Source organism: Agrobacterium sp. LMR679, from assembly GCF_027157905.1.
Taxonomy (GTDB): domain Bacteria; phylum Pseudomonadota; class Alphaproteobacteria; order Rhizobiales; family Rhizobiaceae; genus Agrobacterium; species Agrobacterium leguminum.
On record NZ_JAPVOJ010000002.1, the window covers coordinates 1495102 to 1610444 of the forward strand.

Here is a 115343-nt window from a genome sequence, read left to right on the forward strand (position 1 = left end):
CCCTGGGTCGAGCTGTCATGGCCGGCCGCACTTTCCTTGCCTTCAACCACGGGAAGCAGCCCGGTCGCCAGTTCCTTGCCAAGCTCCACGCCCCACTGGTCGAAGGAGTTGATGCGGAACAACACGCCTTCGACGAAAACGCGGTGCTCGTAGAGCGCGATCAGGCGGCCAAGCGCAAAGGGTGTCAGCTTGTCGTAGACGAAGGTGATGGAGGGGCGGTTGCCGGTGAAGACGCGATGCGGCGCGATGAAATCGGCTTGGCTGTCTTCCATGCCCTTGGAGGTGAGCTGTGCTTTCGCTTCGGCGAGCGTGCGGCCCTTCATCAGCGCTTCCGATTGCGCCAGGCAATTGGCGATGAGAAGCTGGTGCTGGTGGCGCAGTTCGGGCTCGAAACCGTTGGCGGCGATCATGAATTCCGCCGGAATGACGCTCGTGCCCTGGTGGATCAGCTGGTAGAAGGCGTGCTGGCCATTGGTGCCGGGCTCGCCCCAGACGACCGGGCCGGACTGGCCTTCGACGGGCGTGCCGTCGATGGTCACACCCTTGCCGTTCGATTCCATGTCGAGCTGCTGCAGATAGGCGGGGAAACGCGAGAGCCGCTGGTCATAGGGCAGGATTGCACGGGTCGGATAATTCAGCACGTTGCGGTTATAAAAACCGATGAGGCCGAGCAGCATCGGCAGGTTTTCACGGATCGGCGCCTCGCGGAAGTGCCTGTCCATGGCATGTGCGCCATCCAGGAACTTGCCGAAATTATCCGGCCCGATGGCGATCATCAGCGGCAGGCCGATGGCCGACCAGATCGAATAACGTCCGCCCACCCAGTCCCAGAAACCGAAGATGCGGTCGCTTTCGATACCGAAGGCAGCCACCTTTTCCAGTGCGGTCGAAACGGCGGCGAAGTGATGCTTGACGGCAGCCTCACCCAGCTTCTCGGCGATGAAACGGCGCGCGGTCGCGGCGTTCGTCATCGTCTCGATGGTGGTGAAAGTCTTGGAGGCGACGATGAAAAGCGAGGTCTCGGGGTCAACCAGCTTCAGCGTATCGGCAATATGCGCGCCATCGATGTTGGAAACGAAATGCGCGCGCGGGCCGTCATGGAAAGGCGCGAGCGCCAGCGTCGCCATGACCGGGCCGAGATCGGAACCGCCGATGCCGATATTGATGACATCGGTGATCTTCTTGCCAGTCGCGCCCTTCAGCGAGCCGGAACGGATCGCATCGGCGAACTTGCCCATGGCCGCCAGAACGGCGTTCACATCGGGCATCACGTCCTTGCCGTCAACCAGAACCGGCGTGCTGGAGCGATTGCGCAGCGCGGTATGCAGCACGGCGCGGTCTTCGGTGAAGTTGATCGCCTTGCCGGAGAACATCTCCTCGCGCTTGGCCTCGACGCCGCCTTCGCGTGCGAGCTGTTCGAGAAGCGTGACGATCTCTTCGTTCACGGCGCATTTGGAATAGTCCATCAGCAGGTCATCGAATTTGGCGCTGAAACGGCTGAATCTCTTGTCGTCTGCCGCAAAGGCGGCGCGAAGATCGGTTGCGGCTGTGCTGCTCGCCGTTGCTTTCAGTTTTTCGATGGTGGCCTGCATCTTGTGCTCCTCGGCTTCCGTGGAAGGATGAGGAAACTATTCTTTTTCAGGCGGCCAAATCAAGGCGACTTTGATAAAAGAAAAGGGCCGGGATGAAAGAAAGAGCCGGTCGCCCGGCTCTCCCCATTGCGCGAGACAATCAGTTCAGATTGCGCAATTCGCGCCGCAAGATTTTGCCGACATTCGATTTCGGCAACTCGGTGCGGAACTCGATGATTTTCGGCCTTTTGTAGTTCGTCAGGTTCTTGGCGCAGAAGGCCTTGAGCTCCGCTTCCGTGAGCGATTGGTCTTTCTTGACGACGAAAAGTTTGACGGTTTCGCCGGAATGTTCATCCGGAACACCGATGGCGGCGCATTCCAGCACGCCCGGATGGCTGGCGGCCACTTCTTCCACCTCGTTCGGATAGACGTTGAAACCGGAAACGAGGATCATGTCCTTCTTGCGGTCGACGATCTTGGTGTAACCGCGTTCGTCCATGAAACCCATGTCGCCGGAACGGAAGAAGCCGTCGGCGGTCATGGCTTTTGCGGTTTCATCCGGCCGCTGCCAATAGCCGGCCATGACCTGCGGCCCGCGAATGCATATCTCGCCGACTTCGCCTGTCGGCAGGCTATTGCCGTCCTCGTCGCGAATATCGATTTCCGTCGAGGAGATGGGCAGGCCGATGGTGCCGCTGAATTCCGTGGAATCGAGGCGGTTGACGGTGGCGACCGGGGATGTCTCGGAGAGACCGTAGCCTTCGGCAATCGGGCAACCGACGATGGAAAGCCAGCGCTCCGCAACGGGCCTTTGCACCGCCATGCCGCCGCCGAGAACCAGAATGAGCGACGACAGATCGAGCTTGCGGAAATCCTCGTTGTTCATCATCGCGTTGAACAGCGTGTTGATACCGGGGAAGACATGCGGCTGATAATGCGCCAGCTCCTTCACGAAGCCGGGAATGTCGCGCGGATTGGCAATCAGCAGATTATGACCGCCGAGCGCAATGCCCATCAGCGAATTCACCGTCAAGGCGAAGATGTGGCAAAGCGGCAGCGCGCAGATGAAGTTGAGAACCTCCGGGCGGTCTTTTTTGCCATTGAAGGCCGCGTCCAGCCACAGGCTGATCTGAAGCTTGTTGGCCAGAAGATTGGCGTGGGTGAGAACCGCACCCTTGGATACGCCCGTCGTGCCGCCGGTATATTGCAGGAAGGCGATGTCCTGCGCCGTGAGGCTGACCGGCTTCAGCGAAAATCCCTGACCTTCCTTCAGCATCGCCTTGAAGCTGATGGAGCCGGGGATGGTGTAGGCGGGCACCAGTTTCTTGACCTTGCGAACCACCAGATTGACTATATGTCCCTTCAGGCCGAGGAGATCGCCCATCGCCGCGACGACCACATGCCGCACCGCGGTTTTCGGCACCGCCTGCTGGGCCACATGAGCGAAGTTTTCCAGAACGAAGATCGCCTTTGCGCCGGAATCCTTGAGCTGATGTTCCAGTTCGCGCGGGGTATAGAGCGGATTGACGTTGACCACGATCATGCCTGCCCGCAGGATCCCGTATACGGCGACGGGATTTTGCAGGATATTCGGCATCATCACGGCAACCCGGTCGCCTTTTTCCAGCCCTCTGGATTGCAGCCAGGCAGCGACTGCGCGGGTTTCAGCGTCCAGTTCCCGATAGGTCAGGGACTTTCCCATGCTGGAAAAGGCCTTGCGGTCGGCAAATTGCGCACAGCTCTTTTCGAGAAGTTCGACAAGGGAGGCATGGGCGGATGCGGGGATTTCGGAAGGTACGCCCGGCGGATAGGATGCCAGCCAGCGCTTCTCTGCGCTGACGTTTTCCGGGTGTCCCAGGGACAGTTCACTCATGCTTCTCCTCCCAGAGTCTTTGTCGCGCCGCGCATTTTTTGAAACGCGTGAAGGGCGCTTTCGGCTGCCTGATGTTCACGAAGCTCCCGCATTCAGCCGGCCCAATCGGCCGGTTTGAGGGAACCCCATGTGGCGTCACCGGATCGACCGCTCCTCTCGCTCCCCGGTGACGAATGATAGACGCGTAATCCCTTGACGTCCATCTCGTCGGCGAAACCTATTTAACTCTAACGTAAACGTCAATATTGCTGCCGCACATCTCGCCAACTCGTGAAGGCAAAAGCATTTTTCCCGGCTTTTTTGACTTTAATCCTGATTTGAGCGATCAACATAATTCGCAAAGCAGGGCAGGATTGGAAATGGCAGGCAGGGCAGCGCTTGAACTGAAATCGGTCGGGAAGAGATTCGGCGATACGGAAGTGCTGTCCGATATCGATCTTTCCGTCGAACGCGGCGAAATCATTTGTCTGGTGGGACGCTCCGGCTGTGGAAAATCGACCTTGCTGCGCATCGTGGCGGGCGTGGAGACACCGGACCATGGCAGCGTTTCCCTGAACGGCGCTGTCGTTGCCGGTCCCGCTGTTTTCGTCGAGCCGGAAAAGCGCAATATCGGTTTTGTCTTTCAGGATTATGCACTGTTTCCGCATCTGACCGTCGAGCAGAATGTCATGTTCGGTCTTCGGTCTTTGCCGAAGGTGGAAGCCCGCCGCCGCGCCGCCGAGATGATCGAACATGTTCACCTGCAGGAACTGGCGAAACGTTATCCGCATACGCTTTCGGGCGGCGAGCAGCAGCGTGTGGCGCTTGCCCGCGCGCTTGCCCCGCAGCCCGGCCTGCTCCTGATGGACGAACCCTTTTCCAATCTGGACAGGGGATTGCGCGACAGCGTGCGTGAGGAAACGCTCGGGCTGTTGCGGCAACTGGGCACGACGGCGATCATGGTCACCCATGATCCGGAAGAGGCGCTTTCGGCAGGCGACCGTGTGGTTCTGATGCAGCGCGGGCGCATCGTGCAGAGCGGCACGGGTTACGAAATCCACGATCATCCCAAAACCCGTTATGCCGCCGATTTTTTCTGCGCCTTCAACAAGATCGAAGGCCGGGTGAGACAGGGCCGCGTCGAAACGCCGCTCGGGCTTCTGGGCGATGCGTCCGATCTGCCTGACGGCCTCGCCGCCGTTGCCTATGTTCGCCCAAATGCGATTTCGATCATCGAGGACGGCGCCGCGAAAGAAGGAATTGCCGGCGAAATATCGAGCCGTGTCTTCCTCGGGGAGATCGAGCAGCTGGGCATAGCCGTGCCCGGATTGTCGGCCGATCTGCGTGTCAGGACTATGCAGCGCACACCTGCCCTGACGACGGCGGTGCGCTTCGGTATCGATCCCAAGGGAGTGCTGATATTTACTGCAAGTTGAGTGAGCGGATTTGCATGTTTATTTCCGCTCCATTTTCAACTCTTGGTGATCGAATCCGCCTGAAAAACAGAGAAATAAAACTTGATTTGGGTCATCATGTATGATGTCTGCTCCCTCTATATTGCCGCTATCGGAGAGGGAGACAAAACATGACGAAATTTACCAGATTTGCCCTGCTTGCCAGCACGGTTGCCTTTGCGGCCGGAACGGCCGGCGCCGCGGAGCTCAACATCTACACCACCCGCGAACCGGGCCTGATCCAGCCGCTGCTGGACTCCTTCACCGCCTCGAGCGGCGTCAAGGTCAATACCGTGTTCCTGAAGGACGGTCTTGCCGAGCGCGTTCTGAGCGAGGGCGCAAGCTCGCCTGCCGACGTTCTGATGACGGTGGATGCCGGCAACCTCGTCGATCTCGCTGAAAAGGGCGTCACCCAGGCGGTCGAATCCGAGACTCTCACGAAGGCTATCCCGGCTGAACTTCGCGACGCCAAGGGCCATTGGTTCGCGCTCTCCATGCGCGCCCGCGTTCTTTATGTGGCGAAGGATGTCGATCTCGCCTCCTTCAACTATGAAGATCTGGCGGATGCGAAGTGGAAGGGCAAGGTCTGCATCCGTGCCGGCCAGCACCCCTATAACACGGCGCTTTTTGCCGACTACATCGCCCATTACGGCGCTGCGGACACCGAAAAGTGGCTTGCCGGCGTCAAGGAAAACCTGGCCCGCAAGGCAGGCGGCGGCGACCGTGACGTTGCCAAGGATATCCTCGGCGGCATTTGCGATATCGGCATTGCCAACTCCTATTATGTCGGCCTGATGCGCTCGGGCAAGGGCGGCGAGGAGCAGGTAAAGTGGGGCGACGCCATCAAGGTGGTTCTGCCGACCTTCAAGAATGGCGGCACGCAGGTCAATATCAGCGGCGCAGCCGTGGCCAAGAACGCACCCAACAAGGCGGAAGCCGTCAAGCTGCTGGAATATCTCGTCTCCGACGAAGCCCAGAAAATCTACGCTGAAGCCAACTACGAATATCCGGTCAAGCAGGGTGCGGCTCTCAACGAGATCATCGCTTCCTTCGGCACGCTGAAGATCGATAACAAGCCGCTGACGGAAATCGTCTCGCACCGCAAACAGGCGAGCGAGCTGGTCGACAAGGTCGGTTTCGACAAGTAAGGGCCAATCAGCGATAACATGGTGGAAGGCGTTCGCATTCGCGGGCGCCTTTCCGCGTATTTTCTAAAAGCACATGAATCCAGACGCCATCCAGCCATTGACACCTCGTGCCCGAGGCAGGTTTTCATCCTCCTTCTGGTGGCTGTGCCTTTCCGTGCTGGCGGTCTGCGGCGCCATGGTGCCGGTTCTGGCGCTTGTATCGCAGGCGTTGCAGGGTTCTGAAGGCCTGTGGGCGCATCTCGGCTCGACCGTGCTCTGGACGGCGCTTCCGGACACGGCGATCCTTCTCGCCGGGGTCGGGCTGCTGGCCGGCGTCGTCGGAACCTATGCCGCCTGGCTGGTCACTGCCTATGATTTTCCCGGCCGCAAAATATTGGAATGGGCGCTGCTGCTGCCGCTGGCCATGCCCACCTATATCGTGGCTTACGCCTATCTGGATATTCTGCATCCCATCGGACCGGTGCAGGGCGCGATCCGCTGGCTGCTCGGTTATTCCAGCCCGCGCGAATTTCGCCTGCCGGACATAAGGTCCATGATGGGCTGCATCGTCCTTCTCGGCTTCGTGCTGTTTCCTTATGTCTATATTCCCGTGCGCGCCATGTTCCTGACGCAGGCGGGCAACCTGCTGGAAGCGGCACGAACGCTCGGCGTTTCCAGACGCGCAGCTTTCTTCAAGGTGGCAGTGCCGCTGGCGCGCCCGGCGATTGCGGTCGGCATCAGTCTTGCCCTGATGGAAGCGCTGAACGATATAGGCGCATCGGAATTCCTCGGCGTCCGCACGCTCACCGTTTCCGTCTACACCACCTGGGTCACGAAATCCGACCTGCCGGGTGCGGCGCAGATCGCGCTCTCCATGCTGTTCATCGTTGTCGCCCTCGTGGCGCTCGAGCGCTGGGCGCGGCGCAAGCAACGTTATGCGGTTTCGGCACAGAAAAGCAGGGAACTGGAGCCGCTGCGGCTCAACGGCCTGAAGGGCTGGGCCGCTTTCGTACTCGGCGGCCTGCCGGTCCTGATCGGCTTTGTGGCGCCGGCCAGCTATCTCGTCATCGAGGCATGGAAACGGTTCCGTTTCAGCGGCCTCTCCGCCCGCTTTGCCGATGAGGCTCTGAACACCATCGTCTTTGCCGGCCTGGCGACGGTTATCACCCTTATCCTCGGTCTTGCGGTTGCTTACGCCATGCGCCTTGCACCGGGGCGTCTCTCGCTCTGGTCCTACCGGCTTTCGACGGTTGGATATGCGGCCCCCGGCACGGTCATCGCCATCGGCGTGCTGATCGCGCTTGGCGGCTTCGACCGGTTTGTCGACCAGACCATGCGTGACTGGTTCGGCATCTCTACCGGCCTCATCTTCATCGGCAGCGGTGCCGCGCTGATCTACGCCTATTCGGCGCGTTTCCTCACCATTGCGGCGGGCGGTGTGGATGCCGGCCTCAGCCGCATACCGCAATCCTTCGATCACGCCTCGCGAACGCTCGGGCGATCCGCGACGCAGACATTCCGCCAGATTCATCTGCCGCTATCCAAGGCGTCGCTCGCGGCAGCGGCGCTGCTGATCTTTGTCGATTGCGTCAAGGAGCTTCCCGCCACGCTTCTGTTGAGGCCGCTGAATTTCGAAACCTTCGCTACCCATCTTTATGGCGAAGCGGCGCGCGGCACCTATGAGGAGGCGGCAATCGCAGCGCTGGCAATCGTCGTTATCGGCATGCTTCCGGTCATGCAGCTTGCAAGGATCGGCCGGCGCAAGGGCTGATATCGGAGTCCTGTCCCATAAATGACGGGCGCAAAACTGTACGAGAGGCCAATAAGCTTCAAATCCGCCCCGAAAACGACAAGCATCCTGCCTTAATCCTGATGTAAATACTCAGCTTAATTGAGGTGCCGCGGCCTGTCGGATTTGGACATCGGCCGCGATCTGTTTCGGGGCATATCTTGAAAAATTTGCATGGGATGTTTTTGAGCCGTCTGGCTTTGGGCACGGCCGCCGCTGTTTTGCTGGCGCCAGCGATGGGCCACGCGCAGGACACGACCGTTCTGCAGCAGATTACCGTCGAAGGGCAGGGCGCGGAAAACGCAACGGGTCCGGTCCGGGGTTATGTCGCGAAGAAAAGCGCGACGGGTTCGAAAACCGAGACGGAAACGAAGGATATTCCGCAATCCGTGTCGGTCGTCGGCCGCCAGGAAATGGATGACCGCGGCGCGGTGACGAAAATCGACGAGGTACTGCGTTACACCCCCGGTGTGACGGCAGAGCCCTTCGGCACGGACCCGGATACGGACTGGATTTATATTCGCGGTTTTCAGGCCACCCAGACCGGCGTGTTTCTGGATGGTCTGAACCTGTTCAGTTACGGTTTCGGCGGTTTCCAGATGGATGCCGACGGTCTGGAGCGCGTGGAAATTCTGAAAGGTCCGGCCTCGGTGCTTTATGGCGGCGCCAATCCCGGCGGTATCGTGCAGATGGTCCGCAAGCGCACGCAGGATGAGCCGGTGCGCGAAACGGAAATCGGCATCAATAATTTCGGCAATGCCTTCTTCGGCTTCGATCTCGGCGACAAGGTCGATGGTGAGGGCGTATGGAAATATCGCGTCACCGGCAAGGTCTCCGGCGGCGACAATTACACCGATTATTCCGAGGATTTGCGCGGCTTCATCATGCCGCAGATCACCTTCGAGCCGGACGCGCAGACAAGCGCCACGCTCTACGGCTATTTCTCGGCGCTCGATCAGGTTCATATCGGCAACGGCTTCCTGCCCTATGTCGGCACGGTGGTCGACGCGCCCTTCGGCAAGCTTGACCGCAAGGCCTTTTATGGCGAGCCGGATATCGACAATGGCCGCGTCTACCAGTCCATGGTGGGTTACGAGGTCAGTCATGAATTCGACAATGGCTGGAAGATTAGCCAGAACGCCCGTTATGGTCACCTCTACAAGCACGAGACCGGACCCTATGCCGGCGGTTGGGCCAATACCGATGCAAACGGCCAGCCGATCCTCGATGCCACCACCAACGACTATATGCTGACCCGCTTCGGTTACGATGGCGTGTCGAAAGTCGACAGTTTCGGCGTCGATAACCGGGTTGAAGGCCAGTTCGATACAGGCGCGGTCAATCATTCGCTGCTCTTCGGTCTCGACTATAAATATTACCGGCTGGACCAGGTGCAGGCCTGCTGCGGATCGAATGCAATCGGTGCGCTCAACCCGGTCTATGGCTCGACGCAGGGAACGAATTTCGTTTATGCCGACAATATCGTGACCCAGCAGCAGATCGGCATCTACGCGCAGGACCAGCTGCGTTTCGGCGATGGCTGGCTGGTCACGCTGAATGGCCGTTACGACTATGTGGATACGGAACTGAACAATAGGCTCCCTGCCGGCCTCTCCCGCCGCTCGAATGACGATGCGCTGAGCGGCCGCGCCGGTCTCGCTTATGAATTCGACAATGGCCTGACACCCTATGTCTCGGCCGCCACTTTCTTCAATCCGCTCATCGATACGCTTGCGGATGGCACTCCCGCTTCGCCGGAAGAGGGACACCAGTTCGAGGCCGGCATCAAATATGAGCCGACCTTCTTCGACGGCAGCATCACGGCCTCCGTCTTCAAGCTGGTCAAGGACAATGCCGTTGTTTCCTATACGGCCGGTGGTGTGACCACGAGCGGTCAGTTCGGGCAGGTGGAATCCACCGGCTTCGAGCTGGAGGCCAAGGCCAATCTCAGCGAGAACTGGAAGGCGCTCGCCTCCTATTCCTATACGGATCTGGAGATTACCCGCGATGCCAATCCTAACCTTATCGGCAAATCGCCATGGATCGTGCCCGCCCACACCGCCTCGCTGTGGCTGGACTATGCCTTCACCACAGACGCGCTGGAAGGCCTCAGCCTCGGCGGCGGCGTGCGGTATCAGGGCAAGTCCTGGGCGGATGAGGCAAATACGTTGCGCGTTCCGGATGCCGCCGTCTTCGACGCCGCAATCCGCTATGAGAAGAACGACTGGACCGCATCGATCAACGTCGCCAATGTCTTCGACAAGGAATATGTGAAGAGCTGCGCCGGCGTCTCCGTGTGCGGCTGGGGCGATAGCCGCACGATCACCTTCAAGCTTTCCAAGAAGTGGTAAGGCTTGGCTGAAGGCCGGCAGTTGCGGGGAAAGCAGTTTGCCACTATAAACATGAATAGATTTATCATGTTTATAGTGGCGCCATGGCGCCCTGCGGGATCGAGAGGCCATGGCTTTCCGCGTGCGGATGGAAAATGAGATCGAGGGTTTTGCCGTCATTGGCGGCCCACGCTCGCGGGTCTGGAACGGCATCGTCGCCGATCTCTGGGATGTGCGTTGCGCCCCGAAGGCCGGCGGCCGTTATGTCGGCAAGGATCCGCGTTTCGTTTTCCTGCTGGATATGGACGGGACGGATGACGGCCGGTTCATGATGAACCGCTGCCGTCGCGACAATTACGGGTCGTCCAAGGCGAACCGTATTTCCTTCGTGCCCGCCGATCTGGACGTGCATGCCGAACTGAGCAACGTCTCCTTCGTGCGCCACCTCGATCTGCATTTCGATGCGGGATTGCTGGGTGCTCGACTGGTACAGGGCTTCGACCCGCACAGCCTGCTCGATCCGCATCTGATGTTCGAGGATGAGCGCCTGCTGGCGCTGGCGCGACTGATTGCCGCCGAATGCGATAACCCCGATCCGCTGCATGACCTTTATGGCGAAAGCCTCGTGCTGGCGCTATTGACGGATTTCCTGAAAGTGAAACGGGAGCCGGTCAAAAAACGCAGCAAGCTCGCCGCCTGGCAGTTGAGGGCGGCCACGGATTACATTCGCGAACATTGCCTGCGATCGATCCGGCTGGAGGAACTGGCGGAACTCACCAACCTGTCGCAATCGCATTTCAGCCACGCCTTCAAGGCCTCCACCGGCGTGCCGCCACACCAATGGCAGATGCAGGCGCGCATCGATCGCGTCAAGGAACTGATGATGCGGACCGACATGGCGCTGACCGACATCGCCATTGCCGCCGGTTTTTCGGATCAGGCGCATTTCTCCCGCGTCTTTCGCAAGATGGTCGGTGTTTCTCCCTCTGTCTGGCAGAAAATCCGCCAATAAAGGCGCCTTTTCGTTCCATTCTCCTTCAAAAAAATTCCCGCCGCGGCGCCTGAAACGCCGCGGAACGAATTGTCCGTCGAGGGGTTTACCAGACGTGACACAAACGAGGAAAATCAAGGAGGAAAGGCACATGATGCATCAGGAACCCCGCGCCGGACAGGACCCCTATGTCAAGGATACGCCGAGCCTGATCGCCAGCGACAAGGTGGAAGGCACCCGTGTTTACGGTGCCGACAGCAAGCATATCGGCTCGATCCAGCGCATCATTCTGGAAAAGCGCGGCGGGCGCGTGGCCTATGCGGTGTTGAGCTTTGGCGGCTTCCTCGGCATCGGTGACGACTATTATCCGCTGCCTTGGGAAAAGCTGCATTACGACGAAGAACTCGACGGCTACCGCATTGATCTCACCAAGGAAGAGATCGAAAACGCGCCGCACTTCGCCAATCTGGATGATAACGACCTGCTGAACGCCAAGGACCGCAAGGTCTATGATTATTACGGCGTCGCACCCTATTGGATGTAAGGCCCAGGGAAAAAGCGCTTCCGGCTGTTTGATCACCGAAAGCGTGGCAAATAAAAGAACGGCTCCTTTTCAGGAGCCGTTTTCTTTTGGGGGCGTCAATGCGGGTTTTTCTGCATCTCGGAAACCGCGTCTGTGAAGCACTTTCGTGCTTCCTCGGGCGATTTACGTCCGTCAAGGGCGGCGCGGCAGGCGCTTCTCGCTCTCACGAAGCTCAATCCGCCAATTTGGGGCCAGCCTTCGGTCAATAATGTCAAGGCTTCGAAGGGGCCGGCGATGACACTCTTGCCATTCGCCTCGAGATTGACCTCGACAGGTTCTGTCCATCTCTCGTTCTTCATCGTGCACCTCCCAGAGCAACGCGATCCCGAAATACACCCGACAGCGAAGCAACCCATGAACGCAGTCGTGTGTCACTGCTGCTTAGGATATGCGCAAGCGATCGAATTGACAACGGGGATCAGCGGAAGCCGAAAAACGACAGGATCGCCAGAACGATGACGACGAGGCCGACGATGTAGATGATCTGATTCATGATTTTCTCCTTGGCTGATGTCATCACCATAACGTGAGGGAGAAGATGAGGTTCCAGCAGCCCATGAGAATTTAATCACGTACTAAAATGTTGCGGACGTTTCATCGTCGATAAAAGGCGAATGTCACCTGCGCAGGATCACCCAGATGGCGTGGACGATGCCGGGAACATAACCGCACAGCGTCAGGAGAATATTCAGCCAGAAATGCAGGCCGAGCCCGACCTGAAGAAACACACCGACGGGCGGAAGGATGATGGCGATCAGGATACGAATGACGTCCACGATGACAGGCTTTCCAGTTGTTTATGACCTGCCGGAGAACGTGTGGTGGACGGTTTGGTTTCAAGTGACCGCCTTTTACGGCGATTAACAGGCGTCGGGTTTAATTTTCGGAAGCCACAAAAGCCTGGGCGGTGAGTTTGCCATAGCCGCAAAAACACCGCCGCCTTGATAATACAAGGGAAGACACAGACTATTGAAATCTGTGATAGGGCTGAGAAAGCTGATCGCTTTGGTCAGTCCGGATAAATTGCCCGACCATTCGGCAATATGACCGGCGCGTTGCGTACATCGCGGCGACCTCCGCTGCTAGGCTCCGTCCGGGGCTGTGGCCGATTGCGCCATTCGCTTGCGCTCCGGTCCTGACCCCGGTCCCTGTCGCGGCGATCCCGCCACTCTCTTCGTTCTCCCCAGTAACGGCGGTCGTAGTCCCGGTAGTAGCGGTCGCGATCATAGGATCGATAGTACACACCGGTCGTATAGTAGCCCCCGCTGCGATAACCGGGATCATCGACGCATCCGGTCAGAACGCCCAGCGATACCAGACAAATTGCTGCGCTCAATATTTTCATGATTTCTGCTCCCAATAACGGATTCAAACGCGTGATGAAGTCCGCGGTTCCATTGGCGAATACCCTGAGGCAAGCGCTCTTAACCGGACCTGAACAGGCAACCGGCGGTTCAATTCAGCGGCAAGATAGAGATGTCATATCGAGGGCCATCACGTTGCGACGGCGCTCCATGCAGCGCAGAGCAAGGCCGCCCAAGGCAATGATTGGCAATTTTGAAGTTGATTGGGATTTGGAAAATGGTGCCGCTTACGTGACTCGAACACGTGACCCCGTCATTACGAATGACGTGCTCTACCAACTGAGCTAAAGCGGCCCGATTATGACCCGTTTGTTGCGGATCAGCTTCATGGCGGGCTGATACAGGCAATGCTGACGGATTTCAAGCCTTGAATGTGCTGGTTTTGAAATTTCCGTAAAAAGCTTTGCCTGTCCATTGTTTGCCGCAGACTTCAGCCTTTCCCGCAGATGCGCTTTTTGGCCGTTTCATATTCATTTGTCAGACGATCGACGAGCGCTGCCACCGGTTCCACCGACTTGACGGCGCCGATGCCTTGCCCCGCGCCCCATATGTCTTTCCAGGCCTTGGCGCCGCCGGAGACCGTTTCGAAGTCCATTTTCGAAGGATCGGCTTCGGGCAGATTGTCGGGGTCCATGCCGGAGGCGACGATCGAGCTTTTCAGGTAGTTTCCGTGTACGCCCGTGAAATAGTTCGAATAGACGATGTCCTTGGCCTGCGCCTCGACAATAGCCTGCTTGTAGCCTTCGGAAGCGCGCGCTTCCTCGGTGGCGATGAAAGGGGAGCCGATATAGGCCATATCCGCGCCCATGGCCTGCGCCGCGAGAATGGAGCCGCCATTGGCGATGGCGCCGGCCAGCAGCAGCGGGCCGTCGAACCATTCGCGGATTTCCTGAACGAGGGCGAAGGGCGAAAGCGTGCCCGCATGTCCGCCGGCACCCGTCGCCACCGCGATGAGCCCATCCGCGCCCTTGCGGATGGCGGAGCGGGCATGGCGGTCGTTGATGACGTCATGCAGCACGATGCCGCCATAGGAATGCACGGCCGCATTGACCTCCGGCACCGCGCCAAGCGAGGAGATCACCACCGGCACCTTGTATTTCACGCAAAGGCCGAGATCGTGCTCCAGCCGCCGGTTGGACATGTGCACGATCTGGTTGACTGCGAAGGGCGCCGCCGGGCGCTCGGGATTGGCCCGGTTGTGAGCGTCAAGCTCCTCGGTGATCATTGCCAGCCACTCGTCGAGCTGGCTTTCGGGCCGCGCATTGAGTGCCGGGAAAGCGCCGATGATGCCGGCCTTGCATTGCGCCAGCGTCAGCTGCGGATGTGAAATGATGAATAGCGGTGATGCTATGACCGGAAGACGCAGATTGTCTTTCAGCACGGACGGTAGCATGTCTCCTCCCACGAATTACGTTTACGCGCACGTAAGTTAATATCGCGTTCAGCAGCAGATTGAAAGCGAAAACAGCGTGGCATTCGCCTCTCGAATCTGCGTTCGTAGTGCCACAATGAATTGATTTTCCCCAAGGCAATCCGGTCTTTATCGTAAACGATGCTTGCGGAGGGGCGGTATAGCCGTTACCGAATCGTGAACCCATGGCGCAGCGCCGCATATTTTTTGCAAAGCGCAATAGAACAAGGATCGGTCGTGAGCGGACTGGAAACGGCAATCAGAAATGCTCTGGAAAAATCGGACAGATCGAACGCCGAAGTTCGTGCACGGATTTATCAATCCTCCCGTCAGGCACTGGAAGCGGGCCTGCGCAAGCAGGGCATAGACGATCCGCAGGTTGTCTCCCAGCAGCGCCAGCGGCTTGAAGGCCTGATCCACCAGATCGAGAATGAGGAGCGCAACAGTCTTCTGGACAGGGTGGAGCAGCAATTGCGCCCAGTAGCGCCGGAAAGTCCGACGCAGGATGATCACTCGGTCGATCCCGTTTCACAGACGCCCCACCGCGGTGATATGGGTGTTGAGCCGGAGCTGCGTGGTGAAACGCGCGATGTGCGGCCGGGGGCCGCCGCTGCTCCGGAGCCGCTGAGTGCGGGGCAGCGCAATGGCAAGCCGCCGAAGAGAAGCTCCCGCGCGGGCGACTCCTCGCTTGCCTTCCGTCCGGAGGGCGCGGTTGGCCGCCGCAAGCGCCGGGGTCTTTTCGCCCGGCTTTTCATCTACGTGACGCTTCTGGCCTTTATCGGTTTCGGCGCCTGGTGGGTCTATTCCTCAGGTCTCCTGCTCTCGCCGGAGCAGCGCGATACCAGCGTGCCCAATCCGCCGGCGCAGGTGCAGGCGGAGGATTTCAACGGGACGGAGCCCGCGCCGAGCCTTTCCGCCGGCCGTGGTTTTTCCGATGACTGGGTGGAAGTCTTCAATGCGGAGCGTGGCAGTTCCGGTGTTTCGGCCGGCCCGCGCGCCAGTGTCGAAAACATCGCCACACCCGCTGGCAAGGCTATAAAGGTGACCTCGAGAAGTGTCTCGCAGGATGGCGCGGTCAGCGTCGAGGTTCCGGTGGAGGTGATGCGGGATATGGCGGGCAAGTCCTCGACCATTTCCATCACGCTGCAATCCTCCAGCGACCGGCAGACCCAGGTGTCCGTCGCCTGCGATTTCGCGACGTTGGGCGATTGCTCCCGCCACCGCTTCACCGCCACGGCCGAGCGCGCGGACATGCTGCTGAACACGACATTCGAACGATCTCTCGCCCCCAATGCGCCGGGCAGGATCTTCATCAACAGCGATATCGATGGCAGCGGCCGCCCGGTCAATCTTTATTCCGTGCGCATTCTGCCGGGCCAGTAAGGGAAAGACAGGCGTCTCGAATGGAGGCGCCTGTCAGCATCTTACGGTCCTATTTGAGAAAATCCGGCCCCGATCCCAAAATCTTGTCGTCGATCTCGCCGATTGCCTTTTTGTCCTTGCCCTCATAGTCGAGCGCAAGAAGAATGTGGCGGATGAGATTTACCCGCGCGCGGCGCTTGTCGTTGGCGCGAACCACCGTCCAGGGGGCGGCATCGGTGTGGGTCTTTTCCAGCATTTCGTCGCGCTTTTGCGTGTAGTCGTCCCATTTCGTCAGCGCGGCTATGTCCATATCCGAAAGCTTCCAGCATTTCAGCGGGCTGTGGCGGCGGTCGTGAAAGCGCCCGATCTGCGTTTCGCGGCCGATGTCGAGCCAGAATTTGAAAAGATGGATGTCTTCATGGGCAAGCATCTTTTCCAGACGCGGCGTCTCCTTAAGGAAGAGCTTGTGTTCTTCCGGCGTGCAGAAACCCATGACCGGCTCGACCCCGGCGCGGTTATACCACGAGCGGTCGAAGAGAACGAATTCGCCGGCGGTCGGAAAATGCGAGATGTAGCGCTGGAAATACCATTGGCCACGCTCGGTTTCCGTCGGTTTGGTCAGCGCCACCACGCGGGCATAACGGGGGTTGAGATAGGCCCGGGCCGCGAAGATTGCGCCGCCCTTGCCCGCCGCATCGCGGCCCTCGAAAACCGCCATGACCCTTTTGCCGGTGGCCTGCAGCCAGAACTGCACCTTGACCAGTTCCACCTGAAGCGCCTCGAGAGTGGCGTCATAATCCTCCCGCTTCATCTTCTTGTCGTAGGGAAAATTGCCGGCGGAAAGTTCCTTTTCCTCGACCCAGTCAGGAAGAACCGGATCGTCGATGTCGAAGCTGCGCAGCTTGCCGCCAATGGTGATATCGACCGTCCGCTTCTTCGTTTCTTCGTCCATGTTTTCCTCCGGCTGTTGTTGTGTAAAGGCAACTCGCCGCCAATGAGTTCACATCCATTGCCAGATTTCAAGTGAAACAGGACCGGTTGACCGGGGTGCGGCGGCGGGAGCGATTGCGGCGTCGATTTTGCGCATATACGTTGTGGAAAATGCGCGATGATGAATCTCTGTCATGAAGCTGGCCTATGAGATTTCGATGCGCTGTAAGATGAGAATGGAAAGAGCAGGCTGAAATGGCAGTCAAGGAAGGCGATGGTGGATTAAGACGTTTGGGAAGGAAGCTCGGCCGGAACTGGTTGCCCATTCTCATCGTCAGCATGCTCGCCATCGTGGCCGTTGTCGAACTCAACACGCCCTACATGCCCGTCGCCCTGTGGCTTTGCGCCGTCATTGCCATTCTTGCCGTTCGGGATGGGCCGGCGGTGGCTTCGGCAAAAGATGGGGGAACCCTGCTCCGGAAACGGAAGAGCCGGAAGTGCCCGGTGAAAACGTCATTTCAGGCGTAAGGGCGGGACTCGCGGTTCTGGATACCCCCGTTTTCATTCTGGACAGGAACGCCAGCGTGCTGTTTCAGAACGGCGCAGCCGAGCGCGCCTTCGGCCAGTTGCCCGCCGGAGCGCATATATCCGCCCGGCTGCGCTCTCCCGGCCTCCTGGACGTCATTCGCGAAACAATCACCACCGGCCAGCCCAACCAGGTCGAACATTCGGAGCGCTTCCCTTCCGAACGGGTCTTCATCGTCCGCATCGCCCGTGCGGATGTGGGAGAGGGGGCAGGTCCCCCATTCTACATCCTGTCGTTCCGCGACGTTTCGGAGCTTCGCCGCATCGACCGCATGCGCAGCGACTTCGTCGCCAATGCCAGCCACGAATTGCGCACGCCGCTCGCCTCGCTGCGCGGTTTCATCGAAACCATGCAGGGGCCGGCACGCAACGACCCGAAGGCGCAGGAACGGTTCCTTGCCATCATGCTGGATCAGGCAACCCGCATGAGCAGGCTGGTGGACGATCTCATGTCCCTTTCGCGGCTGGAATTGCGCGCAAACATTGCACCCGACCAGAAGGTCGATCTCGTTCCCGTCATCGGCCACGTGCGCGATACCCTGCTGCCGCTTGCCGATGAGCTGGATGTGACCATCACGCTGCACCTGCCCGACCGGCCGGCAGAGGTGCAGGGAGACCGCGACGAACTGGTGCAGGTATTTCAGAACCTCGTTGAAAATGCTTGCAAATACGGCCAGGAAGGCAAGGTCGTGGATGTCTGGCTGCGGGCCGAACCCGGCAAGCCGGTGGAGGTGAGCGTCATCGACAAGGGGCCGGGCATTCCCGCCGAACACGTGCCGCGTCTGACGGAGCGTTTTTATCGTGTCAGCGTCGCCGACAGCCGCTCGAAAAAGGGCACGGGTCTCGGGCTTGCCATCGTCAAGCACATCCTCACCCGCCACCGCGCCCGCCTCATCATTAAATCGGAATTGGGCAGCGGCACGGACTTCACCGTGAGATTCTGACATAAAATATGCATCTGCTTTTAATGTCGTGGATATTTATAAAGAAAATCAATAATTTAGAGTGTCACAAATCTTTCGTCAAAGTGACATAAAAGGATGGGGCTACGGTGGTTAAGAAAAGGTCGCCGAGCGCAAGCTAAGAGCGAGTGTCGCTATCGGCTGCGTCCACAACAAAGCCCACGACGGGAGAGACAAATGAACATCGTTAAATTTTCCGCAGCAGCTCTGGTGGCTTCTGTCGCCTTCGCTGGCGCCGCCGCTGCTCGCGACCAGATCCAGGTTGCCGGTTCCTCCACGGTTCTGCCCTACGCCAAGATCGTTGCCGAGACCTTTGCCGAAACCTTCCCGAACTTCAAGGCTCCGGTTGTTGAGTCCGGCGGCACGGGCGGCGGTCTGAAGGCGTTCTGCTCGGGCGTTGGCGAAGGCACCATCGACATTGCCAACGCTTCGCGCAAGATCAAGAGCGACGAACTGGCCGCCTGTAAGGCTGCTGGCGTTGCCGACGTTCAGGAAGTGAAGATCGGTTACGACGGTATCGTCTTCGCGATGGACTCGTCCAACAAGGACATCAAGCTCGAGCCGAAGGACCTTTACCTCGCTCTCGCCGCTGAAATCGTCAAGGACGGCAAGCTCGTTGCCAACCCCTACAAGAAGTGGTCGGAAATCAACAAGGAACTGCCGGACGTCGCTATCGCCGCTTACATCCCGGGCTCCAAGCACGGCACGCGTGAAGTCTTCGAAGAGAAGATCATGGCTGACGGCTGCAAGGAAGCTAAGGCGACCGATGCCATCAAGACGCTCATCACCGACGCCAAGCAGGCTGCTGCCAAGTGCGTTGCAGTCCGTAAGGACGGCGCTGCAGTCGACATCGACGGCGACTACACCGAAACGCTTGCTCGCATCGACGCCAACAAGACCGGCCTCGGCGTTTTCGGCCTTGCTTTCTATGAAAACAACGCTGACCGTCTGAAGGTCGCCACCGTTTCGGGCGTCGTTCCGTCCACCGAAACCGTTGCCAGCGGCAAGTACCCGGTTTCCCGCCCGCTTTTCTTCTACGTGAAGAAGGCTCACCTGGGCGTTATCCCGGGCCTTAAGGAATATGTCGAGTTCTTCGTTTCCGACGAGATGATCGGCCCGGATTCCCCGCTCGCCAACTACGGCCTGGTTGCCGCTCCGGACGCAGAGCGCGAAGAGATCCGCTCGAAGTTCTCGGCCGGCTCCACGATGTAATGAAGAAGGAGGGGTGCGGCTTTGCCGTACCCCTCATTCGGCTTCGCTTGGGCCGTCGTCCGCGGTTGACAGTTCCTAACCATCGCCATCCACATGATTGTCGATGGATTACAGATGGATAGGATGTATCAACCTTGACGCTTGCCAGACTATGATACAGTCAGGCGGCAGGCATCATGGGATGGTCCAGCGGTCTCGTTTTGATGACTTTTTGATTTGCCCGATATCGCACCGTGCTCTTGAGGCACGCCGAGGGAACTCTAATGAACACATCGATCCTTTTGCTGATACTGGTCCTAATCGGCATCGGCAGCTATCTGCTCGGCAGCCGCCGTGCCGTTGCCCTGTCTGGTGGTCGCCCCTCCAGCATGCATTCCCGTGCCGGTTATCACGGTTCCTACGCGGTCGTCTGGGCGGTGCTGCCCGCGGCGTTCATTCTCTGTGCCTGGCTCATTGTCAGCCCATTGCTCGTCACCTCGGCGGTGCGCGGTAGTTTCCCCGAGGACGTCCGGGCGCAATCCGAAGCGCAGCAGAGCTTGACCTACGGCATGGTGACCTCCATCGCCCGTGGCCTCCAGCGGCTGACGCCGGAGGAAACCGCGCAGGTTGAGGCCGACACGGCTGCGGTCCGGCCGCTTCTGGCATCGAAGGGTGTCGCAATCGCCGGCGATCCCGAACGCTTCATGGTCGATGCCGCCCACACGCTCAACAGCATGACCTCCACCAGCCGCATCGCGATGATCGCCGTCGTGCTGCTGGCCGCGCTCGGCGGCGGCGCCTATGCGCTGCGCGCGATCGCGCCGCGTTTCCGGGCGCGCAACCAAGTCGAGAAAGTCATTCTCGCGGCCCTGCTCGTCGCCTCGTCCATCGCCATCCTCACGACCATCGGCATCGTCCTGTCGATGCTGACGGAGGCGATCCAGTTCTTCACCATGGTTCCGGCGCACCAGTTCTTCTTCGGAACGGTCTGGGATCCGCGTTTTGCTGCGGCCGGTGCTACCGACTCCTCCGGCCAGTTCGGCCTGATCCCGCTGCTCGCCGGCACGCTTTATATCGGCTTCGTCGCCATGCTGGTTGCGGTTCCGGTCGGTCTCTTCTCGGCGATCTACATGGCGGAATATGCCTCGCCGCGCTTCCGCTCCATGGCAAAGCCGCTGCTTGAAGTGCTCGCCGGCATTCCCACCATCGTCTACGGCTTCTTCGCGCTCACGACGGTCGGTCCTTTCCTCAGAGACATTTCCACGCAGATCAACGGTCTGGCGACGGGCAACTACGCCAACTTCATCCAGGCGCAGAGCGTCATCACCGCCGGCTTCGTCATGGGCATCATGCTGATCCCCTATGTGTCGTCGCTGTCGGACGACATCATCACCGCCGTGCCGCGCTCGCTGCGTGACGGTTCGCTCGGCCTTGGCGCCACGCGTTCCGAGACGATCAAGAGAGTCATTATTCCGGCCGCTCTTCCCGGCATCGTCGGCGCCGTACTGATGACGGCTTCGCGCGCCATCGGCGAAACCATGATCGTGGTTCTTGCGGCCGGTGTTGCTGCCCGCCTGCAGCTCAATCCCTTCGAACCCATGACCACGGTGACGGTCAAGATCGTCAGCCAGCTCACCGGCGACCTTGAATTCACCTCGCCGCAGACGCTGGTTGCCTTTGCGCTCGGCATCACGCTTTTCGCCATCACGCTTTGCCTGAATATCTACGCGCTTTACATCGTGCGCAAATACCGGGAGCAATATGAATGACCGACATCGTTTCTCCCGCAGCCAGCGCGAGCGCCGTCAACAAGGCCACGCGCCGTGATATCGGCATCAAGCGCCGCTATGCCGCCGAACGCCGCTTCCGTGCCTACGGCATGGCAGCGATTTCCTTCGGCCTCATCTTTCTCTTCCTGCTGCTTTTCTCGGTGGTTTCCAAGGGTTACACCGCTTTCCAGCAGACGATGATCACCGTTCCGGTCGAGTTTTCCGAACAGATCATCGATCCGAAAAATGAGCGGGCCACCAATCCCACAAAGCTGATGACGGCCAATTATCCCGTCATCGCCCGCGATGCTGTCGCCAAGGTCCTTGGCGTTGCGCCGACGGACCGCGCCGGTCTACGCGCCGTCAACCTCTTGATCTCGGACAGCGTGCGCACGCAGCTTCGCGATATCGTCGTCGCCGATCCCGCCGTCATCGGCACCACGCGCACTGTCACGCTGCTGGCGTCTGGCGACGTCGACAGCGCCTTCAAGGGCCAGGTCGACCTGACGGCGGATGAAGCCAATCGCCGTATCTCGAACCAGCAACTCGGCTGGATGAACCAGCTCGCCGAAAGCGGCCAGCTCGGCAAACATTTCAATACCGGCATCTTCGTCAACGGCGCGTCGAGCCGTCCGGAAGCGGCGGGTGTGGGTGTGGCGCTGATCGGCTCGTTCTATATGATGCTGATCGTGCTGGTGCTGTCATTGCCGATTGGCGTTGCGGCCTCCATCTATCTCGAGGAATTCGCCCCGAAGAACCGTCTGACGGATCTTATCGAGGTGAATATCAACAATCTCGCGGCCGTTCCTTCGATTGTTTACGGCCTGCTCGGCCTCTCGGTCTTCATCAACTTCATGGGCTTTCCGCGCTCGGCCTCGCTGGTCGGCGGCCTCGTCCTGACGCTGATGACCCTGCCGACGATCATCATCGCGACGCGCGCTGCCCTGAAAGCCGTGCCGCCGTCTATCCGCGCCGCAGCCCTCGGCCTCGGCGCTTCCAAGATGCAGACGATCTTCCACCATGTGCTGCCGCTCGCCATGCCCGGCATTCTGACCGGCACCATCATCGGTCTCGCCCACGCGCTGGGCGAAACGGCGCCGCTGCTCCTGATCGGCATGGTGGCATTCGTTGCGAATTACCCGACAACGCCGATGGATCCGTCCACGGCCCTGCCGGTGCAGATTTACATGTGGGCGAACGAAGCCGAGCGCGCCTTTGTCGAAAGGACATCCGGCGCTATCATCATCCTGCTTCTGTTCCTCATCGTCATGAATGTTGGCGCAATCCTGTTGCGTCGCCGCTTCGAACGGCGCTGGTAGAGGGAGCTTGAGCAATGAACATGTTGTCGGAAGCAGCAGTTGAAAAGGCGCTGGACAAGAAAATGAATGAAGTCTCATACAAGATGATCGGCAAGGACGTTTCGGTTTATTACGGCGAAAAGCGGGCGCTTTACGACGTGAACCTCAACGTTCGCGAAAATACGGTGACCGCGCTTATCGGCCCGTCCGGCTGCGGCAAATCCACCTTCCTGCGTACCCTGAATCGTATGAACGACACGATCGACGGTTGCCGGGTCACCGGCAAGATCACGCTCGACACCGACGATATCTACGATCAGGCGATTGACGTCGTGGAATTGCGCGCTCGCGTCGGCATGGTGTTCCAGAAGCCGAACCCCTTCCCGAAGTCGATCTACGAAAACATTTCCTACGGTCCGCGCATCCATGGTCTCGCCCGCAACAAGGCGGATATGGACCAGATCGTCGAGCAGAGCCTGCAGAAGGCGGGTCTCTGGAACGAGGTGAAGGATCGTCTGCACGAATCTGGCACCGGTCTTTCCGGCGGTCAGCAGCAGCGCCTTTGCATCGCACGCGCAGTTGCCGTCAGCCCGGAAGTGATCCTGATGGACGAGCCTTGCTCGGCGCTTGACCCGATCGCGACCGCAAAGGTCGAGGAACTGATCCACGAGCTGCGCACCAATTACACCATCGTCATCGTCACGCACTCCATGCAGCAGGCGGCGCGTGTTTCCCAGCGCACGGCCATGTTCCATCTTGGTCATCTTGTCGAGGAAAACGAAACCGACAAGATGTTCACCAATCCGGACGACCAGCGCACGCAGGATTACATCATGGGCCGCTTCGGCTGATCCCGGCCGGCGCTTTATCGAAACCGAACAAGACTGGTGCTTCTGCCGTGCCCGCTTCCGGGCACGCGCATGCAGGCCAAGCCGGAGGACTAGACCATGACACAGACAACGACCCATTCGCACATCGTTTCCGTTTACGACGATGAATTGAAGTTTCTGACGCGCCGCATCGCCGAAATGGGCGGTCTTGCGGAGCAGATGTGCGCCGACGCCGTGCGTGCGCTCGTCAATTCCGATGCCGCGCTCGCTCAGAAGGTCATTTCCGACGATGCGATCCTCGACCACGCCGAGCGCGAGATCGGCGACAAGGCCATCGTCACCATTGCCAAACGCCAGCCGATGGCGGCAGACCTTCGCGAGATCATCGGCACCCTGCGAATTGCAGCTGACCTTGAGCGCGTCGGCGACCTTGGCAAGAACACCGCCAAGCGTGTGATTGCGGTTGCCGGCACCGGCGTGCCGCGCAAGCTTGCCCGTGGCATCGAGCACCTGTCCGAACTGGCGCTGGTACAGCTCAAGGAAGTGCTGGACGTCTATTCCACGCGTTCCGCCGAGAAGGCCAATGCCATTCGCGAGCGCGACGAGGAAATCGACGCCATGTACACGTCGCTCTTCCGTGAGCTTCTGACCTACATGATGGAAGATCCGCGCAACATCACCACCTGCACGCATCTTCTGTTCTGCGCCAAGAACATCGAGCGTATCGGCGACCACGCCACCAATATCGCCGAGACGATCTATTACATGACCACCGGCAGCCAGCCGGAAGGCGAGCGTCCGAAGGACGACAGTTCCAACACCCTCGGTTCGGTGACCGAGTAACAGACAGGCAGCGGCTTGCGGAGTTAGTATATGGTGCCCAAGATTGCAGTTGTGGAAGACGAGGAAGCGCTGAGCGTCCTGCTTCGTTACAATCTCGAGGCTGAGGGATATGACGTCGACACGATACCCCGTGGAGACGAGGCAGAAATCAGGCTGCAGGAACGTATTCCGGACCTTCTTATCCTGGATTGGATGCTTCCCGGCGTTTCCGGTATCGAACTGTGCCGTCGGCTGAGAATGCGGCCGGAAACCGAACGCCTGCCCATCATCATGCTGACGGCGCGCGGCGAGGAAAGCGAAAGGGTTCGCGGTCTTGCCACCGGCGCCGACGATTATGTCGTCAAGCCGTTCTCGACACCGGAACTCATGGCCCGCGTCAAGGCCATGCTGCGCCGCGCCCGCCCCGAGGTTCTGTCTTCGGTGCTGAAATGCGGCGATATCGAACTGGATCGCGAGACCCATCGCGTTCACCGCAAGAGCCGCGAAGTGCGCCTCGGCCCGACGGAGTTCCGCCTGCTGGAATTCCTGATGACCTCTCCCGGCCGGGTGTTTTCCCGCTCGCAATTGCTGGATGGCGTCTGGGGTCACGATATCTATGTGGATGAGCGCACCGTCGACGTGCATGTCGGACGCCTGCGCAAGGCGCTCAATTTTTCGCATATGCAGGATGTCATCCGCACCGTGCGCGGCGCAGGATATTCAATGGAAGCCTGAGAAAACCGAAACCGATGGTTTCGCTTGGGATAAGTTCCCCAAAATCAGAAGGCCCGAGACCGGAACGGTGTAGGGCCTTTCGATTTTGAACCTTCCGCAAACGCGTATCCTCGTTCTTTTGAAGGTGACAGACGGTCTGCTGAAAGCCGGATTGCGCGGTGAAACCTGACAGTAGGAAGGGCGCGGCACGTCGCCGACGAATTCAGAGCATTTGCCACGAGGGGCGCATCGCGGTTTTACATCCGGAGAATGCCCAAGAACAGGGATTGGGAGCGCCTCTTGGACAGCGTGCGCTCTATTCCAGAACCACTTTGGATTTTGCCATAAAAAAACGGGCCCGAAGGCCCGTAGTTTTTGAGTGTCGAATGCGTGCCGCAACACTCAAGCCTTGCGACGCTCGCTTACCGGCTGGTAGGCAAGCTTTGCATGGAACTTGCAATAGGGCGAAGATTCCAGTGCTTCACAACCGCAGAAATGGAAATCATCCTTGAGCGGATCGCCGACCGGCCACTTGCAGGTGCGCTCCGTCAGTTCCGTCAGCGTCAGGCGGCGGGAAATCGGTGTCACGACATTTTTGGAGGGAACGTAATCGAGAACTTCGGCGGTATCGATATCGATCTCCTCGTGCAGCGCCGTTGCCGCGCTCGAGCGGTTCAGGGCGCGTGCAGGTGCTGCGCTGACGCGGGCTGCGAAATTCGTCGCGCGCGGGGCAGGGGCGGCAGTGCGCTTGGGCGCGGAACGCGCCGAAGTAACCGGGCCGCCGGCCTTCACGCGTCCCGGCAGGTTGAGGCGATGGACCTTGCCGATGACGGCATTGCGGCTGACGCCGCCCAGCTGTGCTGCTATCTGGCTGGCGCTAAGCCCTTCGGACCACAATTTCTTGAGTTTTTCGACCCGTTCGTCTGTCCAGTTCATGCCGCTTCTCCGCTCGTCGCGTATAATGTCGGCAGAATCCCTCTCCGCCTCGCGGGCGTGCCGCGAGCGTGGTTTCTGCCTGATTTTTGGTGACTAGTTCCGCCGCAATGCAGTCTAGTAATTAGCGATTAACCTAGTGCCACGCAGACTCCGTGGCAAGAGTCGCGGGAATCATCTCGAATCGATTTTCCGGTTTTCCCCAACTTGCTGGCGAGTTGAGTCTGAAAGGCAACACCTTGGGCCTCGTCCGTCGCTACCTACTAGGGCTTGAGAAGCCCGGGAAACGCGGACTTTTGTTGACATCGGCAGGCGAAGTGACAATAGTGCCCCTGCCGCCGCGAGGCGGCATTTTTGATTTTCAGGCAAGGGATAACCCCGAAAGCCTATTGACAACCGTCTGACAGCGCATCCGCGCAAGGAGTGATACAGCCATGGCCGAAGCCGCCGCGCCATTGTTCGATACGTTTGCAAGAGCCCCCCTGCGCTTCGAGCGAGGCGAGGGCGTCTGGCTGTTCACGGAAAGCGGCGAACGATATCTGGATTTTGCAGCCGGCGTCGCGGTCAACTCGCTGGGCCACGCCCATCCGCACCTCGTGGAGGCGATCAAGACCCAGGCCGAGAAGGTCTGGCACGTCTCGAACCTTTATGAAGTGCCGGGCCAGGAAAAGCTTGCAAAGCGCCTGACGGAAGCGACATTCGCAGACAAGGTCTTCTTCACCAATTCCGGCGCGGAAGCGCTGGAATGCGCGATCAAGACCGCGCGCCGTTATCATTATTCCAAGGGGCATCCGGAAAAGTTCCGGATTATCACTTTCGAAGGCGCCTTCCATGGCCGCACGCTGGCGACGATTGCCGCCGGCGGCCAGCAGAAATATCTCGAAGGTTTCGGCCCCAAGGTCGAAGGTTTCGATCAGGTGCCCTTCGGTGACGTCGATGCGCTGAAAGCCGCCATCACGGCCGAGACGGCCGCGCTTCTGATCGAGCCCATTCAGGGCGAGGGTGGCATTCGCGCACCAGCCAAGGAATTCCTGCAGCTGCTGCGGTCGCTTTGCGATGAGCATGGCATGCTGCTGATTTTTGATGAGGTCCAGACCGGCGTTGGCCGTACGGGCAAGCTCTTTGCATATGAGCAGACGGGCGTTGCACCGGATATCATGGCGGTTGCCAAGGGTATCGGCGGCGGTTTCCCGCTCGGCGCCTGCCTTGCGACGGCGGATGCCGCTTCCGGCATGACGGCGGGCGTGCATGGCACCACCTATGGCGGCAACCCGCTGGCCATGGCTGTTGGCAATGCGGTGCTCGATGTCGTCCTCTCCGAGGGCTTCTTGGAAAAGGTCCGTGATGTCGCGCTGGTCTTCCGCCAGGGCCTTGCTTCGCTGAAGGATCGTTATCCTGACGTTATCGAGGAAATCCGTGGCGAAGGCCTGCTTCTCGGCATCAAGGCCAAGGTTCCATCGGGCGAGCTGCTGCAGGCCATGCGCGCCGAGCATCTGCTTGGCGTGCCGGCGGGCGACAACGTCATCCGTCTCCTGCCGCCGCTCGTCACCACGGCGGAAGAGGCCCGCGAGGGCCTGGCACGCGTGGAAGCGGCTGCCGCTTCGCTGACAGCGAAACAGGCAAAAATCGCCTGAGGAAACAATAAAGGGCGGGCCTCTTCCCCGAGGCTCGCGAGCATGGGACAGTTTGAAATGGCTTCACCTAAACATTTTCTCGACCTGTCGGCCGTCAGCTCGCAGGACCTGCGGGCAATTCTCGACGATGCCCGCGCACGCAAGGCCGCCACCAAGGCCGGAACGGCGGAAAAGCCGCTTGCCGGCAAGATGCTGGCTATGATCTTCGAAAAGCCTTCCACCCGCACCCGCGTCTCCTTCGATGTCGGCATGCGCCAGCTCGGTGGCGAGACGCTTTTTCTCTCCGGTACGGAAATGCAGCTCGGTCGCGCCGAAACGATCGGCGATACGGCCAAGGTGCTGTCGCGTTACGTCGACGCCATCATGATCCGCACGACGGATCATTCGCGCCTGCTGGAGCTTGCCGAACACGCGACGGTGCCGGTCATCAACGCCCTGACGGATGACACGCATCCCTGCCAGATCATGGCGGATATCATGACCTTTGAGGAACATCGCGGTCCGGTCAAAGGCAAGACCATTGCCTGGACGGGTGACGGCAATAACGTCCTGCATTCCTTCGTCGAAGGCTCGGCGCGCTTCGGTTACCGCATGACGATGGCAGTGCCCATGGGCTCCGAACCGCATGACAAGTTCCTGAACTGGGCGCGCAACAATGGCGGCGAAATCATGCTGTGCCACGACGCCGACAAGGCCGTTGCGGGTGCGGACTGTGTCGTCACCGATACCTGGGTGTCCATGAACCAGGAACACAAGGCGCGCGGCCACAACATCTTCCAGCCCTATCAGGTGAATGAAGCCCTGATGGCCAAGGCGGAAAAAGACGCGCTGTTCATGCATTGCCTGCCGGCCCACCGCGGTGAGGAAGTGACGGATGCCGTGATCGACGGCCCGCAATCCGTCGTCTTCGACGAGGCGGAAAACCGCCTCCACGCGCAGAAGTCGATCATCGCATGGTGCATGGGCGTCATCTGAGCAATCGCCCGGCCTGACACGCGTCACGCCGGGTGCTTGAACTTGACCGCATAGATTACCATCTGTGGGACTTCGAAGAGGCTCGTCGGTTTTGCTGGCGGGCCATTGTCACGATTTGCACGTTTTTCCCCGGAAGCGGTTTCTCTTCCCGGGTCTCTGTGCGACAAGCGAAAAAAGCACATTTTAAAAGCCGGACTTTTGGACGGTAGCGGCGCCACGGCTGCGCCAGGGAGTATGACATGGCAGATGTAACGGTTGAACTGGACGATCTCGATTTTGCTGGCGACGACAAGGTTGTGCCCTTTCAGGTCGAAGGTCTGGATGTGCGCGGCCGCGCCGTGCAGGTGGGTCCGCTGCTGAATGCCATTCTCGAGCGGCATGACTATCCCCCGGCGGTCGCCCGCCTGCTGGCGGAAGCGACCGTTCTGACGGCGCTGATCGGCACGTCGCTCAAGTTTTCCGGCAAGCTGACCGTCCAGACCAAGGGTGACGGCCCGGTCGACCTTCTGGTTGCGGATTTCACCGCGCCGGAAAGCATGCGCGCCTATGCCCGTTTCGATGAGGAGCGGCTGGCGGAGGCGATTGCGGCCGGGGCGACCTCGCCGGAGCAATTGCTCGGCAACGGCATTCTGGCCTTCACGATCGATCAGGGTGCGGGCATGCAGCCTTATCAGGGTATCGTGCCGCTCGATGGCTCCTCGCTGGAAGACATTGCCGGGGTTTATTTCCGCCAGTCGGAACAGCTTCCCACCCGCGTGCGGCTGGGCGTTGCCGAATTCTTCGACCGTGATGGCGAAGGCAAGCCGCGCCATGGCTGGCGTGCGGGCGGCGTTATTGCGCAGTTCCTGCCGCAGGCGCCCGAGCGGCTGCGCATGCGCGACCTGCATGGCGGCGATGGCGATGAGGGCGGTCACGAGGTGCAGGAAGACGATGCCTGGACCGAAGCCGTCACGCTGCTGAACACGGTTGATACCGACGAGCTGACCGATCCGCAGGTGCCGGTGGAACGTCTTCTCTTCCGGCTTTTCCATGAGAGCGGTGTGCGCATCTATGAGCCGCAGGCGGTTTTCGACCGTTGCAGCTGCTCGCGGGACAAGATCAAGGGCGTGCTGTCCGGTTTCACCGCCGAGGAGATCGAGGCGAGCGAGGAAGACGGCGCCATTGCCGTGACCTGCGAGTTCTGCTCCACGACCTATCGCTACGATGTCAGCGAATTTGAAAATGCCTGAATGAAAGCCGCGTCCTGAAGGGCGCGGCTTTTTCCTTGCAGGATGAGTGTCAGTTCAGGACCCGCATCAGGCCGGGTGAATCCAGCGAAAAAGCGGGGATGGTGACGTTGAACACCTCGCCATTTTCCGTTTCCATTTCATAATGGCCAAACATCAGGCCGGAAGGTGTATCCAGCGGGCAGCCGGAGGAATATTCGTAGCTGTCGCCGGGTTTCAGATGCGGCTTCTCACCCACGACGCCTGGCCCATAGACCTCATCCACCTGTCCGTTCTGATCGGTGATGTGCCAATAGCGATTGACGAGGGTAACCGGAATATCTGAATTGTTCGCGATCACGACTTTGTAGCCCCAGACGTAACGATCGTCATCCGGGTCGGATTGTTCCTCGAGATAATACGGATCGACCGTTACCTCGATATCCCTTGTCAGAGCACGATACATACGCGCCACACCTCGATATTATGCCTGCCGTCGCATCCTACACTATAGGCTCTGGCTATCGTCAAGAAAATGAATGACTTGACGGGCAGGAGGCGTCTCCTGTTGCGCTGTTTTCCACCGTTAGGGATAACGGGAAAGGTAAATATTGGTTGCCTGAAGCGGTCTTTTCGAACCGTGCAGGCGAACCATGGCCCGACACGCGGTCAGGCCATGGCAATTTGCCGATTGAATTTTCAGGCCGAAACGGCCGCCAGACCCTTTGCCAGATCTTCCAGCAGATCGTCGGTATCCTCGATGCCGCAGGAAAGGCGCAGGGTGCCGCCGGAAATACCGAGTTCGGCACGCGCCTCGTCGGTGAGGTTCTTGTGCGTCGTCGTGCCGGGGTGGGTGATGAGGCTCTTGGCGTCGCCGAGATTGTTGGAAATCTTCACGATTTCCAGCGCGTTCTGCAGCTTGAAGGCTGCTTCCTTGCCACCCTTCAGTTCGAAAGCCACAAGCGTCGAGCCGCCGGACATCTGCCGCGCGATAATGTCCGCCTGCGGGTGGTCGGCGCGGCCGGGATAGATGACCTTGGCGACCTTGCCGTTATCGGCGAGAAAATCGGCGATTTTGCCGGCATTGGCCGTCTGCTGTTTGACACGCAGCGGCAGGGTCTCGATGCCTTTCAGAAGCGTCCAGGCATTGAAAGGCGACATGGCAGGGCCGGTATGGCGGAAATAGTCCTGCAGCTCTTCCTCGATCCACTTCTTGTCGGAAAGGATCACGCCGCCAAGGCAGCGGCCCTGGCCGTCAATATGTTTGGTGGCCGAATAAACGACGATATGCGCGCCGAGTTCGAGCGGCTTCTGGAAAAGCGGTGTGGCAAAGACGTTGTCGACCACCACCTTCGCACCGATCTGGTTGGCGAGCTTCGCCACGCCGGCAATATCCACCACTTCGAGCGTCGGATTGGTCGGGCTTTCGAGGAAGAACAGCCTGGTGTTCGGCTGGATCGCCTTTTCCCAGTTGCCGAGATCGCGTCCGTCGATCAGCGTGCATTCGATGCCGTATTTTGGCGCAAGCGTTTCGACCACCCAGCGGCAGGAGCCGAAGAGGGCGCGGGCAGCAACGATGTGGTCGCCGGCGCGCAGCTGGCACATGATGGCGGCGGTGACGGCGGCCATGCCCGACGCAAGTGCGCGGGCGTCTTCGGCGCCTTCCAGCAGGCACATGCGCTTTTCGAACATGTCATTGGTGGGGCTCGCATAGCGGGCGTAGATGAACCCATCCGTTTCGCCCTTGAAGCGCGCTTCGGCGGCTTCGGAGTTTTCGTAGACGAAACCCTGGGTCAGATAGATCGCTTCCGACGTTTCACCGTAAGGGGAGCGTAGCGTACCGCCGTGAACGAGCTGGGTTGCCGGGCGCCATTTATTGCTCATGTGATCACCTTCAAAACAAAAAAACCGGCCGCAAAAGCAGACCGGTTCCTAGCACCCGGTCTTTTTAGCCACTTGTTTAACGTGGCTGCAAGCCGACCGGCCAAATCACCACGGGATAAGCTTGCCATACTGCCGTTACCGGCTTGCGTCAATGCTTTCCTTTTGGTTTTGTCGCCGTAAAAAGGAATGATGACCATGACCAGAACCACGGGCATTTTGGCGGATGGCGCGATCAAGGCGCTGTTTGCGGGCGGCAAGCTGAAGAGCGAGGCCGACCTCGATGCTGACCAGGTGCAGCCCGCCAGCCTTGATCTCAGGCTCGGCTCGAAGGCCTATCGCGTGCGCGCCAGCTTCATGCCCGGCCCGGGAAACCGCGTCATCGACAAGCTCAATCGTCTCAGCCTGCACGAGATCGACCTTACCCAGGGCGCGGTGCTGGAAACCGGTTGTGTCTATATCGTTCCCTTGATGGAAAGCCTTGCGCTGCCGGTGGACATGTCGGCCTCGGCCAATCCGAAAAGCTCGACCGGCCGTCTCGATATCTTCACCCGCGTCATGACTGACAGCGCGCAGGAATTCGACAAGATACCGGCGGGTTATGCCGGCCCGCTCTATCTGGAAATCAGCCCGCGCACCTTTCCCATCGTGGTGCGACGCGGCTCGCGCCTGTCGCAGATTCGCTTCCGCATCGGCCATTCGCTGCTCAACGAAAGTGAACTGCTGAAGCTGCACGAGACGGAAACGCTGGTTGCCAGCGACACGCCCAACGTGACCGGCGGCGGCATCGCGCTCTCGATCGACCTCAAGGGTTTCGGCGAAAACGGACTGATCGGTTATCGCGGCAAACATCATACGGCGGTGGTGGATGTCGACAAGAAGGCCCAGCACGACGTTCTCGATTTCTGGGAGCCGCTCTACGCGCGCGGCCGTGCCGAACTGATCCTCGACCCGGATGAATTCTATATTCTCGTCTCGCGCGAAGCCGTCCACGTTCCACCGCTCTATGCGGCTGAAATGACCCCCTTCGACCCGCTGGTGGGCGAATTCCGCGTGCACTACGCCGGCTTCTTCGATCCCGGCTTCGGCCATGCGCAGGCCGGCGGCACAGGCAGCCGCGCCGTGCTCGAAGTCCGCAGCCATGAGGTTCCATTCATCCTGGAACACGGCCAGATCGTCGGCCGGCTGGTTTACGAGCATATGCTGCAGAAACCGGAAGGCCTTTATGGCACCGGCCTCGGCTCCAATTATCAGGCGCAGGGGCTGAAGCTCTCCAAGCATTTTCGCGCCGAATAACGACCCCGGCGGGTGCTTGACACCCGCTGCGAACTATCCGATGTCTTATGCGCGGCGCGGGTGTAGCTCAATGGTAGAGCAGCAGCTTCCCAAGCTGAATACGAGGGTTCGATTCCCTTCACCCGCTCCAGCGACATTTCCAACAAGATCAATGACGTCCAACAAGCGTTGGTTTTTCAGCGTTTTTGCCTCGCGCGCGCGTAAGGTCGTGCAACGGTATGCAGTGACATCCAGCACTTTTGTCGGTAAAAATCACGGTATTCGTCATCGTGGTGGAAAGCCGATACCGTAAAATGGCACTGACAGACATTCAGGTTAAGAACGCCAAAGCCGACAGCAAACCGCGCAAGCTATCTGATGAAAAGGGGCTTTACCTCTACATATCGGTTGCGGGCGGAAAGTCTTGGCGGTTCGATTACGATTTTTTTGGAAAGCGAAAAACACTGACGATTGGGCCGTACCCGACAGTGGGGTTGGCTGACGCCCGTCGATTGCGCGACGAGGCCAAGAAGAAGCTGGCCGAAGGTTTGGACCCATCGCTGGCCAAAAAACTCGATCAGCTTGCCGCAAAAGCCGCTGCCGGAAACACCTTCGGTGTCATAGCGGATGAATTCATTGAGAAGCTGAAACGCGACAAGCGCGCAGAGCCCACCATCACGAAGAACATATGGATGTTGAAAGACCTCGCCGAAAAGCTAGGGTCTTACCCGGTTACGCAGATTACGGCGCGTGACATTCTTCTTGTGCTGACCAGCATTGAAAAGAGCGGCCGTGTGGAGAGCGCGCTGGCGACACGTGCTGCCATCGGTCGTGTCTTTCGATATGCCATTGCCACGGCAAGGGCGGAGAATGACCCGACGTCGGCACTACGGGGGCTCTGCAGCGCCATGTACCGGTTAACCATGCCGCCTTAACGACGAAGGCTGAGATGGGCGGCCTGATGCGGGCCATCTACGGCTACGAGGGTTGGCCCTCGTTGGTGGCTGCCTTGAAAATCCAAGCGTTGTGCTTTGCTCGCCCCGGGGAGACGCGGTCGATGGAGTGGACGGAGTTAGATTTTGATAAGTTGGTTTGGACCATACCCGCACAGAAAACCAAAATGCGCAGAGAGCATCATGTGCCGCTTTCAACACAAGCAGTGGAAGTTCTCACTGAGATGAAGGAGCTGTTTGGCGATAAGCCCTATGTCTTTCCTTCAATGATGTCTGGCAAGAAAATTCTGTCCGAGAACTCGATGAATTCAGCTCTGCGGCGCATGGGGGTAACTGAGGCCCAGCATACCGCGCACGGCTTTCGTTCTTCCGCCAGCAGCATATTGAACGAGTCTGGAGAGTTCAGCATCGATTCTATCGAAGCTCAGCTTGCGCATCTCGATACGCGGGCCGTCAGACGTATCTACAATCGGGCCACATATTGGGACGAGCGAGTGAGGATGATGCAGTGGTGGGCTGACATTCTGGAGCGTGAGAGAAAAAACACTCGTCCGGAAGACCTCTATCGCGATTCCGAATGACAAATAATATTGATGAAATACACAGATGAGAATGAGAGTTATCGAGAGATCAAGTCCGTGCTGGAATGGATATTGCTTGAGATTAGTCTTGCTGGAGTTCATCTCTGAAATGCGCAATTCTGTGCATCTGGTTCGGGTATTTTTCCCACAGTCTGCGGAGCGTCTCCGGCTCAACCTGACCGATAAACGAAAGATATCCCCTCAAGCTAAGCATGCCTTTGCTATCAAGTTGATGTGAATTGTATATTCTAGATCTTATCGACCGTTTTTCGTTGTGGCCTATAGATGGGTTTCCGTCGTTGCTGACGGTTATTCCCGTCACGTGTCTATTAAATTTCTTTGACGAAAATACTGTCTTCTCGGAGTGTATTTTTAAATTCGGATAGGGAAGGTCGGCGATAAATCTATTTACTGTTTCTGGAAATTTAAATAAAACTCCCTTCCTTTCTGTTGAAAAAGTTAGATCATCTGAGTATCGTGTATATGATATAGACATACTTTTGCAGTACTCGTCTATGATTCTATCAAATTGATACATAATCGCATTCGATATAAGTGGTGATCCTGGCGACCCAACGCTTAGAACAAGATTGCCTGACTCGTTCTTAAAGAATATTTTTGTGAGATATTCTCTCTCTATGTCATCTACGAGAATTTGGTTGTCATTCAGGTAGGCCACGAAATCTTCACCTGTGATTGATGGGAAGAAATCGCGAAAATCCATTTTTAGCAAATAGGGATTTTTAAGATGGGGCCTAACGTTATCCATGATGCTCCGCCCAGACCTATAAGCAGTGGCCACATCGTGAATTTTCAGTTTGTCTTCGAGGTAGCTTTCAAGGATATATCTTTGAACAACTTTGAGATCCTTGGACGGCTGGGATATTAATCTGGGCGAGCCTCCGCCACGTTTCTCGATAGGAAAGGTCTTGTACCTAAAAGGGCAAGTATTGATGTAGGTCAACAACTCGCCCTTGGAGAGCGGAAAACGCTTCAGAAGAAGAGAGGTGATGCTCATGACTGATTTCCTGCGAGGCGTTCTTCGATCACCTTTACGCGGTTATGTTCGGATCGTTCCCGTTTTGCTGCGTCATGATAGTACTGATTAACTTCTAATTTCACAGAGTAATAGTCATACCGTTTTTCGCCATCTTTAATATGGAAATCGATCCTTTTCGATCTGTCGCCAGGAATATAATAGAAATATTGTGAAGATTTCTTTTTATATCAATAAGGTTAAATTTTTTGAGTATATATAACGCTGAATCAATATCTTTTTTTAAGCTAGAGAATTGTAAAATATCTAAAAACTTTACAATCTCCCCTTTCGTCAGGGATGCGAATAAATCAACAATTTGGAATATAAGAAATATATAATGACCACGATTCTTTCTATCGAATTTTTCACTTTTTATTTTTCTTGAGGCGTGATCTGTCACGTCTATGAGTATATCTTTAACTTCTTTCTTTGTTACGGAATTTATATCTCTATGATCTATCGAGTAGACTCTTACCGATTCTTCGTCATCTTTTTCCATAGGGTCGAGGAGGCCAAATTTTATAAATGAATCAGCCCTGTGAAATTCATCGTGAACTACAGCTACGAGTTTTGGGCGCAGTCTCTCATTAGCGAAAAAAAGCCCGAATTCTGCGAGAGCGCCTTCACTCTCAAGAAAAATGACAACGAGAGAGGATATATATGCTATATCGTTCTCGAACTCAGACAAATTATGATAGCCGGTAGACCAGTCTTTGTAGTTTTCCGCTAGGACAAAGCCTTCGATATCTTCCAGTTCTTCACCGGCAGAATTCATAAACATGTTTCGGACTGAGTGGTTAGAAATGGATTTCACATCCACCGGTCCGCCGCAAATGAATAACAATCTAGGCTCCAGTAAGACACGAGCCTCGTCAATATCAATATATTTAATAAATTTTAGTCTAGGGTCGCTCGCTTCTGTGTGCATTCGAAATCGCTCAATACCTTTGAAGAAGCGATAGGAAGAATCCTTCCTTATCAAGGTGAGTGCTCGCAGGCTTGATAAGGAAGGATTCTTCCTATCGCGCCAAAAAGCGATCAATAAGTTTGGGTCTGGCTATACACCGGACCGTGCCAGTAAGCACAACGCGTAAAGAGCATTGTCTTCTAACAACTTCAGGTCGCGCTGTAAAGCCGCTGGCAGTATGGGATTCGATGGTTCGGTAACTATTAAAATACAAATTTTATTAAAATGTCCTATGAATATGTCCAATAAATATTATATTTCACTTAATTCGTGTGAGTATATGCCGGTTGTATTTCGATTGTATTTATAATAAAATTTTTCTGAATGCAGCGGAATTTGCTGTTATTTGTTGGGCCTTCCCGTGGTGTCATTCAACATAAGAATGCGATATACCTGTGTCCGCGAACAGCCCATCTGTTTCGCGATTGACAAAATGGATAGCCCGTCGTCGCGCATTTTTTTGATCAAAAGGCGATCTAAGCGTTGTTTTCCTCCTCTGTATGCGCCCATAGTTTTCGCGCGCTCAATTCCTTCTCGCTGTCGCGTTTTGATGAAGCTCCGCTCCATCTGTGCCACCATTCCCAACACGGTCAGAATGAGCTGGCCCATCTCGCCCTGTGTCGAAACGAAGGGGTCAAGAATTGTTAAATAAGCGCCGCGCTGTTCGCAATCGTGTACGATGTTGAGCACGTCGCGAGTGTCGCGCCCTAGTCGATCAAGCCGCGTAACAACGAGCTCGTCACCTTGGCGCAAGAACTCGATGATAGTTGCCAATTCGGTGCGCCCTTCACGACTGCCGCCCGATACCTTTTCCGAGCGGATTATTTCGCAACCTTCATGTTGCAGGCGGTCAAGCTGAACCTGCAGATCTTGATCGATGGTGCTGACGCGTGCGTAACCGATGCGGGCCATAGTGTAACCTCAAGCTTTAGGCCCGATGCTACCCTGTCACAAATAGGCGCCGTCAACCCAGATGTTACGTCATGGCTTGTAACGTTGGGTTCGTAACTCTGAGGTATACCGTGATGCGACTGATTGCCTATCGCAAGAAAGCTTTAGGTCTCCTTTTCCTGTCCTCACCATCGATCACGTGAGGGGTTGCTGTCGGTACAATCAGCCTTGCAAAAATCAACTAGCGCCCCGGGCCCAACGGCCCCAAGCTCGCCACTGGGAGATTTCCGTCGAAGGCTCCGAGGACTGCAAGCAATGAATAGGTTGAAGGGTGGGCGGTCACTCGCGATAGAAATGAAGCTAGACTTTGTGTTCTCAATTCACTCTCACTTCCACAGTTAATCCAGGAAGGCGGTACATGTTTAATGCTATATTGGGGCGCCTGGGAATAATGGTAGCCGTCCTTAACGCCAATGCTTTAAGGAAACCTTCGCCGCTACTCTCCGACACTGTTTTGGCTAGCCGTGGCCAACTGGTCCAGATCGCGCGCCGATCGAAGTCCTTTGCGTCAACGAAGTCAGCCACGTGGCGGCTGAGCACCAGCAGGGATACGGGCCGGTCGCCGCACTGCGGGAGATGGAGCGCCTTGCAGACTTCATCCGACGTCCTGCCCGCGATCCAGTCGTGAACTCGCCCCACCCAGTCATTGGCCTTGGCCAAATTAGAACGTCGGCTTTCGCGTTCGGCCAATGATCGACCATAGATGTCAGGCCACTTCAGCTGAACGAGGCAGAGCTCACCCGTTTCCCTGTCGATGACTGCCGTGTCCACGTCCGTTAGAATGGAGCCATCGCTCTTTCTTAAGTTGCATCCGCGATCGAGGACGACGTAGCGGTCGGCTTCCAGCAGTTTTGCGAGGTCCGACCTGAACACAGCCTCTCTCGCGTTTAACGCTCGGTCCCAGTCTCGCCGATGCAAATGACGGAGTTGATTGGTGAGTCCAGCGACCGGGTTCATCAACGCGCCGAAAATGGGCAATAGAACGAAGTCGCGTCCGAAGTCGATGTAATATGGGATGGGGATCTCATGATGAGCATCCAGCCTTTGTGCCCCCTCTGCATCAAGTGTGAGCAAATTTAGTATCTGGCGCCCTTGGTCCCCGCCGCCCCAACTCTCCTCAATATCGTCTCTCCGTGCGAAGGCGGTAAGTAGATTTCTAAGGTCGAGGTGAGGGAATTGTGACATTAGTTTAGTCCCGCAAGCGATGTGATGAAGAACTTTGCCATACGCATCCATAGACACCCTGTTCCATTCGTCGAAAGCTCGCCCGCTGATCTGGGACATGGGAGGCAGGCTATCCAGTTCCGCAGTGCCAGCGCTATACATTTCCGCTAAATCGCGATGGTAGCCTACAGTGTCAGGATCAGCATCGTATGCAATGGACCAACCCTCCACAGCAGTCACGTATCGTCCTATACGCTCCCCAATGTCGTTCTTCCTCGCCACCATGCTTTGTTCGATCGCCTGGAGCCGCAATCGTTGCTGGTTGCTCAACCATCGGCCTTCAGCCCGTTCTGTAGATTCAGCTCCATCGTCTTCGACCTCGATGACGAGTTTGTCGGGGGAAGGAAAGCTGGTTTTGGCCAAGCCATATCGCTCAAGCGTCGCCAGTCGATGTATAACCGAGAGTTTTCCGCATTCGAGAAGGTGCCTGTCCGCCAGAGCGGCTAGACTGGGATCGGACCGTACCCAGGGAACATTGCCTGGGGCATTTCTAATAAGAGATAATGAAGCTGCTAATGCGGTGCTGGCCCCGAGCATCATCAAGTTGCGGACGCTATCTTTCTCAAGCAACTCAGACCCGTTGGGAGCGATCTTGAAAGCGAAGGCGGCCTCATCGAGCGAGCGGACCAGCTCCATTATGAGAAGCCTTTCCAGGCCGGCCCAACTTTTTGCATTCTGATCCAAATGTTCGCGGCGAATGCCCTCTATACGGTCAATAGCTTCCGTCATCTGCAAAAATCCATTTCTCGAAGAGGAATTGGTAGGAGCATCCTGATCATCGTCCCCTTCTTGTATGCGTTGCGGAGATCAGCTTCATCAAGGCTAATCGTTAAGCCCCACCTGTTGTGCATGCGTCGCAGGACTAATGGAGGCTCCAAGAGCACAGCGATCGCAACGGAAATCGTGGCCAATTCGCATCAAAAGCATAAACAATTAACGGTTGTCGACCATAAACAGAACGAATATCTTCACAACGGCCCGTCCGTGTTTAATAATCGGGCCTAAGCAGATTGCATTTAATGAAGCGACAGCTGGCAGACCTTAAGTCTTCTGGCGCGGGGTGGGCGGTTGGAGCACGATACGAAGCTCAAGGTGGCGGATCTCTTTGCGGGAGCCGGCGGATTTTCGCTTGGGGCCATCGATGCTGGCTGTGACGTGGTCTTCGCGGTAGAGTTTAATCCTTATGCCGCGTCGACTTACAAACGCAATATTGGAAAACCGTCGCGCTCCAAGAATGTCGTTGTGTATAACGACGACATCACGAAGCTCGACCCAGCGGTCATTGCTCGCAAGCATTTTCCTAACGCTGAATGCGACTTGTTGCTCGGAGGCCCGCCCTGTCAGGGCTTCTCACGGCATCGAATCAAGAATGCTGGCGTCGCTGATCCTCGCAATGCCCTTATCCATGAGTACTTCGGATTCGTCAGGACGCTTCGTCCGCGCGCATTCCTGATGGAGAACGTTCCTGGTATGCTGTGGCCGCGGCACAAGGACTATGTCGACGAGTTCTATGCCCAAGCCCATGCTGGCGGTTACATGATCTACGATCCCGTCAAGATAGACGCCCGGGACTACGGTACTCCTCAGGCTCGCCAGCGAGTTTTCATCCTCGGTCTTCGTCAGGACGTTGTCGTGAAAGGTTTTGATTGGCCACCCCCGCCAACCCATTGCGAACGACGCGACCCGATGCCCGAAGGTCTAGAGCCGTGGAAGGAGTGCAGCTCGGCGTTCCTACCAGCTACCGAAGGCGATATGAACGACGTTCATATGCAACACGGTCAGACACTGATAGAAGCGTTTGCGAGCACGCCACATAATGGTGGTAGCCGGCATCAATCTAACCGAACCCTCGACTGCCACAAGGACCACGACGGCCATAAGGACGTCTATGGTCGGATAAACCCTAACAAGCCGGCACCGACTATGACCACGGCGTGCATAAATCCGTCAAAGGGACGTTTCGTGCACCCGACACTTAACCATGGGATCACCGCGCGCCATGCGGCGCGAATCCAGACCTTCCCGGACGATTTCGAGTTTGAAGGCGGCCTGACGGCGGCGGGTCAGCAGATCGGTAACGCCGTTCCGGTGGTGTTGGCCAAAATGTTGGTCCGCCATATCAAGTCGCTCCTTACTTCCGACGCGAATACTGAAAACACTATACCCCGTGTTAGGGTCATCTGAATGCATACGGTGAGCTTCAAGACGAGAGCCCGAACTGTTGACCATCTTGGTCGAGAGCAGATTGCAGACGTCCCCACGGCGATCTCAGAACTCTGGAAGAATTCGTACGACGCCTATGCTCGCAGCGTTTCGCTGACAATCTTCGATGAGACTCAATTGGTAGTGTCCATTACCGACGACGGGCACGGCATGAACTACGAAGAGCTCATCGATCGCTGGCTCGTCGTTGGCACCGAATCCAAGCTTTTTGAAGATACGCGCTCTGAAATCGACATGGATGGCCTAAAGATGCGATCCCGCCAGGGCCAGAAGGGTATTGGTCGGTTGTCCTCGGCGCATCTGGGACCCATAATGCTACTAATCAGCAAAAGGCGTGACCAGCAAGCCGCTGCGGCTCTGATCGACTGGCGACTATTCGAGAATCCCTTTCTCATCTTATCTGACATAGAGATACCCGTCGTTAGTCTCGCTTCGCCGGAAGATATTACGCAACGGCTGCCGGAGATGATCTCGGCGCTACTGCAAAACGTGCACGGCGACGGGACAGGCAGCGAGCGAGAAAAACGCGTGGTTTCGGCATGGGCGAACTACGACCACGTTGTCGTAGCCAATACCACCGACCCTTCGGCCGTACGGCCATCTCAGCTTGTTCTTGAGGGATGCAGTGAATTTCAAGTTCTGGACCAGCATTTGGCTCTTTGGCCAGTGTGGACCGGCCTGCGCGATCACGGCACGGCTATGGTTGTGTCGAGGGCAACGGATGAGTTCTCCGTCTTCCTGCCCGCCAACAAAGATTTGCAGGCCGCGGACGATGATCGCAGGAGATTTCTTTCTACCCTTGGTGGGTTCGTTGATCCGCTTTTCGATCCGATGCGGCCCGATATCGAAGCCGTGAGGCCAGATTTCGACTATTGCGTCGATGTGTATTCTAACGGGCACCGGACTCCAGTCATCTCGTCGAGCGATGACTTCAATCGCACTTTGACCGATCAGATGGAGCATATCGTTGATGGCCGAATAGGGGAGGATGGCGTGTTCCGCGGCCAGATCAAGTCATTTGGGAAATGGCGCAAGACCGGCAGCGACTACGTCGTGGCGCCGCCGAAGGACTTTACACTGCCGGTCGGCACTGGCTCTCGATTGGGGCCCATGGATATCTACATTGCCACCTACGAGCAGGAGCCTAAGAATTCGACCCACACGCCCGCTGAGATGAAACGTATGAGGGATCTCACCGAGAACCACGCGGGTCTGATGATCTATCGTGATTCGTTGCGAGTGTTGCCTTACGGTAGAGAAGACAACGATTTTTTCGAAATCGAAAAACGCAGAAGCATAAATGCGGGTCGCGAGTACTGGAATGCGAGGCGGATATTCGGTCGAATAGCGATAACACGAAACGAAAACCCAAATCTTAAAGATAAGGCTGGCAGAGAAGGCTTCATCGTAAACAGGGCGGCAAAGACCCTGAAGATTCTGGTCACCAACATCCTGCGTGCCGCTGCGTATGACTACTTTGGATCTAACTCCGAGGACCGCAAAGCGGAGACGGAGGTGACGCAACGCAACTTTGCGGAGCAAAGAGCGAGGGATCATCAGGCAAAGCTGCGAAAGTCTCATAGGACGAAATTTCGCACGAGATTGAGGGCGCATCTTGCCTCCATCCCCTCGGTAAGCGAACAGATTAAGCACGATCTGGAATCCGTTCGCATCGAGACGGCGGAGGATATAACCTCAGCTCAAGAAGTACTTGAGAAGGCGCAGGATAGTGTTTCCGAGCTGCGTCTTCCAGGCGCCCCGAGCCCACTGGGCTCGCTTGAGGACGATTATCGCGCTTATCGCAAATCCGTGTTCGATATTAGCCAGTTAGTGAACGGCTTTTCCGAGCGTTTGGCCGAGGCCGTGGAGAGGATCTCGCCCAAGTCTCCTCAAGAGATTCTCGCGAAGCAGATCCAGCGCAATGAGGCGCAATTATCATCTCGCGTTACGAGATGGGCGAAAGAAATAAGGGGTCTACAGGACGGAGAGCGCGAACGTATCGCCAGCTTGATCAGCGAAAGAAACAAGCTACTTAGATTGGAAACTTCGCCGCTTGTCGGGCAAGTCGAAGACGAGCGATTGAGCCTGTCGGCCGCCGCCAAAGCGGTTTCTGCGGCCAAGGCTCGGATCGAGACTGAGAACGAACTGCTTTTCCAAAACTACATTTTCGCACTTGAGAATATGCGAGACAGCATCGACGTTCAAGCCGTAGCGGTGCTGGGCGGAGATGAGAACTCGGAGCTTAGGAGCCAGGTTGACCGTCTGAATGGCCTCGCCCAATTAGGCATCACCGTCGAATTTCTCGATCACGAGTTCCATGCTCACGATGCCGCGATCGTGAATGGTCTCGCAAAGCTCAAGTCCGATCCAACGGATGGCCAAGCGCTGCAGCGGGTCGACTTGGGCTATTCCGGCCTCAAACAAATCATCGATTTTCTGGGTCCACTTAGGATGGCCGGTCGGGTCCGTACCGAAGTCATCCCAGGAGCTAGGATCTACGACTACGTTGCAGATTTTTTCGACAGAGTAATTCGAGACAACGGAATAGATTTTACAGCGACTGAGTCATTCCTAGCATTTTCTATATACGAGCAGCAGTCGCGTCTGCTTCCGGTATTCATCAACCTAATCAACAACAGCATCTATTGGCTCATCAATTCAAGGACGTCCTCTCCCCGGATTGTCCTCGATTTCCGAGACGGCGAAGTCATCGTCGCCGATAATGGGCCCGGCATTGACGACATTGATATTAAGAGGCTTTTCACTTTGTTCTTCACCCGCAAGCTGGAGGGTGGCCGGGGAGTCGGCCTTTATCTTTGTCAGGCCAATTTGGCCGCGGGAGGTCACCAAATCACCTACGTGCAGGACAACGACAAAATGGTCCTGCCTGGAGCAAACTTCGCAATCGCGTTTCGGGGTGGCAACAACAATGGCTGACGGAGTATCTACGGCTGACCAAACCATCAATCTATCTAGTTTGGTTAAGGAAGCTTTCATCGATCCCATCCGATCGGTTCTGATCATCGATGACGAGTATCCTACTTGGGAACATGTCTTCGGTGCTGGCTTCGACCACTCGGAGAAGGGGCGATGGAAGGACAAAGAGGACATTACTGCGTTGATTGGTCAGTTCCGGCAGAAGTCCAAGGCGATGACCATCGATATCCACGATGGCGAGGATAACTCCGACATCGGCACCTATCTCCATCAGTCGGATCTCCTTGTGCTTGACTACCAACTCGAAAAGGGTGGAAAGGATGGTGCGCGTGCCATCGGGATAATGAAGTCCCTCTTTAAGAACCGCCATTTCAATCTCATCGTTATGCACACCGCAGCTGAACCTTTGCTCGAGCCCTTCCAAACGGTCCTTGATGCCCTCCTGCGTCCATCGGCGGAGGTCAAAGACCTGGGGCCCGCGGGACAGGCGGTGATCGATGGTTTGGAGGAAGATGCCGACAGTGATCCAGAACTGAAAGACATTTGGAACAGGTTGAAGGCGACCGTCGGGCGCGACATACACTTTTTATACCGGCAACAGGTTCAGAAAGGGAAGAAAGCGACAGGGTTCGTAAGTTCGGAGGGAAGACTGATTGCCTTCCGCGAACTGTGTACAAAAGCGAAGCTGGACCGCGACAAGCAGGTAAAGGTCTTCTGCCGGATACTCCAGACGTACGAACAAACCTACGACGAATCGGATGATCGCCCTTTGGACATCCGTTGGAGCGCCCCTGATCAGGGTCGTCGCCCATGGATTTGAACACCCGGCGGTTTCGTTGCATTCGCGGGCAAAAAAGACCCACAACTCCTCACCGCTTTGGCGGAGGCCATCGAGGATTGGAAGCCTTCGCCATCTCGGATGATCTCATCGAAGATCCGTGCCGCTATCAGTGCGGAAGGCTCTTACGCCGAGGAATCTGCCCTTAGCGACAAGCATGTTTACTGGCAATATTACGATGAGCTTTCGAAGTCGCCCAAAGGGCGACGCAGGGCACAGCCACCGCAAATCGCTACTTGAGGCGCACGCCGCCCGACACGTTGAGCGATTGCTCGACGTTGTGGGCGGAGAGGCAATTAAGTTCGGCATTAAACTCGTTGATTGTGACCCCGTTTCAATGGATGCGAAGGTCGAAGGGTTCAGCAGTCACTACAACCTTCGCGTCAGAAGCGATGAGGAGAAGAGGGAAGCGCTCTATCGCTATAACTCGCACATTTCGACCAAACCCGTATCCGGTTGGCATCTTCATCCTGGGCACATTATTAAAGTGGATGGTAGTTTTTGGGTATGCGTATCGCCAGCATGCGACCTTGTCCCGAATCAAAAGGGTAAGGCTGCTATAAATGAGTCAATCGTGGCCAAGATAAAGCCATTTATGGCGGTGCAACTTCAGCGCCGATCGAAACCACTCGGTAAAGAGGAGGTCAACTCCAATACGTTCGTTTTTCTCAAGGGCCAAGACGGAAAAGTGAATGCCTATAGTATCTACGATGGTGGAGAGAACCCTTCACCCGTTTGGCGACTTTTCAATGCCGAACAATTCGGAGTCTTCGAGATCGATCCAGTCACTAAGACGGCCCCTTTGAAGGTTCGCTACTTGTGCGGGTCTACAGGTAAGCTCACCTTGAGGACACGTCGCGCTCATGTCATTGCGCAACTGAGGTATGAGTATGCGCTCAATCTCATACAAAAACTTGGCGTGGAGATGACTAGGGTAGGACTGGACTACGTTTCGCCGTCTTGATGCGGTTAGTGCTGGCAACGCCCTTTTTAGATGGTTAAGCGGAAGAATGGACGAGGAGGAGCAAAACGTCTCGCAGCAACGACGCCGTAACATGCAGGCTGTCAGGAGCCGCGACACGAAGCCTGAAATAGCCGTCCGAAAATTACTTCATCGCCTTGGTTATAGGTTTCGGCTTCAACGGTCGGATCTTCCTGGGAAGCCGGATATTGTCTTGCCGCGCCACCGGTTGGCTGTCTTCGTCCACGGATGCTTTTGGCATCGCCATAATTGCAAGCGAGCTACGATGCCAAAGACGCGCACCACGTTCTGGGAGGCCAAGCTATCAGCTAACGTAGATCGCGATGCACGGGCGATGGCAGCGCTGGGCAAGCTCGGTTGGCGAACTGTGGTGATCTGGGAATGTGAAATTGGTGATCATCAACTCCTTTCCGATCGTATCAATATCGCGCTTGAGCCCGGAACAAACTAAGTTCAATAAAAAGTCATAATTCCGGTAGCGCTTTCAAAGCAGTCACCCCCTGGGCGAGCCTCAGTCCGGTTTTGGCCGAGATTCCCTAAATTGTGCTGACCTTGCCGCCGAAATTTAACGTGCGCTCATTTTTCACCGGCACAAACGCGTACGCTTCTGCTCTTCCAGCATTTTCCATCACGCTCCATTTCTCCCAGTCGCGTGTGGGCGTGCGTTGATCCCGCCGTTTCATTCCACCAGCCGTCGGCAGTTTTTTTGTCGATCTCGACTATAGCGAAGTAACCGTTTGCCTCCATGACGAAGCTGCCGTCCATGCTCCCGTATGGCCCCCAATAGCATGCACCATCTATCGCTTTTCTTCCGTCGACTTCCAGAACGCAGCCCTTCCGATTTGGAGGTGTTTGTTTCGCCGCAGGATAGTTGCTCGCCTTTTCCGTCTTTGAAGCAGGTTTGTTGAAACATGCCTGAAACTGAGAGAAAGGCGCCGCGGCATCGGCAAGGCTGATGGCAATCGTTTTGCCATCAAGGTCGGCGATTTCTAGTTTTTTGCCTTTCTTGCCGTCATCGAGGATTTGCGGTGAGAGTTCGTAGAAGCCGTGCCAGCCGAAATAGTCTTCTGGATGGCCGTTGGACATTTGAACCGCCTTATCATCGACCCGCCAGGACGCGCGAACAGTGCCGTCAAAGTTTCCGTTCTCAACAAACGCGACGAAATCCTTGCCCGGCGCGCCCATAAAGCCGACCGTTACGTCGCCCTGTTTCGTTTCCACAAAACACGTATCGCCCCAATCCTCCTCGCGTTGTTCGAACTTCCACGGTGATGTTGAGGCGGCGGTGGCTGCGGCTGACTTCGGCGGCGGGTTTTGAAGCATTACACTGCGGTTTGCAGGCGCTTGCCCGGCTGTTCCGGCACCTTCGCCTGATGGCTGGGCAAACGGCGACGTGGACGAAGCTTGAGAGGGCCTTGAACAGTGATGGGCCAAGCCCGGTTAAAGTGGATATGCAGGTATCGAAGCCAGTTCCTAGCGCTATTGCCTCTTTATAGCTCATCACCGGCACGAGCCACGGCGGCTCATTTCCTTGGAAGGTGATTGCTAATGGCGCTGGCTTGTTCGCCGAGATCGCTGTTCCCAGAATGGTGGTGACCTTGAAACCACCCCCGTCGTCCGCAACGGTCTCGGGAATTTCGCCATATAGCTCATCGCCGTTGACCACCTTCGAAACGAACTGAATGTTACCGGCCCATTCGGTTCCGATGCTGACATTGGTTGTCTGGCCAGCGGGAAGATTCCAGTTCTGCTTGGTAACGCGCAGCCGTGGGACGATTTTGTCGATGCCGATCAGCGTATATTCGATCGCGACCGACTTCCCTGACCACGCCGTGCTGCGGAAACCACAAAATGCTTCATCGCCAAAAGGATCTGGCGTCTTTAACACAACCTGCCAGCTATTACCTTTGTGGTAGGAGTGTTCTCCGGCGATGGCAGGTGTTGAGATTGAACCCGCGATAGCAGCGCTGAGGCTAAGTACGGCTAGAAGTATTCCAGCATTCCTGGTCATGATGATTTTTCCATGTGAGATGGGGCAGTCCGGTGCTTCCCCCTAGAAGGTTGCTGCCGATGATACCCGCCTTCATCGTTTCAAATTCCTCGGCGGTGATCGCACCTGAAGAGCGCAGGGCAGCCAATTTTTCGATGCGCTCAATCTGTTGGTCCGGGCCTGAAGGGGGCAAAGGCGGGGCACGGTGCTGATCAAGGCTTTGGGGAAGTCCGTTGACCCACGCTTTGCCGGGGTGCTGCCGATCACGATGAATGCAACGACCCCGACAAGCGGTATTAGGCAGGTCAGCACAAACCAGCCGCTTTTCTCAAGGTCATGCAGACGCCTGACGATCACAGCGAGTGAAGGGACATAGTGCCCCATGATGATCAATGCCGAGACGAGGGGCTGCGGCTCATGTGGCCCGGCAATGGCGACATCGACAATCAATCCACCGATGGCTAAACCCAGCAACGCGAGGTGGTAGTACCAAAACTCCTTTCGTGTGGATCGGCCTGAAAAGGTGGCGTAGCGGCGCATGGCGTCGAGGTAGGCGCTCATGAATACTCCCCGGTGTATGGCTGTTGTCGTGGGATTTAGGCTGTAAGGCTTTCACGCCGCTGACTGGTTTTTCTTCCGCTTGGCCGAGCGCCACGTGAAGAAGCCCATGACGGCAAGCACGAGGGCAATGACGCCCCATACCGACATATCCCCAAAGGTGCCTTGCGAGGACGCGATAAAGGCCATCAGCCCCGATACGAGGAAGATGATGGCACCCACTAGCGGCAGGCCGAAAGAGAAAGCGCCACCGATCACCAACAGCACGCCCGTCAGCATTCCCACCGCACCGGCGCTGCCTGTAGCTTGATCGTTCAGCAGGCCGCTTCCCGCCGTCACCGCGCATGATTGCAGCAGCACCAACAAGCCGAGGAAGAGTCCGATAATTCCAACTGCGATTTTCATAAATACCCCTTAAGTGAAGTGATCGAGTCAATGCTCGTTTAAGATTTAATATGGGACTGTTGGTCCGTCGATTGTCAAGCCGTGAATATGGCTTTCTGCGCTCATGGATGTTCGCAAAACAATCGGTTGGAACTTACGACGCCTGCGCGTCGACAAAGGCCTCTCGCAAGAACGGCTGGCTTTAGAGGCTGGTATTGACAGGTCGTATGTTGGGCGAGTCGAACGCGGTATGGAAAACGTGACTGTTTCCACGCTTGAAGCGATATCGCTCACCCTTGATGTCCACGTATCGGAGCTCTTTGCGGCCGTTGACGACAAGTTGGCTTCGCCCAAGCCATTGAGAGCAGGGCGAAAGCCGAAGGCTGGGTGAGCACCCACGGATACAGCCGCCACGGCTCAATACTCATCTGCCCGCATGACGGTGAGCACCCGGCAGGTTACATCGTCATCTGCTGGATCGGATGATCCGAATTGCAGGTCCAGGTCGTAATAGTCGATCTTCCAAAAGAACACGGCGTCTTCGAGCGTGACGGCACCGAAGTCATGCTCGCCGTAGGGGTCGTTATTCGGCGAGAAATCATCGAACGCCTGCACCGCCAATAGGACTGTTTGCTGATGATCGGCGCTGAGGTTCGTGACTCCCGGCGTCAGCAGCACTCGTCCGCCGGAGAAGCTTTTTCGAAAGGCGTCGTTTTTATCGCGGATGGCTGCGGCCCGATTGGCCGCATCCTCGCTGATGTTCTGTTTCAAAGCGCAGCCCATGACGATCACTTCTCGACATAGGCAGGGTGAATGAGGGCCACCTGATCGACGCGGCGGGTGAAAGGCAGCATGTCGAGATAATCGCGCCACTTGAGGCGAAGCCCCGTGTCGCCCTCGATCTTGATGACGGTGGCTTCATACCACCCCTCCAAAGGGCCTTCAGTCGCCAGCACGAGGCTGCCCACCGTCAACTGGTCCCAGCTTTCGGGCATATTTTTGGGCGGAACAGGGTAGCCCGTTTCGGGCGCGGGGTTATCCGGTACCACACGCGGCTGCTCCAGCCGTTGGCGCTCCTCATCGGACAGGTGGGCGGCGATGGCCTGATAGAGGTCTTGCTTAACAAACGGCACGAAGGCCTTGCCGCTATCGAACAGCTTGCCCTGCGGCAACCGGCCAAGAAACGCCCTGAGTTCGTCGCCTTCCACCTTGAGCGCCACCATGCCCATCAGTTCGGCAGCCTTCTCAGCTGCGCGGGTATCGGTGGCAGGGAAGAATGAGGCGTGGGGCCTGCCGTTGTCGTCACGGCCGAGAATGATGACGGGGCAGGGCAGGGTGACGGCAGGGGTGGCGGGTAAGGCGGTGGTAGTGGGTGCAGCGGTTGAAACGTTCATGATTGTAGCTCTCCAAAACAAGAAGAGGGGCCGAACGGCCCTCGTACCGGCAGCAGCGCCGGCGTGTTATGGTATAGCATTACAACTAAAGATTGTCAAATATGCGAGCGCAACCCAAGGGTCGCTAGTTACCGAGCCCAGAACTGCATAGCGGATTTCAAACCGAAATTAGTGTCGGATAGAATCTAGCAGCCGTCCCAATGCAGCGTCGAAATTGTCCAAGCGAAAGTTTTGCGGGTCATCGTGCCCGTCACTCAACCCCTCATCGATCGCCGCATGAAACGCAGGAATCAAGCCGACACCTGCACGGGCGCTCGCTACGAGATATAGGAGTGCGAGACGTTCGTATTGTACTTGAGAGAAGCCGGGTGTCGGCGCATTTCCATCGGCTTGGCTGGGATGGCCCCGGCGTGGCTGGACATTTTCAATGTGAAGAAACATGCCGCGAGACAAGGTGCCAATCTTGAGTTCCAGCTTGGTTGCGCGCCAAGGCACCTTGAAATCATGGCCGACGTAAATTTCGCCTCTACGGTTTATAAAGATATGGGCCTTCGCATCGGACTGGCTGACAAAGCCGTCCAGCCGATTAACTTGATTGCTGCGATCAATGTCTTCAGGAAAATTGGCACTGCCGAAGTTGGGCCAACTTGTGTCGTGAATCACAAAGTAACGTGCTGTCGGTGCATGCGAGCTGTTTGAATTTCCGCGAGAGAGGGGCGTGTCGAGACTACCGCCTAGCCCCTCTTCCGTTAGGCCAAGGCGCCCGATAGCGCCTCTAATCTGTGCCTTGGAGATGGTTAGTGGTTGCCCGATAAAACCCGCAAGATTCGGCGGTACAGCAGCGGGAGTAGCCTCTACATTTCCATGAATTCTTACTTTGCGGAGTAGGCAAGACGCCTGCTCCATGGGATTACCGGCAAAGGCCATGGTTTCGGTGTCGAATTTGCATTTCCCAAAAGTCGCAGCAATGGTTTGAGCCGGCGTGATGGCGATTATAATAATGCTCAGTGAAGCAAGGTAACGGACCGCGAAACTGTCTGAGATTATGGGCATGTTCTGCCCCCAGTCAGTTTGAGCTTTTCCTTAGCGAAAGCGCACAGTTTTGAAATGGCGTTTTGCGGGTTGATATCCGCGCTTCTACTGCCCGGATATGCTATGAAAACTACATCTCCGCCAAGTCCGTGGTTCTTGTAGGGATAAACGTTGCCGGAACCAACACACGTCTGCCCGTCATTACTCCACTTCTTGCAACGGCTTTCGCCAATCGCCTCGAAAACCCTACTTGAACCTTCCCCCAGCCTCATGAAAGGACCGCCATCCCCAATTAACACAGGGGTCCATTGATCCTTGTAAACAACGACGCCCATGTCACCTAAACTCAAACCCGTTTTATCTGCGAACATGCGACCCATCTCACTGCTCCTGCTGCCAGTAATTTTGGAGAGGCCGGCAGTAGGTATCACGATGTAAGGGATCCGATCAGGGTTGATCTGAGCCGATCGCGCGGAAGGATCGCTTGAGCCCGGCCACTTGTATGCTGTTTCCTTTAAGTCCGTAGCGCCCGGCAAACCATTCCACGCTGCCCAAGAGCCGTCCACGTCAAGTGCCATTTTACTTCGCCAGTAGATTGCCCCGTCTCCAAGATGCAATAAGGCCCGTACATTGCTGGGATCACGACTGCACAAATAGTATTGTTTGGCATCGGGAACATTGGGAAGCTTCAAGTCAAACCCTAGGAAGTGGTCTTTCTGTCTGCGCTCAGCCGTTGTTCCATCGCATTTTTGGAAGGCCAATCTGTAGGTTTCATCAAGCGGTACGCCCAATGAAAAATCAATAGCATTTAGCAGTCCTGCAGATTGTGTTGGTGGCTCAGTAGCATTGGCTTGAATAGCTAGTAGAACGCCCAACAGAGAGGCGAACATATGCATTCTCATGGGCATAAATGACGACATTGCCAGTCTCCATCGTCTGCCTTTGAAGAACTGTCTTCCCCAAACGGCGTTCTTTTAATTTCACTTAGATTGTGCAATCTTACCGATAATAGCAATAGACGTGTCTCTTCAGGTTGAGCAAAAATTCACGATAATTTCCGGTGGAGAGCAGAGATGGAGAAAACTATTCTCGATGAAATCAAAAAAACCGCGCTTGTTGTTATCTTTATCGCATCCAGCTTGTATCAAGTTCACGCTGCAGAAAGTAATATTAGCTCTCAAATAGATGAAACAAAACGCCGGTTTGAGGATCGCCTAGCCAGTGGACAGTATATGAAGTCTTCATGCGAGCCGATTAGAGATAAAGACTGGACCGGCGTTGATCTTTTACGTTGCACCTATCGGGAATTAGGTGCTGAGGCGACGGTAACGCTTGCTCTACCGACAGCAACGCAGCTCGCACGTTGGACTATTTATGCTTGCTTAGACGCCGGCGCTAAGAACATTAAGGCCTGCTCCCGGCATATCGAAAAGCGTATTTGGCAGGCATCGAACGGTCAGTTTCCCGTCAACGGCTATGTAATTGAGCCGCATTCGGTAATCGGCGGCGCCTCGAACAAACCTTACTGCTTTCTTTTTCGTGACGGGGTAACAGTAAGGACGGGGAAGGTAACCTCGCGCCCACCACAGAATGGCAAACATGTGCTCCGCAGGCCGCGGAAAACGACGAGATCACGAGGGCTTTCACGTACGCACGGGTAGCCTCAACTACTCGAGCAGAGTTTGCTCTTGCCACCGGAGCTCCGCGCGTGACTGAGTTAACTGGGACAGCTTTTCCTGACGCGGTACGGAGGGAAATGGTGGCCGCATGGGGATCTAACCGCAATCGACTGATTTCTGGTGCGGCAATCAGCGACAGGATTAAAGGGATGTTTGACTGAAATCATTTCTGTGCGGAGAAAGATTGCGTCGTACCGCATGAAACATGCGTCCCAATTTCGCCGGCGAGGCTACAGTGAATTTGGCCAAAAAGACGCGCCAATAGCGACGGGATAGACATGTGACGATACGAGGGGCTGAGATGACCCCTCGTGCCGACAACAACTTCCGCTGGTGATCCCACTATGCTCCCTTCTTTTCTTCGTGGAAGCAAATCACCTTCGGAACTTCCGAAATTTTAAAGACATAGAAGACGTCGCGCTGATCTTTATTTCCGTCGTGTCGCAGAGCCAGCTTTGTCTGAAGGTTATTCTCTCCGCAACGGAGCACGCCCTCTTTCTTTAGCAATTTGAGGCCAGCAGTAGAGATACCTGTGCTGGCAAGGCGAGCTTTAGGAACAGCTAGAAGCAATGCCTTATCTCTTCCGGTGTGGATAAACCCTGCTATGTTCTTAAATTTCTTCTCCTTGAGTAGCGGCTTCTTTCCGCGCGCATCAGCGAAACAGTTCGAAGTGTCGGTCATGTAGGCAACTAGACGAGGATCGCTGCCATTTGGTTTGGAAACATTGCCGTATTGCCGCCAAGCACGGACGATGCCCCGTTTGACGTGGCCCCATTTTTTTCTTTTCAAGCGTCCCTAGGTGAAAGGCCAGAGACGCTGTTGCATAGGAGAGTGCGAAGGATTGAGACCGACGATACAAAACTGCATCCGTTCCGGCGCTTTCTAAACAAATCTTTTTTAGAAATATTTCAAGTGCGCCACGAAGTACACTTCTTACCTTCTCCGAGTCCTGACTCAAGGCCTGCAAGATATCTTGTATGTAGGCACGGGCCAGCAATCCGTAATTATGTTCTGTGATTTTAAAGATATGGCTCATCGCGTCGTCGACTGTTTCGAAGCCCGCTGGTGTGGTCTCGAAAAAGCTCGAGGACGCCGTGGGTAATTGAAACGAAATCAGGCGGACTTCCAATGCACGCTTAACGTCATCACTGGCTGGGAGAATCAGGTGCATCGGCTGGTTTGAGGTGGAAAGCATAGCTATAGAGTGATCACGATGCTCCACTCCAGATCGAGCTCGACCTTGGCCGGAAGATAGACGATGCACCGTATTGAGAATCTTGTCAGCGCGCGTTTTCTCATTGGAATGGGCCAGAGTCGCTTCGTCGAGAATGAGCAAATGGTCATTAAAATCTAAAAAAAGCTCCTCGATTTTTTGTTCCGACATATTCCAGTCCCGGGCGTAACCATTACTGGAATGCCCTTTGCCCCAAGCTGATGCAGCGAGCGTGCAAGTAAGTGCGGACTTATATGTGCTTGTCCGCCCAACCAGCTCAAACATCATATTTTCAGCTTTGTACCCGCTGCCCATAGCAAATGGTTTCACTAGCGGAGTTAAGCCGTAGAAAAACAGGGTGATGGGCACGGACTGGTCGCGTATGACTTTGGCTATTCCTGCTTCGTATGCCTTCAAATCTCCGGCCTTGGCAATTCGATCCTGATGCTCAACCGTAGAAAACACGCGAAGCTTGGCTTCAGAATTAATCACTGTGCCGTCACCGTAGACAAAGTAGCGAGGTATGGAACGACGCTCATAACCGACGCGGGTAGCGACGATGGCGTTGTCGTCGATCTTGGCAACTTCGATACACTCGGTGACCCTTTTTTTGTCGATGGCTGAGACTGCCAGAATACCAATGCGCCCGAGATCACCCAAAACCTGCTGCCTTTTTTCGACAACCAGTTTGCTTGGCCGGATCAGCTGTCGACCACGAGCCTCAAATAAATAGTACAGGTTTTCGTCGTCTCCGTTGAGGATTGAAACACTCAGTTCTGCTGGCGAGGATATGGTCGCCGAAAGTGTAGAATCTGTGCTCAGGCCCATTTTTTTCATGATTGGGGGCGGGGTGGGCTGTGTTAGCAGGTGCAGTTGTCAACCCCTCAACGCCAAACCGCTTTTTGTGAGCCTCTTTGAGCTTGGCGGAAGCCTCAAGAAGGGGTTTCTTGGTATCTTTCATTTGAGTGCCCTCACGATGGTTGCCATTTCGGCGTTGATAAAAAGTGCTGTGACTGAAGTGGCGAAACCGCCAAACTGGATCGCATGAGTGATTGGCAATGTGGCCATGCATCGCAGCCACAGATTGGCCTCCACGGTGCGCATGCGGTTGGAGGCGCGATTGGTTCGCCCGTTTGATCCAAGATATTCAACCCTGTCCTGGGCTTTCATTTTGGTGAGGTAACCTAGGAGGTTTCCGAGCTCGGAATTCTGGATGAATGACACTCTGACGGGTTTGTCGCGCCCCCGTGCTCCACGTGGTAACCGGACCTGAAATGCGGCTTTCAAGGCTTCGACTGGCGCGCCGCCCACGATCAAATGGACGTGGGGTTCAAAAACGTAGGGCTCTTCAAGGCTGTGATTTCCGGACATCTCGTATGCAGCCAAGAATATCGGCTTGTATCCATCGCTCCGAAGCTTTTCGATTGCTGACCTAACCTTTCGGCGAGGTGGATCAAAACTCTTATTGGTTGCTGAGGGCGGTGAAACGCGCCACCTCTTGTCGGCGACGATGACGTGATAAAAATCTAGTTTGGATCGCGTCAGGAGCGGATGGATTACTCCAGCCATAAAAAGCTGAAGTCGGGCCCGTTCAAAAGACAGGCAGCGCTTAGACGCGAGCTATCCAAACTTTTCCAAGTCGGATGAAGTGTCGGCGTGCGATCTCCCAAAGAGCTAAATCGAGTGATCTGCTTGCGAGGTATAGCAGCAGAGTTGAATTCGGATTTTGGCAGTCGCGCTTTGACCGCCTTTGCAAGAGATCGATGTTTCTTTTTTTTCCAAAGGTCTATTGGTTTAACCAAGGGTGCCTCCATAGGCGCACAGGTTCGCATTCGAAGAAGCAGAGGCTCTCCGATGGTTTGGCGTTGAGGGGTTGAGAGGGATCCAGAATTAAGGTGAGGAAGCCTCAGCTAGATTTCGCTGTGGCCTCGCACGAGGAAACTTCTTAAAAGCAGTAGTGGTAATTACCTGCTAGTTTTCTCGATTGTGGCAATAAGAGAGCGGATATCTTCCGCGCGCCAAACAGTCACCCTCGCTGATATTTTACGGGGCTGTGGATACCTGCCACTTTTTACTCCAGCCCAAAAACTTGATTTACTAATGGGCAATGGACCGTAGGGCCCAAGTATCTGGTTCAGGCGCACATATCCGCTCACTGGAAATTCTTTAATATAGACAGTCGCTTGCTCAGCGGCGGCTTTGTCATTTCGGCCTTGGGTCATCTTCGCTCTCCGTAGTTTGTGTTGAACACGGCTAGAAGATGAGCAAAAATCTGTTTGTTTACTATTCTCCACCCGTCCATAAACAATACCAGTTTTTTTGGATATAAAAAAACATTTAAAAACAGATAGTTAATTCACTTTTTGTCTGAATCTTTTTCTGAATTGAGAAGTCAATCTTGTTTCTTCTAGAGGAGATAATGCCGCAGCTTTGAAGGGGCGTGCTTCCACTCCGTCGAGCAACCGTATCGTGGTCTGGTAGAGGTCATTGTTCTCCATTTTCTGAAAAATATGCTCAGCGACAAAACGACCACGCCCCACCCATTCGTCTAGGTATTGTTTGTGCGACTTGTATGAAAAGGCCCCTTCCAGCATCACAGTCAGGAGAGACTTTCTTTTGACGCGGATTGTTGACGCTGCGTAGAGCAGCGCCAATGTTTGTTTCGAACTGCTCCATCTGTCGTGGAGCAATGATCTGGCCACAAATTGAGTGCGGTAGGCTTCTGCCCCTAGGGACTTTTTTATATCGGCGAGTATTTTAGTCGCGCGGTTTAGACTGGGAGCAAAATCGAACTCGGGCTGCTGGTAGCGATCAGCGCCATGGTGCAAGTATAGCAGTGCTCGAACAACCGTCTTGATGGACTTGTCTTCCGAGTTGGCGTGCATGGAAAGGCTGTCCAGGCTGAAAATTCGAGCGAATGCTTGATATCCCCCAAGGGGATCATAGATGTCTGACAAAAAATCAACGCCAGTCAGAACGTAGCGAGAGACCATATCGCGGTGTAAATCGAGTGGATGGTCAATCAAGCCAACGGACAGATCGTGATCATCCATGTGATCGAGTACAGCATGCGTCATCAAGGCGTGACGTACTGGTTGGGCATCAGGAAATAACGCCCAACCAACAAAGCCAGATGAAAGAACCTCTCTAAATCCCGGATAGGCGGGTTCGCTGCTCAAAATCACATTAAGTGCGTCTCTGGCTCTAAACTCCCGGCCCAGCACGATTTCTTTAAACGTTTTCTGAGTGGGGCTTTTCCTGGGGAGCTGATGTTTTTCCAGCAGAATCTCGACTGCCTTAACGGCTGCATTTAGTTCTTCAGAATCAAGAATTTCGACTACGTCCATTCCGATAGCTCCTGTTGCTTCGGAACGACGATATTCGAGGTTGAAACTGCTTTCGACGCTGGGCGGGATATTTTTTTATGTAACGGCGAAGATATTCATCTCAAGAAATCCGCACAGATCCAATGGCCGTTCCGGTATAATGAACGGTATTTTATGAAAGAGTTTTTAAATAATGTTATTTAATCAAATAATTAAATGATTATTTCGATTCCCTTCACCCGCTCCAGCGACCTTTCCAACGAGATTTGGCGTCAAGGGGCGTTGTCAGCCTGGAAACTCGCGTAGTTTCGTATCCGATCACCGACGAATTTGGAAATCCGTGAGACAAGATTGGATGATCTTGGTCGCCTGACTATGCCTAATCCGAGAAACAATTTTAGTTTGTTCTTAACTTTGGTCCTCATCAAGGTCTTGCGGGGATATGCGTATTGCGGTAACTTCTAGTTGTTGTTTTATTCGAAGAGCCGAAGGGCTAGAAATAGGCGGGGTCACGCTTAAAACTCACGGATGAAAAATAATAATCTCGCCATGGCATTGGTAAGATTGGGTGTTACGTGATTTTTTAGCTACCGCGTTCTTTTGAGTAAATGACTTGCGACTATCGTTTCGTAATAAAATATACTACTTTAACGCTTCTTGGATCGGATGATCTGATCTATTAACCCGGTAGGGATCGACAGCAAGGACAGCTGCAGAGTGAAGCATGAGCGGCATTGCCGCGACCAACTTCGCTTCAAATGCAGGCCTCCTAAACATGTCCCTCGCTGCTTTCATTCCTGGTTTCCGATCGCCACTTCCTCCTGATTTTTGTCTCGCAATTGTGACGGCGGTTCGAGTTTCCGCTTATTCCCCGATCGCTATCCAGGCAGAGCGGAATACCTTGGGTAATTCGAGGGCCGCGCCTAACAGTTCCAAATGGGCCGTCACCACCCTGCTTTTGGCGGGCCTGCTCGCGGCAGAGCCGGCAAGTGCTCAGTCGCCCGCCGATGATTTTTCGCGCCAACAGGATCAGCAACAGCAGTTGCAGCGGCTTGAAAACCTGAAACAGATAACCCCTGATAGTGTCACTGGCCGTGAGGGCGGGGCACCGCGAGGCGACGCGAAGCCCGATGATTTATGCTTCGATATCTCCCGTGTGGAGATCGAAGGTGCGGCGAACCTTTCTGCCGCTACGCTTGGAACACTGACGCGGCCTTTTAACGATCGTTGCGTCGGCGTTGCCGATATCACGTCTCTCCTCAAGGCCATCACCGACATCTATCTAGACAAGGGATTCGTGACGTCACGCGCCTATGTTCCGCCGCAGGATATTGCCGGAACAGGATTGCTGAGATTGGTCGTTGTCGAAGGCACGATCGAGGATATCTACTTCAATGGTCAACCGGCCGAGCAGAACGGTTCATTCGCTACGGCCTTTCCCGGCATGAAAGGAAAGGTTGCTAATATTCGCGATGTTGAGCAGGGGCTGGACCAGATCAACCGTCTGTCGTCCAATAACGCCAAGACTTCGATGTTGCCGGGAAAAACGGATGGTACATCCATTCTCAACGTCGAGAACAAGCCGGGCAAACCTTGGTACGTGAGCATTTCCAATAATAGTCTCGGCCAGCAAAGCACCGGCTACTCCCAAAGCAATATTTCCTTGGGTTTCGATGACCTCTTGGGTCTCAATGATCAGTTGGGGCTATCTTATGGGCGTAGCGGCCCGGACTACCCCTGGGATGATGAGGGTCGCGGGCGCAGTAACAGTTATTCGGTCAATACAAGTATACCCTATGGCTACTGGACATTTTCGGCGAACGGTTCCTGGTACGAATATGACAGCACTATTCCCGGCAATTTCGGGCCGATCGAAACTTCGGGTGATTCCGGTCAGATTGGATTTGGCATCGATCGCGTTATCCGGCGAGACAAGGACTCGATCACGACGCTCAGGGGCGGCCTCACCTACAAGCAAACCAACAATTTTCTTCTCGGCAACCGGATTGAGGTTGGAAGCCGCCGATACACGATAGGCACTCTCGGTTTGTCGCGTTCGCAAAGAATACTGGGTGGCGTCATCGCCCTCGATTTTGCCCTTGATAAGGGTCTCGATCTTTTGACGCTGCGGAGGCCGGAGAGCCCGGGGCCGGCACGGCCGATCCCCGGTTTTTGAAATTCAACACGACCGTCAGCGCGACGCGGCCGTTCGAGGCGGCTGGCCAGCGGTTCGAGTTAACGACGCTCCTCAATGCCCAATATTCGCCGAATAACATGTTTGGCGCGGAGCAGATCGGACTTGGTGGCTCCAGCAACGTACGCGGCCTGAGGGAAAGCGTCATATTCGGTAATAACGGGTTCTTCAGCCACAACGAATTTGCATGGCGGACAATGCCATGGGAAGGCACAAGTCTGGCGCCCGTTCTGGGCGAGCTACGCCCTTACCTCGGTCTCGATTACGGCCGCGTGTTCTCGCAGGATCGATTCGACATTCCCGGCGGCTATCTCGCGAGTTGGACCGTTGGTGCGAAACTCGTGGGGGGAAACATCAGCGCCGATTTTGGCTACTCCCAGGCATTTTCCAGCAGCGTCAATGGCGGGCGCGGAAATCTCATTTTCGCCAGCGTGACGGCACGCTGGTAGGCTTCAAAAGAGAATATTATGATCAGCTCTTCTTTTCACACCCCCAAATTATCTTTCATCTCCGCCCTGCTGGCGACAGCCATTGTCGTATCCGGTTGCGGTGGCCGGGCTGCACATCCGGTGTCGTCGACCAACCCGGCCGACAGTGCTTTCGACTGCGCCGGCATAAAGCGCGAGTTCGAGGCCAATGAGCGGCAGGTGCTGGCGACGGTGAAAGAACGATCCGACGCGCAGGGTAAAAACGTGATCCTCGGTGCGACAGGTGTCCTTCTGTTCTGGCCGGCCCTTTTTTTCATGGATCCGAAATCGCCGGAAAAACTGGAGATCGACGCCTTACGTAACCGCAATCAGGTCCTTGCCGAGATTGCCAAAAGCAAAAAATGCCCAGCTCCGCAATCGAAGCTGGCAGATGTCTACAAGAAACTCGACAGCAAGCCATCCCCGGCCGACACGAGCAGAAAAGACCGCTAAGCCCCAAATTCCGTCTGCCACGAGAGGCGAGCAACAATGACATCACAGTTTAAGCGTCTTCCACGCAAGACAACCGACCTCGCGTTGTTCGCTAATGCCGGGACGCTGGCTCAAAAAATCATTGCTACCGTTGTCAGTTTTACGCTCCTGCTTCAGCCAGTGCTTCTTCACGCACAGGACATATCGCCGGAAGTTGGAGGATCTTTTGCAAATCGCCCCGGGATAGGGGCTGCTCCGAACGGAGTGCCGCTCATTGATATCGTCGGACCCAACAGCCAAGGTCTGTCGCACAACAAATACAACAATTTCAACGTCGGCACACCGGGGGTCATTCTCAACAACTTCAATGGTGAGATCGGTACGTCGAAACTGGGTGGTGTTACACCCGGTAATCCAAACCTTCAAGGCAAAGGTTCCGCCACGGTCATCCTCAATGAGGTCACGTCGCAAAACCGCAGTTCGCTTCTCGGTCCAACCGAAGTGTTCGGTGGCAGGGCCGATGTCATCATTGCCAATCCGAACGGGATCACCTGCGACGGCTGCGGTTTCATCAACACGCCACGCGCCACGCTGACGACGGGTGTACCTGACATCGGCACCGATGGACGTCTCAATGGATTCACGGTCAACGCAGGGGATGTCACCTTCGGTCCTAGCGGTGGGAATTTTGCGCTTGGTGATGGTGCAGTCAGTCTGTTCGATGTCGTGTCCCGTACCATCCAGATCGACGGAACGATCTATGGCGAGGACCTGCGCCTGACAGCCGGGAAGAGCAAATTCGATTATGCCACGGGTGAGGCAACAGCGCTCGATGCCACCTCCGGGACACCTGAATACGCAATCGATGGCTCAGCACTTGGGGCCATGCAGGCCGGCCGCATCAAGATGGTCGTCACGGAGAAGGGCGCTGGCGTTCGCATGCGCGGCGACATGGCTGCCAACACAGGCGAGCTTTCGCTATCGGCAGACGGCAAGATTTCGATCGGCAATGCGTCCGGCAATAAAGGTGTCAGCGTCTCCTCGAAGGGGAGTGTCTCGACCGGTCGTCTGACCTCGAAAAAATCAGTGTCGGTCAAGGCGGGGAAAGACGTCAACATCGCTTCGATCGGCGCAGAAGAGGCCATCCTAATCAATAGCGGGGCCGGCTTCGTTGATGTCGTCGGCACCCTTGGCGCTGGTAGCGCGATCACTGTCCTGGGAGATGGACGTGTTGCGGTGGCCGACGTCTCCGCTACAGGACCCGTTTCACTATGGTCGGGGGCAGGGTCCATCGGCATTAGCGGTGCAGCCCAGTCCGGCGCAGCGATGTCGATTTCGGCTGCTTCAGGCTCAATTGCAGCGGGCGCGCTTCTTTCGAAAGGTGATCTGGCGCTGCTTTCCGGTCTTGATCTTGGGATTTCCGGGCTCGTGCTTGCCGAACAGAATTTGCAGGCTTCGGCTGGTGGCAACATCCGCTATGGAAGTCTGGAAGCCAATGGCAACGTCTCGCTATCTTCAGCCGGCGGTGTAATCAGCCTCGATAAACGCACAGCCGCCGGTGGCGACATCAGGATCAGGCAGCAACATGCCGACCTTTCCAATAACAGGAGCGGACTTGCAACATCGGGTACACTCTACATTGATGCTAGTAATATCAATCTGGCCAATAGCACGCTGACGTTCGGCGGTATCGGTCTTACCTCATCCGGAGTGACTGATCTGACGGGGACGCGGCTCAATGCCGTCGCTTCGAGCAGCACATCTCGTTCCGCTCAAGTGCCGGGCGATATTGCGATCACAGCAGATAGCCTCGTCGCCAACGGTGCTACCAATCTTCTGGCCGCACGTGATCTGACGCTAACACTCCCCCAGCTTGTCAATGCCGGCCAGCTTGCCGCTGGTAACGATCTGACGTTCAATGTCACCGGCAATCTCACCAACACTGCCACTGGCCTGATATATGCCGGCAATGACGCGGCGCTTTTCGTGGGCGGCGTGCTTGCCAACGAGCAGGGGGCGATTGTCGCCGGTCATGATCTCACGATTGCGGGAAACGCTCATGGCGGGCGTAATGCGGCCATTGTCAACAGTTCCGGCTTCATCTCAGCCGGTCACAACATGTCGATCATTACTGCAAATCTGCGCAACGAAAGAACAATTGCACCTACCTACACAACACAGTTCCTCTCTAACGCGCTCGTTTCCGCGTATGACATATATTATGCGAGAGAGTGCGGGGATTGTTCGTCGCCCATCGAATTTTATAACCGGTCATTCGTCATCGGTAGCCCCATCCATCGCGTTTACCGGGACGTCGTCGAGGATCAGCTCATATCCTCAGGTAGTCCCGCAGCGCTGATCAAGGCGGGCAACACACTTTCTGTCGACACGGTCGATCTTACCAATGCCTATAGTGCAATCGAAGCCGGCTCCGGCATGACGCTGAATGGCTCGGGCACGCTGACCAATCTCGGGCTGCAATTGCAGCGCACGACTTCGCTCAATTGCAACCAGCACGGCGGCTGCCAGTATTATCCGGATGTCATTTACGAATGGACGGAAACGAAAACGACCGGCGACACAGGTGGCCATGAAGGTTCATGGCAGGTCGCCGTGCCTGGCCCCAGCCCCTTCGGAACGCGGGATGCGTCAAAGGATATCGGGCCTGGACGAACCGTGGAAAGCGTTGAGGCGATCGGTGGCGTTACCGCGACGATCCGCTCTGGCGGGGCGCTTGGTATCACCGGTTTTGCCGCCGTCAACAATACTGCTTCGGCCGGAACAATCGCCGACCATGCCACCGTTGCTACACCTCAGCCTTCTAGCGATCCGACGGCGTTGCTGGCCGGCTTAACAGCGAGCGGAGCGCTATTCACGCTTGGCGCCGTTGCTACCCCGCAGTCCGGCGGCTTTGGCGGCACCGTTCCCGGCCAGACATTCCTCTATGAGACCCGTGCCGCCTTCCTCGACGTCTCGAAATTCTATGGCTCCAGCTATTTCCTTGGCCGCATCGGCTACCAGCCGGATCGCCAAATCCAGTTCCTTGGTGACGCCTATTTCGAGAACCAATATATTGAGCAGCAGCTCAGACTGGCGACAGGCTCCGGTTTTACCGGGCAGGATTCGATTACCCAGATAAAACAGCTGCTTGACAACGGAGCCGCCTATCTGGGAGCGAACCAGCGCCAGCTCGGCCAACCGCTGACGGCTGAAGAGATCGCCAGCCTCACCGAATCCGTCGTTGTTTATGAGTGGCAGACGGTGAACGGCACGACCGTTCTTGCGCCGGTGCTGCATCTTGCCGCTGACGACAGGGAAAGATTGAACTCCGCTGGCGCGCTGATCGCGGGCAATCAGGTAACGATCGACACTGGCTTGCTTGCAACATCAGGGATGATCGCATCGACTGGCGATCTTACCGTTTCCGGTTCATCGATTGCGGCAATCGGCGGCTCCTTCAGCGCAGGCGGTAATGCTTCAATCAAGGGCGACGAGGGCATTCTGCTCGCCAACGCAAAGGTGACGGCCGGCGGCAATCTCGGACTGACGTCGAATGGAGACATCAATATCTCCGTTACCGAGAGGTCGACAACCAGCACCTTACGTGACAAGCGCAGCACGACGACGGTTGTGAGAACCACAAGTCAGGGTTCCGAGATCACCGCGGGCGGATCGATCACCGCCAATGCGGGTGGCAGCCTCAACCTCATCGGCAGCACGATTGCCGCTGATGGGACGGTCGGTCTGAAAGCGACCGGTGACGTGACAATTGCCGGAGCTGTCGACACCACCACGATCGATTACACCTACAGGAAAAAGGGCGGCCTGTTCGGCGGAAGCAAACAGACGACGAGCCACACGCAAACCGAGACTGCCGTCGGATCATCGGTCAGTGGCGGGAAGGGCGTGTCCATTACCTCGGATGGTGATACCGTCGTCTCCGCCTCGAGGGTGATAGCCGGCGATGATACCAACAAAGCGGATATCAACGTCAGCGCAGGGGGCGATCTGCTGATCGCGTCGGGCAAGAATACTGCTGAGTTCGAGCAGAGCTCCTCATCCAAGGGCTTCCTCTCGAAAAAAAGCTCGACGCAGTACAACTATGATGAAGCCACAGTCGGCTCCGAGCTTTCCGCATCCGGCAACATCAAGCTGGATGCTGGCGGCAACGCTGTCATCGCCGGCTCGAACATAACGGCAGGCGATGCGATCAGCGTCACGGGCGACAGCGTCGCCATCATCGGGGCCGAGGAACAGCATGCGCTGGAGAGCAGCAGCAAAAAATCCGGCCTGTTTGCCGGTTCCGGCGGCGGCTTCCTTTCACTCTGGGGCAAGGAACAGAAAGAAAAAGCCAGTCGTCCACCCTCAACGTTGGCTCCGCGCTGACTGCTGGGACCGACGTAACCCTCGCGGCACGCGAAAACGACGTCAATGTCATCGGCTCGTCCATCATGGCGGGGCGTGACCTCGCGCTGGAGGCTGCCCGTGATGTCAACATCACGCCAGGGGCAGAAAGTGCCGCATCGGCGGAGAAGGAGCAGCGTTCCGGTTTCGGTCTCTCTTTCAGTTCAGGCAGCGGCAGCGCCTCTGTGGGCATTGGCTATGGCAAGTCTGTCGATCAAACGAGCCAGTCTGCCGAGACCAACGCCAAATCCACCCTTTCTGCCGGTCGTGACCTGACAATATCTGCGGGCCGCGACGCCAACGTGCAGGCGGCTGAGGTGTCCGCTGAGCGCGATGTTGCTATCCTCGCAGAACGTAACGTCAATCTGCTCTCGGCGCAGGACAAGTCGAACTACGAACACATGCATGAGGAGATGTTTGCCGGCGTCAGCCTGTCGGTGTCCTCTGGGCTTGCGAGTGCTGCGGGCAGTCTCGCTAACGCTGCTGGAAAACTTGGCGGTCCGAACGGTGCCTATGCTCTCGCACCGGCTGCCCTTGCGGCGTATCGAGTAAAAGACATCCTCAAGCAGATCGACGGCGGTTCGCAGCCGCTGGCCTCTGCAAGCCTATCCGTCGGGTTTACCTACCAAAAGAGTAGCGCAACGCTTTCGACATTAACGCCGGTTGTCACAACGATTGAGGCAGGGGATTCAGTCAGCATAGTCGCGAATTCTGGTGATTTGACCGGTCGTGGTGTTCAGATTGCAGCAGGCTCCCAAAACGATCCGACATCAGGAAATGTGCTTCTCATGGCTGGTGGCTCCATTCTGTTGGAAAGTGCCCAGTCTGCTTCATCGTCTTCGAGCCGCAGCCAGTCTGCAAATGCTTCAATTGGAGTCAATCTCACGAACGGCGGTCTGAGCGGTGGTTTTGCAGCGGGCAGCGGTAAGCAGGACGCCAACAGCGTCACTCATCTCAACACCCATGTCACAGGCACCGGTAATGTCACACTGGCTTCTGGCAACGACACCACGCTTGCGGGCGCAGTTGTGTCCGGCGACAAGGTCACGGCTGCTGTCGGCGGCGATCTCAACATCGTCAGCCGCCAGGACACGATGGTTTACAACGAAAAAACGGTTGGCGGTGGCCTCAATTTGTCACCAGCGGGTAAGGTCGGTGGTGGAGTTCAGAAAACCGATGTTGAAGGTAATTACGCCAACGTTTCCGAACAGAGCGGACTAATCGCGGGCTCCGGCGGATACAATGTCAAGGTCGGCGGCAATGTCGACCTCGCCGGTGGCGTCATAGGTTCAACAGCCGATCCTACCAAAAATACGCTTTCCGCCGATTCATTGACCTGGTCGGACATAGCCAACCGCTCCGAGGCGTCGAGTTCCAGTCTTGGAGTATCTCTGACACCTGGCGGCATTCCCGTTCCTGTAGTCGGCCAGCCAGCCAAGGAGGAGGATCAAGGTGTTGCCCGTGCCACACTGACACCAGGTCAACTTACGCTCACCAATCAGACACAGGATCTGGCCTCACTTAACAAGGACCTCTCTAAAGCCAACACAACAGTCGACCCGTTCGACATAGAGCGGCTGAAGGCGAAACAGGAGAGTGCAGCTGCCCTCTCGGCGCTTGCCAACATCGCCGTTGGTGACATCTCCGCTAAACTCGGTTTTGCCGAAGGCAGTCCGGCGAAGATTGCTCTTCATGCGGCAGTTGGAGGGTTGGTCGCACAGCTTGCGGGCGGCAATGCCGGATCTGGGGCGTTGGCAGGTGGATTGAGTGAAGTCGTCAATGGCGTCTTGCAGCAGGTGTTGAGCGCTAATCCGAACCTGACCGACGACCAGAAAAGCGCCATCACTCAGTGGGTGGCGGCAATCGTTGGTGCGGCGGTCGGAGGCGAAACCGCCGCAGCCGCCGGGCTAGACAACGTTAATTATAATTACCTCAATCATGCAGATAATGAAAAGTTGAATGAGGCCAAGGTTTCGTGTGCCGGAGGGGGATCAGTCAGCGTGCGCGGAGAAAGCACGACTTGAGGCAAAAGACGAACAGCAGCAGAGGGAATACCTCGATTGCCGAAGTAATGGATACAGCGGCGCAGGTTGCTCAGCTGTTCTAGCGGATGCCGTAGCCGCACTCTCCAGCTACGCTGGTGTCGTGTCTTATTGGTCCTCATCAAGTGAGCAACAAGCGAATTTCGATCGTCTCAATGCTTCGGGCGGACTGAGCCAAATTCTAAAGATTTTGGCACCGAATGGCACGAGTGGTCTAAGCAATGAACAAGCGGAACAACTTGCTGGGACGATCAATCTCTTAGTAACCGATCCTCTCATGATCCTTGGATTACCGGAGATAATTCAGAAAGCCAGCGGCGGTGACCCGGCGGCGATGGTGCAAGTGGTCACGCTCGCAACCCGCTTGAAGTTATTCGGATCGGGTGCAGGTGGATCCACCGTCGGTGGTTCAGTCAACGAAATTCCGGGCGACTGGAAGCGAGTCAGTGGAGCTGGAGCGACAATTAACACGCCGAAAGGTTTCGCCTCCTACGTGACTTCGCACGGTGATATTGTTCATGTTTCACCGGCGGGACTCATCTATGGATACGACAAAACTTTTGTTAATCGGATTGATCACGTCTTGGCACATACGCAGCCGGATATTACAAAACCCACCCATACGGTATTTAACGCCCGGGGCGATAACGTGCTGGCCTTGGTCGATGAGGCGTGGGCCAAAAGAGGTGTCTCGGTACCGGGCGATCCGGGAGCTTTTGTTGTTCCAATGGGGCGGGATATCGGTACGAACGGTGAGAGAAATTTGCGGATTATCGTGGCCGTGGAAAACAATGTGGCGACTAACAAAATAATCTCAGCCTACCCCCAGTGAACAACAGAAGGTAACTGATTATGAAGATAGAATGCCCACGCTGCCACCAAGACTGGGTGAAGAAGGTCCACATAGGAGCGGCCCATAGAACAGTATATTTGTGCTATGAATGCGAAGCGACATGGTTTTGTGATGATTCTATTGAATACGCCACTTTTGTAGATCTATCAAATTATCTCACGCGGCTTGGCTTGAGCGACTCTGGTGACGTCTATGAAACATTTATTGATGACGAGGAGTGGTTAGGCTCGCCGAAGTAGGGAGCTCTGCGATGTGACTAAGTGATCTTACTTCATAAAATGCGCGGCCAATTAGGCGTGGGTTTGCACCGGGTAATCGGATTGGGCCTCCAATCGAACACGCTGCGTTCAGCCCAATGGCGTAAGTCAGCATGTTTGCCTGCGGCGATTTACTTGCGTGCCCTCTAAACGGCGTGCAGCAGTCCGAGGAAAATGCGCTTATCCCTGCTGGGCTGTTCACGGCCAAAGGGAGGCCTGTCAAATCGCGCGTCCGATACCGTTGCGCTGCCGCACTTTGATGAATCGCCATTTCGTCTGCGCCACCATGCCAACGACCAGTAGAATAGTAGCTTATCCATTTCGCCTTGGTGGATCGTGGGTCAAGGACGGCAACGTGCGCGCTATGCAATGCTGAGATGTGACGGTCGAGGCGATCGAGTCGCGTGCAGATCAGTTCATGCCTGCGTCGGGTCTTCGGGCGGTTACCGTGTGAGAGTAGTACACAATTTAGCTTGACTACGATTAAATTGCACGTAATAGTTGATACAGTCGTAACATAGGGGAAGTGTTATGAGTCGCAAACTTCTTTCGGAATTTCTGGGAACCTTTTGGCTCGTGTTCGGAGGGTGCGGCAGTGCGGTTTTTGCCGCCGGCTTTCCTGAACTCGGCATTGGCTTCCTTGGTGTCGCTTTCGCTTTTGGTCTGACGGTTTTGACCATGGCCTATGCGGTTGGCGGCATTTCGGGCGGTCATTTCAATCCGGCCGTTTCAGTCGGCCTCACCGTTGCCGGTAAATTCCCGGCGGCGAGCCTCGTGCCTTACATAGTGGCGCAGGTTCTGGGGGCGATCGTCGCGGCTGCTGCGCTTTATGTCATCCTCACCGGCAAGGCGGGGGCTGACATTGGCGGTTTTGCCGCCAATGGTTATGGTGAACATTCGCCGGGCGGATATTCTCTCGTATCGGCGCTGCTGATCGAAGTCATCCTGACGGCGTTTTTCCTGATCGTCATTCTGGGCTCAACGCATGGCAGGGTTCCTGCCGGCTTCGCGCCGATCGCCATCGGCCTTGCCCTCACCCTTATTCATCTGATTTCCATTCCGGTCACCAACACCTCCGTCAATCCGGCCCGCTCCACGGGACAGGCATTGTTCGTTGGCGGATGGGCGCTGCAGCAGCTCTGGCTGTTCTGGCTCGCTCCGATCCTCGGCGGCGCCATCGGGGCCGTGATCTGGAAAATCTTCGGCGAGGAAGAGAAGGCCGGCCATGCCGGTTCGGTTCAACCTGCGCAGACATGAATAAGAGGCTTTGTTTCCTCGAATGGTCGGGGAAACAACTGAGGAGGATGAGATGGATCTTGCTTCGATATTGGCCCAGATCGTCGGCGGTGCGGTAGGCGGCACGGCAGGCGGAAAGATAGTGAAGGACTCCGATCTTGGTTCGCTCGGCAATCTGATTGCCGGCGCCATCGGCGGTCTCGGCGGCGGAACCGTGCTCGGTTCGCTGCTCGGCGCGGCGGGAGATGCGGCAGCCGGCGGCGTGGATATCGGCGCTCTCGCCGGCCAGCTCGTTGGCGGCGGTGTCGGCGGTCTGATCGTGCAGATCATCGTCGGCCTGATCAAGAACAAGCTCGTTACCAAGTAGAGCGGTTCGGTCGCCTTCAGGATGAAATGACGGACCTTGCCGGAGGAGCTTCGTTCGGCAAGGCGCTGTTTCTGTTATCGATGACGGCGGTAACGTAAGGCCTGAAGCGGCTTTGCCGGAAGCCGCTAACTGAAGCCGTGAGTCGCTGCCGCAGCTGGTCGAAAGAAGTATCAGGACTGTTCTGGCTCTGCCGAAGATGCCGGATCATGAGGTATTTTTGACAACCGGTGCATGTGGAGTCTTGTTCCATGCGAAGGGTTTGGTTTTGAGTTCCACCACGGCCCGCCAGGCCGCGATGGACAGCATCAGCCAATATGCGGGCATTGCCAGCCATCGCCTTCCGACATGCGTTCTTTCATAGGCAATCATTCTGCTGCGGCCCATCAGCACGAAGATCGTGTAGCTTCCGACGATATTCAGCACATCGATAAAAAACAGAAGACCCTGCCAGGTGAGCAGCAGGTCGACGCCATTTTCCCGGATGGCAATGGTCATGAATGCGAGCGAAACGAAGAGCAGGGGATGCGCCAGCGACGAAAGAAGCATGCCGCCGATCAGCAGCTGAAAAACCACATAGGCAAACCATCCCATGTCGCGCGCTGTCGCAAAGGGCGCACGGGTCATCACCAGCCAGCTTTGCAGCCAACCCTTGTACCAGCGTGTTCGCTGGTTCAGCCACACGGTTAGTGAGGTCGGCGCATCCTCCAGCGTCTGTCGCCGGATGACGCCGCAACGATAACCCAGCCGATGCAGCCGGAGGCCGAGATCGGCATCTTCCGTTACATTATAGGGGTCCCAGGCGCCGGCCTTCCGCAGCACGGCGGTCCGGAAATGATTGGAGGTGCCGCCAAGCGGCAGCGGCAAGCCGTGTGTGGCAAGGGCAGGTAACATGCAGCGGAAGAGGCCGGAATATTCCAATGCGAAACAGGCGCTGAGCCAGGAGGAAGAGGCGTTGCTGATGATAAGCGGCGCCTGCAGGCAGGCCACCTCGTCCGGCTCGTTGCGAAAGGCAGCATGGGCTTCGCGCAATTGCTGCGGGTGGGGCCGGTCCTCGGCATCATAGACGACAACGAATGCACCGCGCGCGCCGGAAAGCGCGTAGGTCAGAGCCTTGGGTTTGGTGCGTGGCAGGGAGGGCGGCACCCTGACGACCTCCATATGCGGGCCGGGATTTACCCGCCGGATCGCCTCGATGGTCGCGCTATCGTCGGCCTCGCAGACAAGCTTGATGTCCAGTCGGGATTTGGGCCAGTCCAGACGCTCCAATGCACCGATGAGCTGCCCGACGACGGCCTCTTCCCGGTAAAGCGCCACCAGAACGGTATAGACAGGCAATTCGTTTTCCTGCCGAAGAGGCAAGACGGTGTCGTTTTCCCGGGGTGCATGGAGGAGCGCGAACAGCCTGAAAAGCAGGGTCAAGAGGTAAAGCATCGTCAGGGTGACATGCAGATACGTAAATGCCGCTTCCGTGTAAAACAGCAGCGACAGAATGAGCAGGGTAAGGAGAACGCCGCTGCAAAAACCCTGCTGGCCGTGAAGCGTGATCCTGGCGGAATGGTGCGGCGCCGTATTGAAAAGCCGCTGGCGGGTTTCAGCCGAGCGGCGGGCCTCACCCGCTTTCCAGATTGCGCTGCGCATGGCCTGCGGGGTTGTCACGGCAAATTCGTCGAGAAGACGTGGACGTTGATCCAGCATGTTTTTCAGCGACGTCATCCGCGCCAGTTCCGGCACGATCAGCAGCGTTGGCGTGCCGTTCAGCGGTGTCAGCCGCAGGAACCTCGGCTCGGAGAGCTGAGTGTCCAGCTTATTCAAGTCCATCACCCGGTCCGGCCCGATTTCCGGGAGAAACGGCAACTGGAGGAATGTGGCGAAAGCGCCGAAATAGGCATCCGTCGTGACGAGACCGCTTGCCAGCAATTCGTCCTCCAAAGTCGAGCCATTTTCCAGAGCCCGTTGTTCGAATGCCTCGATATAGGGCCTGCCCAATCCCAGCGAAGAGAGAAAGCGGGCCTGTCCGGCCTGGTCCTGTTCGGAAACGGTTGAAAGCGGATTTTCACTGGCGTGGGAAAATGCAATTTTTCGTGTCGTCGGCGTCGTGCGAAACGAATCTCGTGTATATTGCCTAAAATAATCCATGCATCGCCGCCGCCGTCATGGTAACGCCCCACTTCCTGTCACGGATAGTATAGATGAGAATGACGAATGTAACGCGGAATATAAGTCTCGGATTTACTTTAGCTTTCGCTTTACAATTTACTGGTTTTTTTAGCGATGTACGTGCGGAGGGCCTGTCGGACGGGAACCGGATGCCGGTGCTGTTCGATGCGCAGGAGCGATTTCCGGGCGGCGATCTTTCTTCCGTTCCCCGCATCAGATTTCTGATGTCGGTCGATTTCCCGCCCTTCAATTTTACCGATCAGGAGGGCCGGCTTGCGGGTTTCCATGTCGATCTGGTGCGTGAAATCTGCGCTCAGTTGAAGGTCGAAAGCAAATGCCAGGTACAGGCGCTGCCGTTTGACGAGCTGGAGGCGGCTTTGGAAATGGGTGAGGGGGAAGCGGTGATTTCCGGCCTCGCCACCACTGCCGACCTGCGCAAGAGTTTTACCTTCTCGCGGCCATATCTCTTGATGCCCGCCCGTCTTGCGGTGAACAAGGCGGCGAAATTCACCGGCTCCGGCGCCGATGCGCTTTCGGGAAAGAAGGTGGGTGTGGTTGCCGGCTCGCGGCACGAACAGATGCTGAAGGCATTCTTCCCAAAGGCTGCGGCCGAGGGTTTCGATGGCTACGAGCCGATGTATGACGCGCTGAAGAAAGGCAAGGTGGACGCCATCTTCGCTGACGGTCTGCGCCTGCCTTTCTGGGTTTCAGGAAGCGCTTCCGAGGGCTGCTGCGCGCTCTTCGGCGGTCCCTATATGTCCGACAGATTTCTCGGTGAAGGCCTTTCCATCATGACCGTCGATCCCGATAACGTGCTTGTCCCGGCTTTCGATCAGGCGCTGGCGGCCCTTTCCCGTAACGGCCGGCTGGAAGAAATCTACCGGCGTTATTTCCCTTATGGGCTCTATTAGGGAGAGCCGGCCACCGGATCGGTTCTTACGCCAGCTCCTATTTGGCTGGCGCGAAAACCTCTTCATTGCGGCGCAGGCGCAGCAGTGCGATCCATACGGCGGCGGCGATGGCGGTTTCCACCATGAAATAGCTGCCGATCGTTCCCGAAATGCTGAATGACCAGGTGAAGAAGGCGACGACGACGGAGCCGATGAGATTGCCGCTGTTCCAGATCTTCGCGCGAATATCCTGCCGTCCGGATGCGCCGAGCGCCTCGAGCGCGGTGGCGGCAACGGCCATGGGAAGAACCGCCCAGCAAAGCACGCGGGTGATGATGGGCAGCGAAACATATTCATCGCCGAACAAAAGCGGCAGGAAGGGCGCGATGATGAAAATGACGAGCGCACTGCCGGTCGCGATGAAAAGTGCGGCCTTCAGCACGTTATAGGCGCGCTCTATGGTCTTGCTGATGCCCTGCAGGGCCGCGGAAGCCGAACCCGGATAGATCAGCCGGTTGAGGGCCTCGACGGAGAGATAGGAACTGTCGAGAATGCGCCGTGCGATGGAATAGCTGCCCAGCACCTCGGCGCTGGCAATGGCGCCGAGAACGAGAATATCGGCATTGCCGCGCACGGCCTTGAACAGGAACTGGGTGGAAAACAGGACGCCGATGCGGATTTCCTCACGCACGATGCGGAACACCGGGCTGCCGAGTCTCGCTATAGCCTTGACCGAGATCATGGCCGCAATGGTGTGGGCCGCAAGGTTCCACAACGCCCAGGCCTCCACCGTTTCAACCTTGAAGATGAGGCAGGCGACGACCGCGGCAATGGTGCGGGCGACGGCAAACATCACTTCCAGCTTGTTGGCGGAGGCGAAGTCGGAATGGGCGATGAAGCTCTGCGTGGAAAGCGAGATGACTTTCAGGAGGACGAGGTTCGTGAACAGGATCAGGAAGGTGGTGATCAGCGTGTGCAGCAAGGTTTCCGAGGTCGGGAAAAATACCGGGATCGTCACCATGCCGATGATGGTCAGCACCACGCCTGTCGCGGCGCTCAAAAGATAGCTGTGGCCGAGCATGACGGGAAACATGCTGCGATCCTGCGCGACACGGCGGATCAGCGATTCCTGCGAACCGATGCCGCAGATCTGGACGCCGAGATTGGTGACGGCCGTGATGGAGGCGTAAAGCGCGAATTGTTCGACACCGAGATGGCGGGCAAGCAGCGCGAAGGTCAGAAGCTGGGCGGCGCTGGACATGAGGAGCGCTCCGCCGGATGCCATGTAGGTCAATCCCAGTCTGACTAGATGGCCGAGCCGCGGCGTATTGAACGACACCTCATTCTCCATGTTTTCCGGCATTGCCGGGCGAATTCAAAAATGACTGCGCTGCTTTTTAAAATCTGGCGAACTGAAAAAGCCGCAACCGGCCAATAAAGTGAAAGTCCGCGACCCGTATGAATGGCAGTTTATCCTGTCTTATCCCTCTTGAGGTAAGAGAGGGTTAAAGCAATTGCATAATAATGATGATAATGACTGTTTATGGTTATTTGGACATGGCCCTGTTTCAGAAGGGTTTCGTTGTTCGTCACAAGGCAGGCCAATGATCCGACTATCCATTTTCGATGCAGGCGACCATGCCGCGTTTGGCTGATACGCAGCCCGTCTCTGCGCAGGGCAGCGCCATTTCCCTTGCCGGCAGCCGGCGCGACGCGTTTTTTTCGTCGCCACCATGCTCTATATCTGGATTTCCGTCGCGCCTTTCGAAAATCTTGCAGCACCGCCCGTGCCGCACGCCGCCGCAAACCAGCTGACCGGCCTCGTGATCGCATTGATCCTCGGCGTTTTTGCGCTGCGTCACCGGCTGACGGGGCTTCTGCTGCGGCCGCGGCTGCCCATTCTGCTGCTGTTCTTCTGGCTGGCGATATGCTCGGTGGTTGGAACCCAGCCCGGCACGTCGCTGCAACGTCTGATCTTCACGGCGCTCCTGTGCTTCATCACCAGCGTCCTTGTCGTCATGCCGCGCGACCGGCGGCAGTTCGACCGGATGATGGCCATCTTCGCCATCATTCTCCTGGTGCTGTGTTATCTGGGGGTGATCTTCCTCAGCTCGCGCTCGATCCATCAGCCCTATGATCTCGATGAAAAAGCGCTGGCGGGTGACTGGCGCGGTATCTTCAATCACAAGAATGCCGCCGCTCCGGCCATGATCATTCTCTTCATGATCGGGCTTTACCTGCGCAACGCCTGGTCGACGCTGGGCGGCATCGCCATCACGCTGCTGGCAGGGTTCTTTCTGTGGAAGACCAACGGAAAAACCGCGGCCATGCTGCTGCCCGTCACGGTGGCGCTGATCTGGATCATGGAAAGGCACGCCAACCGCACTCTGCTGATGATCGGCGGTCTTCTGGCCTTCATCAACATATCCGCGGTCGGCTCCACCTATTTCCCGAGCATACAGAATTTTGTCGAAAGCCTGGGCATCGATTCGACCTTCACCGGGCGGACGGATATATGGCGGCTATCCTTCGACACTTTCGCGCAATCGCCGATCTTCGGTCAGGGGTTTCAGGCATTCTGGGCGAGCGACCGGCTTCTGTCGCAGGCCGATATTGCCGGCACCTGGGCGGTCACAGCCTTCCATGCCCATAATGGCTACATTGAAAGCCTGCTGAACGGCGGCCTGCCGGCCTTCATTCTCACCGTCATCTGGCTGGTCATCATACCCGCGAACGATTTCCGCACGGCGGTGGATAAGGGCACGGATCCCGGCCTGACCCGACTTTTTGCAAGAATCTGGGTGTATGCGCTACTTTCTTCGTGTTTAGAGAGTAATTTCTTTACCGGAACCGGGCCTATCTGGTCTTCTCTTCTAATCGCAATCTATTGTTTGAGGCATCAGGCTTACGACATTCTCGAAGAGGGACAGTAATTTGCAGACAGGCCGGGGGGCTTTGTATGACGCAAAAAATCGGGACTTTTACAGACCGGATCAATAACCGGCTGGTGCGCTATTTCCCGGGACCGGCGGTGCGGATCGAAACGTCCGAACCGATCGTGTCCTTCACATTCGACGATGTGCCGGCAAGCGCCTGGACGGCGGGTGCGCGCATTCTGGAAAACGAGGGCGTTTGCGGCACGTTTTACATCGCCGGCGTGTTTATCGACCAATACGATGAACAGCAGCAGATGATTTCCGCGAAAGGCTGCGCGGAACTGGCGGCGGCCGGCCATGAGCTTGCCTGCCACACCTTTTCCCATCGCAAACTCTTGAGCTTTTCCCGGCGGGGGCTCGAGGAGGATCTCGATCGCAATGACCGCGTGCTCGGCTCGTTCGATGCAAGCCGCCACGGGCGCAATTTCTCCGTTCCCTTCGGCATGGCCTCACCGGTCATGCAGCCGCTGCTGCGACGCCGGTTCAGGACGGCGCGCGGCATCATGCCGGGGATCAACCGGGGCAGTGTCGACCCGCATAATCTTGCCGCGGTCGAGTTGCGTTCGGATCAAAATTACCTCGACGCCGCCGATGGCTGGCTGGAGGATGTTCTGCAAAAAGGCGGCTGGCTCATCATCTTCACCCATGATGTTTCTCAGGCGCCGAGTTTTTACGGTTGTCCGGAAGGCAGATTTCAGGGTCTCGTCCGCAGGGCGGTGTCGGGTGGTGCGAAGATCATGACGGTCGATGCCGCCGCAAGGGCACTCGGTCTGTAAAGGAATATTCAGCGCGCGTGCCCGGTCGATACCGCGGAAAACGCAGTTGCGGGTTATTGGCTGGCCCAGATGATGCGGGCGATCCATTCCACATCGGCCATGTCGAAGCTGCGGTTCGGATGTTCCGGGTTGAGCGAAAGAAGCTCGATGTTTTTGGGGCTTTGCCGCGCCAGCACCTTGGCCATCACTTCGCCGTCGCGGCTTTTCAGCACCACGCGGTCGCCGCGCCGCACCTGTGCGCCGGGCTCCACGATGAGGATGTCGCCGTCACGGTAGAGCGGCATCATGCTCTCGCCCTGCACCTCCAGCGCATAGACGCCCTGCCTGCGCTCGGGAGAGGAGGGGAATTCCACCACATCCCAGCCCTGACCCGCCGGAAAACCGCCATCGTCGAAAAAGCCGCCGGAGCCCGCCTGTGCGAAACCGAGCAGGGGAATGGCGTTGCCGGCGCCGGAAGGCTGCATGGTCTGCGCCCTGCCGAAAGCATAACCGAAAAACTGGTCGACGCTTGCCCCCGTCGCCTCCAGCACCTTGGAGACGGATTCCGTCGAAGGCCAGCGTTTGCGGCCATCCGGCCCGAAACGTTTCGATTTATTGAACGAGGTGGGATCGAGGCCGGCGCGCTTCGCCAATGCCGAAGGCGTTAGCTGGTGGCGTTCGGCAAGCGTATCGATGGCGCTCCAGATCGTCTCGTGTGACAGCATGATAGAAAGCCCGCAAGTGGAGCCGATAGCGGAAAAGCTCCTGTCGTTTACTGACCGGAATCTAGACCATATCCGGTCAGGAGTAAAGCAAGGAAAGGAATAAAATCCTTTTCTATGCCACCATGGCCGATGTATTTATCTTGGCGAGCTGGATCACCGCCTGGGTGCGGCTGTCGACCTTGAGCTTCAGCAGGATCGCGGAGACATGCGCCTTGATGGTGGCTTCGGAAACATTGAGCTCATAGGCGATCTGCTTGTTCAGCAGCCCTTCGGCCAGCATGCCCAGAACCCGGCTTTGCTGCGGCGTCAGCGTTCTGAGCCTGCCGATGAGATCGGCCACGTCAGGATCCTGTTCCTTGTCGCCCTGATGGCCTGCCGGTATCCAGACATCGCCTTCCAGAACCGCACGGATGCCGTCCCTGATATCATCGATACCCGAGGATTTGGAAATGAAACCGGAAGCACCGAGTTCGATGGAGCGGCGCACGGTGGTCGCATCGTCCGTTGCCGAAACGATGACGATCGGCAGGCTGGAGAATTCCGCCCGGAGCGCCATCAGGCCTGAAAATCCGCTGACCCCCGGCATGGCGAGATCGAGAAGCATGAGATCGGCGTCGTTGCGCGCTGCGGCGGCACTTCGGGCGGCCTCGAAATCCCCGGCTTCAATAATGCTCTGTTGCCCGTCGAGGCCGGATACGGCCTGTTTCAGGGCGCCGCGAAAAAGCGGGTGGTCGTCTGCTATGATAATGACAAGTTCCGACATTCTGGCCCCCTCCCAAGGGCGTTATGCGGTTCTTTTTCTGATACTGGCTCACTCCCATTTGCCGGTGGTCGAAACACGTCCGGCTCCTCCGCGAAAGGTTGCGCCAATCGGTTCCGCATTACAAGGAAAAGCTTGTGGACAGGCGGTCTTTCAGGCTCTCCGCAATAAAAATGCCGTGGAAACTGTGGACAATCTTCGAGCTTTGCGGCAAATCCCGCTGAGTGGAAAGCCTTGGAGAGCCCTATGCAGGAAACGCCCGCGATCATCTATAAAATCGTGCCGGAGACGTTATGGAGCGCGGCAAAGGCGAAGGGCGTCTTCGAAGGTGCGGCCATCGACCTGACCGACGGCTTCATTCATTTTTCAACGGCAAAACAGGCGGCAGAGACCGCCGCGCGGCATTTTTCCGGCCAGGTCGATCTGCTTCTGATCGCGGTCGACGGCGCGGCCCTCGGCGACAAGCTGGTTTATGAACCCTCCAGAGGCGGCGATCTTTTCCCGCATCTTTATGCGCCTCTTCCCTTGACCGCCGTGCTTTGGGAAACGCCGCTTTCGCTCGGTCACGACGGCCAGCACCAGTTCCCGGAGATTTTGTGATGAGCGGATTATTTTCCTCGATCGGCCGCAAGGGCCTGTTTCTGGTCGATCCGGAAAAGGCGCATGGCCTGTCCATTGCGGCGCTGAAAAGCGGCTTCCTGCCCACCTGCATGGTGCCGCACGATCCGCGTCTGCAGCAGACGGTGGCGGGGCTCGTCTTCCCCAATCCGCTCGGCATGGCGGCGGGTTACGACAAGAATGCGGAAGTGCCGGGGCCGCTTCTGCGGCTCGGTTTCGGCTTTACCGAAATCGGCACCGTCACGCCGAAAGCGCAATCCGGCAATCCCAAACCCCGTATCTTCCGTCTGGTTGAGGATGAAGGCGTCATCAATCGCCTCGGCTTCAACAATGAAGGCCATGCCGCTGCGCTGGAACGTCTGAAGCAGGCAAAGCTGCGCGGCATCGTCGGTGTCAATATCGGCGCCAACAAGGATAGCGAAGACCGCATCGCCGATTATGTACAGGGCATCGAGGCGTTTTATTCGGTCGCATCCTATTTCACCGTCAATATTTCCTCGCCCAACACGCCCGGCCTGCGCGATCTTCAGGCGCGCGAAAGCCTTGCAGCACTTCTCGCCGCTGTGCTGGAGCGCCGCAAGGCGGAAGCCGAACGTTTCGGCAAACGCATCCCGGTCTTCCTCAAGATCGCGCCCGATCTGACCGAAGAGGGGCTGGATGACGTTGCCGAGGAGGCGCTCGCCCATGATCTCGATGGCCTGATCGTCTCGAACACCACGCTTTCCCGCGAAGGCCTGAGGCCGGGCCCGCACAAGGGCGAGACCGGCGGTCTCTCGGGCAAGCCGCTCTTCGAGCTCTCCACCACGGTTCTCGCCAAGATGCGCCGCCGCGTCGGCGGCAACCTGCCGATCATCGGCGTCGGCGGTGTATCATCCGCAGAGACGGCTTTGGAAAAGGTGAGGGCAGGGGCCGATCTCGTGCAGCTCTATTCTTGCATGGTCTATGAAGGCCCCGGCCTGCCCTCGGCCATCGTCAAGGGCTTGTCGAAGCTGGTCGCCCGCGAGGGCGTACAGTCCATTCGCGACCTGCGCGACAGCGCGGTGGACCGCTGGGCGGATCGCAAGCTCGGCTGAGAGCGGGCCTGGACGGTGCAACCCGTCCTCAGGGGCTCTCCTTCCTCATCCCTGTGCTTGTCACAGGGATCCAGCCAGCCCAAGTCCTTGGGCTGAAAGGACTCTCCCCGCCGCGCAGACGCGCGTCGGCTGGATTCCTGTGACAAGCACAGGAATGAGGGAAGAGGGTGGTTCCCGCCGCTTAACCTCAGGCGCAGAGCACCATCGCCCAATAGGGCCGGTTGCGGCTGGCCGCGTCATAGGCGACCGCGACGCCGAGGCCGTTATAGGGTCCGAGCATGTTTTCGAGATGGTGTTGTGAGCCGATCCAGGCCTTGACCACCCGCTCGACGCTGTCCTGCCCGGCGGCCACGTTTTCCGCTGCCGGAAGCGGCACATTGCCGTCTTTCATGCGGATCAGGAAACTGTCGGTCAGGCCGATCAGATGCGCCATCTTCTGCGCCTTGACCATGCGGCCGGCCTGATAGGCGGCAGCACCGCTTGCCGCGCCATTGATGGCAAGCGGCGAAAGCCCCTTGGAGCGGCGCAGATCATTGACCATGGGAAGGGCCGCCGCCGTCTCGTCGCGGGTGCCGGAGGGCATGCCCTTGTTGGTGGGCATGGAAACGCAGGCGGAAAGAACGGAGCTGGCGGAAAGCAGCACGAAGCCGCGCCGTGAAAGCGTTTGAAACGTGGAGTGGGTCATGTCAGCGGCGGTAGCTCAGGAGGCGCAGGATGATGAAAACCGGAATGACGATCGTTGCCCCGAGGATCAGATAGTCGCCGATTGCGCCCAGCGCATGGAAACCGCTGCGCCACAGGTCGACCACGAAATCGCGCGCGCCGTAGATGATGTTCCATGGCGTCAATCCGAAGATCGCCATCAGAAAGCCGACGAGCAATGAAACCACCAGCAGCTTCACCACGGTACGGGCCACCGTGTCACCCAGCATTTTGTTGACCTCACCGGCCATCAGCACGTCTCCTGTTTTGTCCTGACATATGAAGCACGACGCTTCGATGCAAGTTTCGCCGCACTATATCGCGTCAAATTCGCCAATTCCACGAGGCCGCCATGAAATAGGACTTGAGTTTTTTTATGGCTTGATAAATGACAGCCGACATCTTCTCAGGAATCTTGAATGGCCCCAAACCAGTTTTCTTCCGGTGACGTCATTGCCGACCGCCGGGCGGACTATGCCCGCATGCTGGCGGAGAGCGGTGACTTTCCCGCCGCCGCCGAACTCATGGAACAGGCGCTGGAGCTTGCGCCGCGGTGGACAGCGGGCTGGTTTCGCTTCGGGGAATATCACGAAAAAGCGGGCGAAACGGAGAAAGCCGTGGCGGCCTACGGGAAAGTCGCCGAGCTGGACACCGAAGGGCTGTTTGCAGCCGAGCTGAAACTCGCGGTTCTCGGCGCCGCCGAAACGCCGGAGCAACCGCCGAGCCGCTATGTGGAAGGGCTCTTCGACGACTACGCTGACCGTTTCGAAACCTCGCTCGTGGAAAAGCTGGATTACAGCGTGCCGCAAAAGCTGGCGGAACTGATCGGCAAGGCGGCGAAAGGCGGCGTCTTCGACACCATTGTCGATATTGGCTGCGGCACCGGTCTCCTTGGCGTTGAAATCCGCGCTTTCGCAAACCGGCTGGAAGGTTTCGATATTTCCCAGAACATGCTGGCCAAGGCGGAGGAAAAGGGGCTTTACGATCATCTCGATCAGGCCGATCTTTCGCTGGAGCCGGAGGCCTCGGGGCTCTTCACCCCCACGCTTGCGCAGCACCGCGCCGGCCTTGTGGCCGCCGCCGATGTGATGATGTATCTCGGCAGTCTCGAAACCCTCATGCCGCTCGTTTCCGCCCTGCTTGCGCCTTCAGGCTTTTTCGCCTTTTCGGTGGAGGATGCGGGGGAGGAAGACGGTTTCGTGCTGCGGGAATCCCTTCGTTACGCCCATTCGAAGAGCTATGTGACCGAGCTTCTTGAGCGGACGGGCTTTTCCCTTATCGAAATTAGCAAAACCACCATTCGCAAGGATGCCGGAAAACCCCTTTCCGGCATTCTTTTTCTTGCCCGCGCCAAAGCCTGAACATTCCGTTTCTTGCCATTTTCGCGATAGGTCAGGCTTCCTTACGTATCCATCTTGCTCAGATGTTTTTTGCAGTGCAAAATATGCCTGAAGCTGAGGAAAAAAGCGTGAGCAGAACGAGAAGCGTTTACGGCATGTGGAGTTCCGATCCGGCCAAACATGCGCCGGTGGAAGACGTGCAGGGCATCGTCACCGGTGCCATCGTCTCGGCGCTCGGCTTTTATCTTCTGAACAAGGTCGGCCTTCTGACCGGCGGCACCGCCGGCGTCGCCTTCCTGCTTCATTATGCTTTCGGCATCAGCTTCGGCCTCCTGTTCTTCCTCGTCAATCTGCCGTTTTATTACCTGTCCTTCCGACGCCTCGGTCTTGCCTTTTCCTTCAAGACCTTCATCGCCATCGGCCTCGTTTCGGTGCTGACGGAAGTGGAAGCGCGCTGGATGGTGATCGACAGCATTAATCCGCTCTGGGCGGCGCTGCTCGGCGGCCTGTTGCTGGGTTACGGCTTGCTGGCGCTTTATCGGCATCGTGCCAGCCTCGGCGGTATCGGCATTCTCGCCATCTATATTCAGGATCGCTTCGGCGTCCGCGCCGGTCTCATCCAGCTGGCCTTCGATGCCTTCGTGATGCTCTGCGCCTTCCTCGTCATCGATCCGGCCACCGTCGTCTATTCGATTGTCGGCGCTTTCGTGCTCAACATGTTTCTCGCCATCAATCACCGCTCAGACAGATACATCGTTGTGCGTTGAGCGAAGCACGCTTGAAATCCATCGCGCTTTTGCGCAATAGCTCGACAGAGGCCGGAAAATCAGGGGAACAGGCATGGGCGATACGACTGCACGCAGGCGCTTGAATATCTGGGCTTCCGCGCCCGATCGTCATTCGCTGCTGGAGGATGCCCAGGGCGTTCTGGCCGGCAGCATGCTCGTCTCGCTCGGTGTGACACTGCTTTCTGCCGCGGGCCTGCTCACCGGTGGCACCGTCGGCCTTGCCTTTCTGGCGCATTATTCTACCGGCTTCAGCTTCGGCGCGGTGTTTTTCCTCGTCAATCTGCCGTTTTATTATCTCGCCTTCCGTCGCCTCGGCCTTGCCTTCACGGTCAAGACCTTCTGCGCCATCGCCATAACGGCGCTGCTGTCGGAATATATGGCCGGCTTTTTCGCATTTCAGAGCATCAATCCGGTTGCTGCGGCTCTCTTTGGCGGATTAACCGTCGCGGCCGGCATGCTGGCGCTGTTCCGTCATCGCACCAGTCTCGGCGGTTTTGGTATCCTCGCGCTTTATCTTCAGGATCGTTTCGGCTGGCGTGCAGGCCTCGTGCAACTCGCCTTTGATGGCATGGTGCTGGCCTGCTCGTTCTTCGTGGCCACACCTTTCGTCATCGTCTGCTCCGTCCTCGGCGCGCTGGTCATGAACCTCACGCTTGCCATCAATCACAGGAACGACCGCTACATCGCCATGTAGCGGCCGCCCATTTTGGGTTTAAGAGGTCACGCCGCCTTCGCAGCCGCATCGACCGGATGCTGCGAGCGGAAACCGACGGCGATGCGGTTCCAGGTGTTGATGGCGCCGATGGCGACCGTGATCTTCACGATATCCTCATCGGAAAAATGCGCCTTCAGCGTCTCGAAGGCATCATCCGGGGCGCCGGTTTCGGCAATCTTCGTCACCGCGTCCACCCAGCCGAGCAGCGCCCGTTCCTGCTGGGTATAAACGGGGGATTCCCGCCACACGCTGATAAGGTTGATCCATGGTTCGGAAAGCCCGTCATGGCGGCTTTCCTTCACGTGCATGTCCACACAGAAGGCACAGCCGTTGATGATCGAGGCGCGCAGCTTGATGAGATGAACGAAGCGGCGCTCGAGCCCGCTGCCCTGAACGTAATTTTCCAGAGCCATGACGGCCTTGAAGGCTTCGGGGATGCTTTGGCATAGTTGATACGGGTTTTCATCGGTGTCTCCGTTGGTTGGGTCTGTTTGAAGTCATGCGTCATCGGTCCGGAAAGCGGCGAAGCTCTCCGGTGTAGGTCGATCTTTTTTGGGGCCGGTTTTCGGGTCTCAGCGCGTCATCGTCTTGCGCTCGTTCAGCTCCAGAAAGGCGCAGCCACGCGCGGCAATCCCGCCATCGTCATTGGCGGCGAGATCGCCCAGAATGTCGGCGATGGTGGTTTTGGCGAGTTCGGCCCGATAGGCCTTCTCCGCTTTCAGCATTGCGGCGTTGATGCCGCAGGGCTTGGTGAAATAACGCCCCGGCAAGGGGTTCGGCCCACGCTGGCGAATTTCCGCGCAGCGGAAGGCGGGCTGCGGCCCTTCGACAGCCAGCACGATATCGAGCAGAGTGATCCTGTCGGTCGCCCTAGCCAGACGGTAACCGCCCTTCGGCCCCGGCACGGTGGCGACAATCCCGGCATTGGACAGCGACTGGAGATGCTTCAGCAGATAGCTCGTGGAAACGCCGTGAAATTCCGCCAGCGCCGCTGCCGACAGTACGCCGCCTTCGGAAAGTCCCGCCAGCATGCCCACGCTGTGAATGGCCTGTTCCACGCCGTCGCCGAGTTTCATCCGACTTGTCCCTGTGCGGTTCGTTTCAGTATCATGGATAAAATTTATCCGCGATTAGGCTTTCTGTCAAGCGGTCCCGTTCCGCCCTTCTTTTTTGCAGGTTTTTCACTACCTTGAAGACGTGAAACACACCGAGTCTCCCATTTCCGGCACTCATGTCGGCGCTTTGCCCCTTCCATTCCAGAAATGGTTTGCCGAAAAGGGGTGGTCTCCGCGCGCCCATCAATTGGAGCTGATGGCACGGGCGCGCGGCGGCGAGAACATGCTGCTGATCGCGCCGACGGGGGCGGGCAAAACGCTGGGCGGCTTCATGGCCTCGCTCACCGATCTGGCGGAGCGGGGCAAGGTGCCGCCGGGCTCGGGCTTCGTCGGCGTGCACACGCTCTATATCTCGCCACTGAAAGCGCTGGCGGTGGATATCGAACGCAACCTCACCAGACCCGTCTCCGAAATGGGCCTGCCGATTTCCATCGAGACCCGTACGGGCGATACGCCGCAGGGCAAACGCCAGCGCCAGAAGGTGAAGCCGCCGGATATTCTGCTGACGACGCCGGAGCAGGTCTCGCTGCTGCTCGCCAACAAGGAGGCCGAGCGCTTTTTCCGTGACCTGAAATATGTGGTGCTGGACGAGCTGCATTCGCTCGTCACCTCCAAACGCGGCCATCTGCTGGCGCTGGCGCTCGCCCGGGTGCGCCGGCACGCGCCCGATGTGCGGTTCATCGGCCTTTCGGCCACAGTGGCGGAACCGATGGATTTGCGCCGTTATCTCGCGCCGCAGGGGGAGGGTGAGCCGCCCGCTGGGCTTATCACCGTCGAAGGCGGGGCAAAGCCGAATATCTCCATCCTGAGCACGGAGGAGCGCATCCCATGGTCCGGCCATTCGGCGCGTTACGCCATGAAGGATCTATATGCCGCGCTGAAAGACCACCAGACGACTCTGATCTTCGTCAACACCCGCTCGCAGGCGGAGCTGATCTTCCAGGAACTCTGGACCATTAATGACGACAATCTGCCGATTGCGCTGCATCACGGTTCGCTGGATGCCGGCCAGCGCCGCAGGGTGGAAGCGGCCATGGCGGAAAACAAATTGCGTGCCGTCGTCGCCACCTCCACGCTCGATCTCGGCATAGACTGGGGCGATGTCGACCTCGTCGTGCATGTCGGTGCGCCGAAGGGCGCAAGCCGCCTTGCCCAGCGCATCGGCCGCGCCAATCACCGCATGGATGAGCCGTCAAAGGCCATCCTCGTTCCCGCCAACCGTTTCGAGGTGATGGAGTGCCGGGCAGCCCTTGATGCCAATTATATCGGCGCGCAGGATACGCCGCCGATTGCCGAGGGCGCGCTCGATGTTCTCGCCCAGCATGTGCTCGGCATGGCCTGCGCCGAGCCTTTCGATGCGGACGATCTCTATCGCGAAGTAACCAGCGCCTCGCCCTATGCCGATCTGCCGCGGGCCACCTTCGACCGGGTGGTGGATTTCACCGCCACCGGCGGTTATGCGCTGCGCACCTATGAGCGTTACGCCCGCATCCGCCAGATGAAGGACGGTCGCTGGCGCGTCTCCAATCCGGCGGTCGCACAGCAATATCGCCTCAACCTCGGCACCATCGTCGAGGCGGCGGAACTCAATGTCCGCATGGTCAAGCGCAATGCCAAGGGCACGGTCGGGCGCGGCGGCATGTCGCTCGGCAAGGTCGAGGAATATTTCCTTGAGCAGCTGGTGCAGGGCGATACCTTCCTCTTCGCCGGCAAGGTGCTGCGTTTCGAGGGCATCAGGGAGAACGAATGCCTGGTCTCGCAGGCCTTTTCGATGGACCCGAAGATACCCTCCTATGCCGGCGGCAAGTTCCCGCTCTCCACCTATCTCGCGGATCAGGTGCGCTCCATGCTGGCAGACCCGACGCGCTGGCATGCCCTGCCGGATCAGGTGCGCGACTGGCTGGCGATCCAGAAGGAAAAGTCGATCATCCCCAAGCGCGACGAGCTGCTGGTCGAGACCTTCCCCTTCCGCAAGCGCTTCTTCATGGTCATGTATCCCTTCGAAGGACGCTTGGCGCACCAGACACTCGGCATGCTGCTGACGCGTAGACTGGAACGCGCGGGCGCAAAGCCCATGGGCTTTGTCGCCACCGATTATTCGCTCGCCATCTGGGCCATGGAGGATATCGGCAGGCGGCTGAAATCCCGCCGGCTGTCGCTTGCAGACCTGCTGGACGAGGACATGCTGGGCGACGATCTGGAGGCGTGGCTGGACGAATCCTTCATGCTGAAGCGCACTTTCCGTAATTGTGCGGTCATTTCCGGGCTGATCGAACGCCGCCATCCCGGCAAGGAAAAGACCGGCCGTCAGGTCACGGTCTCCGCCGATCTTATTTATGACGTTCTTCGCAGCCATGAGCCGGATCATATCCTGCTGGAAGCGACGCGGCGCGATGCCGCGGCGGGACTTTTGGACATTGGCCGTCTTGGCGATATGCTGAAGCGAATCAAGGGTCACACCACCCACCGCGCGCTGGAGCACGTCTCGCCGCTTGCCGTTCCGGTCATGCTGGAAATCGGCCGCGAGACGGTGGCGGGTGAAGCGATGGACGATGTGCTGGCCGAGGCCGCAGACGAGCTGATCGCCGAGGCCATGTCCTGAAACATCTGAGCGGAATGAAGGAACAAAGGCAAAAGTGCTGAGCCGGCTGACATTGAGCGACAGGTTTTCCAATGGCTTCGAATGCCTCGGCAGCGAAACCGCCATCAATGGCGTCGCCGCCTGGTGCGATCCTTTGGGCGGGCTTTACCTGCCGGACCTGTCGCTGCTCGTCGTCTCCGATCTGCATCTGGAAAAAGGCGCGGCCTTTGCAAGGCGCGGACGCATGCTGCCGCCATACGACACCATCGCCACGCTTAAAATCCTCTCCTCCCTCGTCAGCCGTTACGATCCGAAGATCGTGGTCAGCCTTGGCGATAATTTCCATGATCGCGTCGGTTCCGAGCATCTGCCGCTGCCGTTGCGCGAGCTCATCCGCGACATGGCCCGTGGTCGCGAATGGATATGGATCAACGGCAATCACGATCCCGACGGCACGGTCGATCTGCCGGGCTCTTCGGTGGATGAAATGTTTTACGGCACTCTCGTCTTCCGCCACGAGCCAAAGTTGGGCGATGCCGCCGGCGAAATCGCCGGGCACCTGCATCCCTCCGCCACGGTCCGCCGCCGCGAAAAGACGGTGCGGCGGCCCTGTTTCGCCACCGACGGTTCGCGTCTGTTGATGCCGGCTTTCGGGGTCATGAGCGGCGGGCTGGATTTGCGGCACAAGGCCATGCGCGGCCTGTTCGATCATGCCGCTCTCGTCGCGCATCTGATGGGGAGGGACCGCATCTATTCGGTGCGGTTTTCAAATCTTCTCGGCTGAGCGTATTTTCCGGACGTAAAACCGCTATGCAGCTTTACTGGAAATGCTCTATTGCCGGTAGACCAGCACCGGTATCTTCGAATTCTTCAGCACCTTGGCCGTGACGCTGCCGAGCAGCATTTCCACGAAGCTCCGGCGCCGGTGCGAGGCCATGGCGATGAGGTCGCAGCCGCTCCTGTTGGCGGCTTCGATGATCGCCTCGTCGGGCCTTCCAGCCCGCGCCAGCAGCGCTTCGCAATCCAGCCCCATGGAAGTGGCCTGCGCCTGCGTATCCCTCAGCAGATGTTCCGCTTCCTCGCAGCGGTGGAATTCTTCTTCGGCAATGGCGGCAATGTCTTCGACATCGCTGGCAATCACGTGAAAGGGTTCCGATACCGTCACGACGGTCACCTTTGCGCCTGCCTCCCTGGCGAGAGCGAACCCTTGGTCGATTGCGATCTGCGCCAGCGGCGAGCCATCGGTGGGAATGAGAATGTGCTTGAACATGACATTTCTCCTTTTCATCCCGGTCACAACCGCACATGCTCGCCTTGAGCTACATGTATGATTGTAACGCCTTGAATTTTACTGCAAACCGATGGCGGAAGCGAATGCTATCTTTGCCGACAGGGGCGGCAGACGCTCTCTTTTGCGGGATGAAAACCGATCAGTCCTTGCGGAAGATGATGCTGGCGCCCCAGCCGGTCACGACGGCAAGCAGAACGCAAAGTGCGCCATATGCAAGCGGCGTCTGATGCGCGGCGTCGGTGATCGCCTGCTCCATGCCGGTTTTGACGACACGCAGTTTCAGTTCGCGCTGGGCGATGAATTTGCCGCTCTTGAAGAGATAGGCACGGGCGGTGTGCACACCGTTCGGCACGTTGGCAGGCAGGCGCAAAGTCGCCCAGAACAGGCCGGTGCGTTCCAGCCGCACCCCGGTCGTGTCGTTGCGATAAATGCCGCTGGAAAGCTTCAGACGCCGATAGGCTTCCTGAAAATCGAAGACATTGTCGGGCACGCCGGAAAAGACCGCGCTTTTCAGTGACAGATGGTCGACGCCAAGCCCCATGGCGCGGAGCGTTCCGGGCGAGGCGACATCGCTGATATTGCGCGTGCTGGCCATGGAATAGGATTCCGGCAGCGGTGTGAAGGTGATGGCGCTGGTATTGATCCAGATGCCCGCCACGCGTTCCTTTTTGCGCACTGTCATGTAATCGCTCGGACCCTCGAGCGTCACGACAATGTCATATTGCCCGATGGCGAGCAGCAACTGGTCGGTATTGTTCAGCGCGCCGAAAAGCGTGAAATCCGCGCCGCGAAAATCGGAAGCAATTGGGATTTCGGTCGTCGATGCGCCGATTTCGATATTTTCCAGCAGGGATCGCTGCTGCGGGCCGGGCGGCAGGGCAAGCGGCGGCGTCTGGGCCGAAGCGGTTTGCCCGAGGGTGAGGCATGAGGCCAGCGCAAGGGCGGCAAGCAGCAAATGGCGGGTCAATAACCTAACCCCCCGACGGCCACCGAAAACAGGTCTTCCGGGCGCACCACCAGCGATACGGCAAGGCGAAGCGCGACGGCGAGAACGAGAAGCGCAAGCAGGGCGCGCAGCTGTTCGCCGCGCAGTTTCTGGCCGACGCGCACGCCATATTGCGCGCCGATGACGCCCGCCACCATCAGGATGAAGGCCAGAACCACATCGACGGAATAGTTGGTCGCCGCCTGAACCACGGTCGTATAGGCGGTTACGAAAATGATCTGGAACAGCGAGGTGCCGACAACCACGCTGGTGGGGATGCGTAAGAGATAGATCATCGCCGGCACCATGATGAAGCCGCCGCCCACACCCATGATCGAGGTGAGGATGCCGATGCCGAAACCCAGCGTGACGATGGGAATGATGCTGAGATAGATCTTCGATTTCTTGAACCGCATTTTCAGCGGCAGGCGGTGCACCCAGTTGTGATGGCCCGGCCGGCGCAGCGTCACGGTTTCGTTGCGGGCGGCGCGGCGAAGCGCCGAAATGCTTTCCTTCAGCATCAGCCCGCCGACGGTACCGAGCAGGATGACGTAGAGCAGCGAGACGATGAGATCGAGCTGGCCGATGCTGCGCAGGAAGGAGAATATCCACACGCCGACCGTCGCCCCCACCAGACCGCCCACAAGCAGCACGCTGCCGAGCTTGACGTCGAGCGTTCCGCGCCGGAAATGCGTGATCGAGCCTGACACGGAGGAGGCGACCACCTGGTTTGCACCCGTCGCCACGGCCACCACAGGCGGAATATTGTAGAAAATCAGAAGTGGGGTAATCAGAAAGCCGCCGCCCACGCCGAACATGCCGGAAAGAAAACCGACGGCCGCGCCCATGCCGAGAATGATGAAAATATTCACCGACAGTTCTGCGATCGGCAGATAGACAGTCACGGCTCGGACCTCGGGCAAATGGTTCCGGGCGGCAGGGCTTGTCCGGGTGAGGGGGCCGCGCCGCGATTTACACTTTCTGTCTGAAAAGACCGGGCATGCCCGGCCTTCATCCGTCATGCCCGCGAGGGCCTGACCTGTCAACATTCAACGGTAAATACGTTGATAATTTGGAAAGATAGCGGCCGTGTGTCGGCAGCCGGCCACATTCCTGCGCCGGGCTGAGCGAAAGCGGCCAAGGGGCCGCTTCGCCGGTTCTCGAATGTTTATTTGTTGCGGGCGAGAAGCGCGGTCACCAGCTCGTTGGTAATGCGGCCGTCCGGCGTCTGGCCCACGGACTTCTGAAAGTCCTTGATGGCCGTCACGGTGTTCTTGCCGAGCTTGCCGTCAGGCTGGCCGGCATCGAAACCGTTCTTGTTCAGGATCGCCTGAATGTTGCGGATCGCCTTTTCCATGTCCACGGAGGCGGTTTTTACGCCTTCCTTGCCGGCCCATTCTTCGGGCGGGTTGACGCTGTTGGCATCTTCCGAAAGCGGCTTGACCTTCCAGGCGTCCACCTTGGCCTTTGCGCTCTGAAGCTGCTGCGGGTTCAAGGCCCCTGCCACTTCGTCGCGTTTCTGGGCGGCATCGGCGTCACCATCCCTGGCTGCGATGGCGAACCACTTGTAGGATTCCTCGATGTCCTGCTTCACGCCGCTGCCGCGCGCATAGAGAATGGCGAGGTTGAACTGGCTGTCACGAACGCCGAGGTCGGAAGCCTTGATGAACCATTGCGCGGCGGCGGCGAAATCCGGCTGACCGGCCGCATCGGAAGCGAGCAGGACGGCCAGATTGTGCATGGCGCCCGCATTGCCCTGTTCCGCGGCCAGCGTGTAATAGCGCTTGGCTTCGGGAAGGTTGCGTTCGACGCCGTTCGCCTTCTCGTAGAGATTGGCGAGACGATATTGCGCGGGTGCAAGGCCACGATCAGCGGCGAGCTTGTACCACTTTGCCGCCTCGGTGCGGTCGGCGGCAACGCCGCGGCCGTCGGTGTAGCGGGCTGCGATCTCGAACAGCGCCTGCGTGTCGCCCTTGGCGGCCGCTTCGGCAAGCGATGCCGGCTCGATGCCGGCGGGAACGGTGATGGCGTCCTGGGCGGGAGCAGCCGTGGCGGCGACCTGTGCCGGAGCCGAAGGTTCGTTCTGCGCGACGGTGCCGGAATTTGCCGCATCCACAGCGGGAACGTCGGCAACCGGCGGCTCGTCAGGCAGCGGTGCGCCGCCGACGGTGCGGGGATCGATGGTGTTTTCCGCCGGTGCGGTGTTTTCGATGCTGTCTGCGGATGCGGCCTGTTCCGGATCGATGGCGAGGTCGGACGGAATGGTCACGGCCTTGTCGCCCGCTTCGGGAAGCGCGGAGACCGGGCCATTGTCCTGCTTCTGCTCGATGACCGGCGCCGGAGCTTCCGCGCCGCCGATCAGCGTCTTGACGAGCGGCATGGCCATCATCGCCAGAAGAATGGCGCCGATGCCGAGCAGCAGCGGGCGGCGATAGCGCGAAAGCCCCGATGCCTCGGCCTTGCGGCCCTTCTTGCCGGTATCGAGCTTCTCCGGCGATGTTTCCATGGCGGCGGCCTGCGCCGCACGACGGGCGGCGGCAATGAAATCCGTCCGTCCTTCGGCGTCTGCAGCCTTGCCGCTGGCGGCCACCTGGCTGGCGCGCACGCGCTCGAGGATTTTCTTGATATCGGGCGCACCCGAACCCGGCTCCAGAAGTTCGTTCTCCTGACCCGCCGGCAGAACGTCGATCGGATCGAGCGACGGGGCGGGCTCGACCTGCGTGCGGGCGGAGGAGGAGGCCGATACGGGTTCTTCTGCGGTTTTGACGGTCTTTGCAGTACCCGTCTTGAAACGCTTCGTCAGGCCGGCAAGCAGACTCTTTTTTTCCGCCTTCGCGGGCTTCGCCGCAGCGGGAGGCACGATGGCATCTCCATCTTTCCCGTCGGCGTCGAGAATGGCCTGTTCTTCGGCAATATAACCCTCTTCCGGGAAGATTGCGGCCGGCATGGATATATCTTCGTGCGCAGGGGCCAATACAGGCTTCGCGACGCTGCGGGGCGCGGCCTCTTCGCGGTAGACGGGAGCATTGTCGAGGTTATCCAGCCGGCCGGCGATTTGCACCAACGTCTCATGCAGCGCTTCGAATGTGCGGTGCGTGCGCTCTTCGGTGTTGCGGCTCAAGGCTTCGAGATTGCGCAGATCGGTCGCAAGATCGGTCAGCATGGTCATGTCGGCAAGGTTTGCGCCGGCCGAGAGATTGTTGCGGGTATAGGCGTCCAGAACGGCCTCGGCCGCCTGCCGGGCTGCCTCGATGATATATTCGTCGTTGGACGCCATGTAGTCTTCGATGGCCGCCATGCGGGCATCGAGTTCAGGCGGCATGCCTGCGGCCTGCATCTGCACCGGCTGGCTGATCAGCGTCGAGAGATGGGCGATCTGGTTTTCGAGGCTTGCCAGTGCGTGGCTGTCGGCGGGCGCGGCATGGGCGGTCTCGTCGAGACGGGCGGCAATATTGCCGAGCCGCTCTTCCAGACGCGAGAAGGCGCTTTCGCTGAGGCCCGATGCCGGCTGCGGCTGGCTGTAACGATAATCGAGGTCCTCGATCCGGCGCGAGAGCAGGTCGAGCCGTTCGGCCAGACCGTCATTGACGGCGCCGTGATCCAGCGCGTCGATCTTGCGGGAAATGTCGCTGAGGAAAGACGTCAGTTCCGCCTGTTGCGAGGGGCGCTGCGAACGCTCCAGAAGCAGGGAAAGCTGGTCCAGCCGCTCATGCAACTGCGCGGCGTCGCGGGCGGTGCTGAGTTCGTCGATCTTGCCGGCCAGCGCTTCAAGGCGGGTGGTCAGGTCCAGCGCCGGTTCAGGTTTTGCGGCGGCAAGGCGGTTGATGTCGCCGAGCTGTTCGGCAAGGCCGTTCAGCCGGTTTTCCAGACGCTGCGCCAGCGCATTGTCCGTTGCCTGCGCATTGGCGCGCGTGCCGGTTGCGGCAATGGCGCGGCTTATTTCGTCCAGCCGCTGGTCGAGACCGGAAAACTGTTCGGTAAAGGCCGCTTCGTTCGGCTGCATGTGCTTGCCGAGCTGCTCCACGGCGCTGGCAATGGCGATCAGCTTGTCTTCGAGCACGCGCACGGCCGGATTGTTGCTCATGCCGCCAAGCTGCGTCTTGATGTCATCGAGACGATAGGCGAGCGAAACGATCTCATCCTGCAACGCGCCGGCGTCGAAACCGCGCAGCGTGTCTTCCACATTGTTCCAGCGGCTTTCGATCCGGTGCACGCTGTCTTCGCGCGCAAGCTGATCGATCGTCAGGCGCAGGTCCTCGAATTCGTTGCGCAGCCCGTAGGCATCGGGAGATGCCAGATTGCCGAGCTGGTCGATGCTGCCGGCCAGACGTGCGATATCGTCGCGCAGATCGCCGATGAACTGCTGGTCTTCCGCCACCGCGCGAATATTGCGGATCTCGGCGCGCAGTCCCTGCGCTTCGCGGGCGACGCCCTCGGCAATGTCGTGCTTCAGCTCATGCCGCAGATTGACGAGCGCCTGGGCAATCTCCTGCAGCGCCGCGTCATTGCGCTGCGGTTCCTGATAGGGCGGGATGGAACGCGCGCGCGGTGCGGGAGCGGCGGCGGCCTGCTGCGCATCCCTCGGCCGGTATTCCGGTGCAAGCGGTCTGGTAATCGTCCGTTCCGGGCGGGCGGTGGGTTCCTGCGGGCGCTGGAAGCTCGCCTCTAGGAGGCGCTGGCGCTGGCGGATTTCGTTGACGGGATCGAGCTGCGGCGGCGTGACGGCGGCGCGCGCGGCATAAGCCTCGCTTTTCGCTTCGGGCTGAGCGCTCGCGGCCCGGGGGTCGCGCGGGAACTTCTGGCTCATCAGCCCCTCGATACGGGCTTCAAGGCCTTCAATGGTGCGATTGAGCGCATCAAGAGACGATCTGTCGCTTGGCTGTTGGGTTTTCGATCGCAGTCCGTTCATCTTTTCGCTCGCTTCGCTTCCGCCCGCCGTGCCCGGTTATCTGTCGCGACGTTGCCTGCCTGGACACGCCGTCGCCGCAACATGCAGCAATCCTAGAGCCGGTATTCGCCCCCGTTGAGGAAAATGCGCCGGAGTACGAAGCAGTTACCTCTGTCGGGAGAATTCACGAAACGTGGTAAAGAAGTGGTTAACTATGGTCGGAATTTTTTAACTTTTGCGGCACGCGGCAGCGCTGCGCCGGGCAGGACGTCCATTCCGCGAAAAAGGAGAAGGGATAATCCGCTGAAATTTATTTGACGTTTACGCGCACGTCAAATATTGTCATGCCATATCGGCCGGATTATCGCCGGCGCCCACGATGCGGAGGAACATCGGTAATGCCTGTTTATAAGGCCCCAGTTAAAGACACGCTTTTTATCCTGAACGACGTTCTCGGCCTGGAGCGGTATAACAACCTGCCCGGCTTCGAGGATGCAACCCCCGACATGATCGAGGCCATTACCGGCGAAGCCGCAAAGCTTGCCGAAGAACGGCTTTTCCCGCTCAACCTTTCCGGCGATCAACAGGGCTGCAAGCGCGCTGATGACGGTTCGGTCTCCGTGCCGGATGGTTTCAAGGATGCTTATGACGCCTATTGCGAAGGCGGCTGGATCGGTCTTGCCGTTCCGCCGGAATTCGGCGGGCAGGGGCTGCCCTATACGCTTCATGCCGCCATCGGCGAATATATGTCGTCGGCCAACCTGTCGCTGATGATGTATCCCGGCCTGACGCAGGGTGCGATTGCCGCCATTCTGGTGCATGGCACGCAGCAGCAGAAGGACACCTACCTGCCGAAGATGGTGGAAGGCACATGGTCCGGCACCATGAACCTCACCGAACCCCATTGCGGCACCGATCTCGGCCTGCTGCGCACCAAGGCGGTTCCGCAGGGCGACGGCAGCTATAAGATTTCCGGCCAGAAGATCTTCATCTCCGCCGGCGAACATTCCATGACGGGCAATATCGTCCATCTGGTGATCGCCCGCATCGAAGGTGCGCCTGAAGGCACGAAGGGCATTTCGCTCTTCATCGTGCCGAAATTCCTCGTCAAGGAAGACGGCACGCTTGGCGAGCGCAACGGCGTTACCTGCGGTGCCATCGAGCACAAGATGGGCATTCACGGCAACGCCACCTGCGTCATGAACTACGATGATGCGACGGGTTATCTGCTGGGCGCTGAGAACAAGGGCCTTTCGGCCATGTTCGTGATGATGAACGAAGCCCGCCTCGGCGTCGGCCTGCAGGGTCTTTCCGTCGGCGAGATCGCCTATCAGAACGCAGTCGAATATGCCCGTGAGCGCATTCAGGGCCGCTCGCTTTCCGGTGCGAAATTCCCCGACAGGAAGGCCGATCCGATCATCGTGCATCCCGATATCCGCCGCACGCTGATGACCATCAAGGCCTATAACGAGGCCGGCCGCGCCTTCCTGCTCTGGACCGCGCTGCAATCCGATATCGCCCACCGTTCGACCGATGAGAAAGAGCGGCAGGCGGCGGACGATCTGCTCGGTCTCGTCACGCCAATCCTGAAAGGTGTCTTGACCGACAAGGGCTTCGACCACGCCGTTATGGCGCAGCAAGTCTTCGGCGGCCATGGCTACATCGAGGAACATGGCATGAGCCAATATGTCCGCGATGCGCGCATCACCATGATCTACGAGGGCGCGAACGGCATTCAGGCGCTCGATCTGGTCGGCCGCAAGCTCGGCATGAATGGCGGCCGCGCCGTCATGGCGCTGTTCAAGGAAATCGGCGATTTCTGCGAGGAAAACCGCACCGATGAAAAGCTCGCCCTTTACACCAAGGGCCTGAAGAAGGGCTTGAACGACCTGCAGGCCGCAACCATGTGGTTCATGCAGAACGCCATGGCCAAGCCCGACAATGCCGGTGCCGGCTCGACCGACTATATGCATCTCTTCGGCATCGTGGTGCTGGGCTACATGCAGGCGCGTATGGCGAAAGCCGCCAGCGAAGCGCTTGCGGCAGGCAGCGCTTCGGACGAGGATTACCTCAAGACCAAGCTTGTCACGGCGAAGTTTTATATGGAGCGCATCATTCCGGAAACGGCGCTGCGCAAGGCCCGCATCGAAACCGGCGCGGACACCATGATGGAACTGGCTGCGGAAGCATTCTGATGAGGCTGGCGTTTTTAACGCCGCAGGGAGAGAAACAATGACCGACGTTTTTATCTACGACCATGTCCGCACCCCGCGCGGACGCGGCAAGAAGGATGGCAGCTTGCATGAGGTGCCCTCCGTTCGGCTTGCCGCCAAGACACTGGAAGCCATCCGCGACCGCAATGGGCTCGACACCTCCGCTGTCGACGACATCATCATGGGCTGCGTCGATCCTGTCATGGATGCCGGTGCGGTGATCCCCAAGGCCGCGGCCTTCGAGGCCGGTTATTCCAACAAAGCGCCGGGTATGCAGATCTCGCGCTTCTGCGCCTCGGGTCTCGATGCCATCAATTTCGCGGCCGGCAAGGTCAAGGCGGGGTCTGACGACATCGTCATCGCCGGCGGCGTCGAAAGCATGTCGCGCGTCGGCATGGGCATGTCTGGCGGCGCCTGGTACATGGACCCGTCGGTCAACTTCCCGGCCTTCTTCATGCCGCAGGGCGTGTCGGCCGATCTTATCGCCACCAAATACGGCTTCTCCCGTGACGATGTCGACGCCTATGCCGTCGAGAGCCAGAAGCGTGCGGCGCATGCCTGGGAAAAGGGCTATTTCAACAAGTCGGTCATTCCGGTGAAGGACTCAAACGGCCTGACGATCCTCGACCGGGACGAGCATATGCGCCCCGGCACGGACATGCAGGCGCTTGCCTCGCTCAATCCGTCCTTCCAGATGCCGGGTGAAATGGGTGGTTTCGAAGCCGTCGGCATCATGGCGCATCCGGAAGTGGAGCGGATCAATTACGTGCACCATGCGGGCAATTCGTCCGGCATCGTCGATGGCGCGGCCGCCGTTCTGGTTGGTTCCAAGGCGGGCGGCGAGGCGTTGGGCGTGAAACCGCGCGCCCGCATCAAGGCTTTCGCCAATATCGGTTCCGATCCGGCGCTGATGCTGACCGGCCCGGTGGATGTGACCGAAAAGCTCCTGAAAAAGACCGGCATGTCGCTTGCCGATATCGACCTTTTCGAACTCAACGAAGCCTTTGCCGCCGTGGTCCTGCGTTACATGCAGGCTTTCGACATCGACCACGACCGGATGAACGTCAATGGCGGCGCCATCGCCATGGGCCATCCACTCGGGGCAACCGGCGCGATGATCCTCGGCACGGTGCTGGATGAGCTGGAGCGGCGCGATCTGAACACCGCGCTCGTCACGCTCTGCATCGGCGCAGGCATGGGCACGGCGACGGTTATCGAGCGGGTTTGAGACTGGTCATGAGGCGCGAGGTTTACGAGCGGCCCAAGAACGAGATCGAACAGCAGCTGGCTCGGCACAATCTGGAAAAGGATATGGCACAGGATCACAGGGCGTCCATCCGCCCTGTTTCTCCCGGTCACGTCCGGCGGCTCCGGGCAGAGCGTTGGGGTTTGATTGTGTTTCTCGTTCTTGTGGTCGGTTGCGTCGGCCTCGCAATCGGACTGTCGTAACCGCAGGGAAATTTGAGGGAAGAGGAATCCCAAATGAGCACTTACACCAATTTCACCATCGAGACGGACGCAGACGGCATTGCCCTCGTCACCTGGGACATGCCGGAAAAATCCATGAACGTCTTCACGTCAGAGGTGATGGACGAGCTGAACGCGATTGTTGACGCCACCGTCGCCGACGGCGCCGTCAAGGGCGTCGTCTTCACGTCTGGCAAAAGCACCTTTTCCGGCGGCGCCGATCTTTCCATGATCAAGTCGATGTTCTCCTTCTACAATGATGAGAAGACGAAGAACCCGGATCAGGCGGCGGCAAGGCTGTTCGAACTGGTCGGCCGCATGACTGGCCTGTTCCGCAAGATCGAGACCAATGGCAAGCCCTGGGTTTCCGCCATCAACGGCACCTGCATGGGCGGCGCGTTTGAGCTGTCGCTTGCCTGCCACGGTCGGGTCGCCTCCAGCGCCAAGAACCTCAAGATCGCCCTGCCGGAAGTCAAGGTCGGCATCTTCCCCGGCGCCGGCGGCACCCAGCGTGTGCCGCGCCTGACGGATGCGCAATCGGCACTGCAGATGATGACGACCGGCCAGTCGCTGACCGGCGCGCGCGCCAAGGCCATGGGTCTGGTGCATCAGGTGGTGGAGCCGGATCAGCTGGTCGCAACCGCAAAGCAGATGATCAAGGACGGCCTGAAACCGGTCGCGCCCTGGGATGAGAAGGGCTTCAAGGCCCCCGGCGGCGGCATCTGGACGCCGGCCGCTGCCCAGCTCTGGCCCGCCGCACCGGCCATCCTGCGCCGCGAAAGCGCGGGCAATTATCCGGCCGCCCTCGCCATCCTCAAATGCGTTTATGAGGGCCTGCAATTGCCCTTCGATACCGCGTTGAAGGTGGAGCAGCGTTATTTCACCGAAATCCTTCGTTCGAAGGAAGCCTTCGGCATGATCCGCTCGCTGTTCATTTCCATGCAGGAACTGGGCAAGGGCGCACGCCGCCCCGCCGGCCAGCCGAAGACCGAGTTCAAGAAGGTTGGCGTCGTCGGCGCAGGCTTCATGGGAGCTGCCGTCGCTTACGTCACCGCTGCCGCCGGCATCCCCGTTGCGCTGGTGGACCGCGATCAGGAAGCCGCCGACAAGGGCAAGGGCCATTGCGAGGAAAGCGTCAAGACCGCCATCGGCAAGGGCAGGCTGACGCAGGAGGAGGGCAAGGCCCTGCTCGACCTCGTCACCCCGACATCCGATTACGCCGCACTCGCGGATGCCAATCTCGTCATCGAGGCCGTCTTCGAAGACCGCGATGTCAAGAAGGCCGTCATCGAGGCCGTGGAAGCGGTGCTTCCCGAAGGTGCAATCTTCGCCTCCAACACCTCCACCCTGCCGATCACCGGACTTGCGAAGAACTCGAAGCGCCCGACCGATTTCATCGGCATCCATTTCTTCTCGCCGGTCGAGAAGATGATGCTGACGGAAGTCATCCTCGGCAAGGAAACCGGCGACAAGGCGCTCGCCGTCGCGCTGGACTACGTGGCGAAGATCAAGAAGACGCCGATCGTCGTCAACGATACGCGCGGCTTCTTCGTCAATCGGTGCGTGCTGCGTTACATGGCGGAAAGCTACGACATGCTGATCGAAGGCGTACCCGCCGCCATGATCGAAAATGCCGCGAAATTCGCCGGCATGCCTGTCGGCCCGCTGGCGCTGAACGATGAGGTGGCGATCGATCTTTCCTACAAGATCCTGAAAGCCACCGTCGCCGATCTCGGCGAAAAGGCCGTCGATCCGCGCCATATGGAGCTGGTGAAAAAGCTGGTGGAAGGCGAGGGCCGTTTTGGCCGCAAGAACGCCAAGGGCTTTTACGACTATCCGGAAAAGCCCGCCAAGAAGTCCCTCTGGCCCGGCCTGAAGGACCTTTATCCGCAGCAGAAGCCTGAAGCGGTGGATATGGAGGTGCTGAAGCAGCGCTTCCTCGTCACCGTGGCACTGGAAGCCGCCCGCACGGTGGAAGAAGGCATCGTCACCGATCCGCGTGAGGCGGATGTCGGCTCCATCCTCGGTTTCGGTTTCGCGCCCTATACCGGCGGTGCGCTGTCCTATATCGACGGCATGGGCGTGAAGAACTTCGTGGCGCTCGCCGAGAAGCTCAGCGAGACCTACGGCCCACGCTTCAAGCCGACGCCGCTGCTGAAAGACATGGCCGCCAAGGGCGAGACCTTCTACGGTCGCTTCGATCCTTATGCCAGCGCCGCCAAGGCGGCCTGAGGCTTTAAGTAAGACATTGAACAGGCCCTCCGGGGCCTGTTTTATTATGCCTGTCTCCCCGCTTTCCGTGCATCCTTTGCCCGGCTGAGGCGTTGAAAAGGCTGACCGGGCAAAAGCGCCCGCCGCCGCAATTCAGCACGCCTCAGGAGACAGCGATGAAAGCCCCACTGCGATCCCATGGTTTCGACAAGCCCTCGGACCTTGACGACCATCTGGCTGAACTGGACGAAGAGGCCGAGGCTGTGGCTGCCGAGGCAAGAGCGGAAAAACCCGCGGCCAAGAGAATGCGTGCCGCCAAAGCCATCGATCCGTCGCTGCGAGCCGAATTGGACGAGCTTCGCAGACAGGTCGACAAGATCCGCCGCGATGTCAAACGGCTGGAGGCGGCCCAGCATTCCCGCCACAGGCTCGCACCGCCCCACCATGTGCGCGACCGCGAGAATTCCCGCCTGATGACGGTGGTGCGCTCCGTCGCCGTCACCACACTCGCCAGCCGTATCTTCGCTTCCTCGCCCGTCATGGCGGCGCTGGTGGCCGTGGTGCCTTTCGTGCTTGGCCTTGCCGTACGGCGCAGCGAAGGGGCATAGCCGCTCTGCACTGCACCCCGTGTGTGTGGCTACGGCCCTTTCCGAACCCGCCGCCTGCCGGATGCCGATCAGGCCCGGCGGATGGCGGAGAGCGGTTCTCCCAGCCGCAATCCGGCCTCCGCCGGGCGCTCATTCCAGCCATCCACAGGCGCCGTGAAAAAACTGTCAAAAAACTTCGCGATGGCGCTTGCCATGTCCGAACAAGATGTTATAACCCCGCTCACTTTCGGGGCACCAAACAGCCCCGCCCGCCAAAAGCGGAGGTTCTTCAAGGACCTGAAGTGCCCGGATAGCTCAGTTGGTAGAGCAGCGGATTGAAAATCCGCGTGTCGGTGGTTCAAATCCGCCTCCGGGCACCATTTATCTCAATTGCATTTTTGATGAATTGCGTGCATGGACGACTTGCCCATTTGCAGGCAAATTTCGATGAGTAGCTACCGCCATCATATGCTTTTGACAGGCCCGGTGTAGCCATGGCCCAACCCTGTTTGTTGCAGGCAGTTGGAGAGCAGCCCGCAAATGGATCGTGTCACAAGCCCACCTCTTTTACCGCCCGGCATTGTCTATTTTGACGGTTTTCTCTCTCCAGAAGAGGAGGCCGCCGTCGCCCACAGGCTGGATGCGGGTGTGTGGAGCACGGAGTTGAAACGCCGCGTGCAGCATTTCGGTTATCGCTACGACTATAAAGCGCGCGCTGTTACCGCGGATGCGTATATCGGGCCGTTGCCGCCATGGCTTGGCGTGTTCGCGGAGCGGTTGGTTACCACAGGTTATTGTCGGGATTTGCCCGATCAGGTTATCGCTAACGAATATCTTCCGGGGCAGGGCATCAGTGCGCACATCGATTGTGTGCCCTGCTTTGACGATACGATCGTGTCGATAAGCCTTTTATCCACATGCGAGATGGTTTTCCGCGAATTGCGTGGACCGGCCATATGCGGCGTCTTGCTTCAACCTGGCTCCGGCGTCTTGCTGAAAGACGCTGGCCGCTACGGCTGGACCCATGAAATTCCGGCTCGCAAATCGGATATCGTGAATGGAGTTAAGACAGCCCGAAGCAGACGAATTTCCCTCACTTTTCGCAAGGTCATTGCTTCGAAACAGTCTTGATCAGAGAAAAACGCCCTGTTCCTCCATTCTTGCGAGCAATAGCTGAAGAAGCACGGTTGGGTCTTGATCCATTGCGGCCGACAATTTTGCAAATTCAACGACGTCTAGTCGTCGTTCAGAGCCCTCGGCCTTTGCGACATACGATTGCGGCTTCCCAAGCCTATCTGCGACCTGTTGCTGGGTGAGGCCCGCTTTTCGTCGCGTGTCGGTCAGTATCTCAACAAGAAGCTGGTACTCGGGTGTATGTGTAGACTTAGTCACGAGCTCCAGAACCCCGAAATTTTAGGAGCTCACGGATTAATCCTGATTTGGAATTATCCCATTATGGGATAATGTCTTGCGGAATAGCCATGGAGTGCAGTCATGGAACTATCCGTATCGAGCTGGTCTTCAATCGTGGTGATTGGGGCGTGTGGACTATCCGCTTTTATGTATGTCATTTGGCAGCAAGCTGTGCGACCCATGCTTGTCCCGCGTGCCGAGATAAAGCGCATCGCCGATATCTTAATGAAGGCATACGGGAATGCTGCCGAGGAACTCGCGGTCATCGAGGAAGATCGCGCCTGGCGATATTCCCGGAATTTCGAACAGGGCAAATGGCGGCGGGTGCGCGCGGAGCTTCGCCGCCGTAAAGAGCCTTAGCCTACAGATGTTCCCGATTATCCGTATTCTGCTCCGCCCGGTCCCGATAAAGCGCAGCACGTCCCAGCAGCATCAGGGAAACCGGTGTCGTCACCGTCATGAATATGCCGATGAAGATTTCGTGGAAGGCGAAGCGGTCGCCGGAGACGGAGAAATAGATGATCGAGGCCATGACGATGCCGCCGGTGCCCCAGCTGGTGCCGAGTGTGGGTGCGTGCAGGCGCTCATAGAAGCTGTTGAGCCTGGCAAAGCCGATGGTGCCGATCAGCGTCAGCGAGGCGCCGAGCAGCACGAAGAAGGCCACGGCGATGGCGGCCCAGAGGGGAAATTCGTGCGCCTCGCTCATTCGATCACCTCCCCGCGCATCAGGAATTTGGAAAGGGCGACGGTGGAGACGAAGCCGAGGATGGCGATCAGCAGCGATGCCTCGAAATAGATGTCGTTGCCGGTGCGCAGGCCGAAGGTCAGCAGAAGCAGCATGGCGTTGACATAGAGCGTATCCACGCCCAGCACGCGGTCCTGCGCGCGCGGGCCGATGGCGATGCGATAGACCGAGATCGCCATGGCGATGGCCAGCATGAACTGCGCCAGCGAAAAGGACCAGAAAAGGATAATCGAACTCATTCGAATATCTCCATCAGCAGTTTTTCATAACGGTTCTTGATGAGGCTTATCCAGGCCGCCTCATCCACATCGTCGAGAACGTGAAGCAGCAGCGTGCCCTGGCTGGAATTATATTCGAGCCATGCGCTTCCCGGCGTCGAGGTCAGGATCGTCGCCAGCACCGCAAGCGCCATCGGGTCGCGAATATCGAGCGGCACAGCCAGGAAGCCGGATTTGCGGTCCCTCTCGCGCTTAAACAGGATGATCTTCACGACCGAGAGATTGGACCTGATGATATCGTAAAGCACGATCAGGATCAGCTGCACCAGCCTGTGCCAGTTGCGGATGCGCGGCTTGGCGGGCCTGAGCGACGCCATCGCCCAGGAGGCGACAAGCGCAACACCGGTGCCGAGCAGCAGATGCCCCGGCGAAAAGCTGTTGATCGTCATCCAGAAAAAGATCAGCGAGATCGTCAGCAGCGGGTAGGGCAGGATGCGGCTTATCATGGCTCTGCCTCCGGGTTGCTTCCCGCCCTCGGTGCGGAAATGACGCCCTGAATATAGCTTGCCGGCAGGTCGAGAATACGCGCCGTCTCCTGCATGTATCGCATCACGGGCCCCGCCTGCACGGTCATGGCAAGCGTCAGGCCGAGCAGCAGCATGACGGGGGCGATTTCGATGACGAGAACGCGGGGCACGGTGCCTTCGATGGAAGCCCAGAAGGTGCGGATGCCGGCGCGCGTCATCGAGATCAGCGAGGCGAAACCGGCAAAGACGATCAGGAAAACCAGCCACCAGGACAGTGTGGAAACGCTGTCATTGGCGCCGAGCCCGGAAGGGTTGAGAATAGCGGTCAGCATCGAGAATTTGGCGATGAAGCCCGAAAGCGGCGGCAGGCCGGCCAGAAGAATGCCGCAGGCGGCAAAACAGGCGCCGAGCACCGCCATGGTCGCGGGCATGGTCACGCCGACTTCCTCTTCCTCCTCTTCCTCGTCGCCCTCGCCATAGGCCTCCATGGTCACGGCAAGAACGTTCGCGCCGGCATCCTGCCCGCGCTCGACGAGTTCGATCAGCATGAAGAAGGCGCTGATGGTGAGGGTGGAGCTGACCATGTAATAAAGCGCGCCGGCCGCCACCGTCGGATTGCCGGTGCCCATGGCGGCAAGCAGCGTTCCCGATGAGACGAGAACCGAAAAACCCGCCAGCCGCCCCAGCGCCTGCGACGCCAGAACGCCGATGGCCCCGAAGATGATGGTGGCGATGCCGCCGACCAACAGCGCATCATGGCCGAAACCGGCCGATTCCCCGGCCGTCTGCCCAAAAAGCAGGAAGGACAGGCGGGCGATGACATAAATGCCGACCTTGCTCATGATGGCGAAGAGGCCGCCCACCGGGGCCGACGCCGCGCCATAGGCCGAGGGCAGCCAGAAATTCAGTGGCCACATGCCGGCCTTGACCAGAAAGGCGATGCCGAGGATGGCCGAGCCGGTTTCCAAGAGCATGCGCTGATCGGGGTTGAGCCCCTCGATGCGATGGGCGAGATCGCCCATGTTCAGCGTGCCGGTAACGCCATAGATGAGGCTGACGCCGATCAGGAAGAACAGGGCGGCGACGAGGTTGATGGCGATATAATGCAGCCCGGCCTTGACGCGCTGCTGGCCGGAGCCGTGCAGCAACAGACCGTAGGACGCGGCCAGCATCACTTCGAAGAAGACGAAGAGATTGAAGAGGTCGCCGGTCAGGAACGCGCCGTTGACGCCCATCAGCATCATCTGGAACAGCGAATGGAAATGCGCGCCCGACCTGTGCCACTTCGCCATCGAATAGATCAAGGACGGGATGGCAAGCAGCGCTGTTAACAGCACCATCAGGCCCGAAAGACGGTCGGCGACGAGCACGATGCCGAAGGGCGCCGGCCAGTTGCCGAGCAGATAGACGCCGCTCGACACCACGGCGGCGATCTCGGTATTGACCGTCGAGTTCACCTCGCGGAACAGCAAGATGGCGACCACCAGCAACAGCACTGTCGAGGTGAGGCTGATGGCGGCTTTCGCCACGCGCTGGCGCTCGTCGAAGAACAGCAGAAGGGCCGCCGTAATCAGCGGCAGAAGAATGGGCGCGATGACGATGTGGAAGGGGAACGACATCATTTCGTCTCCCTCCCGTCCACATGGTCGGTGCCGGTGAGGCCGCGGGCGGCGAGCAGCACGACAAGGAACAATGCGGTGGTGGCAAAGCCGATGACGATGGCCGTCAGCACCAGCGCCTGCGGCACGGGGTCGGCGAGCGTCGAACTGTCGACGCCGTTGACCAGCACCGGCGGCGCATTGGTCTTGATGCCGCCGACGCCGAAGATGAAGAGGTTGACGGCGTAAGACAGCAGCGAAAGCCCGACAATGACCTGATAGGTGCGCGGGCGCAGCACCAGCCATACGCCGGAGCCGGTCATGATGCCGATGCCGATGGCGAGAATAAGTTCCATTACACGTCCTCCGCTTTTGCGGCTTCAGGCGTGCGAACGCGGTAGTTACGCAACGATTGGTGTGCCAGTGCTATCAGGATAAGAACAACGGAGCCGACTACCAGCGAGAAGACGCCGAGGTCAAACAGCAGGGCGGATGCCGTCGGCATTTTGCCGATATAGGGTATCTCCGTATACTGGAAATAGGAGGTCAGGAACGGGTAGCCGAAATACCAGGAGCCAATACCCGTCGCCGCCGCCATCAAAAGGCCGAAACCCATCCAGCGCAGCGGCAGGATGCGGATGCGGTCCTCCGCCCAGCGTGCGCCGCCGGCGAGATATTGCAGCAGGAAGCCGATGGCCATGGTGATGCCGGCCGCAAAGCCGCCGCCCGGCAGGTCGTGCCCGCGCATGAACAGGAAGATCGAGAAGGTGATGATGACAGGGAACATCCACTGCATCACGATGGACGGCACATAGAGATAGTCGCGAACCGTATCGCCATTGCTGCGGTCCGGCCGTTCGGCATCGAAGGCGTTCTGCATCTGCTGCTGTTCCGGCACCCCGATGCTTTCATGGGCGGGGCGGAAACGGCGAAGCAGCGCAAAGACGGTGAGCGCGACGATGGCCAGCACCGCGATTTCGCCGAAGGTGTCGAAGCCGCGGAAATCGACCAGAATGACGTTGACGACATTGGTGCCGCCGCCTTCGGTATAGGCGCGTTCGAGGAAATAGGTCGCAATCGCATTCGGCACCGGCAGCGTCATCACGGCATAGGCGATGACGGACATGCCGATACCGCTGCCTGCGGCGAGCAGGAAGTCGCGGGCGCGGCGAAGCTGCGCCGGCAGCTCATCGCTGCTGTCGACCTTCTCGAAGCGTTTCGGCAACCATCTGAGGCCGAGCAGGATGAGAACCGTGGTGACGATTTCCACCAGCAACTGGGTGATGGCCAGATCCGGCGCGGAAAGCCAGACGAAGGTGAGGCAGGTGACAAGGCCCGAGACGCCGAGCATGACGAGCGCGGCGAGGCGGTGATATTTCGCCTGCCAGGCCGCACCCATGGCCGCGATCATGCCGATCAGCCAGAGAATGGCGAAGATGGGATCGAAGGTCGTGACGCGCGGCAGCGACAGGGAGAATTCCGAAAGGAAGAGAGGCGAGAAACCGGCGAGAAGCGCCACGAGGATAAGAAGCCTCAGCTGCGGCTGCAGACGCCGCGTGCCGAGCGTGCTTTCCAGCCACCGCGCCCATTTCCAGGACACGGTGACGAGAATGCGCTCGAAGATGCGCTGTCCCCGCAAATGCCGGAAGACCGGCGGGCCGTCGTCGCAGCGCGAGAAATAACCGCCGAGCAGGACATAGATCGTAACGCCACCGATCAGCGCCGCGATACTCATGATCAGCGGCAGGTTGAAACCGTGCCAGATCGACAGGCTGTAGACCGGCGTTTGCGCGCCGAGAACGGAAAGCACGGCCGAATGCAGGAACGGGCCGATGGAGAGGCTCGGAACGATGCCGACGATCAGGCAGGCGAAGACGAGGAATTCGATGGGGAAACGCATCCAGCGCGGCGGCTCGTGCGGATGCGGGTTTGGCAGATCGACGGGCTTGGGGCCGAAGAAAACCGTGTGGATGAAGCGCAGCGAATAGGCGACGGCGAACGCGCCCGACAGCGTCGCGACATAGGGCAGCGCCCGGTCCAGGAGCGAGTCGGCATGGGTTTCGACGGCCTCGGCGAAGAACATTTCCTTGGAAAGGAAGCCGTTGAACAGCGGCACGCCCGCCATGGCCGCACTCGCCGCCATGGCGAGCGTCGCGGTTGCGGGCATATAGGTATAAAGCCCGCTTAAGCGCCGCATGTCGCGGGTGCCGGTTTCATGGTCGATGATGCCGGCCGCCATGAAGAGCGAGGCCTTGAAGGTGGCGTGGTTGACCATGTGGAAAATGGCGGCCACTGCCGCAAGCGGGCTGCCGAGGCTGAGCAGCGTGGTGATGAGGCCGAGATGGCTTATGGTGGAATAGGCGAGCAGCCCCTTGAGGTCCTGCTGGAACATGGCGAAATAAGCGCCGAGCAGCAGGGTTATGATGCCGGCCGCGCCCACGAGCCAGAACCATTCCGGCGTGCCCGCCAGCACCGGCCAGAACCGCGCTAGCAGGAAAACCCCGGCCTTCACCATGGTGGCCGAATGCAGATAGGCGGAAACGGGTGTGGGCGCTGCCATGGCGTTGGGCAGCCAGAAATGGAACGGAAACTGCGCGCTCTTGGTCAGCGCGCCGCCCAGAATGAGGATGAGCGCCGGTACATAGAGGGAATGGGCGCGGATGGCCGCACCGGCCTCGATGATCCTGTCAAGGTCATAGCTTCCCGCCATATGGCCGAGGATAAGCAGGCCGGCCAGCAGGCTGAAGCCGCCAATGCCGGTCACCGTCAGCGCCATGCGTGCGCCGTCGCGCGCACCGGCGTTCTGATGCCAGTAGCCGATCAGCAGGAACGAAAAGATGCTGGTCATTTCCCAGAAGATCGACAGCAGGATGACGTTGCCGGAGAGCACCACGCCGAGCATCGAGCCCATGAAGGCGAGCAGGAAGGCGAAGAAACGGGGAATCGGGTCTTCGGCCGACATATAATAACGCGCGTAGAGCACCACCAGCAGGCCGATGCAGGTAATGAGCATCGTGAAAATCCAGGCAAATCCGTCCAGCCGCAGCGTAAAGTTCAGGCCAAGCTGGGGCAGCCATTCCACATCATACTTGAGAACCGCGCCGCCGCTGACGCTCGTATAAAGAAAAATGCTGCTGACAAGGCCGAAAAGGGCGACTGCGCCCGCGACGGAGGCGGGACCGGCGGCCGCACCCTCGCGCGGCATGAAGGCCGTCAGAAGCGCGCCAACGAAGGGCAATGCGACAATGAATGGAAGAATGGTTGCAAGTGTCATATGCGGCGGCGGTTTTCTCTCTGGAATGGGAGCCTACGGCGGGTTTCCGACGACTCCGATCCCTCAAGGTTCGCAATGAACCGAATGATGAGGACCGCCGGAATGACTAATACATAATATGCGGAGGCGCGCGTGGAACCACGCTGGCAAAGTCTCGGGAAGCTTGTGGCACGATGGCAACAGCAACGAGCGAGACGTCGGCGCTATCCCCGAGGCTGGGGGCGGGTGAGGCAAACGCGTCCAGACGAAAGCCCGAGCCGGCATCGCCGGCCCTGCAGCCAAAATCATTGCCGCTACCGCAATCCTTTTCTCGAAGAGAAACGGAACGGCCCGGATCGACGCTCTGCAATCGTTCGAGACGGCTGGTTTTGGAAAGGGGCTTTACGCTGGCCGGCGCCTGAAAGCCGATCATGACGAGCAGGCTTGCGACCACGAGGCCGATCAACACTTGTGGATGGCGCCTTGAACTGCGGCCTTTCTCCATCCATGGCAAGTTGGCATCTCCTTGATCGTAAAGGTCTCTTTAAAGCATCACCGTTGAGCGAATATCCTGTTGATTTGTTTTAGGGGAAGCCGGACATGCTTGTCCAGCGCGCATGCGGGAAAAACCGCCCGCGGCGTCCGATTCCTTTTCGTTTTTGCCCGTTTGCGGCAAAGTGAGGGCGGCATTGGCTAAAAGCTTTTACAAATTTTACCGTTTGACGCCGACGCCTGTGTTTCTTAACTTTCAAGCAAGGAATTAACCATAAAGATTGATGGTATTTCCACGGCGGAATGGGGTTCTCTCCCCTTCCAGGCATGACGCCGCACTGCCGTACCGGTGCCGATCCGGTATTTTCGTTTCTTGGTTCAAGAAGGTCTGGCAAGCGTCGATGCCGCATCGTCCGCGATGGGTATGTTCGTTCAAAAATCCCCTTAGGGTGCTGGCGTTCTGAACCTTGGCCAATTTGGCCGGGTTTTACCGGCCGTCATGTTGTTGGGGACGTCGGTTGGGGCAGGATTTGCCATCAGATCAAGCGCGCAGATCGGCAGGCGGAAGCCTGGCGGGACGGTTGCGTTTTGCCGGCCTCGACGAGACGCAATCCGATTTCCTGCGCAGCTATCGCAGCATGCTGGAGCCTTACGTCAAGGCCGGCCTTCGGGACGTGATGACCCGTTTTCAGTCCATGCCGGACTGTTCTCCGTCTTTCGAAAGCGAAAACCAGCTCGACCGGCTGCACGATCTGCAATCCTCGCATTGGAGCGTTCTGACCGATGCGCGTTTCGACGCGCTCTATGCCGAGCGGGTGAAGGTTCTTTCCGACAATGCCAGCCGCATGGGGCTCGATCCGCGCTGGCAGATCGCCAGCCACGCGGTGGTTCTGGAACATCTCGTCGGCGGGCTGGTGGCCGAACACGCGCCGCGCTCCATCCTGCCCGGCAACCGCAAGAAAACCCGTGAACTGGCGGAAGCCGTCAAGAATGTCGTCCGTCTGGTGATGGTCGATACCGAAATCGCTGTCTCGTTGCGCTTCAACGAATTGCGCCTGCGCCATGGCCGCGAACTGGCGGAACAGCGCGACAATGACCGCTCGGAAGCGGTGAAGTTGCTGGGCACGGCGCTGACGGCCTTTGCCGCAGGCGATTTGCAGGCCCGCATCGGCGGAGAAGTGCCGGAAGCCTATCGCGATGTTGCGGTTTCCTTCAACACGGCTTTGGAAACGATTGGCGCATCGCTGATCGCGGCGCAAAACAGCATAGGCGAGGCCGAGGCGCTCGGCGCGCGCTTTGCCGATATGGGCCGCTCCATGGCCGAGCGCTCCCGCCAGCAGGCCGAAGCTTTGGCCGAAACCTCCCGCGCCATCCAGACGATGATCGGGAACGTTGCGGAAAACGGCGCGCGCATATCGGCCACGGAAACGGCTGTTTCCCGCGCCCGCGAGGCGGCGGTCGAAAGCGGCAAGGCTATCGGCGAGGCGATTGACGCCATGTCGGACATCGAACAATCCGCCGAACAGATCGGCAGGATCATCGGCACGATTGACGAGATTGCTTTTCAGACCAACCTTCTCGCCCTCAATGCCGGCATCGAGGCGGCGCGCGCGGGTGAAAGCGGACGTGGTTTCGCGGTCGTCGCGCAGGAGGTCCGGGCGCTCGCCCAGCGTTCCGCCGATGCTGCAAGGGAGATCAAGAGCCTTGTCGGCACCACGAAGACGCAGGTCGAGGGCGGCGTGCGCATGGTCAACCGCACGCAGGATGCAATCGGCGGTGTCGTCCGGCAGGTCTCGGGCATCAACGACATGATCGCGGAAGTCTCCCGGTATACGGCCGAGCAGGCCGGCGAACTGCAATCGGTTGCCGCCGATATCAGTGAGCAGCACAGGCAGGCCGGCCGGAACGCCGTCGATATCAGCGCGAGCGCCTCCGAGGCTGACGCGCTTCAAACCGTCATCCTCGAACTCGGCCGCACCATCCGCGAATTCCGCATCGCCCGTCAGGGGCAGGCGAGACCGGCGTCCGGTGCGGACCGGCAGGACACTTCATTTATGGCCCGTGCGGATAATCGCACGGATTACGGCCAGGATTACCAACAATTCAGACGTCAGGGAGTCGTGTAATGGCAGCCAGAAAAGCAGCTGAGGCGACGCTGAAACTGTCACCGGTGCTGGATCTCAACGAAGCATCGGCCCTGCACGGCAAGCTGATGACGCTGAGGGGAGCACCTTTGTCGGTAGATGCGTCCGAGGTGGAGCGTATCGGTGCGCTTTGCGCCCAGGTCCTCATGGCCGGCGCGAAGTCCTGGGAAGAGGATGGCAAGCGGTTCGGTTTTGCCAGGGTGTCCGATGCATTCGACAAGACGATGAAACTGATAGGCGTCGATATTGACCATTTGCTCCCCAAGGAGATGCAAAAGTGAAGAAAAAAGTTCTTACCGTGGATGATTCCCGGACGATCAGGAACATGCTCCTGGTCACGCTCAACAATGCCGGTTTCGAAACCATTCAGGCTGAAGACGGCATCGAGGGCCTCGAAGTGCTCGAGCAGAGCAACCCCGATGTTATCGTGACGGACATCAACATGCCCCGTCTCGATGGTTTCGGCTTCATCGAGGGTGTACGGCGCAACGAAAAGTATCGTGCGATCCCGATCCTCGTCCTGACGACCGAAAGCGACGCAGAGAAGAAGAACCGCGCCCGTCAGGCCGGTGCGACGGGCTGGATCGTCAAGCCGTTCGACCCTGCGAAACTCATCGATGCCATTGAACGCGTAACCGCCTGATACGGGACATTTCACGATGGATATGAACGAAATCAAGGAAATCTTTTTCCAGGAATGCGAGGAGCAGCTCGCCGAACTGGAATCGGGGCTTCTTAAATTGAATGACGGCGACCGTGACCCGGAAACCGTCAATGCCGTTTTCCGTGCCGTTCATTCCATCAAGGGCGGGGCGGGTGCCTTCGGTCTCGATGATCTCGTGGCCTTCGCCCACGTTTTTGAAACGACCCTCGACTGCGTCCGCTCCAACAAGCTGGAGCCGACACAGGATGTTCTGAAAGTCATGCTGCGCTCCGCCGACGTGCTGGCGGACCTGACCAATGCGGCCAGAGACGGCGGCAGCGTCGATGAAAGCCGCACCCGTGGCCTCGTCAAGGAACTGGAAGCGCTGGCAAACGGCGAAACCGTACAGGTTTCCGCGCCGGTGGCAGCGCCGGTCGCCGTCAAGGCGCCGCAACCCGTCGCACCCAAGCCGACGGATGAGAGCGGCTTCGAGCCGATCCCGTTCTCCTTCACGGACTTTGCCGACGAAACCACGCCGTTGATGGAAGCTCCGTCCTTCCAGATCACCTTCAAGCCGCATGCGTCGCTTTATTCGAAAGGCAATGAGGCAGCTCTTCTCCTGCGCGATCTTTCGCGCATCGGCGAAATGAGCATCAATTGCGACATGTCGGAGCTGCCTTCTCTGGACAAGCTCGATCCCGAAGCATCCTATCTTTCCTGGACGGTTTCGATTGCGACCGACAAGGGCGAAGAGGGCATCCGCAGCGTCTTCGAATTTGCCGAATGGGATTGCGATCTCGAAATCGTGCCGGTTGTTTCGGATGCCGCAGACGACGCGGAAGAGCTTCCGATGATCCCGGTGCCGTTCGATCTTTCGGCCCTCGATAGCGGACCGGAAGAGCAGCCCGCTGTTGAAATCGCCCCGGCTGAAGCCTCCTACGTTGCCGCAGCGGTCGAAACGGCCGTTGCGACAACGCAGATCGCCCAGAGCGTCAATGCGGCAATCGAAAAGCGTGAAGCGGCGGCAGCGCCTGCCGCAGCCCAGGCGAATGCCAATGCAGCGGCCAATGCCAGTGCCGGCCAGACCATCCGCGTCGACCTCGACCGTGTCGACCGCCTGATCAACCTCGTCGGCGAACTCGTCATCAATCAGGCGATGCTGTCGCAGAGCGTCATCGAAAACGATGCGAGCGGCACCTCCGCCGTCAATATGGGTCTGGACGAACTACAGCAGCTGACGCGCGAAATTCAGGACAGCGTCATGGCGATCCGCGCCCAGCCGGTGAAGCCCGTCTTCCAGCGCATGTCGCGTATCGTCCGCGAAGTCGCCGACATGATCGGCAAGCAGATCCGCCTCGTCACCGAAGGTGAAAACACGGAAGTCGACAAGACGGTCATCGACAAGCTGGCCGAACCGCTGACGCATATGATCCGCAATGCCGTCGACCACGGCATCGAAACGCCGGAAAAGCGCGAAGCGGCGGGCAAGAACCCGGAAGGCACCATCAAGCTTTCGGCCAAGCACCGTTCGGGCCGCATCCTGATCGAGCTTCAGGACGATGGCGCGGGCATCAACCGCGAGCGCGTTCGCCAGAAGGCAATCGACAACGATCTCATCGCCGCCGATGCGAACCTGACCGATGAAGAGATCGACAATCTGATCTTTGCACCGGGCTTTTCCACGGCGGACAAGATTTCCGACATTTCTGGCCGTGGCGTCGGCATGGATGTGGTCAAGCGCTCCATTCAGGCGCTTGGCGGTCGCATCAGCATCTCCTCGCGCCCCGGCCATGGCTCGACCTTCACCATGAGCCTGCCGCTGACGCTTGCCGTTCTCGACGGCATGGTGGTGACGGTGGCCGGCCAGACGCTGGTGGTGCCGCTGACGGCAATCGTGGAGACCCTGCAGCCGGAAGCGAAGAACATTCATTCCTTCGGCGCGAACCAGCGGCTGATCTCCATCCGCAACTCCTTCTGCCCGCTGGTCGATGTCGGCCGCGTGCTGAACTTCCGCCCGACCCAGGCCGATCCGGTCGAAGGTGTCGCGCTTCTGGTGGAATCGGAAGGCGGTGGCCAGCGCGCCCTGATGGTCGACGCGATCCAGGGCCAGCGTCAGGTTGTCATCAAGTCGTTGGAAGCGAACTATACCCATGTTCCGGGCATTGCCGCCGCCACCATCCTCGGTGACGGCCGTGTCGCGCTCATCCTGGATGTTGATGCCATCGTCAGCGCCTCGCGCGGACAGCCCCTGAAGCAGGAAATGTCGCTCGCGGCGACAGGTTGAAAGCGGATCATCCATGGCAGCACTTAATTTCAGCGACCAGCGCCAGTCTCCCGACGAGGTTCTTGCCAGCGGCGAATACCCGCTGACGAGACGCGACCTTTCGGAAATCGCGGCGATGATCTATGCCGATGCGGGCATCTATCTCAACGACACCAAGGCGTCGCTGGTCTATTCCCGACTGTCGAAGCATATCCGCAATCTCGGCCTGTCGGGTTTCCGCGAATATTGCGCATTGGTGTCCTCGCCGGATGGCGCGCAGGCGCGTCGTGAAATGCTGTCGCATCTGACGACGAATTTCACCCGTTTCTTCCGCGAGAACCACCATTTCGAACATCTGCGGGACGAGGTCCTGCCGGGCCTTATCGCCCGGGCGAAGAGCGGCGGTCGTGTCCGCATCTGGTCGGCCGCCTGTTCGGATGGGCAGGAGCCCTATTCCATCGCGCTCACCGTGCTCGCCATGTTCCCGAATGCGGCGGATTACGATTTCAAAATTCTCGCGACGGATATCGACCCGAAGATTCTGGCGCAGGCCCGGGCAGGGGTCTATGACGACAATGCGCTCGAAACCGTGTCTCCCGCCATGCGCAAGCAATGGTTCACGGAAGTCGATGCCGGCGGTCGCCGCAAGTTCCGTATCGACGACAAGGTCAAACGCCTTATCACCTTCAACGAATTGAACCTGATGACGCAATGGCCCTTCAAGGGCAATTTCGATGTGATCTTCTGCCGCAACGTCGTCATCTATTTCGACGAGCCGACGCAGATGCGCATCTGGTCGCGTTTTGCCGGGCTGCTGCCGGAAGGCGGTCATCTTTATATCGGGCATTCCGAACGCGTCTCCGGTGACGCCAAGAACCTGTTCGACAATACGGGCATCACCACCTACCGCTTCACTGGCCACGCTTCGGGGAGGAAGGCATGAGCGCACTCGCACGGGTACTCGTCGTCGATGATAGCCCCACCATGCGCGGCCTGATTTCGGCTGTCCTCAAGGCCGATCCGGAAGTCGAGGTGGTCGGGCAGGCCGGCAACGCCATGGAAGCACGCGCGGCCATCAAGCAGCTCAATCCCGATGTCGTGACGCTCGACATCGAGATGCCGGAAATGAACGGGCTGGAATTTCTCGAAAAGATCATGCGCCTGCGGCCCATGCCGGTCATCATGGTCTCGTCGCTGACCCATCGCGGCGCGGATGCTTCGCTTGCCGCGCTTGAAATCGGCGCCTTCGACTGTGTCGGCAAGCCGGCTCCGGGCGATGCACGCCCCTTCGGCGATCTGGCCGACAAGGTGAAGGCCGCCGCCCGCTCGCAACATGCCGCCTACCGTGCGGCGCGCCCGGAAGCCGCAGCCGCGCCGCAGCCGGTCCCGGTCAGTGAATATCGCGCTGGGCGCAAGGTCGTGGCCATCGGTTCCTCCACCGGCGGTGTCGAAGCGTTGATCGCCGTGCTGCAGAAATTCCCGGCCAATTGCCCGCCGACCGTCATCACCCAGCACATGCCGCCGACCTTCACCAAGAGTTTTGCCGAACGGCTGAACCGCATCTGCGCCCCCGTGGTGGAAGAGGCGACGGACGGTGCGCGTCTGCAGACCGGCAAGATCTATCTTGCGCCGGGCGGCGAGCGCCATTTGCAGATCGCCAACCGGTCCGCACCCTGCTGCCGGCTTGTCGAACGCGATCCCGTCAACGGCCACCGGCCCTCCGTCGATGTGCTGTTCGATTCGGTGGCCGAGCTTGCCGGCCGTAACGCCGTCGGCGTCATTCTCACCGGCATGGGCCGCGATGGCGCAGCCGGGCTGTTGAAAATGCGTCATGCCGGTGCGCGCACCGTCGGTCAGAACGAAAAAACATGTGTCGTCTACGGCATGCC

98 protein-coding genes, 3 tRNA genes, 5 pseudogenes and 1 riboswitch (2 of these 107 only partly in view) are annotated in these 115343 nt (G+C 58.1%); of the genes and pseudogenes, 59 read left to right on the forward strand and 47 right to left on the reverse strand.

Annotated elements, in window-relative coordinates:
• Positions 1 to 1592 carry the 5' portion of a glucose-6-phosphate isomerase gene (gene pgi, locus O3W47_RS17945; protein ID WP_269314290.1) on the reverse strand. Its footprint begins 34 nt before the window's first position, so 1592 of the gene's 1626 nt are visible here — the first part of the coding sequence; its start codon is at positions 1590 to 1592; its stop codon lies beyond the left edge, outside the window.
• A 139-nt stretch (positions 1593 to 1731) separates the two neighbouring features.
• On the reverse strand, positions 1732 to 3444 hold the full coding sequence (locus O3W47_RS17950; RefSeq protein ID WP_137452423.1) for a long-chain fatty acid--CoA ligase: 1713 nt from the start codon (positions 3442 to 3444) through the stop codon (positions 1732 to 1734).
• Positions 3445 to 3803: 359 nt separating this feature from the next.
• Here O3W47_RS17950 and O3W47_RS17955 point away from each other — a divergent pair, with 359 nt between their 5' ends.
• From O3W47_RS17955 to O3W47_RS17980, 6 genes are all read left to right on the forward strand, one after another.
• Positions 3804 to 4859 (forward strand): ABC transporter ATP-binding protein, encoded by a 1056-nt coding sequence (locus O3W47_RS17955; RefSeq protein WP_269314291.1) that lies wholly within the window; start codon positions 3804 to 3806, stop codon positions 4857 to 4859.
• 149 nt (positions 4860 to 5008) lie between these two features.
• Positions 5009 to 6025 carry an extracellular solute-binding protein gene (locus O3W47_RS17960; protein ID WP_269314292.1) on the forward strand — a complete coding sequence of 339 codons (1017 nt, stop codon included), beginning with the start codon at positions 5009 to 5011 and terminating at the stop codon, positions 6023 to 6025.
• Between the two features lie 73 nt (positions 6026 to 6098).
• Complete coding sequence (locus tag O3W47_RS17965) at positions 6099 to 7775, forward strand: ABC transporter permease (RefSeq protein WP_269314293.1); 1677 nt, start codon at positions 6099 to 6101, stop codon at positions 7773 to 7775.
• Between the two features lie 179 nt (positions 7776 to 7954).
• Entirely contained in the window at positions 7955 to 10144 is a 2190-nt protein-coding gene (locus tag O3W47_RS17970; protein ID WP_269314294.1) for a TonB-dependent siderophore receptor, read from the forward strand.
• A gap of 109 nt (positions 10145 to 10253) precedes the next feature.
• Positions 10254 to 11135 (forward strand): helix-turn-helix transcriptional regulator, encoded by an 882-nt coding sequence (locus O3W47_RS17975; RefSeq protein ID WP_020810555.1) that lies wholly within the window; start codon positions 10254 to 10256, stop codon positions 11133 to 11135.
• Positions 11136 to 11265: 130 nt separating this feature from the next.
• On the forward strand, positions 11266 to 11658 hold the full coding sequence (locus O3W47_RS17980; protein WP_020810556.1) for a PRC-barrel domain-containing protein: 393 nt from the start codon (positions 11266 to 11268) through the stop codon (positions 11656 to 11658).
• A gap of 95 nt (positions 11659 to 11753) precedes the next feature.
• On the opposite strand, the gene O3W47_RS17985 is transcribed toward O3W47_RS17980, so the two are convergent.
• The 4 genes from O3W47_RS17985 to O3W47_RS18000 all read right to left on the reverse strand — a co-directional run bounded on the left by O3W47_RS17985 (position 11754) and on the right by O3W47_RS18000 (position 14454).
• Complete coding sequence (locus tag O3W47_RS17985; protein ID WP_269314295.1) at positions 11754 to 11996, reverse strand: DUF982 domain-containing protein; 243 nt, start codon at positions 11994 to 11996, stop codon at positions 11754 to 11756.
• A 318-nt stretch (positions 11997 to 12314) separates the two neighbouring features.
• Positions 12315 to 12473 (reverse strand): YqaE/Pmp3 family membrane protein, encoded by a 159-nt coding sequence (locus O3W47_RS17990; protein WP_269314296.1) that lies wholly within the window; start codon positions 12471 to 12473, stop codon positions 12315 to 12317.
• Positions 12474 to 13279: 806 nt separating this feature from the next.
• A tRNA-Thr gene (locus O3W47_RS17995) sits at positions 13280 to 13355 on the reverse strand.
• A 136-nt stretch (positions 13356 to 13491) separates the two neighbouring features.
• Positions 13492 to 14454, reverse strand: coding sequence for an NAD(P)H-dependent flavin oxidoreductase (locus O3W47_RS18000; protein ID WP_269314297.1), 963 nt, complete (start codon positions 14452 to 14454; stop codon positions 13492 to 13494).
• A gap of 255 nt (positions 14455 to 14709) precedes the next feature.
• Here O3W47_RS18000 and O3W47_RS18005 point away from each other — a divergent pair, with 255 nt between their 5' ends.
• Entirely contained in the window at positions 14710 to 15855 is a 1146-nt protein-coding gene (locus tag O3W47_RS18005) for a hypothetical protein (RefSeq protein WP_080817996.1), read from the forward strand.
• Positions 15856 to 15904: 49 nt separating this feature from the next.
• On the opposite strand, the gene ppk2 is transcribed toward O3W47_RS18005, so the two are convergent.
• Complete coding sequence (gene ppk2 / locus O3W47_RS18010) at positions 15905 to 16786, reverse strand: polyphosphate kinase 2 (protein ID WP_080817993.1); 882 nt, start codon at positions 16784 to 16786, stop codon at positions 15905 to 15907.
• A gap of 233 nt (positions 16787 to 17019) precedes the next feature.
• Between ppk2 and phoR the strand changes: the two are divergent.
• The 7 genes and pseudogenes from phoR to phoB all read left to right on the forward strand — a co-directional run bounded on the left by phoR (position 17020) and on the right by phoB (position 24956).
• Positions 17020 to 18293 (forward strand): annotated as a pseudogene (gene phoR / locus O3W47_RS18015) (phosphate regulon sensor histidine kinase PhoR).
• A gap of 195 nt (positions 18294 to 18488) precedes the next feature.
• Positions 18489 to 19523 (forward strand): substrate-binding domain-containing protein, encoded by a 1035-nt coding sequence (locus tag O3W47_RS18020; protein WP_080817989.1) that lies wholly within the window; start codon positions 18489 to 18491, stop codon positions 19521 to 19523.
• 263 nt (positions 19524 to 19786) lie between these two features.
• Complete coding sequence (gene pstC, locus O3W47_RS18025) at positions 19787 to 21271, forward strand: phosphate ABC transporter permease subunit PstC (protein WP_137002843.1); 1485 nt, start codon at positions 19787 to 19789, stop codon at positions 21269 to 21271.
• Entirely contained in the window at positions 21268 to 22590 is a 1323-nt protein-coding gene (pstA, locus tag O3W47_RS18030; protein WP_269314298.1) for a phosphate ABC transporter permease PstA, read from the forward strand. The genes pstC and pstA overlap by 4 nt, the downstream gene beginning before the upstream one ends.
• Positions 22591 to 22604: 14 nt before the next feature.
• The gene (gene pstB / locus O3W47_RS18035; RefSeq protein ID WP_003519986.1) at positions 22605 to 23420 is read left to right on the forward strand and encodes a phosphate ABC transporter ATP-binding protein PstB; all 816 of its coding nucleotides are present in this window, start codon (positions 22605 to 22607) and stop codon (positions 23418 to 23420) included.
• 96 nt (positions 23421 to 23516) lie between these two features.
• Positions 23517 to 24242 carry a phosphate signaling complex protein PhoU gene (gene phoU / locus O3W47_RS18040; RefSeq protein WP_003519985.1) on the forward strand — a complete coding sequence of 242 codons (726 nt, stop codon included), beginning with the start codon at positions 23517 to 23519 and terminating at the stop codon, positions 24240 to 24242.
• 30 nt (positions 24243 to 24272) lie between these two features.
• A complete protein-coding gene (phoB, locus tag O3W47_RS18045; RefSeq protein WP_003493692.1) occupies positions 24273 to 24956 on the forward strand; it encodes a phosphate regulon transcriptional regulator PhoB in 684 nt (227 codons plus the stop codon).
• Between the two features lie 381 nt (positions 24957 to 25337).
• Here the strand turns inward: phoB and O3W47_RS18050 are convergent, their stop codons facing one another.
• Positions 25338 to 25871: a GcrA family cell cycle regulator gene (locus O3W47_RS18050; RefSeq protein ID WP_137452417.1), complete on the reverse strand. Its 534-nt coding sequence runs from the start codon at positions 25869 to 25871 to the stop codon at positions 25338 to 25340.
• Positions 25872 to 26302: 431 nt separating this feature from the next.
• Between O3W47_RS18050 and O3W47_RS18055 the strand changes: the two genes are divergently transcribed.
• From O3W47_RS18055 to O3W47_RS18065, 3 genes are all read left to right on the forward strand, one after another.
• Positions 26303 to 27502, forward strand: a complete 1200-nt coding sequence (locus tag O3W47_RS18055; RefSeq protein ID WP_269314299.1) for an aspartate aminotransferase family protein — start codon at positions 26303 to 26305, stop codon at positions 27500 to 27502.
• Between the two features lie 57 nt (positions 27503 to 27559).
• Positions 27560 to 28477 carry an ornithine carbamoyltransferase gene (gene argF, locus O3W47_RS18060; RefSeq protein ID WP_003519982.1) on the forward strand — a complete coding sequence of 306 codons (918 nt, stop codon included), beginning with the start codon at positions 27560 to 27562 and terminating at the stop codon, positions 28475 to 28477.
• A 239-nt stretch (positions 28478 to 28716) separates the two neighbouring features.
• The gene (locus O3W47_RS18065; protein ID WP_080817974.1) at positions 28717 to 29706 is read left to right on the forward strand and encodes an Hsp33 family molecular chaperone; all 990 of its coding nucleotides are present in this window, start codon (positions 28717 to 28719) and stop codon (positions 29704 to 29706) included.
• 49 nt (positions 29707 to 29755) lie between these two features.
• Here O3W47_RS18065 and apaG read toward each other — a convergent pair whose 3' ends face one another.
• Both apaG and O3W47_RS18075 read right to left on the reverse strand, forming a co-directional pair.
• Complete coding sequence (gene apaG, locus O3W47_RS18070) at positions 29756 to 30148, reverse strand: Co2+/Mg2+ efflux protein ApaG (RefSeq protein ID WP_003503545.1); 393 nt, start codon at positions 30146 to 30148, stop codon at positions 29756 to 29758.
• A gap of 233 nt (positions 30149 to 30381) precedes the next feature.
• Positions 30382 to 31566, reverse strand: a complete 1185-nt coding sequence (locus tag O3W47_RS18075; protein ID WP_080817971.1) for an O-succinylhomoserine sulfhydrylase — start codon at positions 31564 to 31566, stop codon at positions 30382 to 30384.
• 43 nt (positions 31567 to 31609) lie between these two features.
• Positions 31610 to 31688: riboswitch (SAM riboswitch) on the reverse strand.
• A gap of 73 nt (positions 31689 to 31761) precedes the next feature.
• On the opposite strand from O3W47_RS18075, the gene O3W47_RS18080 reads away from it, so the two are divergent.
• The 4 genes from O3W47_RS18080 to O3W47_RS18095 all read left to right on the forward strand — a co-directional run bounded on the left by O3W47_RS18080 (position 31762) and on the right by O3W47_RS18095 (position 34372).
• On the forward strand, positions 31762 to 32859 hold the full coding sequence (locus tag O3W47_RS18080) for a 2'-deoxycytidine 5'-triphosphate deaminase (RefSeq protein WP_127756811.1): 1098 nt from the start codon (positions 31762 to 31764) through the stop codon (positions 32857 to 32859).
• Positions 32860 to 32915: 56 nt separating this feature from the next.
• Positions 32916 to 32989, forward strand: a tRNA-Gly gene (locus tag O3W47_RS18085).
• 163 nt (positions 32990 to 33152) lie between these two features.
• Positions 33153 to 33773, forward strand: coding sequence for a tyrosine-type recombinase/integrase (locus O3W47_RS18090; protein WP_269314300.1), 621 nt, complete (start codon positions 33153 to 33155; stop codon positions 33771 to 33773).
• Between the two features lie 14 nt (positions 33774 to 33787).
• A complete protein-coding gene (locus O3W47_RS18095; RefSeq protein WP_269314301.1) occupies positions 33788 to 34372 on the forward strand; it encodes a tyrosine-type recombinase/integrase in 585 nt (194 codons plus the stop codon).
• 82 nt (positions 34373 to 34454) lie between these two features.
• Here O3W47_RS18095 and O3W47_RS18100 read toward each other — a convergent pair whose 3' ends face one another.
• From O3W47_RS18100 to O3W47_RS18115, 4 genes are all read right to left on the reverse strand, one after another.
• Positions 34455 to 35390, reverse strand: a complete 936-nt coding sequence (locus tag O3W47_RS18100) for a retron St85 family RNA-directed DNA polymerase (protein ID WP_269314302.1) — start codon at positions 35388 to 35390, stop codon at positions 34455 to 34457.
• A 100-nt stretch (positions 35391 to 35490) separates the two neighbouring features.
• Complete coding sequence (locus tag O3W47_RS18105) at positions 35491 to 36339, reverse strand: retron St85 family effector protein (protein WP_269314303.1); 849 nt, start codon at positions 36337 to 36339, stop codon at positions 35491 to 35493.
• A 381-nt stretch (positions 36340 to 36720) separates the two neighbouring features.
• On the reverse strand, positions 36721 to 37290 hold the full coding sequence (locus O3W47_RS18110) for a recombinase family protein (RefSeq protein ID WP_269314304.1): 570 nt from the start codon (positions 37288 to 37290) through the stop codon (positions 36721 to 36723).
• A gap of 354 nt (positions 37291 to 37644) precedes the next feature.
• Positions 37645 to 39282, reverse strand: coding sequence for a hypothetical protein (locus O3W47_RS18115; protein ID WP_269314305.1), 1638 nt, complete (start codon positions 39280 to 39282; stop codon positions 37645 to 37647).
• Positions 39283 to 39621: 339 nt separating this feature from the next.
• On the opposite strand from O3W47_RS18115, the gene O3W47_RS18120 reads away from it, so the two are divergent.
• From O3W47_RS18120 to O3W47_RS18140, 5 genes are all read left to right on the forward strand, one after another.
• Positions 39622 to 40737 carry a DNA cytosine methyltransferase gene (locus O3W47_RS18120; protein ID WP_269314306.1) on the forward strand — a complete coding sequence of 372 codons (1116 nt, stop codon included), beginning with the start codon at positions 39622 to 39624 and terminating at the stop codon, positions 40735 to 40737.
• Entirely contained in the window at positions 40738 to 43713 is a 2976-nt protein-coding gene (locus tag O3W47_RS18125; protein WP_269314307.1) for an ATP-binding protein, read from the forward strand.
• Complete coding sequence (locus O3W47_RS18130) at positions 43706 to 44533, forward strand: response regulator receiver domain (protein ID WP_269314308.1); 828 nt, start codon at positions 43706 to 43708, stop codon at positions 44531 to 44533. Before O3W47_RS18125 ends, O3W47_RS18130 begins: the two co-directional genes overlap by 8 nt.
• 175 nt (positions 44534 to 44708) lie before the next feature.
• Positions 44709 to 45515: a hypothetical protein gene (locus O3W47_RS18135; RefSeq protein WP_269314309.1), complete on the forward strand. Its 807-nt coding sequence runs from the start codon at positions 44709 to 44711 to the stop codon at positions 45513 to 45515.
• 46 nt (positions 45516 to 45561) lie between these two features.
• The gene (locus tag O3W47_RS18140; protein WP_269314310.1) at positions 45562 to 45984 is read left to right on the forward strand and encodes a very short patch repair endonuclease; all 423 of its coding nucleotides are present in this window, start codon (positions 45562 to 45564) and stop codon (positions 45982 to 45984) included.
• Positions 45985 to 46109: 125 nt separating this feature from the next.
• Here O3W47_RS18140 and O3W47_RS18145 read toward each other — a convergent pair whose 3' ends face one another.
• The 5 genes from O3W47_RS18145 to O3W47_RS18160 are packed head-to-tail and all read right to left on the reverse strand — an operon-like array spanning position 46110 to position 48486.
• Positions 46110 to 46718: a hypothetical protein gene (locus O3W47_RS18145; protein ID WP_269314311.1), complete on the reverse strand. Its 609-nt coding sequence runs from the start codon at positions 46716 to 46718 to the stop codon at positions 46110 to 46112.
• Positions 46681 to 47544 carry a hypothetical protein gene (locus O3W47_RS18150; protein ID WP_269314312.1) on the reverse strand — a complete coding sequence of 288 codons (864 nt, stop codon included), beginning with the start codon at positions 47542 to 47544 and terminating at the stop codon, positions 46681 to 46683. The genes O3W47_RS18145 and O3W47_RS18150 overlap by 38 nt, the downstream gene beginning before the upstream one ends.
• A complete protein-coding gene (locus O3W47_RS25390) occupies positions 47507 to 47716 on the reverse strand; it encodes an SHOCT domain-containing protein (RefSeq protein WP_442864624.1) in 210 nt (69 codons plus the stop codon). Before O3W47_RS25390 ends, O3W47_RS18150 begins: the two co-directional genes overlap by 38 nt.
• Positions 47617 to 48084 carry a DUF805 domain-containing protein gene (locus O3W47_RS18155; protein ID WP_269314313.1) on the reverse strand — a complete coding sequence of 156 codons (468 nt, stop codon included), beginning with the start codon at positions 48082 to 48084 and terminating at the stop codon, positions 47617 to 47619. Before O3W47_RS18155 ends, O3W47_RS25390 begins: the two co-directional genes overlap by 100 nt.
• Before the next feature lie 51 nt (positions 48085 to 48135).
• Complete coding sequence (locus O3W47_RS18160) at positions 48136 to 48486, reverse strand: hypothetical protein (protein WP_269314314.1); 351 nt, start codon at positions 48484 to 48486, stop codon at positions 48136 to 48138.
• 103 nt (positions 48487 to 48589) lie between these two features.
• Here O3W47_RS18160 and O3W47_RS18165 point away from each other — a divergent pair, with 103 nt between their 5' ends.
• Complete coding sequence (locus tag O3W47_RS18165) at positions 48590 to 48856, forward strand: helix-turn-helix domain-containing protein (protein ID WP_080855916.1); 267 nt, start codon at positions 48590 to 48592, stop codon at positions 48854 to 48856.
• 26 nt (positions 48857 to 48882) lie between these two features.
• Here the strand turns inward: O3W47_RS18165 and O3W47_RS18170 are convergent, their stop codons facing one another.
• From O3W47_RS18170 to O3W47_RS18185, 4 genes are all read right to left on the reverse strand, one after another.
• On the reverse strand, positions 48883 to 49248 hold the full coding sequence (locus O3W47_RS18170) for a DUF3768 domain-containing protein (protein WP_269314315.1): 366 nt from the start codon (positions 49246 to 49248) through the stop codon (positions 48883 to 48885).
• 5 nt (positions 49249 to 49253) lie between these two features.
• Positions 49254 to 49859, reverse strand: coding sequence for a hypothetical protein (locus tag O3W47_RS18175; protein ID WP_269314316.1), 606 nt, complete (start codon positions 49857 to 49859; stop codon positions 49254 to 49256).
• A gap of 168 nt (positions 49860 to 50027) precedes the next feature.
• Positions 50028 to 50912: a peptidoglycan recognition protein family protein gene (locus O3W47_RS18180; protein ID WP_269314317.1), complete on the reverse strand. Its 885-nt coding sequence runs from the start codon at positions 50910 to 50912 to the stop codon at positions 50028 to 50030.
• Positions 50903 to 51811, reverse strand: coding sequence for a glycoside hydrolase family 75 protein (locus O3W47_RS18185; protein ID WP_269314318.1), 909 nt, complete (start codon positions 51809 to 51811; stop codon positions 50903 to 50905). The genes O3W47_RS18180 and O3W47_RS18185 overlap by 10 nt, the downstream gene beginning before the upstream one ends.
• Before the next feature lie 153 nt (positions 51812 to 51964).
• Between O3W47_RS18185 and O3W47_RS18190 the strand changes: the two genes are divergently transcribed.
• Positions 51965 to 52552 carry a hypothetical protein gene (locus O3W47_RS18190; RefSeq protein ID WP_269314319.1) on the forward strand — a complete coding sequence of 196 codons (588 nt, stop codon included), beginning with the start codon at positions 51965 to 51967 and terminating at the stop codon, positions 52550 to 52552.
• A gap of 360 nt (positions 52553 to 52912) precedes the next feature.
• Here the strand turns inward: O3W47_RS18190 and O3W47_RS18195 are convergent, their stop codons facing one another.
• From O3W47_RS18195 to O3W47_RS18215, 4 genes are all read right to left on the reverse strand, one after another.
• A complete protein-coding gene (locus O3W47_RS18195; RefSeq protein WP_269314320.1) occupies positions 52913 to 53251 on the reverse strand; it encodes a hypothetical protein in 339 nt (112 codons plus the stop codon).
• Positions 53223 to 54620: a DUF927 domain-containing protein gene (locus O3W47_RS18200; protein ID WP_269314321.1), complete on the reverse strand. Its 1398-nt coding sequence runs from the start codon at positions 54618 to 54620 to the stop codon at positions 53223 to 53225. The genes O3W47_RS18195 and O3W47_RS18200 overlap by 29 nt, the downstream gene beginning before the upstream one ends.
• 120 nt (positions 54621 to 54740) lie before the next feature.
• Positions 54741 to 55169: a hypothetical protein gene (locus O3W47_RS18205; protein WP_269314322.1), complete on the reverse strand. Its 429-nt coding sequence runs from the start codon at positions 55167 to 55169 to the stop codon at positions 54741 to 54743.
• Between the two features lie 965 nt (positions 55170 to 56134).
• Entirely contained in the window at positions 56135 to 57130 is a 996-nt protein-coding gene (locus O3W47_RS18215) for a hypothetical protein (RefSeq protein ID WP_269314324.1), read from the reverse strand.
• A gap of 703 nt (positions 57131 to 57833) precedes the next feature.
• On the opposite strand from O3W47_RS18215, the pseudogene O3W47_RS18220 reads away from it, so the two are divergent.
• The 8 genes and pseudogenes from O3W47_RS18220 to O3W47_RS18250 all read left to right on the forward strand — a co-directional run bounded on the left by O3W47_RS18220 (position 57834) and on the right by O3W47_RS18250 (position 69361).
• Positions 57834 to 59752 (forward strand): annotated as a pseudogene (locus O3W47_RS18220) (ShlB/FhaC/HecB family hemolysin secretion/activation protein).
• A gap of 18 nt (positions 59753 to 59770) precedes the next feature.
• Complete coding sequence (locus tag O3W47_RS18225; protein WP_104679942.1) at positions 59771 to 60223, forward strand: hypothetical protein; 453 nt, start codon at positions 59771 to 59773, stop codon at positions 60221 to 60223.
• A gap of 36 nt (positions 60224 to 60259) precedes the next feature.
• On the forward strand, positions 60260 to 64588 hold the full coding sequence (locus O3W47_RS18230) for a two-partner secretion domain-containing protein (protein ID WP_269314325.1): 4329 nt from the start codon (positions 60260 to 60262) through the stop codon (positions 64586 to 64588).
• A complete protein-coding gene (locus O3W47_RS18235; RefSeq protein ID WP_269314857.1) occupies positions 64585 to 66630 on the forward strand; it encodes a hemagglutinin repeat-containing protein in 2046 nt (681 codons plus the stop codon). Before O3W47_RS18230 ends, O3W47_RS18235 begins: the two co-directional genes overlap by 4 nt.
• A pseudogene (locus O3W47_RS25395) lies at positions 66584 to 66685 on the forward strand (hypothetical protein); the annotation flags it as partial. The gene O3W47_RS18235 and the pseudogene O3W47_RS25395, both read left to right, overlap by 47 nt.
• Positions 66686 to 66751: 66 nt before the next feature.
• On the forward strand, positions 66752 to 67480 hold the full coding sequence (locus O3W47_RS18240; protein ID WP_269314326.1) for a hypothetical protein: 729 nt from the start codon (positions 66752 to 66754) through the stop codon (positions 67478 to 67480).
• 809 nt (positions 67481 to 68289) lie between these two features.
• Positions 68290 to 69015, forward strand: a complete 726-nt coding sequence (gene aqpZ / locus O3W47_RS18245; RefSeq protein WP_137452398.1) for an aquaporin Z — start codon at positions 68290 to 68292, stop codon at positions 69013 to 69015.
• A gap of 52 nt (positions 69016 to 69067) precedes the next feature.
• Complete coding sequence (locus tag O3W47_RS18250) at positions 69068 to 69361, forward strand: hypothetical protein (protein ID WP_003519942.1); 294 nt, start codon at positions 69068 to 69070, stop codon at positions 69359 to 69361.
• 204 nt (positions 69362 to 69565) lie between these two features.
• On the opposite strand, the gene O3W47_RS18255 is transcribed toward O3W47_RS18250, so the two are convergent.
• A complete protein-coding gene (locus tag O3W47_RS18255; RefSeq protein ID WP_269314327.1) occupies positions 69566 to 71497 on the reverse strand; it encodes a glycosyltransferase family 2 protein in 1932 nt (643 codons plus the stop codon).
• Between the two features lie 170 nt (positions 71498 to 71667).
• On the opposite strand from O3W47_RS18255, the gene O3W47_RS18260 reads away from it, so the two are divergent.
• Positions 71668 to 72429, forward strand: a complete 762-nt coding sequence (locus tag O3W47_RS18260; protein WP_035265120.1) for a transporter substrate-binding domain-containing protein — start codon at positions 71668 to 71670, stop codon at positions 72427 to 72429.
• Between the two features lie 37 nt (positions 72430 to 72466).
• Here the strand turns inward: O3W47_RS18260 and uppX are convergent, their stop codons facing one another.
• Positions 72467 to 73759: a Wzx-type polysaccharide biosynthesis protein UppX gene (uppX, locus tag O3W47_RS18265; RefSeq protein ID WP_035265123.1), complete on the reverse strand. Its 1293-nt coding sequence runs from the start codon at positions 73757 to 73759 to the stop codon at positions 72467 to 72469.
• 287 nt (positions 73760 to 74046) lie between these two features.
• On the opposite strand from uppX, the pseudogene uppY reads away from it, so the two are divergent.
• Together uppY and O3W47_RS18275 are read left to right on the forward strand one after the other, a co-directional pair.
• Positions 74047 to 75341 (forward strand): annotated as a pseudogene (gene uppY, locus O3W47_RS18270) (Wzy-type polysaccharide biosynthesis protein UppY).
• Positions 75342 to 75367: 26 nt separating this feature from the next.
• Entirely contained in the window at positions 75368 to 76120 is a 753-nt protein-coding gene (locus O3W47_RS18275) for a polysaccharide deacetylase family protein (protein WP_137452396.1), read from the forward strand.
• Between the two features lie 53 nt (positions 76121 to 76173).
• Here O3W47_RS18275 and O3W47_RS18280 read toward each other — a convergent pair whose 3' ends face one another.
• Positions 76174 to 76824, reverse strand: coding sequence for a S24 family peptidase (locus O3W47_RS18280; RefSeq protein WP_080817957.1), 651 nt, complete (start codon positions 76822 to 76824; stop codon positions 76174 to 76176).
• A 112-nt stretch (positions 76825 to 76936) separates the two neighbouring features.
• Positions 76937 to 77587, reverse strand: coding sequence for a response regulator (locus O3W47_RS18285; protein WP_035265127.1), 651 nt, complete (start codon positions 77585 to 77587; stop codon positions 76937 to 76939).
• Between the two features lie 243 nt (positions 77588 to 77830).
• Here O3W47_RS18285 and O3W47_RS18290 point away from each other — a divergent pair, with 243 nt between their 5' ends.
• Positions 77831 to 78184, forward strand: a complete 354-nt coding sequence (locus tag O3W47_RS18290; protein ID WP_059759483.1) for a DUF952 domain-containing protein — start codon at positions 77831 to 77833, stop codon at positions 78182 to 78184.
• Positions 78184 to 79275 (forward strand): quinone-dependent dihydroorotate dehydrogenase, encoded by a 1092-nt coding sequence (locus tag O3W47_RS18295; RefSeq protein WP_269314328.1) that lies wholly within the window; start codon positions 78184 to 78186, stop codon positions 79273 to 79275. The genes O3W47_RS18290 and O3W47_RS18295 overlap by 1 nt, the downstream gene beginning before the upstream one ends.
• Before the next feature lie 187 nt (positions 79276 to 79462).
• Here O3W47_RS18295 and O3W47_RS18300 read toward each other — a convergent pair whose 3' ends face one another.
• Together O3W47_RS18300 and O3W47_RS18305 are read right to left on the reverse strand one after the other, a co-directional pair.
• Entirely contained in the window at positions 79463 to 79960 is a 498-nt protein-coding gene (locus O3W47_RS18300) for a CAP domain-containing protein (RefSeq protein WP_269314329.1), read from the reverse strand.
• Between the two features lies 1 nt (position 79961).
• Positions 79962 to 80228 carry a DUF6460 domain-containing protein gene (locus O3W47_RS18305; RefSeq protein ID WP_003493739.1) on the reverse strand — a complete coding sequence of 89 codons (267 nt, stop codon included), beginning with the start codon at positions 80226 to 80228 and terminating at the stop codon, positions 79962 to 79964.
• Between the two features lie 168 nt (positions 80229 to 80396).
• On the opposite strand from O3W47_RS18305, the gene O3W47_RS18310 reads away from it, so the two are divergent.
• The 3 genes from O3W47_RS18310 (at position 80397) to O3W47_RS18320 (ending at position 82799) form a co-directional block, all read left to right on the forward strand.
• The gene (locus tag O3W47_RS18310) at positions 80397 to 81338 is read left to right on the forward strand and encodes a class I SAM-dependent DNA methyltransferase (protein ID WP_269314330.1); all 942 of its coding nucleotides are present in this window, start codon (positions 80397 to 80399) and stop codon (positions 81336 to 81338) included.
• Between the two features lie 134 nt (positions 81339 to 81472).
• Complete coding sequence (locus O3W47_RS18315; protein WP_065654497.1) at positions 81473 to 82084, forward strand: YitT family protein; 612 nt, start codon at positions 81473 to 81475, stop codon at positions 82082 to 82084.
• A 73-nt stretch (positions 82085 to 82157) separates the two neighbouring features.
• Positions 82158 to 82799, forward strand: coding sequence for a YitT family protein (locus O3W47_RS18320; protein ID WP_269314331.1), 642 nt, complete (start codon positions 82158 to 82160; stop codon positions 82797 to 82799).
• Between the two features lie 26 nt (positions 82800 to 82825).
• On the opposite strand, the pseudogene O3W47_RS18325 reads toward O3W47_RS18320, so the two are convergent.
• Both O3W47_RS18325 and O3W47_RS18330 read right to left on the reverse strand, forming a co-directional pair.
• A pseudogene (locus O3W47_RS18325) lies at positions 82826 to 83286 on the reverse strand (carboxymuconolactone decarboxylase family protein).
• 106 nt (positions 83287 to 83392) lie between these two features.
• Positions 83393 to 83896: an RrF2 family transcriptional regulator gene (locus O3W47_RS18330; protein WP_269314332.1), complete on the reverse strand. Its 504-nt coding sequence runs from the start codon at positions 83894 to 83896 to the stop codon at positions 83393 to 83395.
• A gap of 121 nt (positions 83897 to 84017) precedes the next feature.
• On the opposite strand from O3W47_RS18330, the gene O3W47_RS18335 reads away from it, so the two are divergent.
• Positions 84018 to 86537, forward strand: a complete 2520-nt coding sequence (locus O3W47_RS18335; protein ID WP_269314333.1) for a ligase-associated DNA damage response DEXH box helicase — start codon at positions 84018 to 84020, stop codon at positions 86535 to 86537.
• 34 nt (positions 86538 to 86571) lie between these two features.
• On the forward strand, positions 86572 to 87300 hold the full coding sequence (gene pdeM / locus O3W47_RS18340) for a ligase-associated DNA damage response endonuclease PdeM (protein WP_269314334.1): 729 nt from the start codon (positions 86572 to 86574) through the stop codon (positions 87298 to 87300).
• A 48-nt stretch (positions 87301 to 87348) separates the two neighbouring features.
• Here pdeM and O3W47_RS18345 read toward each other — a convergent pair whose 3' ends face one another.
• The 4 genes from O3W47_RS18345 to podJ form a co-directional block, all read right to left on the reverse strand.
• Complete coding sequence (locus O3W47_RS18345; protein ID WP_080817935.1) at positions 87349 to 87786, reverse strand: universal stress protein; 438 nt, start codon at positions 87784 to 87786, stop codon at positions 87349 to 87351.
• Between the two features lie 160 nt (positions 87787 to 87946).
• Entirely contained in the window at positions 87947 to 88774 is an 828-nt protein-coding gene (locus O3W47_RS18350; protein ID WP_080817933.1) for a TIGR02186 family protein, read from the reverse strand.
• Positions 88771 to 89697: a sulfite exporter TauE/SafE family protein gene (locus O3W47_RS18355; RefSeq protein WP_003522786.1), complete on the reverse strand. Its 927-nt coding sequence runs from the start codon at positions 89695 to 89697 to the stop codon at positions 88771 to 88773. Before O3W47_RS18355 ends, O3W47_RS18350 begins: the two co-directional genes overlap by 4 nt.
• 263 nt (positions 89698 to 89960) lie before the next feature.
• Positions 89961 to 93701 (reverse strand): cell division protein PodJ, encoded by a 3741-nt coding sequence (podJ, locus tag O3W47_RS18360; RefSeq protein WP_269314335.1) that lies wholly within the window; start codon positions 93699 to 93701, stop codon positions 89961 to 89963.
• 377 nt (positions 93702 to 94078) lie between these two features.
• On the opposite strand from podJ, the gene O3W47_RS18365 reads away from it, so the two are divergent.
• The 6 genes from O3W47_RS18365 (at position 94079) to O3W47_RS18390 (ending at position 101289) form a co-directional block, all read left to right on the forward strand.
• On the forward strand, positions 94079 to 95875 hold the full coding sequence (locus O3W47_RS18365) for an acyl-CoA dehydrogenase C-terminal domain-containing protein (protein WP_269314336.1): 1797 nt from the start codon (positions 94079 to 94081) through the stop codon (positions 95873 to 95875).
• A 37-nt stretch (positions 95876 to 95912) separates the two neighbouring features.
• On the forward strand, positions 95913 to 97121 hold the full coding sequence (locus O3W47_RS18370) for an acetyl-CoA C-acetyltransferase (RefSeq protein WP_269314337.1): 1209 nt from the start codon (positions 95913 to 95915) through the stop codon (positions 97119 to 97121).
• 254 nt (positions 97122 to 97375) lie between these two features.
• Complete coding sequence (locus O3W47_RS18375) at positions 97376 to 99592, forward strand: 3-hydroxyacyl-CoA dehydrogenase NAD-binding domain-containing protein (protein ID WP_262534777.1); 2217 nt, start codon at positions 97376 to 97378, stop codon at positions 99590 to 99592.
• A 155-nt stretch (positions 99593 to 99747) separates the two neighbouring features.
• Complete coding sequence (locus O3W47_RS18380; protein ID WP_269314338.1) at positions 99748 to 100179, forward strand: hypothetical protein; 432 nt, start codon at positions 99748 to 99750, stop codon at positions 100177 to 100179.
• 283 nt (positions 100180 to 100462) lie between these two features.
• Positions 100463 to 100538: transfer RNA gene (locus tag O3W47_RS18385), tRNA-Phe, on the forward strand.
• Positions 100539 to 100698: 160 nt separating this feature from the next.
• Positions 100699 to 101289, forward strand: coding sequence for an alpha-ketoglutarate-dependent dioxygenase AlkB (locus tag O3W47_RS18390; protein ID WP_269314339.1), 591 nt, complete (start codon positions 100699 to 100701; stop codon positions 101287 to 101289).
• On the opposite strand, the gene O3W47_RS18395 is transcribed toward O3W47_RS18390, so the two are convergent.
• A complete protein-coding gene (locus tag O3W47_RS18395; protein ID WP_269314340.1) occupies positions 101290 to 101550 on the reverse strand; it encodes a helix-turn-helix domain-containing protein in 261 nt (86 codons plus the stop codon).
• A 102-nt stretch (positions 101551 to 101652) separates the two neighbouring features.
• Here O3W47_RS18395 and O3W47_RS18400 point away from each other — a divergent pair, with 102 nt between their 5' ends.
• Entirely contained in the window at positions 101653 to 101931 is a 279-nt protein-coding gene (locus tag O3W47_RS18400) for a hypothetical protein (protein WP_269314341.1), read from the forward strand.
• A gap of 1 nt (position 101932) precedes the next feature.
• Here the strand turns inward: O3W47_RS18400 and mnhG are convergent, their stop codons facing one another.
• The 7 genes from mnhG to O3W47_RS18435 all read right to left on the reverse strand — a co-directional run bounded on the left by mnhG (position 101933) and on the right by O3W47_RS18435 (position 108417).
• Positions 101933 to 102277, reverse strand: coding sequence for a monovalent cation/H(+) antiporter subunit G (gene mnhG, locus O3W47_RS18405; protein ID WP_003522773.1), 345 nt, complete (start codon positions 102275 to 102277; stop codon positions 101933 to 101935).
• A complete protein-coding gene (locus O3W47_RS18410) occupies positions 102274 to 102555 on the reverse strand; it encodes a K+/H+ antiporter subunit F (protein WP_003522772.1) in 282 nt (93 codons plus the stop codon). The genes mnhG and O3W47_RS18410 overlap by 4 nt, the downstream gene beginning before the upstream one ends.
• Positions 102552 to 103040 (reverse strand): Na+/H+ antiporter subunit E, encoded by a 489-nt coding sequence (locus O3W47_RS18415; RefSeq protein ID WP_174022733.1) that lies wholly within the window; start codon positions 103038 to 103040, stop codon positions 102552 to 102554. Before O3W47_RS18415 ends, O3W47_RS18410 begins: the two co-directional genes overlap by 4 nt.
• Complete coding sequence (locus tag O3W47_RS18420) at positions 103037 to 104683, reverse strand: monovalent cation/H+ antiporter subunit D (RefSeq protein WP_035239397.1); 1647 nt, start codon at positions 104681 to 104683, stop codon at positions 103037 to 103039. Before O3W47_RS18420 ends, O3W47_RS18415 begins: the two co-directional genes overlap by 4 nt.
• Positions 104680 to 105015, reverse strand: coding sequence for a Na+/H+ antiporter subunit C (locus O3W47_RS18425; RefSeq protein ID WP_020810384.1), 336 nt, complete (start codon positions 105013 to 105015; stop codon positions 104680 to 104682). Before O3W47_RS18425 ends, O3W47_RS18420 begins: the two co-directional genes overlap by 4 nt.
• Positions 105015 to 107933 carry a monovalent cation/H+ antiporter subunit A gene (locus O3W47_RS18430; RefSeq protein WP_269314342.1) on the reverse strand — a complete coding sequence of 973 codons (2919 nt, stop codon included), beginning with the start codon at positions 107931 to 107933 and terminating at the stop codon, positions 105015 to 105017. Before O3W47_RS18430 ends, O3W47_RS18425 begins: the two co-directional genes overlap by 1 nt.
• Before the next feature lie 106 nt (positions 107934 to 108039).
• Positions 108040 to 108417 (reverse strand): hypothetical protein, encoded by a 378-nt coding sequence (locus O3W47_RS18435; RefSeq protein ID WP_269314858.1) that lies wholly within the window; start codon positions 108415 to 108417, stop codon positions 108040 to 108042.
• Positions 108418 to 108934: 517 nt separating this feature from the next.
• Here O3W47_RS18435 and O3W47_RS18440 point away from each other — a divergent pair.
• The 6 genes in view from O3W47_RS18440 to cheB are tightly spaced (at most 16 nt apart) and all read left to right on the forward strand, a layout consistent with a single transcriptional unit that may run on beyond the window.
• A complete protein-coding gene (locus O3W47_RS18440; RefSeq protein ID WP_269314343.1) occupies positions 108935 to 110530 on the forward strand; it encodes a globin-coupled sensor protein in 1596 nt (531 codons plus the stop codon).
• The gene (locus tag O3W47_RS18445) at positions 110530 to 110829 is read left to right on the forward strand and encodes an STAS domain-containing protein (RefSeq protein WP_003522766.1); all 300 of its coding nucleotides are present in this window, start codon (positions 110530 to 110532) and stop codon (positions 110827 to 110829) included. The genes O3W47_RS18440 and O3W47_RS18445 overlap by 1 nt, the downstream gene beginning before the upstream one ends.
• Positions 110826 to 111191 carry a chemotaxis response regulator CheY1 gene (cheY1, locus tag O3W47_RS18450; RefSeq protein WP_003493773.1) on the forward strand — a complete coding sequence of 122 codons (366 nt, stop codon included), beginning with the start codon at positions 110826 to 110828 and terminating at the stop codon, positions 111189 to 111191. Before O3W47_RS18445 ends, cheY1 begins: the two co-directional genes overlap by 4 nt.
• A 16-nt stretch (positions 111192 to 111207) precedes the next feature.
• Positions 111208 to 113475 carry a chemotaxis protein CheA gene (locus tag O3W47_RS18455; RefSeq protein ID WP_269314344.1) on the forward strand — a complete coding sequence of 756 codons (2268 nt, stop codon included), beginning with the start codon at positions 111208 to 111210 and terminating at the stop codon, positions 113473 to 113475.
• A gap of 13 nt (positions 113476 to 113488) precedes the next feature.
• Entirely contained in the window at positions 113489 to 114397 is a 909-nt protein-coding gene (cheR, locus tag O3W47_RS18460) for a protein-glutamate O-methyltransferase CheR (RefSeq protein WP_003522764.1), read from the forward strand.
• Positions 114394 to 115343: the 5' portion of a protein-glutamate O-methylesterase CheB gene (cheB, locus tag O3W47_RS18465; protein WP_003522763.1), read on the forward strand. 106 nt of this gene lie beyond the right edge of the window; the window shows 950 of its 1056 coding nt (coding positions 1-950); it begins with the start codon at positions 114394 to 114396; its stop codon lies off the right edge, out of view. The genes cheR and cheB overlap by 4 nt, the downstream gene beginning before the upstream one ends.

Excerpts from the sequence above, each read along its gene's own strand:
- O3W47_RS18090 (WP_269314300.1), top strand. The coding sequence starts at position 33,153 with ATGGCACTGACAGACATTCAGGTTAAGAACGCCAAAGCCGACAGCAAA.
- O3W47_RS18200 (WP_269314321.1), bottom strand. The coding sequence starts at position 54,620 with ATGAAAAAAATGGGCCTGAGCACAGATTCTACACTTTCGGCGACCATA.
- mnhG (WP_003522773.1), bottom strand. The coding sequence starts at position 102,277 with ATGAGCGAGGCGCACGAATTTCCCCTCTGGGCCGCCATCGCCGTGGCC.
- O3W47_RS18410 (WP_003522772.1), bottom strand. The coding sequence starts at position 102,555 with ATGAGTTCGATTATCCTTTTCTGGTCCTTTTCGCTGGCGCAGTTCATG.
- pstA (WP_269314298.1), top strand. The coding sequence starts at position 21,268 with ATGACCGACATCGTTTCTCCCGCAGCCAGCGCGAGCGCCGTCAACAAG.
- O3W47_RS18050 (WP_137452417.1), bottom strand. The coding sequence starts at position 25,871 with ATGAACTGGACAGACGAACGGGTCGAAAAACTCAAGAAATTGTGGTCC.
- O3W47_RS18160 (WP_269314314.1), bottom strand. The coding sequence starts at position 48,486 with ATGAAAATCGCAGTTGGAATTATCGGACTCTTCCTCGGCTTGTTGGTG.
- O3W47_RS18175 (WP_269314316.1), bottom strand. The coding sequence starts at position 49,859 with ATGAACGTTTCAACCGCTGCACCCACTACCACCGCCTTACCCGCCACC.
- O3W47_RS18320 (WP_269314331.1), top strand. The coding sequence starts at position 82,158 with ATGGGCGATACGACTGCACGCAGGCGCTTGAATATCTGGGCTTCCGCG.
- O3W47_RS18100 (WP_269314302.1), bottom strand. The coding sequence starts at position 35,390 with ATGAGCATCACCTCTCTTCTTCTGAAGCGTTTTCCGCTCTCCAAGGGC.
- O3W47_RS18065 (WP_080817974.1), top strand. The coding sequence starts at position 28,717 with ATGGCAGATGTAACGGTTGAACTGGACGATCTCGATTTTGCTGGCGAC.
- O3W47_RS18115 (WP_269314305.1), bottom strand. The coding sequence starts at position 39,282 with ATGACGGAAGCTATTGACCGTATAGAGGGCATTCGCCGCGAACATTTG.
- O3W47_RS18420 (WP_035239397.1), bottom strand. The coding sequence starts at position 104,683 with ATGATGTCGTTCCCCTTCCACATCGTCATCGCGCCCATTCTTCTGCCG.
- O3W47_RS18380 (WP_269314338.1), top strand. The coding sequence starts at position 99,748 with ATGAAAGCCCCACTGCGATCCCATGGTTTCGACAAGCCCTCGGACCTT.
- O3W47_RS18345 (WP_080817935.1), bottom strand. The coding sequence starts at position 87,786 with ATGTTCAAGCACATTCTCATTCCCACCGATGGCTCGCCGCTGGCGCAG.
- O3W47_RS18370 (WP_269314337.1), top strand. The coding sequence starts at position 95,913 with ATGACCGACGTTTTTATCTACGACCATGTCCGCACCCCGCGCGGACGC.
- O3W47_RS18130 (WP_269314308.1), top strand. The coding sequence starts at position 43,706 with ATGGCTGACGGAGTATCTACGGCTGACCAAACCATCAATCTATCTAGT.
- O3W47_RS18185 (WP_269314318.1), bottom strand. The coding sequence starts at position 51,811 with ATGTCGTCATTTATGCCCATGAGAATGCATATGTTCGCCTCTCTGTTG.
- O3W47_RS18255 (WP_269314327.1), bottom strand. The coding sequence starts at position 71,497 with ATGGATTATTTTAGGCAATATACACGAGATTCGTTTCGCACGACGCCG.
- O3W47_RS18150 (WP_269314312.1), bottom strand. The coding sequence starts at position 47,544 with ATGACCAGGAATGCTGGAATACTTCTAGCCGTACTTAGCCTCAGCGCT.
- O3W47_RS18020 (WP_080817989.1), top strand. The coding sequence starts at position 18,489 with ATGAACATCGTTAAATTTTCCGCAGCAGCTCTGGTGGCTTCTGTCGCC.
- phoB (WP_003493692.1), top strand. The coding sequence starts at position 24,273 with ATGGTGCCCAAGATTGCAGTTGTGGAAGACGAGGAAGCGCTGAGCGTC.
- O3W47_RS18110 (WP_269314304.1), bottom strand. The coding sequence starts at position 37,290 with ATGGCCCGCATCGGTTACGCACGCGTCAGCACCATCGATCAAGATCTG.
- cheR (WP_003522764.1), top strand. The coding sequence starts at position 113,489 with ATGGCAGCACTTAATTTCAGCGACCAGCGCCAGTCTCCCGACGAGGTT.
- O3W47_RS18280 (WP_080817957.1), bottom strand. The coding sequence starts at position 76,824 with ATGCTGTCACACGAGACGATCTGGAGCGCCATCGATACGCTTGCCGAA.
- O3W47_RS17965 (WP_269314293.1), top strand. The coding sequence starts at position 6,099 with ATGAATCCAGACGCCATCCAGCCATTGACACCTCGTGCCCGAGGCAGG.
- O3W47_RS18140 (WP_269314310.1), top strand. The coding sequence starts at position 45,562 with ATGGACGAGGAGGAGCAAAACGTCTCGCAGCAACGACGCCGTAACATG.
- O3W47_RS17975 (WP_020810555.1), top strand. The coding sequence starts at position 10,254 with ATGGCTTTCCGCGTGCGGATGGAAAATGAGATCGAGGGTTTTGCCGTC.
- O3W47_RS17960 (WP_269314292.1), top strand. The coding sequence starts at position 5,009 with ATGACGAAATTTACCAGATTTGCCCTGCTTGCCAGCACGGTTGCCTTT.
- O3W47_RS18390 (WP_269314339.1), top strand. The coding sequence starts at position 100,699 with ATGGATCGTGTCACAAGCCCACCTCTTTTACCGCCCGGCATTGTCTAT.
- O3W47_RS18435 (WP_269314858.1), bottom strand. The coding sequence starts at position 108,417 with ATGGAGAAAGGCCGCAGTTCAAGGCGCCATCCACAAGTGTTGATCGGC.
- O3W47_RS18300 (WP_269314329.1), bottom strand. The coding sequence starts at position 79,960 with ATGACCCACTCCACGTTTCAAACGCTTTCACGGCGCGGCTTCGTGCTG.
- O3W47_RS17980 (WP_020810556.1), top strand. The coding sequence starts at position 11,266 with ATGATGCATCAGGAACCCCGCGCCGGACAGGACCCCTATGTCAAGGAT.
- O3W47_RS18455 (WP_269314344.1), top strand. The coding sequence starts at position 111,208 with ATGGATATGAACGAAATCAAGGAAATCTTTTTCCAGGAATGCGAGGAG.
- pstB (WP_003519986.1), top strand. The coding sequence starts at position 22,605 with ATGAACATGTTGTCGGAAGCAGCAGTTGAAAAGGCGCTGGACAAGAAA.
- O3W47_RS18315 (WP_065654497.1), top strand. The coding sequence starts at position 81,473 with ATGTGGAGTTCCGATCCGGCCAAACATGCGCCGGTGGAAGACGTGCAG.
- O3W47_RS18250 (WP_003519942.1), top strand. The coding sequence starts at position 69,068 with ATGGATCTTGCTTCGATATTGGCCCAGATCGTCGGCGGTGCGGTAGGC.
- uppX (WP_035265123.1), bottom strand. The coding sequence starts at position 73,759 with ATGGAGAATGAGGTGTCGTTCAATACGCCGCGGCTCGGCCATCTAGTC.
- O3W47_RS18260 (WP_035265120.1), top strand. The coding sequence starts at position 71,668 with ATGCCGGTGCTGTTCGATGCGCAGGAGCGATTTCCGGGCGGCGATCTT.
- apaG (WP_003503545.1), bottom strand. The coding sequence starts at position 30,148 with ATGTATCGTGCTCTGACAAGGGATATCGAGGTAACGGTCGATCCGTAT.
- O3W47_RS18375 (WP_262534777.1), top strand. The coding sequence starts at position 97,376 with ATGAGCACTTACACCAATTTCACCATCGAGACGGACGCAGACGGCATT.
- O3W47_RS18105 (WP_269314303.1), bottom strand. The coding sequence starts at position 36,339 with ATGCACACAGAAGCGAGCGACCCTAGACTAAAATTTATTAAATATATT.
- O3W47_RS18145 (WP_269314311.1), bottom strand. The coding sequence starts at position 46,718 with ATGGGCGCGCCGGGCAAGGATTTCGTCGCGTTTGTTGAGAACGGAAAC.
- O3W47_RS17985 (WP_269314295.1), bottom strand. The coding sequence starts at position 11,996 with ATGAAGAACGAGAGATGGACAGAACCTGTCGAGGTCAATCTCGAGGCG.
- O3W47_RS18080 (WP_127756811.1), top strand. The coding sequence starts at position 31,762 with ATGACCAGAACCACGGGCATTTTGGCGGATGGCGCGATCAAGGCGCTG.
- O3W47_RS18295 (WP_269314328.1), top strand. The coding sequence starts at position 78,184 with ATGAGCGGATTATTTTCCTCGATCGGCCGCAAGGGCCTGTTTCTGGTC.
- O3W47_RS18000 (WP_269314297.1), bottom strand. The coding sequence starts at position 14,454 with ATGCTACCGTCCGTGCTGAAAGACAATCTGCGTCTTCCGGTCATAGCA.
- O3W47_RS18125 (WP_269314307.1), top strand. The coding sequence starts at position 40,738 with ATGCATACGGTGAGCTTCAAGACGAGAGCCCGAACTGTTGACCATCTT.
- podJ (WP_269314335.1), bottom strand. The coding sequence starts at position 93,701 with ATGAACGGACTGCGATCGAAAACCCAACAGCCAAGCGACAGATCGTCT.
- O3W47_RS18095 (WP_269314301.1), top strand. The coding sequence starts at position 33,788 with ATGGGCGGCCTGATGCGGGCCATCTACGGCTACGAGGGTTGGCCCTCG.
- O3W47_RS18075 (WP_080817971.1), bottom strand. The coding sequence starts at position 31,566 with ATGAGCAATAAATGGCGCCCGGCAACCCAGCTCGTTCACGGCGGTACG.
- O3W47_RS18365 (WP_269314336.1), top strand. The coding sequence starts at position 94,079 with ATGCCTGTTTATAAGGCCCCAGTTAAAGACACGCTTTTTATCCTGAAC.
- O3W47_RS18135 (WP_269314309.1), top strand. The coding sequence starts at position 44,709 with ATGTTTACTGGCAATATTACGATGAGCTTTCGAAGTCGCCCAAAGGGC.
- pstC (WP_137002843.1), top strand. The coding sequence starts at position 19,787 with ATGAACACATCGATCCTTTTGCTGATACTGGTCCTAATCGGCATCGGC.
- O3W47_RS18425 (WP_020810384.1), bottom strand. The coding sequence starts at position 105,015 with ATGGAACTTATTCTCGCCATCGGCATCGGCATCATGACCGGCTCCGGC.
- O3W47_RS18155 (WP_269314313.1), bottom strand. The coding sequence starts at position 48,084 with ATGAGCGCCTACCTCGACGCCATGCGCCGCTACGCCACCTTTTCAGGC.
- O3W47_RS18400 (WP_269314341.1), top strand. The coding sequence starts at position 101,653 with ATGGAACTATCCGTATCGAGCTGGTCTTCAATCGTGGTGATTGGGGCG.
- O3W47_RS18190 (WP_269314319.1), top strand. The coding sequence starts at position 51,965 with ATGGAGAAAACTATTCTCGATGAAATCAAAAAAACCGCGCTTGTTGTT.
- O3W47_RS18290 (WP_059759483.1), top strand. The coding sequence starts at position 77,831 with ATGCAGGAAACGCCCGCGATCATCTATAAAATCGTGCCGGAGACGTTA.
- O3W47_RS18180 (WP_269314317.1), bottom strand. The coding sequence starts at position 50,912 with ATGCCCATAATCTCAGACAGTTTCGCGGTCCGTTACCTTGCTTCACTG.
- O3W47_RS18305 (WP_003493739.1), bottom strand. The coding sequence starts at position 80,228 with ATGGCCGGTGAGGTCAACAAAATGCTGGGTGACACGGTGGCCCGTACC.
- O3W47_RS18285 (WP_035265127.1), bottom strand. The coding sequence starts at position 77,587 with ATGTCGGAACTTGTCATTATCATAGCAGACGACCACCCGCTTTTTCGC.
- O3W47_RS18330 (WP_269314332.1), bottom strand. The coding sequence starts at position 83,896 with ATGAAACTCGGCGACGGCGTGGAACAGGCCATTCACAGCGTGGGCATG.
- aqpZ (WP_137452398.1), top strand. The coding sequence starts at position 68,290 with ATGAGTCGCAAACTTCTTTCGGAATTTCTGGGAACCTTTTGGCTCGTG.
- O3W47_RS18170 (WP_269314315.1), bottom strand. The coding sequence starts at position 49,248 with ATGGGCTGCGCTTTGAAACAGAACATCAGCGAGGATGCGGCCAATCGG.
- O3W47_RS18275 (WP_137452396.1), top strand. The coding sequence starts at position 75,368 with ATGACGCAAAAAATCGGGACTTTTACAGACCGGATCAATAACCGGCTG.
- O3W47_RS17955 (WP_269314291.1), top strand. The coding sequence starts at position 3,804 with ATGGCAGGCAGGGCAGCGCTTGAACTGAAATCGGTCGGGAAGAGATTC.
- O3W47_RS18230 (WP_269314325.1), top strand. The coding sequence starts at position 60,260 with ATGACATCACAGTTTAAGCGTCTTCCACGCAAGACAACCGACCTCGCG.
- O3W47_RS18055 (WP_269314299.1), top strand. The coding sequence starts at position 26,303 with ATGGCCGAAGCCGCCGCGCCATTGTTCGATACGTTTGCAAGAGCCCCC.
- ppk2 (WP_080817993.1), bottom strand. The coding sequence starts at position 16,786 with ATGGACGAAGAAACGAAGAAGCGGACGGTCGATATCACCATTGGCGGC.
- O3W47_RS17950 (WP_137452423.1), bottom strand. The coding sequence starts at position 3,444 with ATGAGTGAACTGTCCCTGGGACACCCGGAAAACGTCAGCGCAGAGAAG.
- O3W47_RS18415 (WP_174022733.1), bottom strand. The coding sequence starts at position 103,040 with ATGATAAGCCGCATCCTGCCCTACCCGCTGCTGACGATCTCGCTGATC.
- O3W47_RS18225 (WP_104679942.1), top strand. The coding sequence starts at position 59,771 with ATGATCAGCTCTTCTTTTCACACCCCCAAATTATCTTTCATCTCCGCC.
- O3W47_RS18195 (WP_269314320.1), bottom strand. The coding sequence starts at position 53,251 with ATGACCGACACTTCGAACTGTTTCGCTGATGCGCGCGGAAAGAAGCCG.
- O3W47_RS18430 (WP_269314342.1), bottom strand. The coding sequence starts at position 107,933 with ATGACACTTGCAACCATTCTTCCATTCATTGTCGCATTGCCCTTCGTT.
- phoU (WP_003519985.1), top strand. The coding sequence starts at position 23,517 with ATGACACAGACAACGACCCATTCGCACATCGTTTCCGTTTACGACGAT.
- O3W47_RS18445 (WP_003522766.1), top strand. The coding sequence starts at position 110,530 with ATGGCAGCCAGAAAAGCAGCTGAGGCGACGCTGAAACTGTCACCGGTG.
- O3W47_RS18310 (WP_269314330.1), top strand. The coding sequence starts at position 80,397 with ATGGCCCCAAACCAGTTTTCTTCCGGTGACGTCATTGCCGACCGCCGG.
- argF (WP_003519982.1), top strand. The coding sequence starts at position 27,560 with ATGGCTTCACCTAAACATTTTCTCGACCTGTCGGCCGTCAGCTCGCAG.
- O3W47_RS18215 (WP_269314324.1), bottom strand. The coding sequence starts at position 57,130 with ATGGACGTAGTCGAAATTCTTGATTCTGAAGAACTAAATGCAGCCGTT.
- O3W47_RS18165 (WP_080855916.1), top strand. The coding sequence starts at position 48,590 with ATGGATGTTCGCAAAACAATCGGTTGGAACTTACGACGCCTGCGCGTC.